Here is a 109,598-nt window from a genome sequence, read left to right as displayed (position 1 = left end):
TCGTAGGCGGATTGCCCGCGCCCGCGATAGTCGAAGGCGATGATTTTTCGCGGTCTTTCCGCCCGTCGCGACAGGTGCAGTGCCAGCTCATGAAAGTCGCGGCTATTGCGGGTGAGGCCGGGCAGGCAGACGACCGGCCAGTGGCCGGAGTTCGCTTCGCCGTAGATACGGGCGTGGAGTTTCAGCCCGTCCGGCGAGGCGTAGACAAAGTCGGAAAAACCGCTCGACATTTGGACTCGATTCCTCGCCGTTGCCGGATCCTCCCGACTGCTACAGGCGAGGGGCGGGGTGGTCAAATCGACTTCGTCGTCGGCAGGGCAGAGGAGGATGCGAAGGATCGCCAGCCTCTGGCCTAATCTGCCTTTCCTCGGTTCAACTCCGCCCGTTCACCAGATCTCCGGCAATGTCGTACTTCCCCGAAATACGCATCTTGTAGACCTCATAATTCTCCATCACGCGCTGAACGTAACTTCTTGTTTCCGTGTAGGGAATCCGCTCGATCCAGTCGACGACGGCGTCGATGTCCTTGCCGCGCGGGTCGCCGTATTTTGCCACCCACTGGGTGGCGCGGTTGGGGCCGGCATTGTAGCCGGCGAAGGTCAGCACGTAGGAGCCGTCGAAGCGGCCGAGCTGCTCGCCAAGGAAGGCGGCGCCCAGCGTCGCATTGTAGCCGGCGTCAGTGGTCAGCCGCGCCTGCGAGAAGGTCATTCCGGCTTTCTTCGCCAATTGCCTGGCGGTATCAGGCATCAGCTGCAGCAGGCCGCGCGCGCCGGCGCTGGAGACGGCGCCGATGTTGAACTCGCTTTCCTGGCGGGCGATCGCGTAAGCCAGCGCCTTGCCCGAGCCGGAAATGTTGGCGGTGTCGGGAATGACGCCGAGCGGATGCGACAGCGCGCCGACATCGATGCCGCGTGCGCCGGCGATCTTGCCGACTTTCAGCGCCATGAAATGATTGCCCTGCTTTTCGGCCATCACGGCCAGCAGCGCCAGTTCCCCAGGGCTGGTCAATTGGCCGGCAAGGTCGCGATAAAGCGTGTCGGCGTAGCGGTCATAGCCCGCCTCCTGCAGTCGCTTGATGGCGCTGACCGCCTCGCGGTTGGCGAAATTCCGGCGGTCGGCGGCATCAGGCGAGGGATAGGTCATGTTGAGCACCTGCCGTCCGACGCGCTCACCGGCAAGCTGGCCGTAGAAGGTCGTGCCGTAGGCGGCGGCACGGGTGAAATGATCCTTCGCATTGCCGGGACCACCGGCTTCGGCCGCACGACCGAGCCAGTAATAGGCGCGCGACAGCGATATCGGCCCCTGGGTGAGATCGGCGATCCGCGCGAAATGCTTGGCAGCGATGTTGGGGTCGTTGAGACCGCGCAGCGCATACCAGCCGGCATGGAACTCTGCATCCGCCGCGTTGGCAGCACTTTCGGCGGCATGTGCTGCGACGATCCTGTAGGCGGTCTTCATGTCGCCCTGGTCGACCAGTTCGCGCGACAATACTCGGCGCTCGGCCCACCAGGCATCCGGATCGACCAGCGCATTGCGATCGCTTGGCGCCGTCATCATCATTGCGGCGGCGGCGGAAAACTTCTCCTGCTTACGCAGATATTCGGCTTGCGCGAAGACAAAGCCGGCCGAACGCTGCGCGGCGGGCACCGCCTTCAGCAGTTTCGCCGCGTTCTTGTCGCCCCTGTCCGCCGCCGCCCAGGCGTCCGCCAGTTGCTGGGCGCCGGCAAGGCCGGCGACACGCAGCGCGGAATTGACCCGGTTGGCATAGAACATCCGCTCCATGCGGAAACGGTGGTCGGCTACGGGGATCAGCTTGCCGAATTCCTGGATGATGTCGGCTTCGTCCTTGGCTTCCAGTTTTTCGGTGCGCCAGAACGGCGACAGCACCGAGCGCGCCGCCTTGACGTTGCCCCGCAACACATAGGAGCGGGCCAGGATCACGACGCCTTCGACCGTTTGCGGCTGGCTGCCGCCGAATGCCTGCACCACGATCTCAGGCGCGGGGTTCTCGCGGTATAGCGCGCGCTCGCTGTTCTTGCGCAAGGCGATCGTGCCCGGCCAGTTCGGCAGCATTTTCGCAGCATCGGCGATCTCGCCGCTTGGCGCCTTGTCGCCGCCATAGAGGGCAATCGCCCAGGCAAGGATATGCTGGTCGAGCGAATTGACCGGCAGGGTCTCGCGCACTTTTCGCGCACCGGCAATGTCGTTTGCCGCCAGCGCATCGAGGCCGCTCTTCAGCCTGGCGACGCTGGCGGATGGAGATCGCGTATTCGGCAGGCCCTTATTCTGCAGGCCGGTATCCTGCAGGCTTGGCATCGGAATGGCCGACGTGACCTGCGCATCGACGTTGCCGGTGGCCGCCACGCTCGGCGTCATCAGGAGGATTGCGCCGAACAGCGCGACAAAATGAGGCTGCCTGGTCGGCATGATCGTCATCATTTCCTGTCTTGCACATAACCAACAGGCACGGATCAACTGAAGCCTAGTCGGCTGCTATGAAGAGCCGGTAAACAAAGGGTAATCAAGGTCGTTTAAATTGCGCTTGCTGGCACTACTGCCATGCTTGCCGCGCAACGGTGTCGAGACTATGGTGCGCCGCTTCGCTTTCGGCTAGAAGGCGCGCGACAAGAAATACCCAGAATCAGAGAAGTCCCAAGGAGTTGGACGATATGCTGAGAGGCTCGCTTACCGCGCTCGTAACACCGTTCGAAAAGAGCGGCCGTTTCGACGAGAAAGCCTTTCGCGCCCTTGTTGCCTGGCAACTCGCCGAAGGCACGACGGGCCTCGTTCCGGTCGGCACGACAGGCGAGTCGCCAACGTTGTCGCATGACGAGCACCGCCACGTCGTCAAGATCTGCATCGAAGTGGCCAAGGGCCGTGCTCCGGTCGTCGCCGGCGCCGGCTCCAACAACACCGAAGAGGCGGTCGGCCTGGTGCAATATGCCGAGAAGGCGGGCGCCGACGCGGCACTCGTCGTCACGCCCTACTATAACAGGCCGACGCAGCGCGGGCTCTATGCGCATTTCGCCGCGGTTGCCAAGGCGACTAGCCTGCCGATCATCATCTACAACATTCCGCCGCGCTCGGTGATCGACATGATGCCCGAGACGATGGGCCAGCTGGCGCACGACTTCAAGAACATCGTCGGCGTCAAGGATGCCACTGGGAAGGTTGAGCGCGTGTCCGAGCAACGCGCCACCTGCGGCAAGGATTTCATCCAGCTTTCCGGCGAAGACGCCTCGGCGCTCGGCTTCAACGCCCATGGCGGCGTCGGCTGCATCTCGGTGACGTCGAATGTCGCGCCGCGGCTGTGCGCCGAATTCCAGGAGGCGACGCTTTCCGGCGACAACGCCAAAGCGTTGGAGTTGCAGGACCGCCTGCTGCCGCTGCACAAGGCGATTTTCATTGAACCCGGCGTGTCCGGCGCCAAATATGCGCTGTCGAAGCTCGGCAAGGTCGAGAACGTGCTGCGTTCGCCGCTGATGACGGTCGAGCAGTCGACCGCCGAAAAGATCGATGCGGCGATGAAGCACGCCGGCTTGATTAATTAGGGATGAGGCGCCACCTCTCCGCATCATGAATCAAGTCAGAAAAGCCGATCCCAACAACAAGACCGTTGCGGAAAACCGCAAGGCGCGGTTTTCCTATGAGGTGCTCGACACGATCGAGGCCGGCCTGGTGCTGACCGGCACCGAGGTGAAGTCGCTGCGTCAGGGCCAGGCCAACATCCAGGACAGTTACGCCTCGGTCGAGGGCGGCGAGATCTGGCTGATCAACTCCTATCTGCCGGAATATCTGCAGGCCAACCGCTTCAACCATGAGCCGCGCCGCCGCCGCAAACTCCTGCTCAACAAGCGCGAGATGGCCAAGCTGTCGCAGAGCGTCGATCGCGAAGGCATGACGCTGGTGCCGCTAAAAATCTATTTCAACGACCAGGGCCGGGCGAAGGTGCTGCTCGCCGTTGGCCGCGGCAAGAAATTGCACGACAAGCGCGAGACCGAAAAGCAGCGCGACTGGTCGCGCGAGAAGGGCCGGCTGCTGAAGGAGCGTGGGTAGGCTGGGAACCACCCTTTTGAAGAAGCCGATCGTGCTGTGGGGGGCGGCCAGCCTGATCCTGGCATGCCTGCTCGTCGCGGCCGGCTATTTCTACTTCCAGCCGTTTTCTCCGGACCGCAGCAAATATCCGGTCAGAGGTATCGACGTTTCCCATCACCAGCGGCAGATCGACTGGCGCCGTGTCGCCGCCGACGATGTCGCCTTCGCCGTCATCAAGGCGACCGAGGGCGGCGATCATGTCGATGATGCTTTTGCCACCAATCTGCGGGAAGCCCGCGCGGCCGGCCTGGCGGTCGGTGCCTATCATTTCTTCACCTTCTGCAGGCCTGGCGCCGATCAGGCGCGCAATTTCATCTCCGTCGTGCCGCGCGATCAATCGCTGCTGCCGCCGGTGGTGGATATCGAATTCGTCGGCAATTGCCCGCGGCGGCCATCGCCCGAAGAATTGCATGCCGAACTCTCGGCTTTCCTGCGCCCCGTCGAGGCAGCCTTCGGCAAGACGGCGATCCTCTACGTGACCGACGAGGCTGCGCGGGTCTATGCCGGCCAGATCGCCGGCCGCCCGCACTGGGTTCGTTCGCTGGCGCTGTGGCCAGGTCATGACGACTGGATCTATTGGCAATACCACGACAAGGGTCGCGTCGACGGCATCACCGGCGATGTCGATCTGAATGTCCTTCAGGGCAGGCAGGAAACGCTGACGACACTGTCCGCAGCGCCACCTGAATCCATGCCTTCAGAAAACCCGCGAACACCCTGAACGGACTCAGGAATATCGCCACTGGCGAGGCGCTTCTCGGTCTCTCTTACGCCGCCGCCTGCGATGTCTGCGGGCTGAGGGCAACATTCGCATCGCCCCAGGTCTTCAGGGCGGTGATCACCGGTTCCAGGCTCCTGCCGCGCGGCGTCAGGCTGTATTCCACCTTCGGCGGCACCTGCGGGTAGACCTTGCGCGCAATCAGCTCATCAGCCTCCAGCTCGCGGAGCTGGTTGGTCAACATACGCTGCGTGCAGTTCGGTATCCGCCGGCGAATCTCGTTGAAGCGCAGCGTGCCCTCGAACAGATGGTAGAGCACGACGCCTTTCCACTTTCCGTCGATGTAGCGGAGCGTCCCCTCCACGGTGCAGCCGGGGCTGCAATCAAATCGCTCGTGGCGAATACGCGGCATAACGGTATCCTTTTCGATACTATGTGCTTTATATGTGCATTCTTGCGCACAGTGATCGTAGACAGCATGTCTAGACCATGATCCTGAAAAGTGGAACCCGGTTTTCGGAAAAGGTCATGGTCAAACAAAAAGATGCACAACAGCGATCATGGAGATGAAGATGCGCGCCATCGGTTATCAAATCCCAGCCCCCATCACCGATGAGGCCTCCCTCGTCGATATCGAACTGCCGAAGCCCGAGCCCAAAGGCCGCGACCTACTGGTCGAGGTGAAGGCGATCTCGGTCAACCCGGTCGATACCAAGGTGCGGCGCAGTTCCGCTCCCGAAACCGGCCAATGGCGGGTGCTCGGCTGGGATGCCGCCGGCCGCGTCGTCGCGACCGGCGCGAATACGAGCCTGTTCAGGCCCGGCGACGATGTCTTTTATGCAGGCGCTTTTGCGCCGCAAGGCACCAACGCCGAATTCCATCTCGTCGACGAGCGGCTCGTCGGCCGCAAGCCAACCTCCCTCGGCTATGCTGAAGCGGCGGCGCTGCCGCTGACGGCGATTACCGCCTGGGAGACCCTGTTCGATCGTCTCGAGGTCAGAAAGCCTGTCGCGGGAGCGGCACCCGCCATCCTGATCATTGGCGGCGCTGGCGGCGTCGGGTCCATCGCAGTGCAGCTTGCCAGACAGCTGACCGGGCTGACGGTGATTGCCACCGCGTCGAGGCCCGAAACACGGGACTGGGCGCGCGGGCTCGGCGCCCACCACGTCGTCGATCACTCCAGGCCGCTGGCCGCCGAAGTCGCGGCACTTGGCATCGGCGCCCCCAGCTTCGTGTTTTCGACGACGAACACGGATCAGCATCTGGCCGAGATCGCCGAGTTGATCGCACCGCAAGGACGTTTCGCGGTTATCGACGATCCGAAGTCGGTCGACATCAACCCATTCAAGCGCAAGAGCGTCTCGGTACACTGGGAGTTCATGTTTACCCGCTCGATGTTCGAGACGGCGGACATGGCGGCGCAAGGCGAACATCTGAACGAATTGGCCGGGCTCGTCGACACTGGTACGATCCGCACGACGCTTGGCGAGACTGGCGGCCGCATCAATGCCGCCAACTTGAAGCGCGCCCATGCATTGATCGAAAGCGGCAAGGCCAAGGGCAAGATTGTCCTGGAGGGCTTTTAGCCAGGCTGACGACGGCCGTCCGGCTCTATTTCTGCAAAAACGCTGCTATCTCACTGAACACGTTGACGAACATCGCTTCCGTCAGCACGCCGGTGTTGGTGTTGTAGCGCGAGCAGTGATAGCTGGAAAACAGGGTGATGCCGTTGGTTTGCTGCCGTCCGCCGTGGCGGAAAGGATAAGCGGCAACACGCCCACCCAGCGCCCGCACGGTCGACTGGTGCGCGATCGAGCCCAGCGCCAGCACGGCGCGCAGGTTCTTAAACCGCGCGATCGTCGGCACCAGGAACGTCCGGCAGGTGGCAATCTCGGCGCCGACCGGCTTGTTCTCCGGCGGCACGCAGCGAACCGCATTGGTTATCGCCGTGCCGACAAGCTCCAGCCCGTCATCGGGCCGCGCCTTGAATTGGCCGCGGGCAAAGCCATGTGCGATCAGCGTGTTGTAGAGCAGGTCGCCGGCATAGTCGCCGGTGAAGGGGCGTCCGGTGCGGTTTGCGCCGCGCAGGCCCGGCGCCAGTCCGACGATCAGCAGCCCCACCGCATCCTCGCCCTCGGGCGGCAGGAAGGTCGGCACCGGTGCATTGAACCAGGACGGCTCTCGCTGCCGCCATTGCGCGATAAAATCATGCAGCCGCGGGCAGAGCGGGCAGTCGCGATCGGGCTCGGGGGAGGCGACCGACGGCGCGGTCAAGACCGCCGTCAATAGTCGTCCTCATCGGCTTCGGCAGGCTCGGGCCGACGCACCGGCCGCTCCGACGGATCGCGGCCGACCTCGCTCTTCAGCGTCATCAAGTCGATGAAATGATCGGCCTGGCGGCGCAGATCGTCGGAGATCATCGGCGGCTGCGAAGCCATGGTCGAGACGATCGAAACCTTGCGACCGCGCCGCTGCAGTGCTTCGACCAGCGTGCGGAAATCGCCGTCGCCGGAAAAGATGACATAGTGGTCGACGACGTCGGCGAGTTCCAACGCATCGACGGTCAACTCGATGTCCATGTTGCCCTTGATCTTGCGGCGGCCGGTCGAGTCGGTGAACTCCTTGGCCGGCTTGGTCACCACCTTGAAGCCGTTATAGTCGAGCCAGTCGATCAGCGGCCGGATCGAGGAGTATTCCTGATCTTCGACCAGCGCGGTGTAATAGTAAGCGCGCAGCAGGTAACCGCGTTTCTGGAAGCTCGACAAAAGCCTGCGGTAGTCGATATCGAAACCGAGCGCTCGCGACGTGGCGTAAAGATTGGCACCATCGATGAAAAGAGCGATTTTTTCACGAGGGTCGAACATGGAAAATATTCCTTTTCGAAAATAAGCGGCCGTCTAAATGCGCGTGACTATCGGTCGGCTTGAAATAACCCACTGACCTCAGTCATTCGAGATAACGCCGGTTTTACGGCAATCCAAGGGTATGATGCTGCATAGCAAGCAATTGTGATCGGTGCCGTATCGTCGCAGGCGGCGCGCGCCCAGACCCCGCCTCGGGCGGCCCGGGGCTTGCCCCCGAACTGGCAGCGCCCCTGGCCGCGGACCGGTATCGCCAAAAAGCTTGTATTTTGGCGGCGTTCAGGTTATGGACCGCGCCTGTTTTCCATTAAATCCAGGCATGAAAGGGGCAGCTCATGGCCCGCGTAACCGTTGAAGATTGCATCGACAAGGTCGATAACCGCTTCGAGCTCGTGCTTCTGGCCGGCCATCGTGCCCGTCAGATCAGCCAGGGCGCGCAAATCACCGTCCCTCGCGACAACGACAAGAATCCGGTCATCGCGCTGCGCGAGATCGCCGAGGAGACGCTGTCGCCCGACGATCTCAAGGAAGACCTGATCCACTCGCTGCAGAAGCATGTCGAGGTCGATGAGCCGGAAGCCGACGGCGAAGCGATCGCCGACCAGACCGGTACCGCTGTCGCGGCAACCGATGCCGACGACACCGAGGACAACATCACCTTCGACCGCATGACCGAGGAAGACCTCCTGGCCGGCATCGAAGGGCTGGTACCGCCGGAAAAAAGCGACGATTATTAATCTTCGCAACGACTGCCGACACTTTCGCGTCGGCGGTTTCGTGGTTATCTATGACATGCGCCGTACGCCAGTGCGGCGCATGATTCATTTCAGCCTTGCGAGATTCCGCCCATGATGCGTCAGTATGAGCTTGTCGAGCGCGTCCAGCGCTACAAGCCTGACGTCAACGAGGCGCTGCTCAACAAGGCCTATGTCTACGCCATGCAGAAGCATGGCCATCAGAAGCGCGCCTCCGGCGATCCCTATTTCTCGCATCCGCTCGAAGTCGCCGCCATCCTCACGGAAATGCACATGGACGAGGCGACCATCGCGGTTGCCCTGCTGCACGACACGATCGAGGACACTACGGCGACCAGGGCCGAGATCGACGAGCTGTTCGGTCCGGAAATGGGCAAGCTGGTCGAAGGCCTGACCAAGCTGAAGAAACTCGACCTCGTCTCCAAGAAAGCTGAGCAGGCGGAAAACCTGCGCAAGCTCTTGCTGGCGATCTCGGAAGACGTTCGCGTGCTTCTGGTCAAGCTCGCTGACCGCTTGCACAACATGCGCACCCTCGACCATGTGCCGGAGGCCAAGCGCCTGCGCATCGCTGAGGAAACGATGGACATCTATGCGCCGCTGGCCGGGCGTATGGGCATGCAAGGCATGCGCGAGGAGCTCGAGGAGATCGCCTTCCGCTTCATCAATCCGGAAGCCTACCGCGCCGTCACAGCCAGGCTCGCCGAAATCTTCGAGCGCAACAAGGGCGTGCTGTCCGAGATTGAGAAGGCGCTGTCCACGCTGTTCGAGAAATATGCGATCAAGGCCGAGGTCAAGAGCCGCCAGAAGAAGCCGTGGTCGGTGTTCCGCAAGATGGAGGCCAAGGCGCTGTCCTTCGAGCAGTTGTCTGACATTTTCGGCTTTCGCGTCGTCGTCGATACCGTCGAGGACTGCTACCGGGCGCTCGGCGCCATCCACACGACATGGTCGATGGTGCCCGGCCGCTTCAAGGACTACATCTCGACGCCGAAGCAGAACGACTACCGTTCGATCCACACCACCATCGTCGGACCGTCGCGCCAACGGGTCGAGCTGCAGATCCGCACCTACCAGATGAACAAGATTGCCGAATATGGCGTTGCCGCACATTCGATCTACAAGGACAGCGGCGGCAAGGTGAACGGCACTGCCCATGCGATCTCGAAGGAGACCAACGCCTATGCCTGGTTGCGGCGCACCATCGAGCAGCTTGCCGAGGGCGACAATCCCGAAGACTTCCTCGAAAACACCAAGCTGGAACTGTTCCAGGACCAGGTATTCTGCTTCACGCCCAAGGGCATGCTGATCGCGCTGCCGCGCGGCGCCACGCCGATCGATTTCGCCTACGCCGTGCACACCGATGTCGGCGACACCTGCGTTGGCGCCAAGGTCAACGGCCGCATCATGCCGCTGATGACCGAGCTGAAGAACGGCGATGAAGTCGAGATCATCCGATCCAAGGCGCAGGTGCCGCCGGCGGCGTGGGAATCGGTCGTCGTCACCGGTAAGGCGCGCTCGGCGATCCGCCGCGCCACCAAGAATGCCATCCGCAAGCAGTATTCGGGTCTCGGCATCCGCATTCTGGAACGCGCCTTCGAGCGGTCAGGCAAGACCTTCACCAAGGAAAGCCTGAAGTCGGTGCTGCACCGGCTGGCGCGCAAGGACATCGAGGATGTGCTGGCCTCGGTCGGCCGCGGCGAACTTGCCTCCACCGATGTCATGAAGGCGGTCTTTCCCGACTACAAGGACGAGCGCGTCACGCTGGCGGCGCCCAAGCAGCGCGAGGAGGGCTGGTCGAAAATCCGCAATGCCGCCGGCATGCTGTTCCAGATTCCGGGCCGTGCAGCGCGCAAGGACAAGGACCAGCCAAAGGACGGCGCCGTGCCGATCCGCGGCGTGCGCGGCGACCTGCCGGTGCGTTTCGCGCCGGAAGGTGCCGTGCCCGGCGACCGTATCGTCGGCATCGTGCAGCCGGGAACCGGCATCACCATCTATCCGATCCAGTCGCCGGCGCTGCAGGCTTTCGACGACCAGCCTGAGCGCTGGATCGACGTGCGCTGGGACATAGACGAGCGCACCAAGGAGCGCTTTCCGGCGCGCGTCTCGGTCACCGCCATCAACGCGCCGGGCTCGCTGGCCGACATCGCGCAGGTCGTTGCGTCCAACGATGCCAACATCCATACATTGTCGATGGTGCGCACCGCACCCGATTTCACCGAAATGCTGATCGATCTCGAAGTCTGGGATCTGAAGCACCTGAACCGGCTGCTGTCGCAGCTCAAGGACAATTCAAGCGTCAGCGATGCGCGGCGCGTGAATGGGTGAATAGTGAATAGTGAATAGTGAATAGTGAATAGTGAATAGTGAATAGTGAATAGTGAAAGAAGGGTGCTCTCACTACTACTCACTACTCACTACTCACTACTCACCCATTCACCATTCACCATTCACCATGGACATGGAGCGAGCAATGAACACCGACGAAGTGCTGGGCATTTTCCGTGAAGCCGGTGCCGTTCTCGAAGGGCATTTCATCCTGACGTCGGGCTTGCGAAGCCCGGTCTTCCTGCAGAAGGCGCGGGTGTTCATGCATGCCGACAAGACCGAGCGCCTGTGCAAGGCGCTGGCCGAAAGGATCCGCGCCGCTGTGTCCGGAAAGATCGACTATGTCGTCGGCCCGGCGATCGGCGGACTGATCCCGGCCTACGAGACCTCGCGCCATCTTGGCGCACCGGCGATCTGGGTCGAGCGGGAAGGGGGCGAGTTCAGGCTCCGCCGCTTCGAGATCGCCAAGGGTTCGCGCGTCGTCATCGTCGAGGACATCGTCACCACCGGCCTGTCGATCCGCGAGACCGTCGACTGCCTGCGCGCGCTTGGCGCCGATGTCGTTGCCGCTGCCTGCATCATCGACCGCTCGGCCGGCAAGGCCGATGTCGGCGTGCCGCTGATCGCGCTCGCCGAATACGAGGTTCCGGCCTACCCAGCCGACAGGCTTCCGCCCGAGCTCGCCGCCATACCCGCCATCAAGCCCGGCAGCCGCAACATATAACTGAGGGCGCTGCCGTGATTGCCGGTATCGACCATTTCGTGCTGACGGTTCGCTCCGTCGATGACACCTGCGCCTTTTATCAGCGCGTGCTCGGTTTCAAGCGCGTCGACACACCGAACCTGCCGACGGCGCTGCTTTTCGGAACGCAGAAGATCAATGTGCATGAGGCAGGCCACACTTTCGAGCCGAAGGCCAAGGCGCCGACTCCGGGCTCGGCGGATTTCTGCCTGATCGCCGCCCGCCCGCTCTCCGAAATATGCGCCAGTCTCGAGGCCAAGGGCGTTGCCATCGACGTCGGGCCGGTCGAGCGGACCGGCGCCCGTGGCCCAATGATGTCGGTCTATTTCCGCGACCCGGACGGCAACCTCGTCGAGGTCAGTGAGTACAGCAGGTAATTGATATTTTCGGCGAGAACGAAGTGCATCGGCAAAGCTGCGACCAACGGTGTTCACGCCTGCCGCACCGGTTAGGCCATCGTCCCGATGCGGCGAAGCTTAGTTTTGCCAAGCCGCCGCTCAGGACAGTTCCGCTTCCACAGGGCAGTCTAGGCAAGCGGTATAGTTGCAGAGCCGGCAAATACGGTATGCATGGTCCTCGGTGCTGACGAGCCCACGCAACAGCTTGGCGGCAAGTTTGCCGAATTCCTGCAGCTCCTCCGAACTCAGAACGGCGAGCGCTGACGCGAGCCCCGACTGACGAGCAGAAAGAATAGCACTGCAGGTCGTCTCCCCCAACGGAGTGAGCCTCAGCGCTACCGCGCGATGGTCGTCAGGCGCCGAGAACCGAGCCGCCAATCCGTCCGCCACCAGTCGATCGACTAATCTAACGGTGCCCGAATGAGATAGCGACAATGCGCGGCGCAGCCTCTCGATCGACAGACCCGGTACGTGGCCAATGAGGGTGATCGCGGAAGCCGCAGGGCCGGGCTCCGGTGCTTTGGCCTGGGCATCCCGCTGCAACGTGTCCGCGAAGGCGAGGGCTAAGGCGCCAATCACATTTTCAATCCTGGAATCAGCCATCAACAAAAAATATATGCTCGGAGCATATACATCAAGGTCGAATTATTATATGCTTGGAGCATACAAATCGAAGGGAAGAAGGCCATGATTACCTCTACAACCGCCAACGCTCCGTTCGCGACGCGCATCAATCAAGCTGCCTATCACGTTACCGCCGTCGGTCGCGCGGTAACCCTTTTGGGGGTGGTGCTCCCTCTGCTGTCGATCGGCATCTTGAAATTCACCGCGATCGAGATCGAGGCGCTTAGGCCGTTCGTCGAGAATACGCCTTGGCTGGCATGGCTCTATCCCGCGTTCGGATCTGCGGGAGCCTCCTACTTCTTGGGCGTGGTCGAACTGGCCACAGCGCTTCTGCTGATAGCATCGGTCCGCAGCGTTTGGGCTGGCGTCGTGGGGGGCGCCCTCGGTTCAATCACCTTTGCGCTGACATCCTCGACAATGCTCACCTTGCCGATCTGGGAAACGGGATCTGGAGGGTTTCCCTTCCTCAACGGGTTAGGCGCCTTTCTGATCAAGGATGTAGCCTTGCTCGGAGTGAGCTTGGTCATATTGGGGAGAAGCCTTCAGCAACTCGTCTCCGACCTCGGCCGGGAAGTTGATCGTAGTGATGAACAACGAAATCCAGGGGTGAGGGTATGAGTCTACTCGCTATCTGGCGCAGGACGGACGAACCAGGGCACGATGTCGCGCAGCTATCGCAGGCAGAGCCCGGCTGGCTCTTGAATGGAGCCGCTGTCTACCTCTCAGATGCCGGCCCGGCGCGTTTGGACTACATTGTGCAACTGGCCGAAGATTGGACAACCAAATCCGGCAGCGTTCGCGGGTTCATCGGTTCCCAGTCAGTTGATCTCACAATCATCCGCAACGAGGTCGGCTGGACTGTTAATGGGCAGCGGCAGCCGGCGGTTCAGTCAATGGTGGACCTGGATTACGGCTTCACGCCGGCGACGAACCTGCAACAAATCCGCAGAATGGACCTGAAGGTCGGCGACAAGGCGGATTTTCCGGTGGCTTGGCTGGTTGCCGGCGCCTCGAGTTTGGTTGTTCTGCCGCAGACCTACCATCGTGTGAGCGAGACCGAGTACATCTACGAGGCTCCCACAGTGCCCTACCGTGCCACGCTGCTCATTCCCGACGCTGGCTTTGCTCAAGACTACCCCGACGGCTGGGTTTTCGAGACCGGCAACGCCGGCCCTGGGCTATAGTGGTGAAACGTACCGACGCCTGCGACGTCGGCAATCTCGGCCTGCAGCAGACCCGCGGCGGCGTTTTCGTTGTTCCGTGGCCGGTGTATCGCTATATCAAAGTCGTTGTTGCCTTTCGGTGACCGCAAAGCGCAAGATGTGGCCGCAGAGCCCCTGGCCAGAGATGGCTGGACGAAGTGAACCGGGAACTGGAACAGAGTGCTTTTTCGACGCCGCAAGCCTGATGGTTTTCTCGAGCGGGTGCGTACCTATCTGTGGCCACGCCGCTCTTTCTCGCGCTCGCTGCGGTATTTTTTCAAGCGCATCCTGCGGCTGAAGGCTACTCCACATGCTGTGGCCGCCGGTGTCGCGGCTGGCGTGTTCGCTTCATTCTTTCCGCTCGGCTTTCACTTCATCATCGCCTTTGCCGTGTCCTGGCTGATCGCGGGGAATCTGGTCGCGGCCGCATTCGGCACGGCATTCGGCAACCCGCTGACCTTCCCGTTGCTGTGGGGCGCGTCGTGGGAGACCGGCAAGCTGGTTCTGCACGAGCACCTGCCGGCGCATGGGCCGCCCGCGCATCTCGGCGAGATGCTGCACAACCTTTCCTTTTCGCAATTGTGGGGACCGGTTTTAAAGCCGATGACCATCGGCGCCGTACCGCTCGGCCTGATCTTCGGCCTTTTGTTCTACGGCATCACGCGCTGGGGCATGGCCACCTTCCGCGAACAAAGACGCTTGCGCCTGGCAGGCAGAGCTGGAACGGCCGCACGGGAAGTTCCCGCCGAATGATCATCGGTATCGGCAGCGACCTGATCGATATCAGACGCATCGAAAAATCGCTGGAGCGCCACGGCCAGCGCTTCATCCAGCGTATCTACACCGAAGTCGAACAGGCCCGCTCCGAAAATCGCGGCGCCCGCGCCGCCTCCTATGCCAAGCGCTTCGCCGCCAAGGAGGCCTGCGCCAAGGCGCTGGGCACCGGCATGGCGCAAGGTGTTTTCTGGCGCGACATGGGCGTCGTCAACCTGGCCAGCGGCAAGCCGACCATGGCACTGACCGGCGGGGCGGCGGCGCAGCTGGACGCAATCCTGCCTGAAGGGCACAGGGCGGCAATCCACCTCACCATCACCGACGACTTTCCGCTTGCTCAAGCCTTTGTGATCATCGAGGCGTTGCCCGTCGAAGAAGCGCCATATTGATTGCATCTGACCACCGGCATGACGTTGCCCAGCGCGCGCCGAGACTCTATACCAACCAACGCATAATCGAGGACGACATGAGCGTGGCTGAAAAATCCCAGAAGAAATCCGGCGGGCTTGGCGAAACCGTCAGCGTCATCGTCCAGGCGCTTTTGCTCGCTCTGGTCATCCGCACGCTGCTTTTTCAGCCATTCTCTATCCCGTCCGGGTCGATGCGGCCGACCTTGCTCGAAGGCGATTACCTCTTCGTCACCAAATGGTCCTATGGCTTCTCCCGCTATTCGCTGCCGTTCGGGCCGGATCTCTTTTCGGGCCGCATATGGGGCGCCGAGCCGAAGCGCGGCGACGTGGCGGTGTTCAAGTTCCCGCCGGACCCATCCGTCGACTATATCAAGCGCGTCATTGGCCTGCCGGGGGACAAGATCCAGGTCAGGGACGGCCAGCTCTTCATCAATGGCGTTGGCGTGCCACGCCAGAAGGTCGGGCAGATCGACAATCGCGACATCACCGAGGAGAACGGGCCGGTCGACGTCTATCGCGAGACTTTGCCGAACGGCGTCAGCTATGACACGCTCGACCTAACGCCGAACTCGATCGGCGACAACACCCGCGAATTCGACGTGCCGCCCGGCCACTATTTCATGATGGGGGATAACAGAGACAATTCCTCGGACAGCCGCTTCACCGTCGGTTTCGTGCCCGACGAGAACCTGGTCGGTCGCGCCAACCTCATCTTCTTCTCGATCGGCGGCAGCGCCAGCCCGCTCGAAATCTGGAAATGGCCGTCGCTGATGCGCCCGTCGCGCCTGCTCCATTTCGTCAATTAGGGTCATGGCGGCGACAAAACGGCTGACCGTCGACGCGCTCGCGGAAGCGCTCATGGAGCGCACGGGCCACGCCTTTGCCGACCGCCAGCGCCTGCAGCGCGCGCTGACCCATGCCAGCGCCCGCAGCAGCCATGCTGGCATCGACTATGAGCGTTTCGAATTCCTGGGCGATCGCGTCCTCGGCCTAGTCGTCGCCGACATGCTGCTGGCGGCATTTCCGGATGCTGCCGAAGGTGAGCTTTCGCTCAGGCTCAACGCGCTGGTCAATGCCGAGGCGCTGTCGCAAATCGCCGAGGAAATCGGCCTGCCGGAGCTGATCCGCGCCGGCTCGGACGTACGCGGCCTCGATGGGCGCAAGCGCGTCAATCTGCGCGCCGACGCGCTGGAATCGCTGATCGCCGTGCTCTATCTCGACGGCGGGCTGGAGGCGGCCCGCGCCTTTATCCACAAATACTGGCGGCCGCGCTCACAGGCCATCGGTGCGGCCCGCCGCGATGCCAAGACCGAACTGCAGGAATGGGCGCATCAGGCGGCAGCCGCCGTGCCGGTCTACATGATCGACAGCCGCGAAGGACCGGACCACGATCCGCTGTTCACCGTCAGCGTCAGGGTTGGCGCCTATTCGCCGGCGACCGGCAGCGGGCGCTCCAAGCGCGAGGCCGAACAAGCTGCCGCTACTGCACTGCTGCTGCGCGAAGGCATCTGGCTAAATAAGGGGAGCGCGGCATGACCGCCACCGAAGACGTCACGCCGGCAACCGAAGCTGCCGCCACGCACTCCGGCTTCGTCGCGCTGATTGGCGCGCCCAATGCCGGGAAATCGACACTGGTCAACCAGCTGGTCGGCGCCAAAGTGTCGATCGTCACCCACAAGGTGCAGACGACGCGCGCCATCGTGCGCGGCATCGCCATCCACAACAATGCACAGATCGTCTTCGTCGACACGCCGGGTATTTTCAAGCCGAAGCGGCGGCTGGACACGGCGATGGTGACGACCGCCTGGGGCGGCGCCAAGGACGCCGATATCGTGATGTTGCTGATCGACGCCGAGCGCGGCATCAGGGGCGACGCCGACGCCATCCTGGAACGGCTGAAGGATGTCCGGCAGCCGATGGTGCTGATCCTCAACAAGGTCGACCGGGTCAAGCCCGAGGCGCTTCTGGCCCTGTCCGCGGCAGCCAACGAAAAAGTGCCGTTCAAGCGCACCTTCATGGTCTCGGCGCTAACCGGCTCGGGCTGCAAGGACCTGCTCGACTATCTCTCGGAAACCCTCCCTGCCGGCCCCTGGTATTACCCGGAAGACCAGATTTCCGATCTGCCGATGCGTCAGCTGGCGGCCGAGATCACTCGCGAAAAGCTGTATCTCAGGCTGCATCAGGAACTGCCCTATTCCTCCCACATCGAGACCGAGAAATGGGAAGAGAAGAAGGACGGTTCGGTGCGCATCGACCAGACCATCTATGTCGAGCGTGACAGCCAGAAGAAGATCGTGCTCGGCCACAAGGGCGAGACGATCCGTGCCATCGGCCAGGCGGCACGCATGGAGATATCAGGTATTCTCGAACAGAAGGTGCACCTTTTCCTGTTCGTCAAAGTGCGCGAGAACTGGGGCGACGACCCCGAGCGCTACCGCGAGATGGGGCTGGAGTTTCCGCATTAGAGCATGTTCCCGAAAAGTGAGAACCGGTTCAGCGCATGGCATGATGACGCCGAATATTGGTTCCGGCGTTGGACGGACTTCGAACGAGCCAAAGCGGAAGGCGGGCAAGTTTGTTCTTGCTTTGTGCACCCAGTTATGCTATCAATTCGGGCATGGTGCTGATTTGCGCCAGCGACCGCCGTCGAGGTGGTTTTTTTGTTTCAGGTTTCGCCATTCGTCGGCGTGGCTGTCCACGGGCCTTCTCCTGACCCGAGGTCGGAGCCTTGGCATCCGATTACCCAACCTTGATTTCGCCACCGAAGCGGTGACAAGTTCCATTCATGGAATGGCGCGACGAGGGAATCATTCTCGGCACCCGCAAGCATGGCGAAACCAGTGCCATTCTTGAGGTCATGACCCGTGCGCATGGCCGCCACCTCGGTCTTGTGCGCGGCGGCCGTTCGCGCAAGCAGCAGCCGGTTCTGCAGCCCGGCAATCGCGTCGACCTGTTGTGGCGGGCGCGGCTCGATGAACATCTTGGCACCTTCCAGGCCGAGGCGATCGAGATGAACGCCGCGCGGCTAATGGACAGCGCCGTCGCCATCTATGGGCTGCAGACCATGGCCGCACATCTGCGCCTGCTGCCGGAGCGCGACGCCCATGGCGGCCTCTACGAGACGTTGGCCGTAATGATCGCTCACCTGGACGATGTGGACGCTGCCGGCGAGCTGGTGGCGCGCTTCGAGCTGCTGATTCTCGACGAACTCGGCTTCGGCCTCGATCTCAGCCAATGTGCTGCGACCGGCGCCAGGCAGGACCTTGCCTATGTCTCGCCGAAATCCGGTCGCTCCGTATCGCGCGCCGCTGGCGAACCGTGGCGCGACAAGATGCTGCCGCTGCCAGCCTTCCTGCAGCGGTCTGGCCTGCGTGCCGATCCGCCGGCGATCGAGGACGCGTTCCGGCTGACCGGCTTCTTTTTTACCCGCCATGTCTACGAGCCGCGCGGCATCGAGGCGCCCGGTGCCCGCGCCGGCTTCCTCGCCGCCTTGCGCAAGCACCACGCGCCCGGCAAGACCCTGATCGAAGAACCCGCCGGAGAAATCACCAGATGAGCGAAGTGGAGCTCTATCCCGGCCGGGTCTCGCCGCTCGGCCTCGGCACCATTCCGCATGGCGACATCCTTAGATATACCGGCCTGGAATTGCTCCAGCGCATCATCGACAACAAATACCCGGCGCCGCCGATTTCGTTCCAGCTCAGTTTCGACCTGACCGAAGTGTCGGAAGGGCGCGCGGTGTTCCGCGGCATGCCGAACGAGCGTTATCTCAATCCGCTGGGCGGTGTGCATGGCGGCTGGGCCGCGACGCTGTTGGATTCGGCCCTTGCCTGCGCGGTGCAGACGCTGCTCGACAAGGGCGAGGCCTATACGACGGCGGAGTTCAAGGTGAACCTGACGCGGCCGATCACGCCGAAGACCGGCGAGGTGGTGTGCGAGGGCAGGGTGGTGCACAAGGGCCGCACATTGGCGGTTTCGGAGGCAACGCTGAAGGATGCCAACGGCAAGCTGCTGGCGTTCGGCACCGAAACATGCTCGATCTTTCCGGCCGCCAATCTGGCGGCGCGCTGACTCGGCTGGCCGTCTAGCCGCCGTGTTTGTCGGTAACTGCTGGCCGGGTTTGGGGGAACCGCCATGTTCGAAAGCCTGATCGGCCTGGTCGCGATCATCGCGCTGTTCGTCATTATCTCACGTCAGCAGAGCCGCATCGGCTTGATCGAGCGCGAGCTTGGCGCACTGCGCAGCCTCGTGCTTTCAGGCGTGGATGTGGCGCCGCCGCAGGCCAAGCCGGTAGAACCGGCCGCAAACGACAGCAAGCCAGCCGATGCGGCGCCAGCGACTGACATTGCGCCGTCATCGGCGGGTGAGGCTGCGGAAGAACTGCTCACGGAGACTGAAGCCGGGGAGGTTGCGCCCGGACCGTGGGCTGCGGGCGAAGCAGCGCCGGCTGCATCTGCACCTGCGCAACCAGCCGCAGCGACGGCGAAAGCGGCCCAAAAATCCGATCAAAAACCCGATATTGAAACGGCGCTCGGCACCCGCTGGGCAGTCTGGGTCGGCGGTATCGCGCTGGCGCTGGGTGGCTTATTCTTGATCCGCTACACCATCGAGGCTGGCATTTTCGGTCCCGGCGTGCGGCTGAGCATGGCAGCAATGCTCGGGCTGGTGCTGGTCGCTGTAGGCGAGTTCATCCGCCGTACCGGCTTCAGGGTGCCGGTGCAGGGCGTCGCGGGCGCCTATATTCCGGCGATCCTGACGGCGGCCGGTGCTTTCATCCTGTTCGGCACGGTTTATGCTGCGCATGGCGTTTACGGCTTCATCGGGCCGGCGCTCGCCTTCACGCTCCTAGGGGCCATCGGTGTGGCGACGATCGTGGCCGCGCTCGTCCACGGCCAGGCGCTGGCCGGCATCGGCCTGCTCGGCGCGGTGGTGACGCCGATGCTGGTCGCCGCGCAGGCGCCCAATCCTTGGGCGCTGTTCGGCTATCTCGCGATCGTGCTTGCCGCCACTACCGTCATCGCCCGCCTGCGCGACTGGAAATTGCTGATGGCGGCGGCATTCGTCGGCACCGGTCTCTGGACCGTTCTTTACATGACCGATGCGCCAGGCGCCAACCTGCCCGTCATCCTCTTTATCAATGCGGTGACCCTGGCCGTGCTTGCCTTCGTCTGGCTCGGCCGTCGCGGTGGCGAAGCAGAACCCGCCAAGGGCTTCGACTGGCCGTCGATCGCACCTGGCTTTTTCGTCGGTCTTTCTGTCATGGCGCTGTTCGTCGACCCCGCATACGCTGCCACCAGCGATGCTCTGTCGGGAGCAGCCCTTATCGCAGCCCTGGTCGCGGTAGCGCTCTACCGGCCGCTGGCTCTGGCGCTTCTGCACGCCGCAGGGCTGGCGACGGTGCTGGTCTATCTCGGCATCATTCCGCCAACCTCGATTGCTTCCGACCTTGCCAGTGGCGGCCTGAGTGTCGATGGACTGCCCGCCGTGGCATCCGATGCCCGGATGCTCAGGACCGGCATCGCACTCGGGCTTGTCTTCATCGGCACCGGCTTCTGGACAGCGCGCAGATTTGCCGCATCGGCACAAATCCGCGCCGCCTCATGGGCGGCGTGGGGCGTCGTCGCGCCGCTGGTCATTCTGTTGACGCTCTGGTTCACCTTCGGCAATCTCGACCGCGATCTTGTCTACGCGGCGGTGGCAGCCCTTCTGGTCGTGGTCTTCACCGCCGGCGGCGAGTGGATCGCGCGCGGTGAAGAGCCGCCGCTGCAGGGCGGGGCGGCCGTCTCGTTCGCGCTCGGCGGGGCAGCAGTAGCCGCCTTGCTGATGCTCTACATGACCTTCGGATCCGGCTGGACGACCGTCCTTTTGGGTGCCGCGGCCATCGTTCCGGCGCTGGCCACCCGCTGGCGCTCCTATCCGGTGCTCGGCTGGATTTCGGTCGGCGCGGTCGTCGCGGTGCTCGGCCGTGTTGCCTTCGATCCGACAATCGTCGGCGCCGAGTTTCTGTCGAGGACGCCTGTGTTCAACTGGCTGCTGCCGGGATACGGCGTGCCGGCGCTCGCCTTTGGCTTTGCAGCGTGGCAACTCGCCCGCACCACAAATGGCCGCCCGCGCCTCGCCATGGAGGCGGGCGCTGCGCTGTTTGCGCTGCTCACCATTGCCATATTGGTGCGCCACGCCATGCATGACGGCGTCATCGACACGGGTGCTGCGACGCTCGCCGAACAGGCGATCTACACGCTGATCGCCCTCGGCGCCGGCGCCATCCTGGTCGCCATCGACATGCGCTCGCCAAGCTCGGTGTTGCGCTATGGTTCGCTTGCCGCGGGCGTGGTCTCGGTCGCCTTCATCCTCATCCAGCATTTCCTGGCACTGAACCCGATGTTCACGGACGAATCGACTGGCCGGATCCCGGTGTTCAACCTGCTGTTCCTTGCCTATCTCTTGCCGGCCGCCGCCGCCGGGGGGCTCGCGCTCTATAGTAGAGACAAGCGGCCGAAATGGTACGCCGCGATGCTGGCGCTGGTGGCGGCACTGCTTGCCTTCGTCTATGCGACGCTGTCGGTGCGGCGGCTGTTCAAGGGCGAGTTCATCGGCCTGTGGAGCGGCCTCGGCCAGCTTGAGACCTACACCTATTCAGCCCTGTGGCTGATCATCGGCGTGGCGCTGCTCACCGCCGGTGTCTGGCTGAAGTCACAGGTGCTGCGCATCGCGTCGGCCACGCTGATCTCGGTCGCCGTGCTGAAGGTCTTCCTCTTCGACATGTCGGAACTGGAAGGCGTTCTGAGGGCGCTGTCCTTCATCGGCCTCGGCGCGGTGCTGATCGGCATCGGCCTGTTCTACCAGCGGCTGCTGACAAGGGCGGCCAAATCCGAGCCCGAATAGTATTCAGGCCAGATCGGTCTGCAAGAAATCATTGCCCTTGTAGAGCAGGGGTACCCGGTAGGCCTTGGCACATGCATAACTGAAACAGTCGCCGAAATTCAGCTTGGCGGGATGGCCGACGTATCGACCGTAGTCGCGCGCAGCCTTGACTGCGAGTTCGCGAATGGCGGCATCCAGCGGAACTTCCACGGCCTTGAGTTCGGCCAAGAAGCCGATAACAATCGTTTGGCATTGATCTATCAGGGCAGGCGGTGTCGGAGCTTGATCGCCGCTTTCAGCTACAGATTTCCTGCGGGCTATTCCCAGGATCGCTTCAAAAGCGGAACTCGGCGAGAAATAGAGCGTCTCGGCAGTTTCAATTCTTCTCAGCAGACGATCCGCATCTGCCTCTCTCAAAATCACCGCAATAATAGCGGAAGCATCAAGAAACATCGGGCTCCCCCCAGGCCTCGTCCATGAATTTCTTCATATCGAAGGTGGGGTCATCGGGACCAAGTGCGCTCGCGGCATCCTGATATTTTTTGATACGCTCGCTTAGCGGAAGGACAGAGTTCGCTCGTTCAAGCTCGCGCTTGAGAGCGATCCGCACGGCTTCAGTCTTCGTGGGGGCTTTAATTGCGGACTGTAACTGACGAGCCAGGGCGTCGACCTCGTTATCGCGGATGTACAGAGACATATCGATTTCCCCGGGCGTATATTCCAAGTAGAATATACCAGATATATATCTTTGAATATACATCCTTTAGGGTGCGTTTTCAACCTCAGGCTTCTCATTCATGGCGCGCGGAGCCTTGACAGGTACCGTCCAGTCCTGGTCGGGAATAAATCGCCCGCCGGCCGCGTTATTTCATTGCTTGGGTGACCGGGGCGGCGGACCGCTTCGCGCTGGCCGCTTGCGCCGCGCCGTGAAGGCGCGTTCAATCGGTGAACAGAGGCGACCTCAGAACCAGCGGTCATGGAAGAAAAGAAGGCAGCAATCCTTGGCGAAATACCGCGCCTGCGCCGTTATGCGCGCTCGCTGCTGCGCGACCGCGATTCCGCCGACGACCTCGTTCAGGATTGTCTCGAACGGGCGCTAGTGCGGCTCGACAATTGGCAGACTGGAGAAAGCCCCAGGAGGTGGCTGTTTACGATTATGCATCATTTGTTCATCGACCAGATGCGCAAGGTGAACCGGCGCGGCGACGCAGCCCTGCTGCCGCTGGAAGCGAGCGAAGCGCAGGCAACGCCCGCCGAGCAGGTGGAGAGCATCGCCTCGCGCGAGATTATCGACGCATTGCAGGCGATCAGCCCCGACCGGCGCGCGGCACTCGTCATGGTCGCCATCGAAGGCTTTTCCTATGCCGAGGCCGCGAGCATCCTGGGCGTGCCGGCCGGCACGCTGATGTCGCGCATCGCCCGCGGGCGTGAGGAGTTGCGCGGGCTGCTGGACGACGCCGCGCGCCGCCGGGCGATAAGGATCGTCGAGAAATGACCCGGCGCGATTTTTCCGAACGTGACATCCACATGGAGCTCGATGACGAGTTGCCGCGCGACGAGCGCGTGGCTTATGACGCTTGGCTCGATGCTAATCCTGAAATGAAGGCGAGGAGCGCTCGTTATGTCGCCGACCGCGCAGCACTTCGTGCCGCCTTCGCTGGCGTGCTCGATGAGCCGGTGCCGGCGCGGTTGCAGAAGATCGTGTTCGGCGAGGCGCCGGTCAAGGCGGCGGCATCACGCTCGCGCTGGTGGCTGGCGGCTGCGGCAGCGGCCGTGCTTGCCATCGGCGGTGTTGGCGGTTATGTCGCCGGCCTCGACCATTTTGGTCTGAAAGAACCGGCCGAGGACCAACTCGCCGAGCAGGCGATCGCAGCCCATGTCATCTATGCCGCCGAGCAGCGGCATGCGGTGGAAGTGCCCGCCAGCGACAAGGATCATCTGCAGACCTGGCTGTCCAATCGGGTCGGCCTGAAATTAGTCGCACCGGATCTTGCGGCGGAAGGGTTCCATCTCGTCGGCGGCCGGCTGCTGCCGGCGGGTGAGAGCAAGGCCGCGATGCTGCTTTATGAAGACGACAAGGGCGAGCGCATCTCGCTGTTCGTCACGGCTGAATCGGCAGAGAAGACCAAGGGCACCTATGGATCGGAAGAGAACGGCCCGGAGGCGATCTACTGGCTGGACAAGGGCTATGGCTGCGCCGTCGTCGGCTCGCTGCCGCGCGCGCAGCTGACTGCGGTGGCGAAGAGCGCCTACAGCCAGCTTCTGGCCGGACTGGCCGGCTGAACCGCGGCTGTTTTGCGAAGCTGGCGCCACGGGCGAAACAGCGATCCTGTTCAAGTCCTTGCACTGATCCGCAGTGCCACGTACCCTTATGCTACGGGCCGAAACTGTCACAATTCGGCCCGAATCGAGGTGCGATAGCGCTTGACGGATGCTGGCGCTTCGGCTGGTGTTATCGACGTTTAGACCAGGGCCTTCTCCACACCCAATCGAGGTTTTCTGAGCCCGCATGCCTGCCGAGATTCGCACGGCCCGCGCGTCCGACGTCGATGACCTCGCGGCCATCGAGAAGGCTGTTTTCTCAAGCGACCGCATTTCTCGCCGTTCCTTTCGCCAATTGATCGAACGCGAGACCGCCGAGATGCTGGTCGCCGAAAGCGAGGGCCGCATCGCCGGCTATGCGGTCGTGCTGTTTCGCAAGGGCAGCGGCGTTGCGCGGCTCTATTCCATCGCCATCGATCCATCTTTCGGCGGGCTCGGCATTGGCCGCATGCTGCTGGGGCGAGCCGAGGAGGTCGCCTTCGAGCACAACCGCATGATGCTGCGTCTCGAGGTGCGCGAGGACAACGGCAGGGCCATCCGCATCTATGAGCAGAGCGGCTACCGCAAGATCGGCCGCGAAACCGGCTATTACGAGGACGGCGCCACGGCGCTGCGCTACGAGAAGACCTTGCGCGGCGATATTCCTGTCGCCACCAGGGTGCCGTTCTACCAGCAGACCTGCGAATTCACCTGCGGCCCGTGCTGCCTGATGATGGCAATGGCCAATTTCGATCGCGGCTTCGTGCCCGACCCGGTCATGGAAATCCGCTTGTGGCGCGAGGCGACCACCGTTTTCATGATGTCGGGGCCGGGGGGCTGCGAGCCGTTTGGTCTTGCCGTTGCGGGCCACGAAAGCGGGCTCTCTGCCGAGATCTATGTATCCTTCCATGGCGCGCTGTTCCTGCAGTCGGTGCGCAGCCATGACAAGCGCCGGGTGATGGAGCTGGCGCAGGTCGACTTTCGCCGGCGCGCGGAACGTTACGGCATCCCGGTGAATTACCGTCCATTCGCCATTGACGACATCCGCACGGCGATCGCAGAAGGAAAACTTGTGTTGGTCCTGATCAGCGGCTTCCTGATGTTCGGCAAGAAGGTTCCGCACTGGGTGCTGGCCATCGGCGACGATGGCGATCATATCCTGATCCACGATCCCTGGGTCGAAGACGAGAGACAGGAAACCATCCTTGATGCCGCCAACATTCCGGTGCCTTACGGCATCTTCATGAATATGGCGCAGTTCGGCCGCGACGGATTGCGTGCCGCCATCACCCTCGGAAAGCGCGACAGCCAATGACTTGGGTCATCCTTACCGGCAGGCAGAACGACCTCGATCAGGTGGCGACTCCGCACAAGATCATCACCAATCGCGACTATCTTGCGCATCCGGCGCTGTTTCGCGGTCAGCGGCCGAAGGTCATCAACCTGTCGAACAATTATGGCTACCAGAGCCGCGGCTACTATGCTTCGCTGCTCGCCGGCTCGCGCGGCCACAAGGTCATCCCGACGGTCGAGACGATGATCGACCTGTCCGAGCGCAAACTTTACGAGCATGCGCTGCCGGAGCTGGAGTTGGCGCTGAACAAATGCCGCAAGGATCTGGGCGGCGCCTTTCCGCAAAAAGTCTGCATCTTCTTTGGCATCGGCCCGTCGAAGATATGGGATCGCTTCGCCAAGCTTTTGTTCGACTGGTTCCGAGCGCCGGCGCTGGAAGTCCACATTACGGACAGCGCCGAATGGGCGTCGATCCGCAAGATCGGCTTCCATCCGCTGGCCAGGATGACCGAGGAGGAAGAAAAGCGCTTCCTTCAGTGCCTCGAGACCTACACCAACCGCGAATGGCGCGACACCAAGGGCCGCACGCCGTCACGCTACACCTTCGCCACGCTGGTCGATCCGCATGAGGAACTGCCGCCGTCGGAGATCTCGTCGCTGCGCTACTGGGCCAAGATCGCCGAAAAGATGGGCGTCGAAATCGAGCCGATCACCAAAAAGGATTTGGCCAAGCTCGCCAATTACGACGCATTGTTCATCCGCGAGACCACCTCGATCTCCAACCATACTTACCGTTTCGCCCGCCGCGCCCAGCAGGAAGGCATGCCGGTCATCGACGACCCGCTGTCGATGATCCGCTGCACCAACAAGGTCTATCTCAACGAGCTGATGACCTACAACAAGGTGCCGGTGCCGCCGACGGTGATGATCGCCGGCATCTCGGACCTTGAAGTGGCGGCGCAGACGCTGGGTTTTCCGCTGGTGCTGAAGATCCCGGACTCGTCGTTTTCGCGCGGCGTCAAGAAATGCGGCACCTTCGAGGAGCTGAAGACGCTTGCCACCGAATGGCTTGAGGATTCCGACCTTCTGATCGCGCAGAAATTCATTCCGACCGAATATGACTGGCGTGTCGGCGTGCTCGGCGGCCAGCCTCTGTTTGCCGTGCACTATCTGATGGCCAAGAAGCACTGGCAGATCGTCAACCACAAGGCGAACGGCAAGCCCGACCAGGGCGGCATCAAGACCTTCACCCTGAAGGAGGCGCCGGCCCATGTCGTCGAGACGGCGGTGAGGGCAGCGCGCTGCATTGGCGACGGCCTTTACGGCGTCGATCTCAAGGAGACCAAGGATGGCGTCTTCGTCATCGAGGTCAACGACAATCCCAATCTCGACCATGGCTGGGAGGATTCCGGCGAAAAGGACGAGGTCTGGGTACGGCTGACGCAGTGGTTCCTAGACCGGCTCGACCGGCCGGGGCGATAATCATCAGAGTAGGGCGCAGAGATGCTGTTTTTCGTGACCGAGGATTTTCGCGGCTGTGACCGCAAGGAGATCTACCGTCGCTTCCGCGACCAGGGTCGCCTGAAGCCTGATGCGCTCATCGTGCATCACAGCTGGATCGCAGCGGATATGAGCCGCTGTTTCCTGCTGGTGGAGGCCGATGACGTCACGCTCCTGGAGCGCTGGGTCGTCGAATGGGCGGATCTGGTCGAATTCGAGATCGTTCCCGTGGCGACTAACAAGGACATGGCAGACGCATTGAGCGGCCACCTCTGAGCGAACAACCGCCGTCATCGGCTCTCAGATGGCCGAGCGATCAACGCCGGCGAACCCACCGAGTGAAGGCATTCCTCGATCAGCCACGCCTTGAACGCCGCCACCACGTCGCGCCTCAAGCTTCGTTGCGGGATCGTCAGGCAATAGGGCTGGCGCAGCTCCAGCGCCTGTGCGACGGGCCTGACCAGCCTGCCATCCTCCACCGCCCCGGCGCAGAAGACGCCCTGCGCCAGCGCCACGCCAAGGCCTGATATGGCCAGATCGAGCGCCGCCCGCGACGAGTTCGCCGACAGACCGTGCTGGCCGGCGCGGCCGGGTTCGATGCCGGCCGTCTCGAACCAGTTGTGCCAGGACGGAAAGGAGGCGCCTGTCGGTCCCCAATCCGTGTGGATCAACGGCAGGCTGGCAAGGGCGGCGCCGTCAAGGCCGCCGATCCCCCTTGCCATCCCAGGTGCGCAAACGGGATAGACGGCATCGCTCACGATCTCTTCCGTTGACTGGTCGCGATAGTGGGAGCGCCCATAGGAAAGACGTATATCGATCAGGTCACGGTCGAACGACACCGGATCGTCTTCGCCTCTCAGCGATATGTCGACCGCGCCGTGGCTGGCGACAAAGCTCTTCAGTCGCGTCGAGAGCCAACCCATCGCCATGGATGGCGGTACCGAGACGACGAGCCGCGATCGAAACTCCGCGCCGCCGAGCTCGCGCGACACGCTGCCGATCTCCTCGAAGGCTGTTGTTAGTCGAGGCAGCATCTCCCGGCCCGCATCGGTCAGAACGGCGCGACGGTTGACCCGGTGAAACAACTTGCGGCCCATCTGGTCCTCGATCGTCCGGATCAACTGGCTGACCGCGGCCGCCGAAATCGATAGCTCTTCGGCTGCGGCGGCAAAGCTGCCGCGGCGCGCCGCGGCCTCGAAAGCCTGGAGTCCCCGCAAGGATGGAAGTGCGACCATGACGACCAATAGATAAGTTGACCTTATCTAAATCGCAGAAATCCTCGTTTTGCGAAAGCTGTTTTGGCGATTAGGCTCATCTGATCGACAGTGCGGGATCAAACCAATGGACCATCGCGACGTGATCGCATCGCTGACGCAGCAACAGCGCGATCGGCTGACCGCCAAGTCGGATCGCCTCGGGCTGCTGCAGCTTGCCGGTCATTGGGGCGCGATCACCGTCATTGGTGCGCTGATCATCGCCAAGGCGCCGTACTGGCCGCTGCTGATGCTGCCGCAAGGCATCCTGATCGTTTTCCTGTTCACGCTTCTGCACGAGACGGTCCATCGCACGGCTTTCGAAACACAGCGGCTGAACGATCTCGTGGCGCGCGTCTGCAGTCTGGCGATCGCGCTGCCGGCCGACTGGTTCCGCTATTTCCATTTCGCCCATCACCGCTTCACCCAGGATCCGGAAAACGATCCGGAACTGGCCTTTCCCAAGCCAGAAACCTGGCGTCAGTATCTGATCCACATCTCAGGCATTCCGGTGTGGTGGGGTCACTTCAAGACGCTCTACACCAATGCCACCGGCCGATGCCGGGACAGTTACGTGCCGCCAAAGGGCCGGCCCAAGGTGCGCGCCGAGGCCCGCGCCATGATTGCCTTCTATGCCGTCCTGCTGGTGCTGGCCGTCTGGTTCCGGGCAACCACGCTGCTCTATGTCTGGATCGTGCCGGCGCTTCTCGGACAACCGTTCCTGCGCCTCTATCTGCTGGCCGAGCACGGCCGTTGTCCGCTTGTCGCCAACATGCTGGAAAACACCCGGACCACGCTGACCAACTGGTTTGTCCGCAAGCTCGCCTGGAACATGCCCTTCCACGCCGAGCATCATGCCTATCCAGGTGTGCCGTTCCATAAACTGCCGGCGTTTCACGCACTGATCGAGCGCCATCTCAAGGAGATCGAAGCCGGCTATGTGCGCTTCCACGAAAAATATATCGAGACATTGCGCTGATGACAGGTGCCTGAGGCCGAGCCGATGGCTGGCTCGGCCCTGCGCGCTCAGCCTGATTGCCTGATGGCCGCGCGCGTCTCCAGCAGGCGAGCGATGTCCGCCGCCTTCGACGGCACGCCGATCAGATAGCCTTGGGCTTCGACGCAGCCCTCCTTGCGCAGGAACTCCAGCTGAGCTTCGGTTTCGACACCTTCTGCGGTGACGGTGATGCCGAGCTGCGCGCCGAGCCCGATGACCGTGCGCACGATCGCGGCGGTGTCGCGGTTGTCGATGTCGCGGATAAAGGAGCGGTCGATCTTGATCTTGTCGACCGGAAAGCGGTGGAGATAGCCGAGCGACGAATAACCGATGCCGAAATCGTCCAGTGCGATACGGATGCCGAGGTCGCGCAACTGCCTGAGCGTTCTGAGCACTGTCTCGCTCTCGTCCATCAGCACTGTTTCGGTGATTTCCAGTTCAAGCCGATCGGCCGGCACGCCGGAAAATGCCAGCGCCGAGATGACGCTGCGGGCAAAGGTGCCGCTTTTGATCTGCACTGCCGAGACGTTGACTGCGATACGCAGCCCATGCGGCCAGCCCGCTGCAACCGTGCAGGCTTTCCTCAGCGCCCATTCTCCCAGCGGCACGATCAGCCCGATTTCTTCGGCAACCGGGATGAAGTCGTCTGGCGGCACCAAGCCGCGTGCCGGCGAACGCCACCGCATCAAGGCTTCGGCGCCGACGATTTCGCTGGAAGCGATGTTCATGATGGGTTGAAAATCCAACTCGAATTCCCGCTGCTGCAGCGCTGTCTCCAGATCGGTTTCAAGTGCGCGGCGCGCCCGCACCATCGCATCCATGCCCGGCTCGAAGAAGCGATAGACATTGCGCCCTTCGCTTTTTGCCCTGTAGAGGGCCATGTCGGCATTTTTCAGCAGCGTGTCGGCATCCCTGCCGTCGTCGGGGAAAAGGGCGATGCCGAGGCTGATGCCGACATGCATATCGCGGCTTTTGTCGCGAAACGGTTTTCCTATGGTGTCGACAATGCGTTTTGCCAGCTTTTCCGCATCGTTGGCAGCTTTTGGGCTGGCACTTTTTGAGCCGGCGCGTTTTGTATTGAACTGGATGATGACGAACTCGTCGCCGCCGAAACGAGCGACTACGTCCGTTTCGCTGCGTAAACACCGTTGCAGCCGTTCGGCCACGCATTTCAGCAGCCAGTCGCCGGCCGGATGCCCCCAAGTGTCGTTGACGGCCTTGAAGCGGTCGAGGTCGAGCGAGAATATCGCCAGGTCCGTGGCCTCGCCCAAGGCCCGGTCGAGCCGTTCGCGGAACATCGATCGATTGGGCAGGTTGGTCAGCGTGTCGTGGTGCGCAAGATGGGTCATGCGCTCTTCGACGCGCCTGCGTTCGGTGACGTCGTCGAATGTCGCCACCCAGCCTCCGCCACTCATCGGCCGCCGTACGACCAGAAGCGTTCTGCCGTCGCCAAGATGGCGGTCGGTCGATCGCATTTCCCCGGCCTGAAGGCTGGCCACGGTGTTCGAGATTTCATTGTCGATATCGATCCCGGTATAGATGGCCAGGCGTACGAGCTGCTCGAGCAGATCGCGGTGGCTCATGCCAAGCGGAAAGTCGGCCGGCGTCACGCGGTATAGTTCCAGAAAACGTCCGTTGCGCACGATCAGCCTGCCATCGGCATCGAACATCAAAAGCCCTTGCGACATGTTGGCCAGTGCCGCGTCGAAGCGGCGGTGCTGCTCCTTCAGCTCCTGCTCGGCACGCCGTTGCTCGGTGATGTCCTCATAGATCGATACCCAGCCGCCCGAAGCCAGCGGCCGGTGCGAGATGTTGATGATGCGGCCATCCGACAATGTTTCCTCGTAGGTCGAGGGTTTCGCCCGGTCGATATAGGGCTTGCGGATAGCGTAGAGTTCTTCGGCGCTGTGCGAGGCGACACCGATGTCGACGCTGTGCTGGAGGATGTCGAAAAACCGGATGCCCGGCTGCACGATCTCGGCGTCGAGGCAGAAGATGCTGATATAATTGCCGTTGCATATGATCATGCGCTCGTCGGCATCGAACATGCCCAGGCCATGCGACATGTTCTCGACGGCGGCCGAGAAACGATCATTCTGTTTGCGCAGCTCGTCCTCGATCCGCGGCAGGCCCACGCCTTCGGCCCTCCGTCCGCGGACGGGCGAACCAGCCTTGGCATGAGCGACGGACATGAGGCGTGCCTGCAGACCGTGATCGAACACGGCACTGTTGCCCTTTCCGGTTAATTTAACGTTTTTCGGTCGGCGGGCTGCACCGTTTAGCGCCGCGATTTCTCGATCGCCGCATAGCGTTTGAGGAACGCGTTTTGCGCCCAGGTCACCGAACGCGGCGTTAAATCGAAGCGCTCGGCGTTGAAGCCGCGCGGCCGGCCGAAGAACTCGGTTGCCTCGGCTGTGGAGAAGCCGGCCAGCAGCGTCGCCTCGAAATAGGCCGCGATCTGGTCGGCGCGCTTGATCTCTTTGCGCAGGCCAGCACCGAGCTCGACCGGCAGCGAAAAGCGCTGGTGGATGGCACGCTGGAGTCGAAGCTCGCACTCCTTGTAGCTGCCGCCCATCACCGATTTGAACGGTGAGATCATGTCGCCGATCACATATTCCGGCGCGTCGTGCAGCAAAGCGGCCAGCCGCGCGTCGGCCGGGGCGTCCGGTACCAATTCGGAAAACAGCGCCTCGGCCAGCAGCGAATGCTGGGCGACGGAAAAGGCGTGGTCGCCGCTGGTCTGGCCGTTCCAGCGGGCGACGCGGGCAAGCCCATGCGCGATGTCCGAAATCTCGATGTCGAGCGGCGAGGGGTCGAGCAGATCGAGCCGCCGGCCCGACAGCATGCGCTGCCAGGCGCGCGGCGGCGCGCCGGCACGGTCGGCCGCCATTAGGCCTCCTCCGCGCCGACGGATTCCTGCGGGCCAACGGTTTCCAGCGGAAAAGTGAATTTCGCCCAGGCGGGGATGGTGAGCGAGACAGTGACGTCTTCCGCCATGATCGGCTGGCCGTCGTCGAGCGCCGCCTTGACGCGGTCGATACGGGCTATGGCCAGGCCTGTCGCGCCGGCGGTGGAGCCAAGCGTGCCGACCGGTCGCCCGGCCACTGTCAGTTCGGTACCGGGAGCCGGCAGGGGCCGTTCGGCCGAAACGATCAGCACCCGCCGTCTGGCAGTACCGCGATGCTGCATGCGCGAGACCACCTCCTGGCCGACATAGCAGCCCTTCCTGAAGCCAACGCCGGCAATCTCATCGAGCAGCACATCATGCGGGAAGGCCTCACCAAGCTGATAGTCGCTGCCACTTTCGGCAATGCCATGGGCGATGCGCAGGGTCTCCCATGCCGCCGGGTCGCCGCCCGCGGTAGTGGCGCCATAAAAGCGGCTGACGGCTGCGTCGAGGAACCGTGCATCGGCAACCCCGTTTGAATCAAATTGTGAAGCCGCTGAATCATCTCCCCATGCAACAGTGACAAGACCCTGATCGGCCTCGGCAATCTCGACTTTGGCGCGCAATTTGTAGAGCATCAGCCGGCGCATGAAATCGCTTGATATATCGGCTCGGCATTCGAGCCGGAAGGAATTCTCGCCAGCCCGCGAGATCAGGAAGTCGAACAGAATCTTGCCTTGCGGCGTCAGCAAGGCGCCGGGCTTTGCTTCGCCGGCAGCCAGTGCGTCGAGATCGGTGGTCAGAATGTTCTGCAAAAAGCCCTCCGCATCCGGGCCTGACACGGAAACGAGTGCGCGGTCTTTCAATTGGGCAAAGGGCATGGGTGGAAAGAACCTGATCTTGCAAAACGGTCGGCCATTACGTAAGCCGCTGGCACTCCCCCCGCAAGAGACCGGATCAGCATGGCCATGACCTACGACCTCATCCTGACAGGCGGAACGGTGGTGAACCACGATGGCGAGGGCCGGCGCGACATTGGCATCAACGGCGGGCGCATCGCCGCCATTGGCGATCTCGGCCGGGCTTCCGCCGGCGAGACGGTCGACTGCCGCGGCCTGCACGTCCTGCCGGGCGTCGTTGACAGCCAGGTGCATTTCCGCGAGCCGGGGCTGGAGCACAAGGAAGATTTGGAGACAGGCTCGCGGGCAGCGGTGCTAGGCGGCGTCACCGCAGTCTTCGAGATGCCCAACACCAACCCGCTGACCACCAGCGAGGCAGCCCTTGCCGACAAAGTGCGGCGCGCTTCCGGCCGCATGCATTGCGACTTCGCCTTCTGGGTCGGCGGCACCCGCGAAAATGCCAGGGATGTTGGCGACCTCGAACGGCTGCCGGGAGCGGCTGGGATAAAAGTTTTCATGGGCTCGTCTACCGGCGACCTTTTGGTCGAGGACGATGAGGGCGTCGCCTCGATCCTGAGGAACACGCGCCGCCGCGCCGCTTTCCATTCCGAGGACGAATTCCGGCTGCGCGAGCGGCTTGGCGAACGTATCGAGGACGACCCGTCCTCGCATCCGGTCTGGCGCGACGAGATCGCGGCACTTCGCTGCACCGAGCGACTGGTGCGCATCGCGCGACAGGCCCGCGCGCGCATCCATGTCCTGCACATCTCGACCGCCGAGGAAATCGCCTTCCTCGAGCAGCATAAGGATGTCGCGACCTGCGAGGCGACGCCGCATCATCTGACGCTGAGCGCGGATGATTACGCGCGGCTTGGCACGCTGATCCAGATGAACCCGCCGGTGCGCGCATCGCGCCATCGCGACGGCATCTGGCACGGCATTCAGCAAGGTATCGTCGATGTGCTGGGTTCCGACCATGCCCCGCACACGCTGGCCGAGAAGGCAAAACCCTATCCGGCCTCGCCGTCGGGCATGACTGGCGTGCAGACGCTGGTGCCGATCATGCTGGATCACGTCAATGCCGGGCGGCTGACGTTGCAACGTTTCGTCGATCTGTCCAGTCACGGCCCGCAGCGCATCTTCGGCATGGCCAGGAAAGGCCGCATCGCCGCTGGCTACGACGCCGATTTCACGATTGTCGATCTGAAGCGTCGCGAGACCATCACCAACGCGCAGGCAGGTTCGAAGTCCGGCTGGACGCCGTATGACGGAAGGAAGGTGACCGGCTGGCCAGTCGGCACCGTCGTGCGCGGCCGGCGCGTGATGTGGGAAGGCGAGATCGTCACGTCAGGACAGGGCAGGGCGGTGGAATTTTCCGAGGCGCTGTCGGTCTAGCCGTTTCCATGGTGTTGGATTTTTTAAGCACTGCGCATTATGTTGTTGGGGTTATGAACGCAGATATCGCGCCCATGATTGTCCCCGCGGAGTTTCCGGAACTCCAGGCTCTCGCCTGGAACCGTGACGTAGCGCGTCCGATTCCCGCCGAAGAAGCATTTGCGCTGTATGAGCGCAATTGGCGTTTTGTCGATCAAAAGCGTCTTACGGCGCGTGAAAAACGGCTTATACGGAATCTGGCCAACAAATTCGGTCATGGCGTCCTTTTGACCACTGCCTGAAGTTCGGTCTCCTTCCCTGATCTCTCTTCCCGCAGCTATCAGACAGTACACACAGCGAACGGAAGTCATGAAGGAGTTCAAAAGGCCGGAACACCGGATCATTGCCGAAGCCCTCGGACTAATGGATCGCGAATTCCTGGCCGTGAACCAATGCTGGTTCGGCGGCGGGACGGCGATTGTCATGAAACTCGGCGAGTATCGACGGTCACTGGATGTGGATTTCCTGTGTGCCGATGCCGACGGCTATCGCGAACTGCGAACCCGTGCGGCCGAACGGGGCGTTGGGGCGTTCTTCCCCGAACCCGTTGAGGCCATTCGGGATTTCCAGATCGACCAGTATGGTTTGAGAACGGTTATGCGGCTCAACGGGCAATTGATCAAATTCGAAATCATCCGCGAAGGCCGCATCCAACTGCAAGGCCATTTTGACGACGATTTGAATGTACCTGCCCTGATCGCGGCGGATATGTTTGCCGAGAAGCTGTTGGCGAATGCCGATCGATGTCAGGACCGCGCCATCGCATATCGCGACGCTATCGATCTCGGGATGTTGGTCAAAGCCTATGGAGAAATCCCGGCCGAGGCGCTGGGCAAGGCGCAAACCGCCTATGGGTCGGACATCCAGCACAAGGTCGCATGGGTGGTGAACAAGCTTCAGGGCAGGGACGAACTGCGCAACGCAGCCGAGTCCTTGCAAATGGACGCTAACGCGGCCGACACTGCTATTTCGGCTCTTCGAAACGAAGGCATTCGCCTCTGGCCAGGTGCGGGCATCGGCAAGGACCGATCACGCCAATAAATAGCAGAGTCGAGGCAGGGCGTGGAGTTTTCCACAACGGCAGCTCAATCCCCGGCGACGAAGAAAGTCCACTGTCCCGCGGGCGTGATGCCGACGCGATAGAAGATGTAAGCGCCGAACTGCTTCATGCTATCATAGTCGCCGGCGGTGACGATTTTGAACAGCTCAACCCGCTGTCTGGCGTCGAGCTTGTCCAGCGGCAGCGCGAAGAAATAGGGCCAGACATAGAGCTCCTGCGGCGTGCCGACATCGACATGGACATAGCCGGCACTGAGCACCTCTTCCAGGATGGCGAGGATCTCCTGGCCTTCCGTGTCGCCCGAAAGACCTTTCAGGAAGGTGATCGGGTCGCCTTCGATCTCGCTCAGCGACAATTGGGTCATCGTATCGCCCTTGCCGATCAGCGGCCGGAGCCTTTCGATGTCGCCGCTCTTGCAGGCCTCGATCATCAGATTGTGCATGCGCCTGACCGGCTCCGGCAGCTTGCCGAGATCGTAGAGGACTTCGGGCAAGGGTTCATCCGGATCGACATGCGGATTGGCCAGGCCGCCATCATCCGCTGGGCCCTTGGGTTCGACCTGTTCCGGCTCATTGGGTGTCGTCGGCTGACTGGCTGCGGGCGGCGTCGTGCCGAGCGGATCGGGCATCGGCACTGTAGTTTCGTCGTCGGCGGGTGGCGCGACCGGTGAAGGAAGATCCTCGCGCTTGATCTCGCTCAGCGCGTAAGCGGGGTTGAGGCAGAGCGCCAGCGGAACCGCGGCGAAAAAAGCGGCGAGCCAGATGCTGAGGACCAAGCCACGCGGCTGGCCTGACATCAAAGAATTCACCGCCTGCCTCTCCATGACTTTCTGGACCTTACAGGCCCAGGCCTTTACAGATGCCAAGCCCCCGTAGGTGCCCTGGGCATGATGCCTAAGCGGCACGTCGTCGTCAAAGAGCTTGATGCCGGTTTAGTGCCGCAGACGTTCTGGTTCGAAAGCTCCGGCTATCACCTTTTCACGCATGCGGTCGAGCAGGGCAAGGGCCGAGGTCTCGCCATTGGCGCGCAGCATTTCACCGAACGCGGTTTCAAGGGCGGCCTCCGCGATGATTTCCGGCTCGATTCCGGCCGAAAGCCCTTCCGCCCAGGCCTCGCTGTGGCTTTCCACGGCGGTCAGGCGCTTTTCTTCCCTGACCAGCGCGTCGATGTCGTTGACGCCATGTTCCATTTGCGATGTCCACCCTTTTCAAGCGGCGATCCGACAGATGCGGATCAGGCTTGGGCTGTCCCTTTGTTACATGCAGGTCAAGTAAGTACTTGTAAATACGACATTTCTAGGGTCGCCTCTGACAAGTCTCGTCGCGTCTCGTAAACCTGCGTTCGATCCGATTCAAAACTTAGCCGATTAGGCCGGCGAGCGGGACGAAAACCTTCAGTTTGAGTTAATTCCACATCCACGCGGTAACGTTTCGTTAATACCGTTGCAGAAGTGCAACACAAGGATTGCACTAAGATGCCGCCGGACACAAGCAGGGAGATGTCAAGGTCAGTTGCCGTAGCGTGAGGCGATGTCGCGCGACAGCGTCTCGCCTTCCTTCATGTAGCGGCTGATGGCTTCGGTCGCCGAGGTGGTGCATTGCGTGTAGGTGCCGCCGAAGGAGCGATAACCGCGGTTGAAGCTGGCAATGAAGCGGGCGCGCCGCTCCGGGTCCGGGTTTTCCGAAGCAATCAGCTTCTCCATCTCGACCCGCCACTGGTCGCCCTTCTCGCCGCACAGATTACGCAGGAAATGCAACGATCCAAGCACCTCCGCCAGCCGCATCAGCCCCGGCTCGAACGGGGCTTCGGCTGCCAGCGCCGGCCGCATCGCCGTGCTGGCGGCGAGGCATGCGGCAAGGAACAGCGAGGCACGGATCATAAGGCTTTGTGGCGAAACACTTGGCCGTCTGCAAGGCGATTTTGAAGGTTTACGCCCTCGCATCCCTGAGCAATTCGTCGGCAACGGCAAACACCGAGCCGGCAAGCGGCATCGTCGTCATTTCGCTAAGCGTATAGAAGGCGGCAGTCTCGGCGTCGTCGCTGGCCAGCGCCTCGCCATCGGCATAGGTCGCGCCGAACACCGTCAACCGGTAATCGACCGGATGGTTCTCGTTGCTTCCGTCGATGTGGATTTCGCGCAGCGGCCGATAGCCGTCCGCGCGCAGGCCGGTTTCCTCCAGCAGTTCGCGGGCCGCTGCTTCCTCCAGCGTCTCGCCGGCCTCGACCTTGCCGCCTGGGAAAGCGTAGAGGCCTTGCGAGGGCGGCCTTGCCCGCTTGACCAGCAGCACAGTGTTCCCACGCACGACGGCGACCGAGACTGCCGGAATGATCCTGCGTGTTTCCATGAGTTCCCGCTTGATAGACATAGCCCATTGTGGACCGGCCGTCGGTGAACAGCTTTAGCGGTTGCGAAAGGCATGTTCCATCGCCACTTTCACATGTCATCAGTTCGAAAGTTGATTTCATGTGCGGACGCTTTGCCCTGACCGCCACCCCGGACCAGACCGCCACCTTCCTCGGGCTGACGGAATTGGAGGACTTTCCGGCCCGCTACAACATCGCGCCGACGCAGCCGGTGCTGATGACGCTCGCCGGTCCACCACTTGCGCCGGGCTCGAACCTGCCTGACCGACAGGCGATGCTGGTGCGCTGGGGGCTGATCCCCACTTGGGTGAAAGACACCAGGGAGTTTCCGCTGCTGCTCAACGCGCGTTCGGAAGGAGCGACGGAAAAGGCCTCGTTTCGCACCGCCATGCGCCATCGCCGCGCTTTGGTGCCGGCCTCGGGGTTCTACGAATGGCAGCAAACCGGTGGCAAGAGGGGGCAACCCTACTGGATCAGGCCCAGGCATGGCGGGCTGGTTGCTTTTGCCGGGCTGATCGAGACCTATGCCGAGCCGGGCGGCTCGGAAATGGACACCGGCGCCATCCTGACCGTCCATGCCAATGCCGACATCGCACACATCCATGACCGGATGCCGGTGGTGATCCACCCGCAGGATTTCGCTCGCTGGCTGGATTGCCGCACGCTCGAGCCGCGCGACGTGGCCGACCTGCTCAGACCGGCACAGCTCGATTTCTTCGAGGCTGTCCCGGTTTCCGACCTAGTCAACAAGGTTGCCAACACCGGACCGGAGATTCAGGAAAGGGGCGTCGTGGGGCCGGAGCCCGAGAAGCCCAGGCGCCAGAAGACTGGCGCGGACGACGGGCAGATGACTTTGTTTTAGCGGTAGCGGCTGTTTGCTGGGCCGCTTCAACGCGCTCATTGCCGGCGCCCATTTACTGGCGGCCGGCACGTCACATCAGGCAGCGCGCGGCGATGTGATCTTTTGCGCAGGCTTTTTCTTCTTCGCGGTATGGAGAAGTGCGGCGACGATCGCGGCCGGGCCGATCGCCCGGTATTGGCTGGCAAGCGCCGGTTGCTTAGCGCTGGAGTCCTGCTTGGTTCGGGGCATTTTTCTCTTCCCTGGGTAACGTCTTCGTGTCCGGGTTTGCTGGTCGAATCCGACCAAATCGTGACATTTGGTGATCTAGCCGGCGAATGTTTCATGACTGTGCCGACATGTTTAATAAAATGGTTCACTGCGTCATTACCTGTGATCCAGCGACTCTTTTGCCGAAAGTTGCGACTTGACGGCAACACTGGGTGAGGCGATAAAGCCGCTCATGAGAACGTCTTTCGCCATTTGTGGCATTTGCATTATTGGCTAGCCTCGCGCTGGTCTGGACGTTTTCGCCTATCTTCCTTCTAGAGTGGACAAACGCCCCGGCCAGCAGGCTGGAATCTGACTGGCGTCTCGGCGCGAGAATGATTCCCAGCCCAAACAAAAGTACCGGACTGGGAAGGCACGAATGTCTGACGCATCGAAGGGCTTGCGCCTCTACAACACGCTGACGCGGACGAAGGAAGAATTTGTTCCGATCGATCCACGCAATGTGCGCATGTATGTCTGCGGCCCGACGGTCTACGACTTTGCCCATATCGGCAATGCGCGGCCGGTGATCGTCTTCGATGTGCTCTTCCGTCTGTTGCGCCAACTCTACGGCGAAAAGCACGTCACGTATGTGCGCAACATCACGGATGTCGATGACAAGATTAACGATCGCGCCCTGCGCGATTTCGGCGGCGAGATTGCCTCGGGAAAGCTGTCGCTGAACCAGGCGATCCGTCGGGTCACGGAAAAGACCGCCGACCAGTTCCATAGGGATGTGGCGACGCTCGGCTGCCTGGAGCCGACGGTCGAGCCGCGCGCCACCGAGTTCGTCGAGCCTAGGCCAGACGGCAAGACCGACATGATCTCCTTGATTCAACGCTTGATCGAACGCGGCCATGCCTATGTTGCGGCAGGCGAAGTTTTGTTCGACACCGCCTCGATGCCGGACTATGGCCAGTTGTCGAAGCGCAATCTCGACGAACAGCAGGCCGGTGCCCGCGTCGCCGTCGATAAGCACAAGAAGAACCCTGGGGATTTCGTGCTGTGGAAGCTGTCCTCGCCGGAAGAGCCGGGCTGGGACAGCCCGTGGGGCAGGGGTCGGCCGGGCTGGCACATCGAGTGCTCGGCGATGTCGGCGGCCTATCTCGGCGAGGTCTTCGACATCCACGGCGGCGGGCTCGACCTGATCTTCCCGCACCACGAGAACGAGATCGCCCAGTCGCGCTGCGCCCACGGCACTGAAACGATGGCCAAGGTATGGATGCACAACGGCTTTCTGCAGGTCGAGGGACAGAAGATGTCCAAGAGCCTGGGCAATTTCTACTCGATCAATGAATTGCTGGAGACGGAGATCTTTGGCGGCCGTAAATGGCCGGGGGAGGTGCTCAGGCTGGCGATGCTGATGACGCATTATCGCGAGCCGATCGACTTTTCCGTGCGCAAGCTGGAAGAGGCGGAAAATACGCTGCGCAAATGGAAACGGGCGGCGGATCTGGCGCCAGCGGCGGCGACGCAATTGCCGGTGGAAGTCGTGGATGCTCTGTCGGACGATCTGGCAACTTATGCCGCGTTTCAGGTCATGACCCGGCTTGCTGGTGAAGCGGCAGAGGCCAACGATGCCGCCGCTTCGCTGAAGGCGTCGCTATCGTTCCTCGGCTTCGATGTTGGCGCGGCTAAGGTCGATGAAGACGGGATCGCCAAGGCGATCGCCAGGCGTCTGGAATTGATCGCCGCCAAGAACTGGGCCGAGGCCGACCGCATCCGCGACGAGTTGCTGGCGCAAGGCGTGCAGTTGAAGGACGGTAAGGACCCCGTCACCGGCGAACGCGTGACGACTTGGGAGGTGAAGCGGTGAGGGCGGCGCCAAGCACCCCCCTCTGCCCTGCCGGGCATCTCCCCCTCAAGGGGGGAGATTGGATGTCACCGTCGTTTTCGCCAGTCGCCGAGGTTGCAGAAAAGGCGCTGCCGATGAAGCTGCCAATCTCCCCCCTTGAGGGGGAGATGCCCGGCAGGGCAGAGGGGGGCGAACCGCGATGACGCATTTTCCTGTACCCGCCAACAACCGCCGCAACGCGCGCAAGATGCGCAAGGCAATGACCGACGCCGAACTGAAACTCTGGAATGAAATCAGGGCGCACCGGCTCATGGGGCTAGCGTTTCGTCGGCAGATGCCTATCGCCGGCTACATCGTCGATTTTGCCTGCCCCAGCAAGAAGCTGATCGTCGAACTTGATGGCTCCCAGCATGCACAGACGGAAGCTTCGGCATTAGATTCCATAAGAACCGCAAGGCTTGAAGCACTCGGCTGGACCATCCTGCGCTTCTGGAACGACGACGTCACCCGCGACATCGACAACGTCTGCCAGCACATGATCATCGAGGCCGGCCTAGCTGGCGCTGAGATGCCGGCACACGAGCCAGCAAAGGAGGCAGTACCATGATCGACCACCTCGGCATCACCGTTTCCGATTTCGGCGTGTCGAAAGCCTTCTACGATAAGGCGATGGCGCCGCTCGGTGCCTCACTGCTCTACATGGTGCCGCAGGAATATACCGGTGGCGCCAAGGTCGGCGGCTATGGCCGTGACCGGCCGGTGTTCTGGCTGCATCAAGGCAAGGACAAGCCGAAGGACCGTCAGCACGTCGCCTTTACTGCGCGTAGCCGAGCCGAGGTCGATGCCTTCCACGCCGCGGCAATCGCCGCCGGCGGCAAGGACAATGGCGGGCCGGGCCTGCGTCCGCACTATCATGCGAACTACTATGGCGCCTTTGTCTTCGACCCAGACGGCAACAATGTCGAAGCCGTCTGCCATGCTTCGGAGTGAAGCGATGAGCCTGGACAACAGACCAGTCTACACAGGCGGTTGCCAGTGCGGCGCCGTGCGATTCCGTATCGAAGGCGCACTGGGCGACGCCTCCGTCTGTCATTGCCGCATGTGCCAGAAGGCAAGCGGCAATTTCTACCTGCCGCTGGTGTCCGTGCGCGACGCAAAACTCGACTGGACGCGCGGCGAACCCAAACACTTCCGCTCCTCCAACGCTGCATTGCGCGGCTTTTGTGCCGATTGCGGCACGCCGCTGACCTTCGAGGCGCCCGACGGCATCGCACTCGCCATCGCGGCCTTCGACGACCCGGAGGAGATCGCGCCGACCATCCAGTGGGGCACCGAAGCAAAACTCCCCTATGTCGATCACATCCACGAATTGCCCGGCGAGGACACGATGGCCGACGTCTCGTCGGCGTCCTATCTTGCCGATCTCGTCTCTTACCAGCATCCCGACCACGACACCGAACAATGGCCGCCGGAGGAAAGATCATGACCGAAACCGTTCGAACCGGCGGCTGCCAGTGCGGCGCCGTGCGTTTCCGCATTCGTGGGGCGCTCGGGCGCGCTTCCATCTGCCATTGCCGCATGTGCCAGAAACAGTTCGGTTCCTTCTTCGGCGCGCTGGTGACGGTGCCGAAGGACGGCGTCGAATGGGTGCGCGAGGAGCCGAGCTACTTCCAGTCTTCGGTCAACATCGATCGTGGCTTTTGCAGCCGCTGCGGCACGCCACTGACCTATCGGCAGCCCGGCGGGCTCGAGATCGCCATCGGTGCTTTTGACGACCGTTCCGACCTGGCGCCGCAGATCCAGGTCAACTACGCCGCCCGGCTGCCCTGGGTGGAGAAGATCTTCGAGGCACCGGTCCATCACGATCCTGACTATTACAACCGGCAGGAATCGATCATCTCCTTCCAGCATCCGGATCACGAGACGGCCAATTGGCCGCAGCAGGGTCTGAAATTATGAGCCCAGAATCTGTGCGCAACGAACTCCGCACCCTCTATCCGGAGATCGAGGCCTTCGAGTCCGGTATGCTGGATGTTGGCGATGGCCATCAGGTCTATTGGGAGCGTTCCGGCACCAGGGGCGCGAAACCGGCTGTGTTCCTGCATGGCGGACCGGGCGGCACCATTTCGCCGAAGCACCGGCGGTTGTTCGATCCGAAGCTTTATGATGTCATCCTGTTCGACCAGCGCGGCTGCGGAAAGTCGACGCCCAATGCCTCGCTCGAGGCCAACACCACCTGGCACCTGGTCGCCGACATCGAGCGCCTGCGCGAGATGTGCGGCTTCGACAAATGGCTGGTGTTCGGCGGCTCGTGGGGCTCGACACTGGCGTTGGCCTATGCCGAGACGCACCCCGAGCGCGTCAGCGAGCTCGTCGTGCGCGGCATCTACACGCTGACGCGCGCGGAACTCGAATGGTATTACCAGTTCGGCGTCTCGGAAATGTTCCCCGACAAATGGGAACGCTTCCTGGCGCCGATCCCCGAGGCCGAGCGCGGCGACATGATGGCGGCCTATCGCAAACGGCTGGTCGGCAGCGACCGTAAGGTGCAGGTTGAGGCCGCTCGCGCCTGGAGCCTTTGGGAAGGCGAGACGATCACGCTGTTGCCCGAGCCGGAAACCAGCGGCCCGTTTGGTGAGGACGACTATGCCGTCGCTTTCGCTCGCATCGAGAACCACTATTTCGTCCATGCCGGCTGGCTGGAGGAGGGGCAGCTGCTGCGCGACGCGTGGAAGCTGAAGGACATCCCCGGCACCATCATCCATGGCCGCTACGACATGCCGTGCCCGGCGCGCTACGCCTGGGCGCTACACAAGGCGTGGCCGAAGGCGGATTTCCACCTGATCGAGGGCGCCGGCCATGCCTATTCGGAGCCGGGCATCCTCGACCGGCTGATCCGGGCGACGGATAAGTTTGCGGGGAAATGATCATGGGCCGCGAGCGCCTCTATCTCTTCGACACCACACTGCGCGATGGCCAGCAGACGCCGGGCATCGATTTTTCCGTTGAGGACAAGATCGCCATCGCCAAGCTGCTCGACGAGTTCGGCATCGACTATGTCGAAGGCGGCTATCCCGGCGCCAACCCGACCGACACCGCCTTCTTTGCCGAGCACCGCACGGCCAGTGCCAAGTTCGTCGCATTCGGCATGACCAAGCGGCCAGGGGTGTCGGCTTCGAATGATCCCGGCCTTGCCGCACTGGTCCAGTCGAAGGCGGATGCCATCTGCTTTGTCGCCAAGAGCTGGGACTATCATGTCCGCGTCGCGCTAGGCTGCACCAACGAGGAAAACCTCGAGGCGATCAAGGCCTCGGTCGAGGCGGCGGTTGCCTCGGGCAAGGAAGCACTGGTCGACTGCGAGCATTTCTTCGACGGCTTCAAGGCCAATCCGGACTACGCGCTTGCCTGCGCCAGGAGCGCCTACGATGCCGGTGCGCGCTGGGTGGTGCTGTGTGACACCAATGGCGGCACGCAGCCCTCGGAAGTGTACGCCATCGTCGAGAAGGTCATCGCCTCAGGCATTCCCGGAAGCCATCTCGGCATCCATGCCCATGACGACACCGGCCAGGCCGTGGCGAATTCGCTGGCCGCCGTCGAGGCTGGCGTGCGCCAGATCCAGGGTACGCTGAACGGCATCGGCGAGCGCTGCGGCAACGCCAATCTGATCTCCATCGTGCCGACCCTGGCGCTGAAGCCGGCCTTTTCCAACCGCTTCGAGACAGGCATTTCGGCCGAAGCGTTGACCGGCATATCGCGCCTGTCCCGCGCCTTCGACGAATTGCTGAACCGCGCACCGGAAGCGCAGGCGCCCTATGTCGGCGCTTCCGCCTTCGCCACCAAGGCCGGCATCCATGCCTCGGCGTTGGCCAAGGAGCCCGCCACTTATGAGCATGTGCCGCCGGAAGCAGTCGGCAACCGCCGCCGCGTCATGGTTTCGGACCAGGGCGGCAAGGCCAATTTCCTCGCCGAGTTGAAACGGCGCGGCATCGATATGCCGAAGGACGACCACCGGCTCGACGCGCTGATCTCTGTGGTCAAGGAGCGCGAGGCCGAGGGCTACGCCTATGAAGGCGCCGACGCCAGCTTCGAGTTGCTGGCGCGCAAGATGCTGCACGGCCTGCCGGAATTCTTCAGCGTCACCTCTTTCCGCTGCATGGTCGAGCGCCGCTTCGATGCCAACGGCCAGTTGAAGACGGTCTCCGAAGCGATCGTCAAAGTATTGGTCGACGGCGAGGAGAAGATGTCGGTGGCCGAAGGGCACGGCCCGGTCAATGCGCTCGACATTGCGCTGCGCAAGGATCTCGGAAAATTCCAGAACGAGATCGCCGACCTCGAGCTTGCCGACTTCAAGGTGCGTATCCTCAATGGCGGCACCGAAGCGATCACCCGCGTGCTGGTCGAATCGCATGACGGCACCGGCGCCCGCTGGTGGACGGTCGGCGTCTCAGAAAACATCATCGACGCTTCGTTCCAGGCACTGATGGATTCGATCGTCTACAAGCTGATGAAGAACCGAGAGATGGCCGGGCTGGTCGCAGCGGAGTGAAATTGAACCATCAGCGAAAGTCCATTGATCCATCAGAACTTTGCGATGGTCTTGGCACGGCGGCTGGCGCATAGCGTTGGGCCATGGCCACCGACGCAACTCAGATCGAGGCAGCCGCAAAGGCCCGGCGTGGCTTCCTGCTGGCCCTTGGCGCTTATCTCCTGTGGGGGCTGCTGCCCTTCTACATGAAGGCGGTCGCACATCTGCCGCTGGCCGAAGTCATCGCGCATCGTATCGTCTGGTCGGTACCGATCGCAGCGGCCGTTTTGATTTGGGCCGGCCGCACGGCGGATTTCAAAGCCGCGGTACGTTCGCCGCGCATCATTTCGATGGCGGCGCTGACGGCGGCGCTGATTTCGGTGAACTGGGGCATCTATGTCTGGGCGATCGCGGTCGACCGCACCATCGAGACCGCGCTCGGCTACTACATCAACCCGCTTGTCAGCGTCGTTGTCGGCGCGGTGCTGCTCGGCGAACGGCTCGACCGGTTGCAAATCGCTGCGGTGTTGCTGGCAGCCATCGCGGTCGCGGTGCTGACGATCGACGCCGGCAAGCTGCCCTGGGTATCGCTGGTGCTGGCGTTTTCCTTTGCCGCCTATGCCTTCTTCCGCAAGACGCTGCCAATTGGTCCGAGCCAAGGCTTTCTGCTTGAAGTGCTTTTGCTGTCGGTGCCGGCGCTCGGCTACATCGTCTTCCTCGTCGTCACCGGGCAAGACCATTTCGTCTCCAGCTCCCTGAGCGATACAGCGCTGCTGATCGGCTGCGGCCCGGTCACCGCCATACCGCTGCTGCTGTTTGCCTTCGGAGCCAAGCTGTTGCGCCTCTCCACCATCGGCATCATGCAGTATATCGCGCCGACCATCGTGTTCCTGATCGCCGTGCTGATTTTCGGCGAACCCTTCGGCAGCACCCAAGCCATCGCCTTCGGGCTGATCTGGACGGCGCTGGCGATCTACTCCTGGTCGATGTTTTCTTCGGCGCGCAAGGCCAGCGCTACATCCCGCGCCCCAGCCGCCTGACGAACAGATAGACGACTGCCGCGACGGTCAGCGATAGCAACGACACCACCCAGAACCCCATCGGCGTGTCGACCAGCGGCAGGCCGCCGACATTCATGCCGAACAGGCTTGAGATGATCGTCATCGGCAACAGCACCGCCGTCATCACCGACAGCATGTAGAGCAACTGGTTCGACTGCGTCGTCAGCTTGGCCATCAGCTCGTCCTGCAAGAGCCGGGCGCGCGCCTGCAATTGCTCGCCGTCATGATGCAATGTGTGGGCGCGGTGCGAAAGCCGGGCCGCCATGTCGTTGATTGGGTCGGGCAAATCGTTGCGATGCGAATGGTCGAGATGGCGGAACAGGCTGGTCAACGCCGCCATCTGCCGGTGGATCACCACCAATTGCCGGCGCGCATCGACCAGCGCCTGCCGCTCATTGTGCCATGCATCGCAGACGATGCGGTCCTCGATGCCGTCGAGCGTGTCGCCAAGGCTGCCGAGTTCCGTTGCCATCCCGTCGAGCGACTGGCCCATGACAGCCTCGATCAGTTCGGCGGGAGAGCGGAATTTACGCGACCCGTTGTCGATCGTTTTGCGGATAATGTCGACTGACCGGAGCGGTTGCTTGCGGCCGCCGATCAGCATCCTATCGTTGAAGGCGAAGCGGAAATGGCCAAGCCCGCGGGCCTCCGCCGAATAGTCGTGTCGCAGGTCCGGCAGATCGCCATGGAGCCAGTCGCCTTCGAGGTCGATGTGGCAGCCATGGCCGGCCGACAGGAAGGCATCGCGCACCGGTGGCGGCAAAGCCTGATCGGCGGCGATCTCATGGCGGGCGCGCATATCGGAAAGCTGATAGCTGCGCCACGTCCAGTGTGCTGCGGCCGGGTCTTTGGTTCGGGCGCCTTCGGCGGTGAAATGATAGATGAAGAACAGCCCGTGCTCGTCGGGCAGATAAGGTGACAGGTCGCTGCCTTCCGGATTGAGAGCGATGTTCATGGTCGCTTCGCCAGGTTATCGAATACGCGCCGCGCGATGGCGGCCGGGCGATGATCCCTAGCACGGGCGAACCCGGTTTCGTGTGACGGTTTCTTGACAGCCGATCACAGGCAGTGGGGCAGTAGGGCAGTAGGGCAGTAGGGCAGTAGGGCAGTAGGGCAGTAGGGAGGGTCGTTCTCGGTAATTCACTTGCTGTCTTACTGCCGTACTCCCCTACATTTTATCGATCACCGACTGCACACCTTCGGTCGGCGCATCGACTGACGATCCAGTGACCATGATGGCGGCGACGATCGCTTCCGGATCATCGACCACCAGCGGCTTGACCCGCTGCGCGGTGTGGATGAAACCTTCGGCCATCATATGGTCGAGCAGCGCCAGCATCGGGTCCCAGAAACCCCCGACATTGCCGAAGACGATCGGCTTGCGATGATGGCCGAGCTGCGCCCAGGTCATGATCTCAATGATTTCCTCCACCGTGCCGATGCCGCCCGGCAAGGCCACAAAGGCGTCGGATTTCTCGAACATCGTATGTTTGCGCTCGTGCATATTTTCGGTGATGACGAGCTCGTCAAGCCGGTCAAGCGCGGATTCGGTTGCCTCCCTGTTGATCAGGAAGCGCGGAATGATGCCTGTCACCTTGCCGCCAGCCCGTAATGCGCCTTCGGCAACGGCTCCCATGATGCCCTTGGTGCCGCCGCCATAGATCAGACGCAGGCCGGACTTGGCAATCGAGCGCCCGAGCAGGTGTCCGGCCTTGGCATAGGTTTCATCGCGGCCCGGCGATGAGCCGCAATAGACGCAGATGGATCGAATCGTGTTCATGAGATGATTGGTGATTGGGTCTTTATTCGTGGTCAAGCCCGGCGCGGGCTTTTTCTTGTCGGTCTGGACAAAACAGGCTAGACCGGCATTAGGTGGCTAAGGGCAGGGAAATATGGCAATTAATCCATTAAAGGCGTTTTTGTTCGCCGCTGGCGGTTCCGTCGCTGCGGCGGGAACAGCCTATGTGTCGGGCGCGCTAGACCCGTATCTCAACCGCGCGCCACCGGCGGAAGTGGTATCGCTGTCGCCGCCGGTGCAGAAGCCGGCCGAGCCGGGGACCACGGGGCGGCTTCCCTCCGCACCGGCCATGGATGCGATGGCGCCGGCAACGCCGGCTGAGACGCCGGCATCAGCCGAGGTGGCTGCTCCAAGTTTCGATGTTGTGCGGGTCGAAAGCAATGGCTCCATCGTCGTCGCCGGTAATGCGGCGCCCAACGCCAAGGTCGAAATCCTCAACGGCTCGACGGTCCTCGGTGCGACGGTTGCCGGTGCCGATGGCGCCTTTGCCATTGTTCTCGACGATCCGCTGAAGCCCGGCGACTACACGATCACACTGCGTTCGACGACGCCCGACAACGTCGTGAACCCCTCGGCACAGACCGCCGTCGTCTCAATTCCGCAGAATTCGGCCGGCCAGGTGCTGGCGATGGTCGAAGAACCCGGCAAGCCCTCCGAATTGCTCACCGTTCCTGCGCCCGAGAACCAGCCTGAATCCCCGCCTGCCGGGGACAAGGCGGCCGCTCCGGCTGCCGAGCACCCCGCTGCCGCCGCGCCGCCCCCAGCCGCACCGGCTGCTACGGCGCCGGCCACTGTCGAAGCCGCCCCCGCGGCTCCGGAAGTGCAGGTCGCACCCGCAACACCGGCCGCAGGGCCAAAAATCGTCGTCGAAGCCGTCGAGATCGACGGCAGCAAGATCTTCGTCGCCGGTTCGGCCGAGCCGGGCCGCAAAGTGCGCGCCTATGCCAATGACATCTTGCTCGGCGACGCAAAAACCTCGCCCGACGGCCATTTCTTGGTCGAGGCGACGCGCGATATTCCGGTCGGCACCTACACTATCCATGTCGACGCGCTGGATGCCGGCGGGGTCAAGGTGGTGGCCCGTGCCGCCGTGCCGTTCGAGCGCGAGCCGGGAGAGACGGTCGCCGCCGTGGCGCCTGCCGAGCCAAAGCCGGCCGCGCCAGCAACCGAACCTGCCACGCCGCCTGCGGCCGCTGATGCGACGACGCCTGCGGCTCCTGCAACCGAGGCTCCGGCCGATGTGGCGGCTGCCACGCCCCCGTCTGAAGTGCCCGAGATCGCGGCACCGAAGCTCGAACACGCAGACAGCGCCGTCATCATTCGCCGCCACGATACGCTGTGGCGGATTTCACGGCGCGTCTACGGCCAGGGTGTTCGCTATTCGACGATCTATCTCGCCAATCAGGACCAGATCAGCAATCCCGACCGCATCTGGCCGGGGCAGGTCTTCAAGGTCCCGGAAAAATCGAAAGAAGGCGAGCCCGCCGACCTCAAGGCGATGGGCGACCAGATCACGGCGGCGCCGATCAAGACTGAGTAGAAATCTTTTCTTTCTTTTGCTGTCTTGCGGAAACTTTGTTCATCGTTTATCGGCGATGGACGATGAATGCTCCCCTGATCGAGACGACCTGCGGCTTCGCCGATAGCCAGGCCGTGGCTGCGAAGCTCGCCGCGCTTTCGCACCCGGCGCGGATCGAGATCCTTAGGCATCTTTCGGCCAGCCGCTCCTGCTGCTGCCGGGAGATCGTCGACCATCTCGACCTGGCACAGTCCACCGTCTCCCAGCATTTGAAGATATTGGTCGACGCCGGGCTCGTCCGCTACGAGCCGGACCGGCAACGCTCGCGCTATCAGGTCGACGGCGATGCGCTCGCCGATGTTTCCGCGTCGCTGGCCGCGCTCGTCAATTCCTGCTGCTCTGGCCGCTAGGCCGTGATCCCGAAAGTGGAAGCCGGTTTTCGGAAAAGATCGTGGTCAAACAATAAGAATACGAAAAGGCAATGAAATGGCCGAAAAAACCGTCTCTGCCGATTCCGGCTCGACCTTCAGAACATTACGCAACCTCTGGCCCTACATGTGGCCGGCCGACCGTGCCGACCTCCGGGCGCGGGTGGTGTGGGCGACCGTGCTTCTGGTCGTCGCCAAGCTGACCCTGGTTGCCGGTCCCTATTTCTTCAAATGGGCGACCGATGCGCTGGCCGGCGATGCCAAGTCGGTGCCGCCGCTGCCGGCTTTCCTGCTGGCGCCGGTCATGCTGGTCGTCGCCTATAATGTCGTGCGGCTGGTGCAGCTCGGTTTCAACCAGCTGCGCGACGCGCTGTTTGCCCGCGTCGGGCAATATGCGGTGCGCCAACTCGCCTTCCGAACTTTCGTCCACATGCATCAGCTGTCGCTGCGCTTCCATCTCGAGCGGCGCACCGGCGGTCTGTCGCGCATCATCGAACGCGGCACCAAGGGCATCGAGACGATCGTCCGCTTCACCGTCCTCAACACTTTGCCGACCATCCTCGAATTCGCGCTGACTGCGGGCATTTTCGCCGTTACCTATGGCTGGAAATACGTGGCCGTCGTAGCGGTCACGGTCTGGCTCTATATCTGGTTCACGATCAGGGCGAGCGACTGGCGCATCGTCATTCGCCGCGACATGAACGACAGCGACACCGACGCAAGCACCAAGGCGATCGACTCGCTGCTCAATTTCGAGACGGTCAAATATTTCAACAACGAGAGCATGGAAGCCGAGCGTTTCGACCGGTCGATGGCGCGCTACGAGACCGCCGCCACCAGGATCTGGACCTCGCTCGGCTGGCTGAACTTCGGCCAGGGCATCATCTTCGGTCTCGGCACGGTCGTCGTCATGTGCCTTTCGGCGCTGGAGGTGCAGGCTGGCACGCAGACGGTTGGCGATTTCGTCTTCATCAACGCCATGCTGATGCAGCTTTCGGTGCCGCTCAACTTCATCGGCTTCATCTATCGCGAAATCCGCCAGGGGCTGACCGACATCGAGCAGATGTTCGATCTGCTCGATGTGCCGCAGGAGATCGTCGACAAACCGGGTGCCAAGCCGTTGGTCGTTGACGCCGGCAAAGTCGAGTTCCGCGACGTGCACTTTTCCTACGATCCCAACCGTAAGATACTGAAAGGCATCAGCTTCGAAGTGCCCGCCGGCAAGACGGTTGCCATTGTCGGGCCGTCGGGCGCCGGCAAGTCGACCATTTCGCGGCTTCTGTTTCGCTTCTATGACATCCAGGGCGGCAAGATATTGATCGACGGCCAGGATATTCGCGACGTCACGCAGGAGAGCCTGCGCGCGGCGATCGGCATGGTGCCGCAGGACACTGTGCTGTTCAACGACACCATCGCCTACAACATCCGCTACGGCCGCGTCGATGCCAGCGAGGAGGATGTCCGCAAGGCAGCCGAACTCGCCCAGATCGGGCCGTTCATAGAGCGGCTGCCCGATGGCTACCGTTCGATGGTCGGCGAGCGTGGGCTGAAACTGTCCGGTGGCGAGAAGCAGCGCGTAGCGATCGCCCGCACAATCCTGAAGGCGCCGCCGATCCTGATGCTCGACGAGGCGACCTCGGCGCTCGACAGCCATACCGAACAGGAGATCCAGGCGGCGCTCGATCTCGTCAGCCAGGGCCGCACCACCATCGTCATCGCCCACCGGCTGTCGACGGTGATTTCGGCCGACGAGATCATCGTGCTGCAGGACGGCCAGATCGCCGAGCGCGGCACACATGCCGCCTTGATGCGCAAGGCCGGCCTCTACGCCTCGATGTGGGACCGCCAGCGCGAGGCAACCGAGGCCGAGGAGCGGCTGCGTATAGCGCACGAAAGCGACGAGCTCGGCGTCGTCGTCCGCCGCCGCCCCTCGGAGGTAAATTGAGGTGTCGAGAATGAGTTGATTTTTCCGCTTGACCTCAACCTAAGTTGAGATCGTAGACCGCCAATCGAAGGTGCACGGTGCGCCTGTTCGCGGTCGGAGAGCGGAAATGGATCAGCTAAGTCAACAACATGGCAATGATAGCGTGTTCAGGGTCGACAAGTTCGTCGTCCCTAGCGAAGCCCGCGAAGAAATCATCGCCAAGGTCAGGATGACGCACGAATTGCTGCGCCAGCAGAAAGGCTTCGTACGGGATTTTCTGCTCGAGCAATTCTCCGGGCCGGGCGAGTTCAACCTCGTGACCATTGTCGAATGGGAAAGCCAGGCAGCTGTCGACAATGTGGTGCCGATCGTCAAGGCCGCGCATGAGCATATTGCCTTCAACCCGCAAGAGACGATCGCCCGGCTCGGCGTCAGGGCCGACATCGCCAACTATCATCGGATCCCTGGCGCCTAACCTCACGGCCATTCGGCACCCGGTTCGTTCTGTGGCTGCGCATTGCGATCCTTCGCACCCCCTATGTCCTGCCGGCAGGACATAGGGGGCGCTGTCCCATCGACGTCAGACGCCCAGCAGCCGCAGTGCGGCGGCCTTCCCCATTGCGCGTTGCGGCCACAGGGGCTTTCCGCTATTGAGGCCGAACTTGAAACAAGGGCTGCCCCCGTCCCATGGACCTCGTCGACACGATCAAGAAAACGTTGGTTCCGATCCATCGCGAAGGCTATCCGTTCATCGCGGCGTTCGCCGCGGTGACGCTTTTTCTCGGCTATTTCTCTTCAATCCTGTTCTGGGTCTGCCTCATCCTGACGGCATGGTGCGTCTATTTCTTCCGCGATCCCGAGCGCGTCACGCCTGTCGACGACCGGCTGGTGGTGAGCCCGGCCGATGGTATCATCACTGCGGTCGGTCCGGCCGTGCCGCCGCGCGAACTTGGTCTCGGCGGTACCGAAATGACCCGCATCTCGGTGTTCATGGACGTCTTCTCCTGCCATGTGAACCGTTCCCCTGTGCGCGGCCGCATCACAAGGATCGAGCATCGGCCGGGCCAATTCCTCAACGCCGCGCTCGACAAGGCGAGCGCCGACAACGAGCGCAACGGCTTGGTCATAGATAGCCCCAACGGCACGGTGGCTGCGGTGCAGATCGCCGGGCTGGTGGCGCGGCGCATCGTCTGCTGGGCCGAGACCGGAGGCACGATCGGCATCGGCGAGCGCTTCGGGCTGATCCGCTTCGGCTCGCGCGTCGACGTTTTCTTGCCCTCGACTGCAACGCCGCGCGTCGCCGTCGGCCAGACCGCGGTTGGCGGTGAAACCATACTGGCCGAATTCGGTGGCATTGCCGCAACGCCGCTCGTGCGGGTGTCCTGAGCCGTGGGCGCGCCGTTCAAGAAATTCGAGGCGCATGGCAGCGGCGGCCCGCGGATCCATGAAATCCCGATGCGCATGGTGCTGCCCAACCTCGTCACCGTGCTCGCCATCTGCGCCGGCCTCTCCGGCATCCGCTTCGGTTTCGAGGGCCGTTTCGAGCCGGCAGTGGTGATGGTGCTGCTCGCCGCCTTCCTCGATGGCATCGACGGCCGCCTGGCGCGGATGTTGAAGGCGACGTCCAAATTCGGCGCCCAGATGGATTCGCTGGCCGACATCGTCAATTTCGGCGTGGCACCCGCGCTGGTGCTTTATGCCTTCCTGCTCGACCAGGCCGGCTCGCCGGGCTGGATCGCCGCGCTCCTGTTCACCATCGCCTGCGGGCTGAGACTCGCTCGCTTCAACGTGCTCGACGAAGAAACAGATCGCCCGCAGTGGCAGACCGAGTATTTCGTCGGCGTGCCGGCGCCGGCGGGCGCCGTATTGGTGATGCTGCCGCTTTATCTGTCCTTCCTGCGGCTTGGCCTGGAGCCATCCCGCCCAGCCGCCTTCATCGCCACCGGTTTCACCATTCTGGTTGCCTTCCTGCTGGTCAGCCGCCTGCCGGTCTATTCCGGCAAGAGCCTGAAGGTCCCGGGCGACAAGGTGCTGCCGATCATCCTCGGCGTCGTCCTCTACGTCCTGCTTTTGATGACCTATCCCTGGTACACGCTGACGGCGTCGGTTGCCGGATATCTGCTCTTCCTGCCGTTCAGTGTCCGCGCCTATTCCAGGCGCGCGAAGCGCGAAGGCGAGAAGGTGCCGCCTTCAGACATCGGCTAACGGACACCTGGCCGGGAACCTGCAGGCATCTTGACCGTTCTGACTCAGTGGCGAGGCGAGTGATCTCACGAACGCCTCGCGACCGATCTCTGCTGTGCCAGGCGCAATACCAGGAGGAGAGCGAGAAAGAATGGCCGTCGTCCTCATCGGTGCGTTGCTCTTCGTCGCTGGCGTTGTGTACATGGCCGGCGCAGCACTAAGGCGCGGGCGGCTCAGCGATCCGGCGCCTGTTCGCGCGGCGCCGGATCGCTCGAAGCTGGCAACGCCAGGCCCGACACTCGAGCCGCAGCGGCGCGGGCTCGCTTTCCTCGGCCTGTCGCAGAATTGGCCGGGCCTGCTGATGATGGCGGCCGGCGTCATCCTGCTGTTGTCGGTGATGGTTCTCTAAGGCGTCAAGCTGCCGCGCTGAGCCCCAGCTGGTCGATCGCCAGTTTGCGGGTCGAAACATAATCGGTCTTGCCTGAACCCAGCACCGGGATTTCCCCGACCTTGACGATGTCGTTCGGCACCATCAGATCGGCGGCACCTGCTTGTCTGCCGAATTTGCGCAATTCATCGGGGTCGGCATCGACAGCGGTGGTGACCAGCACGATGCGTTCGCCGCGGCGCTTGTCCGGCACTGCCACCACCGCGTGGTGCTCTTCCGGCCATAGCGACTGCACCAGCATCTCGACTGCGCCCAGCGAGACCATCTCGCCGGCGATCTTGGCGAAGCGTTTGGCCCGGCCGCGAATGGTGATGAAGCCTTCGCGGTCGACGGAAACGATGTCGCCGGTGTCGTGCCAGCTGTCGAGCGGTTGCAGTTCGCCGGGCCGATCCGATGTCATGTAGCCCATCATCAGGTTTGGCCCGTCGAGCCACAACCGTCCTGCGCCGCTAATGCTCTCGATCGGTTCGAGTTTCATGCGCATGGCCGGCAACAGCCGCCCGACGGTGCCGTCGCGACCGTGGATGGCCGTGTTGACGGCAACGACGGGCGCCGCCTCGGTCAGTCCGAAACCCTCGACGATCTCGGCTTGGAAGCGCTCACGGTAAACGCGGCGGGTCTCCGGCTTCACCGCCTCGGCGCCGGCGACGATGAAGCGCAGGCTGGAAAAATCGCCGTCCTTGGCGGTGCGCGCATAATTGGCGAGGAACGTGTCGGTGCCGAACATGACGGTCGGCCTCGCCTTGCGTGCGACCTCGGGGATCAGTTTGTAGTGGAGAGGCGAAGGATAAAGGAACAGCTTTACCCCGGTCACCAGCGGTAGGATGGTGCCGCCCGTCAACCCGAACGAGTGGAACACCGGCAGCACGTTGAGCAGGATGTCGGCCGGCGAGATGGTGATGCGGGCCTCGGCCTGCATGGCGTTGGCGAGAAGGTTCCTATGCGACAGCACCACTGCCTTGGGCGTGCCTTCCGAGCCTGAGGTGAACAGGATCACCGCCGGCTTGGCGGCATTCTGCGGCTGCAGCGGCCGGCGCCACAGCAAGGCGGCGGCAAGCTTGTCCAGCACGGTCACGCTGGTCCGCACATCCTCCAGCCACAGCAGCTTGGCGCCGCCTTCTTCCACCGCTGCGACGATGTCGGCGAGGCTGGCCTTGTCCACAAAGGCCCGCGACGAGATCACGGTGCGGATTTCCGCCGTGCGCACGGCGGCGGTGACGCTGGCCGGACCTGCGGTGTAGTTGATCATCGCCGCCACCCGGCTCGCAGACAACAGGCCAACGAGCGACAGCACAACGCCGTTGGCATTGGGCAGCAGCAATCCAACCGCTTCACCCGGCACCGTCACAGCCTCGAAGCGGCGGCCCAGCACCCGCGCGCCTATGAACAGCTTTTTGTAATTCAGCGCGCCGCTGATTACGTCTTCGATAATAGGGTGCGAGGCACCGACACGGTCGGCGGCGTCGCGTATGGCGAGAAACAGGCCGCGGTTAAGATCGCTGCCGAAAATCCGGGCTTCGGCGAAACGGTCGAACAGCGCATTGGTGTTCGAGGACTGGTCAGGATTTCGCGCCGCCAGCTCGGCGATGGTCATCGGCTCCAGCACGCTGATCGACAGGCGCGGAAACCAGCGCCGCGGCGCCTTGTCGGCCGGCGTCAGTGACAGTGGCAGAGCGCGCGCGCCGGCGACGAAGATCGGCACGATGCGGGCATCGGCCTGCATGGCGATACGGGTGACGGCGCGAAACAGGCGAAATGTCTTGATATCGGGTTCGACTTCATCCGGCAGATATACGGCAAGCCGGCCCTTGCCCTTCAGCACCCGCACCAGTCGGCGACTGACGAAGACATGCTCGGCGTTGAAAGCGATGGTGCGGCCAAGCTCGCGCCAAGGTTCGAACCAGGGCGACCGCGCCGAGACCTCATCGAGGATGTGCAGCGTGTCTTCCGGCAGCAGCGACAGCATCAGCGCCGGTTCAAGACGTGACTGGTGCGAAATGACGTAGATGACCGGGGCGGCTGCGTTGCGGGCAATCTTGATGCGGTCGTCGGCAAGCCGGTAGGCGAGCTTGAATGGCACGTAAAGCAGCGCCTGCATGAAGCGCAGGCCGAGACGGAATTTTTCCACCACGCCGATCAGCAGCCAGGCCGCAATGAGGCCCGCAAGCAACGCCAGTGTCAGGATCATGCCGCATCTCTCCCAACGATCACGTCGCGGCTCTTCCGACCGCTTCGGTGAGAACCTAGACGAAGTAGGCTCAAGGTCAATGCGGCTTCATTTCTGCCTTCTCCATCGGGAGAAGCGAAGGCAGCGGCTCACGCCGCCTTCAACCTCCCGCTGATGAAACGGAATTCCTGCGTCTTGCCGCCATAGCCGTAGGCGGCGGCCGGCACTTCATGCACGAAGGCATAGCTTTCTTCGTGCACCTTGCCCAGCAGTCTGCCAAAGACTGCGAAGATCGCCTTGAGATAGGCTTCCAGCTCAACCTTGGTGTTGGTGCCGTCGACCACCTTGATGTCGAGCCAGAAGGTCTTGGTGCCATGCTCGGCTAGCGACTTGCCACCGGCGAACCAGTGATGCGGGTCGAGATAGGATATTGCGACCGCGGTGATGGTAGGATCCTTGCGCAGATGCGTAGCGGTCAGTTCGGTCACCTGCTTGGCGATAGCGGCGGACAAAGCGGCATCGGGGTTGCCGGTGACGCTGACATTGATGATCGGCACAATTTTCTCCTCGGGTTACGCGGCATCTCTTCGCCGTCAGAAATCTTTGCCATCGCTCTTCCATTATGAAAATCGAATTGTTTTTGACATACACTTTGATACTATCGAATTATGCAAACGCTCGACCCCGACCTCCTCACAACCTTTCTCGCCTTCGTCGATGGCGGCTCGTTGGCGCAGGCGGCGTCAATTGTCGGCCGCTCGGCGTCGGCGGTGACCACGCAGATGCAACGGCTTGAGGATATTGTCGGCGAACCGCTTCTGGTGCCGCAGGGTCGAGGTCGCGGCTTGACGCCGGCCGGCGAGGATCTGGTCGGCCATGCCAGGCGTATCCTGGCAGTGCATCGGGAGGCGTGGCTGGCACTCAAGGGCGTGCGGGCCGACGGTCGCGTCGCCATCGGCACGACGCAAGATTTCGCCGACAGCGGCCTACCGGAGCTGCTCAGGGCCTTTGCCACGAGCCATCCGCGCGTCAGGATCGAACTGCGCGTCGGCCGCTCCGCCGAATTGGCGCAGGCGCTGCAAACCGGCTTCCTCGATCTGATGATCGCCATGCGACAGGCTCCGGCGCCGGACGAAGTCGGCGTGCTCCGCGAACCGATGATGTGGCTCTGTTCGCAAAGGGGTTTGGCCGCACGCCAGGACGAGCTGCCGCTGGCACTGCTCGATCCATATTGCGGCTTTCGTGAAGCGGCGATCGCGGCACTCGACACGGCCGGCCGTCGCTACCGCATCGCCGCCGGCAGTGCCAGCCTGGCCGGGCTGCGCACGGCGGTAAACGCCGGCATTGCTCTGACGCTGCGGACGGCGCGCTTTGCCCATTCCGGCATCGTCGAGGCACCGCGCGACCTTGGGCTGCCGCCGGTTCCCATCGCCGAGTTCGCGATCCGGCTGCGCCAGGATGCCGAGCCCCCAGCGCAGGATCTGGCTGCGCTTCTCAGCGATAACCTTGTCTTGGAGGGCCTACCAAGCTGAAGCGCGCAAAGAAAAAGCCGACCTTGCGGTCGGCTGTAGGTTAGACGGGCCGAGGGGTTTGGGGGACTTGGGGGTGACCCGTCGAACCACCAATGTCTGAACTCGATAATGGTTCCACGACTTTGCAAATTTATTTCGGAGGGTCAGAGCGCCGCCGCGCGCTGCCTCGCCGCATGCCAGTCGCGCCCGGCATGGGCAAACACCGCGCAGAGCACGATGGCGCCGCCGATCATGCTGGCGGCCGGAGGGATCTCGGCCAGGAACAGGAAGGCGAACAGGATCGCGAACGGCACTTCAGCCGAACCCAGCAGGCCGGATTCCGCCGCTGGAATGAGCCGCGCGCCCTCCGTCCACAAGATTGAGGCCAGCGCGAAAGACGCACCGAAGGCGACGAGCAGCACTGCATCTCTGGTCGAGACGGCTAGCGGGTCGGTGACGAACCAGCCGAGCACGAACAGGAGGAATGCCGACACCGCACCGGCCCACACCACAGGCGTGTTGCGGAAGGCGCGCACCATGATCATGTAGAGCGCGGCGCCGACCGTCATCAGCAGCGCCAGCCCGTCGCCGAACAGATTCCCGGTGCCGAAGCCGGACCATACCATGATCGCCACACCGCTGAGCGACACGGCGGCGGCGGCAAGCGTCTGCAGTCGGAAGCGCTCACGAACCAGCACGAACGCCAGCAGCGCGGTGACGAAGGGTGCGGTAGCGTAGATGATCGCGACATTGGCGACGAAGGTGAATTTGAACGCCGAGATGAAGGCGATGCTGGCCAGCGCTCCTTCCACCGCCAGCAGCCAGCCGCGCCAGCCGAGGCGCAGGCTTTCACGCCTGCCGGAGCGGCGGCGGCGCCAAAGCACATAGAAGGCAATCAGGATCGAGCCGACGAAGCCGCGCCAGCAGGTGATGGTCAGCGGGTCTGCATGGATCGACTTGGTCAACACGCCGGTGAGGCCGAACACAGCTGCCGACGCCGAAACCAGGACGATGCCAAGGGTACGCTCGGCGGCAGTGTCGGTGGTGCCTGGCATGCTTAGAGATCCCGTCATGTCATCCAGATTACGCTGCCTTGTCCTGACACCGTACTGTCAGCAGGACATCCTACAACCGCTTGCGGAAATGTTCGTTGCCGATGATCAGCAGGCCGGCCGCAAAGATGAGCGCTGCGCCGAGGAACACTTCGTGACGCGGCACGTCGCCCCATATCGCGAAGCCGAGCGCGAAAGCCCAGACCAGCGAAGTGTATTCGAACGGCGCCACAATGGAGACCGGCGCACGTTTCATGCCTTCGAAGAGCAGGCATTGCGCGACGCCGCCGAGCGCGCCGACGCTGATCAGAAGCAGCACCTGACGCCAGTCGGGCATCTGCCACAAAAGCAGGGCCGGCAGCGTCGAAAAGACCAGGAAGTAAAAGTTGTTGAGGATGAGCTGGATCATCGTACGCTCCGCCATCGCCGTCTTGCGCATGAGCACGATGGCGATGCCCCACAGCAAAGCGGCGGCCAGCACCAGCAGCACCGGCATCGACAGGCCGAGACGGGCCGGGTCGCAGGCGACGAAGACGCCGGCAAAGCCGATCAGAACTGCCAGCCAGCGCAACAGTGGCACTTTCTCGCCAAGCATGATCACCGAAAGCACGGTGACGATGATCGGCGCTGCGTAATAGATGGTGGTGAGCTCGGCCAATTGCAGATGTCGGGCGGCGTTGTAGTAGCAGAGCCACGCCGCCAGGGTGAAGGCGCTGCGCACGAACATCGGCTTGACGATGGGCGAGCGCGCGGTGTCCTCGAACAGGCGGCGCCCACCAACTGCCGCGCAGGCGATCAGGATGGTCACGCTGCGGAAGAACATGATCTGCCAGACGGACATGCCGACGACCAGGAGTTTGATCGACGCGTCCTGCATCGAGAACATCAGGTAGGCAGCCCCGGTGAACAGGATGCCGGCGAGCACCCTTTCACGGGTTTCCAGGATGGCGATGTCGGCCATTGGTTATGTCCGGCGGTTGTCGCGGCAAAACGAGAATGTGGACGCCTGCCGCGCGGCAGGCACCGTACACGCTATACGGGCGAAATCCTGCGCGGCGCTGCGCCAGCGGCAGGCTTGCATTGGGGCAGGGTTGGCGGAAGCCGATACGGTCGGTCGAGTGGGCTCGGCAATGACAAGAGCTGCCGCAAACATCCCTGTTGACTCGGCCCTTGGGGCAGGCCCGATAGAAAGGCGGTCAACAGCAACAAGGTGATTCATGAGCTCTTCCGCCCAGTTCCTGAACGCTTCCGAAGCCGGCGGCCGGCTCGGGGTTTCGGCCAAAGCCCTGCGGCTCTATGAGCAGCATGGCCTGATCGCTCCGATCCGCACCGCTGCCGGATGGCGAGCCTACGGTCCCGTCGAGATGGGCCGAGCCGCCGAGATCGCGGCGCTGCGCGCGCTTGGTTTCAGCCTGGCTCAGGTAGCGCGGGTCTTGAAAGGCGATCCTCAGGGCATGGAGCCGGCCTTGGCCGCGCACCAGGCAGTACTCGAAGACCGGCTACGTCAGCTTGTCGGCATCATAGAGAAGATCGCCGGCCTACGGGATGACCTCGCTCGAGGCGAGGCGCCCACAGCCGGGGAACTGGCGCGCCTGATGGCGCCAGACGCCACGCTCAGCGTCGCTTTCGACCTTCCCTGGCCTTGGGGAGGCGAGCGCTTCGAGCTGCGACATGTCCGGCCGCTGAACTACATCGTCGGTCCGCTGGGCAGCGGAAAGACCCGGCTGGCGCAGCGCCTGGCTGAGATCCTGCCCGACGCCGCCTTCCTTGGCTTGGAGCGGCTGGCGAATGGCTGTGCGGCGGCTCTGGCTCGCGTCGATGCCGACCCAGCTCTCAGGTCGCGGGTTGATCGGACGCTGGGCTGGCTCATTGAGGACGGCGCCACCGTGTCGGACGCACTGATCGCTCTGCTCGCTGGATTGGAAGCCGAAGGTCCTGCTATCCTGGTCGTCGACATGGTCGAGCGGGGACTGGACCAAGCCTCCCAAGAGGCCCTGATTGCCCATCTGCGCCGCCGTGGGCCCGGTGGTCGATCGCTTTTTCTGCTCACACGCTCCTGCGCGATACTGGACCTGGCGGCTGTCGGCAGCGACGAAGCGATCATCCTCTGCCCCGCCAATCACAGCCCGCCAACCCATGTCGCCCCATATCCCGGCACTCCCGGCTACGAGGCCGTCGCCACCTGCCTGGCCACCCCCGAGGTGCGGGCTCGAACGGATGGCGTCATCGCGTGGCGACCCGAGGTCGCGTGAGATGCACCAGGTCTGATGACGCAGCAACGCCGGGATCGCTTGTCACTCCGATCCAAATGTCGTGAAATCAAGGTGGGGCTGTCTCGGTTCTATTCGAGTATCGTGACGAGCGATGAAGATGACTGTCGAAAAGGGTTGCACATGGACGCCACCGGATTGAAGGCCATGCAGGCCCCGCTCAAGGAGGCCTATCGCGACGACGCGTCGAGCGCGCTGGTCACGCTCAGGGCCAGAGGCTCGATCGACGACCAATCGATCGCCTGCAAGGTGGAGACCGGCCGGGCGCTGGCCGTTGCCGGTCTCCATCCGGCTACCGGCGGTTCGGGGCTCGAACTATGTTCGGGCGACATGCTGCTGGAGGCGCTGGTCGCTTGCGCCGGCGTGACGCTGAAGGCGGTGGCAACGGCGCTGGAATTCAAGCTCGGCACTGCGACGGTGGAGGCCGAAGGTGATCTCGATTTTCGCGGCACTTTAGGTGTGGCAAGAGATGCGCCGGTCGGCTTCCGCGCCATCCGGCTGAATTTCAACCTCGACAGCGATGAGCCCCAAGAACGCATCGATACGCTGGTCAAATTGACCGAACGCTACTGCGTGGTATTCCAGACTATCAACGCCAGGCCGGAACTGACGGTGAGCGCGCGCCGCTGAAGCGCGCGGCCAGTTACTCGCTTTCGCCCTCGTCAGCGAAGGGCGAGGCGCTAGGCACACACTGCACCGACCAGCCGGCAGGGGTTGGTTGCTTCTGATATTCAGCGACTGCGGAAGTGCATTGTTCGCGGGTGTCGAACGTGCTGGGCAGCACCACCATGCCGCCTTGCGGTCCGGCAATCACCAGATACCAGACCAACGCTACGCTCGAAGCCGCCATGGGAATTCCTCGTTTCTTGTGGGATTCGGGCGATCCTATCAACTCCGGGCGGTAGACGAAAGCACGGTTGGGCGCGGTGGTTCGCCACGGCGCCGCCGCGTGAGTCCTCCGTTTGTTTTGAACAGCTCAGTTCGCGGCAAAGCAGTAGAACAGGCCGTCGCCACCGGTGCTCTTCAGTGCTTCCTGACTGCAGCCGCCGCGTGAAGCGTGCGAGGAATTCCAGGATTTGGCGGCAGCCGAATCGTCGAGACCGGTACGGTCGTGATGGCCCGTCATCGCTGCGCCTTCTGCTCCGCTCAGCGTCCAGTCGCCGCAGGTCTGGTCGGCAATTTTCGTGCCGTCGGGCTTGGAGCCGGTCAGCACGTCGTGCCGGTTGGGCTTGTCGCCGCGGCCGTTGATCACTTCGCCCCTTTCGTCGAGCGCCGTCTGCTTGGTGATGGCGTTGGCATCGCTATGCAACGAAGCGATATCGTCGGCGATCTTGACGCCCTTGGCGTTGAACCACGGCCCCTTGCCGATGCGATCGCGCGCATCGGTATCGCCGGTCGAGAGATAGGCTCGCCATGTCTTGCCGGTAACGCCGGCGGCTTCAGCCAGCGACCCGCAATGCGCGTCGGCGCCCGCCAAACCGCCGAGATCGGCGCCCTTGCCCGAGCCGACGCTGGTGACGAAGAAGCTCATTGTCGTATCCTGTGAGGATGCGACGCCAACGGCTGCAAGCGATGCGGCGGCGGTGACGAGAAGCAGTCTGCGCATGGTGTTCCTCCGTTTGCGAATATTGCATTCCAACAACGTCGGTGGCGCCGCAATTCTTCCGCCAAATGCGCGATGCGTCTACTCCGGCTGCCGGTAGGCGACAAAGCGGTTGTGCTTGGCCTGGAAGATCAGCCCGGTTTCCCTAAGCGCGGGGCTGGCCAGCGGCATGATGCGTTTGGCGATCTCCTGGGGATGCGGCAGCGTTTCCGGATCCTCGCCGGGCACCGCCTGCGCCCGCATGGCGGTGCGGGTGGCGCCCGGATCGGCGGCATTGACCCTGAGGGCCAAGTTTTCTGTCTCATGCGCCCAGGAACGCATCATGGTCTCGACCGCCGCTTTCGATGCCGCATAGGGCGCCCAGAAGGCCCGCGCCGAATGGGCGGCGTTGGAGGAAAGCACGATGGCGCGGCCGGCATCGGAGAGCCTGAGCAGCGGGTCGACCGAGCGGATCAGCCGCCATGTCGAGGTGACGTTGATGGTCATCACCTTTTCGAAGGTCTTGGCCTCGACATGGCCGATCGGCGAGATGACGCCGAGCACCCCGGCATTGGCGACGAGAACGTCGAGCTTGCCCCAGCGCTCGTGGATGGCGCCGCCCAGCCGGTCGATGCCGGCCATGTCGGCGAGGTCGAGCGGCACAAGTGTGGCTTGTCCGCCGGACGCCTTGATCTGGTCGTCGAGTTCCTCCAGCCCACCGACGGTGCGGGCAACCGCGATGACATGCGCTCCGGCAGCGGCAAGTTCCAGGGCGATGAAGTAGCCGATGCCGCGCGAGGCGCCGGTGACGACCGCGACACGGCCGGAAAGATCGAGGGCAGGGGTCATGAGTTATTCTTGGGTTGCTGGTCTAAGAACGACAGCTGAAGGAAGGAAATCAACTGCTTGGCGGAATTCTCGTCAAGAGGAACAAAAACCGTTGAATCACCGCCGATGGCTTTGACGACGACGTATCTGTTTAGAGTCTCCCTTGCCTCTCTGACTTGGCAAAAAAGAAACCCGTTACCAAGAGGCGTATCAATATCGACCTCGGCATCTATCCGATCTTTGAGCAAGGATTTCGCAAAAGAGAATGAATCACTGAGGTTCTTCCACAAGCCCCTTCGAGTGCTCATGTCTTACCTCGCTCCGGAGTTGAAAATCTTACGACCCGCCCGCCGCCAAGAGCGACAGCGTGCGCACATTGTCCGAACCCTCGAAGTCGGCAAGCCGGGTCGGATATTGCCCGGTGAAGCAGGCGTCGCAGAATTGCGGCTGCTCACTATCGCGGCCAGCCTCGCCGACGGCGCGGTACAGCCCGTCGATACTGAGGAAACCGAGCGAATCGACGCGGATGAACTCGGCCATCTCTTCCACCGACATGCGCGATGCCAAGAGCTTCGACTTCTCCGGCGTATCGACGCCGTAGAAGCAGGAGGCGCGCGTCGGCGGCGAGGCGATGCGCATGTGCACTTCCTTGGCACCGGCATCGCGCACCATCTGCACGATCTTCTGGCTGGTGGTGCCGCGCACGATCGAATCGTCGACCAGCACCACGCGCTTGCCTTCGATCATGCGGCGGTTGGCGTTATGCTTGAGCTTGACGCCCATGTGGCGGATCGAATCGCCGGGCTGGATGAAGGTGCGGCCGACATAGTGATTGCGGATGATGCCGAGCTCGAACGGGATGCCCGCTGCTTGCGAAAAGCCGATCGCCGCCGGAGTGCCGCTGTCCGGCACCGGCACGACGATATCGGCCTCGACCGGGCTTTCGAGCGCCAGCTCGGCGCCGATGCGCTTGCGCACCTCGTAGACGTTGCGGCCTTCGACCGAGGAATCGGGACGCGCGAAATAGACATATTCGAAGATACAGAAGCGGGTCTTCTGCGGCTCGAAAGGAAACAGGCTCTCAATGCCCTTGCTGGTGACGACGACCATCTCACCGGGCTTCAGGTCGCGCACGAAACGCGCGCCGATAATGTCGAGCGCGCAGGTTTCGGAAGCCAGGATCCAGGCGCCGTCGAGATCGCCGAGCACCAGCGGGCGGATGCCGAGCGGATCGCGGCAGCCGATCATCTTCTTTGCCGTCATCGCCACCAGCGAGAAGGCGCCTTCGACCTGACGCACCGCATCGATGAAGCGCGAGTTGAGATCGCGTTCCCTGCTGGTGGCGACCAGATGCAGCAGCGTCTCGGTGTCGGAAGTCGACGAGAAGATCGCGCCTTGTTTCTGCAACGCGCGCTGCACTGTCATGGCGTTGGTGAGGTTGCCGTTGTGGGCGACGGCGAAGCCGCCATCGGCGAGCTCGGCGAAAAACGGCTGGATGTTGCGCTGGCCGGCGCCGCCCGTGGTGGCGTAGCGCGTGTGGCCGATCGCGCGGTTGCCTTGCAGGCTGTCGATGACGCGCTGCTTGGTAAAAGTGTCGCCGATCAGGCCGACATGATGTTCGACATGGAACTGGGTGCCGTCATAGGAAACGATGCCGGCCGCTTCCTGGCCGCGATGCTGCAACGCATGCAGGCCAAGCGTGACGATAGCTGCGGCGTCCTGCCGGCCGAAAATACCGAACACACCGCATTCGTCATGGAAATGATCGTCGGCTTCGGCGGAAAGCACGTCGTCTGCGTCTGCCATCTTCAGCTCCGCTAAAGTCGCTATATAGTGTGATGACTGCTCGAGAGCAACGTGGAGTTTGCGGCTTTCACATGATCGTCAGTTTGCCGGCGCCGGACTAGCCGGTGCATTGTCGGCCGGTGGCGCGTCGGTTCCGCTGTTGTCGGGTGCCGGAGTATCGGTCTCGTCGCCGGTTGCCGGCGCGTCCGCCGCGGGTGCGTCGGCGGCCGGGGGCGTCTCGGCGCCGGTCTCGGGTGCCGGCTGGCTAGGATTGAGCCTGTTGAGGATCGCGTTTTCCGGATCCTCGGGCAGCAGGCTTTCGAGCTTGGCTCCGACCGATTCGAGCAGCGGCCGCGACTTGGCGTTGGCAATCCAGCCGGGAGCCTTGGCGCCGGCCAGCCAGTTGAAGAACAGCAGCGCCACCGCGACGACCAGAATGCCGCGCGCTGCGCCATAGAGGAAACCGAGTGTGCGGTCGAGCGCACCGATCCTGGAATCGATGATCCAGTCGGCCAGCTTCATGGTGATGACGGAAACCACGATCAGTGCGATGATGAAGACGATGCCGGCGGCGGCCACCATGGCGATCTTCTCATTATCGACATAGGGCTGAACGTAAGGCAGGACCGGTTTGTAGAGGAAGAACGCCGCCGCCGCTGCCGCTATCCAGGAGATGATGGAGAGGACCTCGCGCGAAAAGCCGCGAACCATGGCGAGCATCGCCGAAACCAAGGTGAAGCCGACGAGAATTCCGTCAAGCAGCGTAATCGGCATGTCTTTTTGCCCCACTTCATGAGCCGCGTCACTCTTGCTCGTCGGCACGGCTGCGCCGTGAGCCGGCTATGCGCGCCACGAGATCGGCAAGCTCGGTGGGCTGGAAAGCGCCGGCCCCTATCCCCCCGGCAAGTTCCTCGCTGCCCAAGGGCAGAACCGCGCTTCCAAAACCCAGCTTTTCGGCTTCCTTTAGGCGCTGCTGCGCGTGCGCAACCGGCCTCACGGCGCCCGAAAGGCTGATTTCGCCGAAATAGACGCAATCGGCCGGAAGGGCAAGACCGGTGAGCGATGAAACCAGTGCGGCCGCCACCGCCAGATCGGCGGCCGGCTCCGAGATGCGGTAGCCGCCGGCAACGTTGAGATAGACGTCGTGGGTACCAAAGCGGACCCCGCAATGGGCTTCGAGAACGGCGAGGATCATTGACAGCCTGGCGCCGTCCCAGCCGACGACGGCGCGGCGAGGCGTGCCAAGCGACGACGGCGCCACCAGCGCCTGGATTTCGACCAGCACCGGACGGGTGCCTTCCATGCCGGCGAAAACCGCCGCGCCCGGCGCTTTCGCATGCCGTTCGCCAAGAAAAAGCTCGGACGGGTTGGCGACCTCGCGCAGGCCCATATCAGACATTTCGAAGACGCCGATCTCGTCGGTCGGTCCGAAGCGATTCTTGACCGTGCGCAGGATGCGGTAGTGGTGACCGCCTTCGCCCTCGAAGTAGAGCACGGCGTCGACCATATGCTCGACGACGCGCGGCCCGGCGATCTGGCCTTCCTTGGTGACGTGGCCGACGAGCACGATCGCCGCCCCTGTGGATTTCGCATAGCGGATCATCGCCTGGGCGGCGGCGCGGACCTGGGTGACGGTGCCGGGCGCCGAATCGGCCATATCGGTCCACAAGGTCTGGATCGAATCGAGGATCACCAGGTCCGGCCGCTTGCCGTCGGCAATTGTGGCGAGGATGTCCTCGACATTGGTCTCGGCCGCCAGCTCCACCGGCGTGTCGGCGACGCCGAGCCGTTGCGCGCGCAGCCTGATCTGAGCGACGGCCTCTTCGCCCGAGACATAGACGATGCGGTGGCCCTTTGCGGCGAGGGCCGCGGCCGCCTGGGTCAACAGCGTCGACTTGCCGATGCCGGGGTCGCCGCCGACCAGCAGGGCCGAGCCGCGCACGAAGCCGCCGCCGGTGGCGCGGTCGAGTTCGCCGATGCCGGAGACGATGCGCGGCGCATCCTCGATATCGCCGGACAAAGTCGTGAGCACCACGGCGCGGCCCTTGCGTGCATTGCGCGTGTTGGCCGGACCCGAGCCGATGCCGCCGGACGTGCCTTCCTCGACCAGCGTATTCCACTCGCCGCAAGCATCGCATTTGCCGGCCCAGCGCTGATGCACCGAACCGCAATTTTGGCAGATGAACTGGACGCGGGACTTGGCCATCAGGCTGATGCCGTTTGATGATCGGCCGGGGTAAACGGCAGGTAGCTTGGCGAGATGAGGCGGAGTGAGACCTGTATCAAGAGGTCACTCAAACCTGTCCGGCAGATGATGCTCCTCGGCGAGGTCGGAGAAGCGGGTGAATTCGCCCTGGAAGGCAAGGCTGACAGTGCCGGTCGGCCCGTGGCGCTGCTTGGCAATGATCACTTCGGCCTTGCCTTGAACCTCGGCCATCTTGGCTTCCCAGGTAAGATGCTCTGGCGTGCCTTTCTCCGGCTCTTTGTTTTTTATGTAATATTCCTCGCGGTAAACGAACAGCACCACGTCCGCGTCCTGCTCGATCGAGCCCGATTCGCGCAAGTCGGACAGTTGAGGATGCTTGTCGTCACGGCTTTCGACCTGACGCGAGAGCTGGGAAAGCGCGATGATCGGCACGGACAGTTCCTTGCCAAGCGCCTTCAACCCGGTGGTGATCTCGGTGATTTCCTGGACACGATTCTGCGACGCTTTGGCAGACGAGCCCTGCATGAGCTGGATGTAGTCGATGACCATTAAATCCAGCCCGCGCTGGCGCTTGAGGCGACGAGCGCGAGCCGCAAGCTGGGCAATCGATATACCGCCTGTCTGGTCGATATACAGCGGACGCTTGTGGTTCTCCTGGGTGTACGCGACAAGCTTTCCGAAATCGGCTTCGGTCAAATCGCCACGCCTGATCTTCGACGATGGGATTTCTGTCTGCTCGGAGATGATGCGGGTGGCCAACTGCTCCGACGACATTTCGAGCGAGAAGAAGCCGACCACACCACCATTGGCCGCCCTGACGGAGCCGTCGGCCTGCTGTGCAGGTTCATAGGCGGCAGCGATGTTATACGCGATGTTGGTGGCCAGCGACGTCTTGCCCATGCCCGGGCGCCCGGCGATGATGATCAAATCCGATGGCTGCAAGCCGCCCATGCGGTTATCGAGATCGCGCAGGCCGGTGGCAATTCCCGACAGGTGGCCGTCGCGCATATAGGCGGCACTGGCCATGTCGACGGCATTCTTCAACGCATCGGAAAAACTCTCAAAACCACCATCGTAGCGGCCGTTTTCAGCCAGTTCGAACAGGCGCCGCTCGGCGTCCTCGATCTGTTCGCCCGGCGACATGTCGACCGGCGCGTCATAGGCGATATTGACCATGTCTTCGCCGACGGTGATCAGTGCGCGTCGCGTAGCGAGATCGTAGATTGCGCGACCGTAATCGGCGGCGTTGACGACGGTGACCGCCTCGACGGCCAGCCGCACGACATACTGCGCAACCGTCATGTCGCCGACCTTCTCGTCCGCGGGCAGGAAGGTCTTCAGCGTGATCGGCGTCGCCACCTTGCCCATGCGAATGAGCTCGGCGGCGACCTCGAAGATTTTTCTGTGCAAAGGCTCGTAGAAATGGCCTGACTTGAGGAAGTCTGAGACGCGGTAGAAGGCGTCGTTGTTGACCAGGATGGCGCCAAGCAGCGCCTGCTCGGCTTCGATGTTGTTCGGCGCCTCGCGATAGAGCGGTGTTTCCGCCACGCCGAATTTTCGCGCTGCTTCTGCCATGATGTCCCCGATTTCGATCCCGGCCTCTCGATAACAGAACGAGGAAAAGCCGGTGCTGACTTATATGCATCACTCGCGCTCAAACAGCGTTGATGCCCGCTGTTCACAGGAACGGCAAACCGTCCACAGGACAGAATTCCCGGGCTCTGATTCCATTTGACACGGCAAGGTTGCGATTCTACGCGACGCGTTGAACAAAGCAAGAACAAAATCGAAGAGGAGGAAGCTGCATCAGGAGTGGACGCGAGATTAGATTGTGTCCCCCCAGCCCAGTCGCCGCGCCACCTTGAACATCTCGCCGTCGCGTTTGGTGAACAGTTTCTCGTCGGCGCGGCCGTCCTTTTCGCAGAGTTTCAGCAAAACCTTGCCGGAACCCGATTTCGGCGGCGCGATCACGCGCGCCGAGCGGGAAGGGGCGGGCTGCCGCGAGGCAGCGACATAGATGAATTTTTCGTCCTCCCATGGCACGTCGGCATCCTTGGCCAGCCGGTGCAGGCGCGAACGCGCGACACGGCGCGAAAAATGGCACCAGTCGGGCGCCACGAGCGGGCAGGGCGCCTCATGCGGGCAAGGCGCAAGCACATGCGCGCCTGCCTCGATCAGGTGCCGGCGCACGGCAAGGATGCGCTGCCATCCGGCAGGCGTGCCCGGCTCGACGACCAGCAGCGTGTCGTCGGTCAGATGCCAGAGCCGGTCGACGAGTTTTGGCAGTGACGCCGGAGCGATCTCGTCCAGTACGTAGGCGCAGGTGACCAGATCGGCCGGCTTGAGATCGGCAAGGTCGACCGTGACATCGCCGGCCAGCCAGGCAATCCTGGCCGTCATCGCCTTAGCGGCAAGAACCTCGCCGACCCGGCGCACTGCGGCACTCGCCTCGATCAGCACCGCCTGCTCGAGGTCGGGCCAGAGATCGAGACCGGCCCAAAGCACTGTACCTGGGCCGGCGCCGACGTCGAGCAGGGTTTTCGGCGCATAATCGGGCCTCGCCTCGCTGACCGCATCCAGACTGGCACGGACGGCGGCGTAGGTCGCCGGCAGCCGTGTTGCCAGATAGGCCTTGACCGCCATCTCCTCGGCCATGTGCAGCCGGCCGTCGCGCAGCTCGGCGCGGTAGCGGTCCGACAGCGTTCTTGCCGCTTGCTTCAGCGCCGGCAGCGGCACTTTCTCGAGGAGGCGCTCGACGCCCTGTCGAAGCGGGATAGGCAGTTCCATGGCTCATGCTCCCCGAGGCGCGAGCAGGATGACCGACGCACCAACGATGCAGAGCGCGGCACCGGCGAGGTCCCAGCGGTCGGGGCGCACTCCCTCCACCAGCCACAGCCATCCTAGCGAGGCGGCGATGTAAATGCCGCCATAAGCGGCATAAGCGCGGCCCGCCGCACCGATGTCGACCAGCGCCAGCAGGAAGCCGAACAGGGCGAGCGAGGCCAAGCCTGGCGCTAGCCACAGCGCAGACTTTTCCAGCCGCCACCACGCCCAGATCGAAAAGCAGCCGGCGATCTCGGCAAGGGCTGCAACGATGTAGATGAGATAGGTCATGAAAAAAGGTCTCGCGGCGACGGCGAGACCTTTTTCAGCGTGCGGGCCAGCGATGGCAAGCGGCAATGGCGAAATCGCCGGAAGTCTATTCCGTATCCGCCACCTTGCGGCGCCGGGCGGGCTTGGCGGCAGGGGCTTTTGGGCGATGCCCCATGTCGCGCATCTCCAGCGCCTTCTCGCATTTGGCCATGTAGTCGCGCGTCATCGGCAAAGTATCGTTCTTCTTGGCAATCTGGATCTGGAAGATCACCAGGTCCTGCCAGCGGAAGGCGGCTTCAGAGGCCGCCAGATAGAACTCCCACATGCGGCAGAAACGCTCGTCGTAAATCGCCTTGGCCTTGTCGCGATTGGCAGCGAAGCGCTCGCCCCAATGCTTAAGCGTGTCGGCATAATGCAGCCGCAGGATTTCGATGTCGGTGACGACGAGGCCCGACTTCTCGATCGCCGGCATCACCTCCGATAGCGCAGGGATGTAGCCGCCCGGGAAGACATACTTGCGGATGAAGGCGCTGGTTGCCCACGGCACGCCGGAGCGGCCGATCGTGTGCAGCAGCATGACGCCGTCCGGCTTCAAGAGCGTCGCCGATTTGTCGAAGAAGGTGCGGAAGTGGTTGACGCCGACATGCTCGAACATGCCGACCGAGACGATCCGGTCGAAGCGCTCGTTGAGCTCGCGATAATCCCTCAATTCGAAATGCACGCGGTTTTCCAGACCTTGCGCATGTGCCCGGTCGGTGGCGACGCCATGCTGCTCGGTCGACAACGTCACGCCTTGCACGTCCACGTCGAAGGACTTGGCGAGATAGAGACCGAGCCCGCCCCAGCCGGAACCGATGTCGAGCACGGTTTGGCCGGCCTTCAGCCTGAGCTTGGCGGCAATGTGGCGCTTCTTGGCGGCCTGCGCCTCATCGAGCGTCATATCCGGCTGCTCGAAATAGGCGCAGGAATACTGCATGTCCTCGTCGAGGAACAGCCGGTAGAGGTCGCCCGACAGATCGTAGTGGCGCTGCACGTTGCGGCGCGCGCGCGCCGCCGTGTTGATCTGCTGCAGGCGGCGGAAGGCGTGACGCAGGCCCTCGATCGCCTTCGACCATGTGGCATCGATGCCGCCGCTACCCATGTTCTGGAAAGCGATGCGCATGACCCCCAGCACGCCGCCCTCGAGTATGTCGAGTTCGCCGTCCATATAGGCTTCCGGCACCGCCAGCATCGGATCGAAGGTAATGGCGCGCTCGGCATGCGCGGTCTTGATGTGCATGTGCACTGGCTCGCCGCTGCCGTCGCCGAAAATGACCGAGAAGCCCTTCGGTCCGGTTACTTTGAGATTTCCGGTGCGCACCAGCCGGTCGAGAACGCGTTTCAACAGAATATTCATGACCAATTGTCCCCTCTCGGTCAGACAAGCTGTCCTATTCTGCATCAACATATAGGGTTTCGAAAAGTTCCTGTTGGCACAAAAATGCCCGGGCGAGGCGCCCAGGCATTGGTCCAGAAATGACTGGAAGCCGACGAAATTGTTTAGGCGCCGCGCTGACCCCTATGAAGTGCAATCAGCCGTTGTCTTCGCCGCCTTCGAACTCGGCATTGGGGTCGAAGAAGTTATCCGGGCGCGCATTGTCGTTGATGTCTTCGCCATAGATGGCTTCGGCGGTGGTCAGCGTCTCGCCCTTGGCCTGGCGCTCGGCTTCATCGGCCGTGCGGGCGATGTTGAGCGTGATGGTGACCTCGACTTCCGGATGTAGCGCGATCGCCACATTGGTAAGGCCGATGGTCTTGATCGGCTGGTTGAGCAGGATCTGGTTGCGGTTGACCGAAAAGCCTTCCGCGGTCAGCAGCTCGGCGATGTCGCGGGTCGATACCGAGCCGTAGAGCTGGCCGGTTTCGCCTGCCGAACGCACGGCGATGAAGCTCTTGCCGTCGAGCTTTTCCGAAATCTGCATGGCCTCGGACTTGCGCTCGAGGTTACGGGCTTCGAGTTGGGCACGCTGTCCCTCGAACTTCTTTTTGTTGGCTTCGTTGGCGCGCAGCGCCTTGCCCTGCGGCAGCAGGAAGTTGCGGGCGAATCCGTCCTTGACCTTGACGGTGTCGCCCATCTGGCCGAGGCGGGATACGCGCTCGAGAAGAATGACATCCATGGTTTTGTTCCTTCGTTTGGGCGCCAAAATCACTGGCATCGACGCCGAATTGTCTGGAACAGGTCAGGAAGCAGAGGGCGTCGCCGCCAATGTCGCTGTCCTGCCTGTCGCGGCAGTTAGAGGTATCACCTCAACCCGGGATTTGATGGCAACCCTGCGGCGCCCGTCGCCGTGGGAAGCGGGCGGCGAACCGCCCGCTGAAGAGTGTTAGCGAACCACGTAGGGCAGCAGGCCGAGGAAGCGGGCGCGCTTGATCGCCTTGGCGAGTTCGCGCTGCTTCTTCTGGCTGACGGCGGTGATGCGCGACGGCACGATCTTGCCGCGCTCGGAAATGTAGCGCTGCAGAAGACGTACGTCCTTGTAGTCGATCTTGGGCGCGTTTGCACCGGAGAACGGGCAGGTCTTGCGGCGGCGGTGGAACGGGCGCCGGGTCGGGATTTGATTGATGTCGACCATTATTCTGCACTCCCTTCAACGCCTTCGCGCGGACGGCGCGGACCACGGTCTGCACCAGCGTCGCCACCGAAGCTGCGCGGCGGACGATCGCCACGGTCGCCGCGATCGCGGTCACCGAACGAGCGCGGGCCACGGTCACGATCGCCGAAGCCGCCGCGTTCAGAGCGCTCTTCGCGCTTCTGCATCATCGCCGACGGGCCTTCCTCATGCGCATCGACCTTGATGGTGAGGAAACGCAGCACATCCTCGGACAGGCCCATCTGGCGCTCCATCTCGTTGAGCGCAGCCGGCGGGCAGGTGATGTCCATCAGCGTGTAGTACGCCTTCCGGTTCTTGTTGACCCGGTAGGTGAGGGACTTCAGTCCCCAGTTCTCGACCCGGCCGACGGACCCGCCATTCGCTGAGATGACGCCCTTGTACTGTTCGACAAGCGCATCGACCTGCTGCTGCGAGAGGTCCTGCCGGGCAAGAAACACATGTTCGTAAAGAGCCATATTGTTCTCAAGCCTTTCTTCGTTTCTCTCCCGGTTCCCGGCGGCAAAAGCCTCTGCAACTTCTCTGACCCGCCGATCCCTAGAGGAGGCGGGGAAGAAAGGAGCATGACGAGACGGTCGAGAGCGGAGACACGGGAGGCGGAAGCGCTTCTGGCCCCACACGAAGGTTTCGAAAAACCTCCGGCCCTCCGTTCAGCCCCCAGCAAGGACCGGCAGATTGCGGGCGTCTATACAGGAATCCGGCTGGATGGCAAGGGCGAGTCCGAAGACCCACCGCCGCAGGACGACATGTCGCGACAGCTTCAGCTTGTATGCGGGAGCTTATTCACTGTTTCCGGGAAGAAGTCGGGCGCCGCTCGGCGCTTGCCGAACATCATATCATATTGCAGCAGACGGAAATCGCGAATGGCAGGGTCGATTTCCTTCTTGCGCGCCCAATCCGGCGTGGCCTCGCCGGCCGGCGTCAATAGCAGATTGCGGTCGACGACACGGTAATGCTCGCGCATCTGGCCGAGAAAGCCGGTGTAATAGGGATGGCTGATCCCAGCCGCGGTCAGGATATGGTAGGGCAGGAAGGCAGGGCTTACTGCGCCCATCTCCTCGGCTGGCCCGGTGCGGTTCGACCATACGACCAGCGGCGTCTGGTGGTGCAGCAGCATTTGGTCAGGTGGTTCTTTGCGCGGCGCGACATTATCCTTGAGGAAGCCGGTCTCGACATAGACTGGACCGAGCGGCGGCAGATGGTCGCCGAAGAAGGCGATGACCGTCGGGCGCCGGCGGTTCTTCGCCCATTCGACAAGGCGCCCGAGGCCCTTGTCGGCGTCGGCTGCGCCCTCCGTAAAGCTCAGCAGCGAATCCTTCGCCCACTGGCTGGTCGGCGCCTGCACCTTGTGGGTCGGATTGTAGTAGCGATTCGGCTCGTAGGGGCCGTGGTTCTGCAGGCTGACGGCAAAGAGGAAGAACGGATCGTCGGTGGCGTCGGCCTCGCGGATGATCTCGTCGGTCATCGCTGCGTCCGAGGCCAGCGGCCCGCGCTTTTCGAGGTACGGCAGGTTTTCTTCCGACTTGAAGTCGTCGAAGCCGAAATCCGCATAGACGGGTGTGCGGTTCCAGAACCAGCTCGTGCCCGGATGGATGGCGCGCGTCTCATAGCCCTGGCTCTTCAGGAACGTCGCCATCGACGGCACGGGCGCGCGGACATATTGCTGGTAGGGGATGCTTCCGGCCGGCAGGAAGGCGTTGGAAAAGCCGGTCAGTGCCTCGAACTCGACATTGGCGGTCATGCCGCCGAATTCAGGCGAGAACATCGAACCCGAGCGCAGCGCCCGCACATTGGGAATCGGATCGGGCGTAATGGCGACGCCGGGCAACTCGGTCGGATCCCAGAAGGATTCGCTCATGACGATGATAATGTCGGGCTTCTCGGCCGGTACCGATGCCGTCACGTCGGGCCTGTCGATCGCTGCGATCGACTTGTCGGAATAGCCCGCAGGCGCCGAGACATGGGCCATCGGCACGTTGAGCGCGAAGGCCAGCGCGAAGCCGTTGGAGGCGTAGTTTTCCTTCTGATCCCACATGATCGGGATGATCTGCAACCGGTCACGCGTCCACGAGAAGGTGGCGTAATCCATGATCGAGACGAAGAAGGCGAGCAGCGGCACGGTCAGCGTCAGCCGGGCCAGGCGCCCCTTGCGGCTGAGCGCCGGCACCCGGCGCCGCCATAGCCGCCAGCCATAGACGAGCAGCGACAGGCCGCCAATGATACCAACCGCCAAGGCGAGGGCGGTTCCCGGGCGTTCGCGCACCAGAAGCGGCATCAGCGCCACGATCTGGCGTGAATACAAGAAATCGGTCGGATAGAGCGGATCGCCGAGATAGAGCGATTTCTGATGGCCGACAAAGGCCAGCGCCAGCGTCAGCGGCGCGACGATCATCAGACTCTGGTGACTGCGGCCGAGCACGGCGTCGAGACCGATCAGGATCAACGCGAAAATGATGATGGTGGTCCAGCCCGGTTTGAAAGGCTGCAGGAAGAAGGCGACGGTGCCGGCAAAGTCGCCGCGCACGATCAGCTCGATCGCAAACACCAGGACAGCGGCCGCAAGCAGGCTGACGAGCCCGTAGCGGATAACAGGCCATTTCCGGCCTGGCAGATAGCCGGTGGCCGGATCGCCTTCCAGAAACTGTGGCGCGGCTCTGCCGGCGCGTTTCCTAGTCCTTGCCAACCTACAATTTCCCCCGACCATACACAAAAGCGTCACTGAGCTGTCATCGATATGTCACGAAAAGCTAGCGCCTGTGGCTAAAATAAGAAGAGCCAGCAAACGAATCGTGAGCGATTTTCATCATGAGTGATCGACAAAAAGCCTTTTGGAACAGTCACTCGGCCAGCGATGCCGAGCCGGAGCCGGCCGGGTTGGGTCGCTGACGGACTTGACTTGCCCGCCCGCCTTGCGTCACAGGCAGGAAAAATCAGCGCTTGGGAGCCACAGATGGCCATCGCATTCACCTTTCCGGGACAGGGCAGCCAGGCGGTCGGCATGGGCAAGGATCTCGCCGACGCCTTTCCGGAATCGCGGAAGATCTTCGAAGAGGTTGACGACGCGCTTGGCGAAAACCTGTCGAAACTGATCTGGGAAGGGCCGGAAGAGAGGCTGACGCTGACCGCCAATGCCCAACCGGCGCTGATGGCTGTGTCGCTCGCCGCGATCCGGGCGCTGGAATCGCGCGGCTTCTCGCTGAGGGACAAGGTCGACTATGTCGCCGGCCACTCGCTCGGCGAATATTCGGCACTTGCCGCCGCCGGTTTCGTTTCGGTCGCCGATGCAGCCCGGCTCTTGCGTATCCGCGGCAACGCCATGCAGGCGGCTGTGCCGGCCGGTGAAGGCGCCATGGCGGCGATCATCGGGCTGGAACACGCCGATGTCGAAGACGCCTGCGGTGAAGCGGCCAAAGATTCAGTTTGCCAGATCGCCAACGACAATGGCGGTGGCCAACTGGTGATCTCCGGCGCCAGGGCGGCGGTCGAACTGGCGGCGAGACTGTGCATGGAAAAGGGCGCCAAGCGGGCGCTGATGCTGCAGGTCTCGGCGCCCTTCCATTCGGCGCTGATGGCACCGGCGGCCGAGATCATGCGCGAGGCGCTGGCCGGGGTGACGAAGAACGCGCCGTTGGCGCCCGTGGTCTCCAACGTGTCGGTCACCCCGTCCAGCGATCCGGACGCAATCGCCCGCCGCCTTGTCGAACAGGTGACCGGCCGCGTGCGCTGGCGTGAAACGGTGGAGTGGTTCGGCGCGAATGGCGTTGCGACACTCTACGAGGTGGGCGCCGGCAAGGTGCTGTCGGGACTGGCGAGGCGCATCAACCGCGATATCGCCACTGGCGCCGTCGGCACGCCGGCGGAAGTCGAGGCGGCACTGGCGGCGCTCGTATAACCGACCACGATTTGACCCCACCCATGTGAAGGGTGTTCTCTTAGCTCAGGAGACAAGACATGTTCGAATTGACTGGCCGCAAGGCGCTCGTCACAGGCGCGTCGGGAGGCATCGGTGAGGCGATCGCCCGGGTGTTGCATGCGCAGGGTGCCATCGTCGGGCTGCATGGCACCCGCGTCGAAAAGCTGGAGATGCTGGCCGCCGAGCTCGGCGACCGGGTCAAGCTGTTCCCGGCGAACCTTTCCAACCGCGACGAGGTCAAGGCGCTCGGCCAGAAGGCCGAGGCCGATCTCGAAGGCGTCGACATTCTCGTCAACAACGCCGGCATTACCAAGGACGGGCTGTTCGTGCGCATGGCGGACGCCGACTGGGATAGCGTGCTTGAAGTCAACTTGACCGCCGTGTTCCGGCTGACCCGCGAACTCACCCATCCGATGATGCGGCGCCGGCACGGCCGCATCATCAACATCACTTCGGTCGTCGGCGTCACCGGCAATCCCGGCCAGACCAATTATTGCGCTTCCAAGGCCGGCATGATCGGCTTTTCCAAGTCGCTGGCGCAGGAGATCGCCACCCGCAACATCACCGTCAACTGCGTCGCCCCTGGCTTCATCGAATCGGCGATGACCGACAAGCTCAACGATAAGCAGAAAGAGGCGATCATGGCGGCGATCCCGACACGGCGCATGGGCACCAGCGCCGAGGTCGCTTCCGCCGTCGCCTACCTCGCATCCAACGAAGCTGCCTATGTCACCGGCCAGACCATTCACGTGAATGGCGGCATGGCGATGATTTGACGGTTGCGGGAAAACACCCCCTTTTCGCCTTGGACCCAGGCCGATTTTCGTGTAATGCGGCCCGCAACCCGGCGGTTCGGGCAAAAACCGGTCCGGTGCCATTGCGTTTCCGGCAGGACCATCTTTCAGCTTGATTAGCGGCATTCTGCCCGCTAACGAAGACAGACAAACAAAAGACGAGGATGCCCAAATGAGTGACACCGCAGAGCGCGTCAAGAAGATCGTTATCGAGCACCTTGGCGTCGATGCCGACAAGGTGACGGAGCAGGCGAGCTTCATCGATGATCTGGGCGCGGATAGCCTCGACACGGTCGAGCTCGTCATGGCGTTCGAAGAAGAGTTCGGCGTCGAGATTCCGGACGATGCGGCCGAAACCATCCTGACTGTTGGCGATGCAGTGAAGTACATCGACAAGGCTTCGGCCTGACGCTATTTGCAGTCATCACCGAGGAGGACCTGCGATGAGGCGTGTCGTCGTCACGGGCCTTGGGTTGCTTTCGCCGTTCGGCATGGGCTTCGAGCATAGCTGGAAGGAGCTTCTGACCGGCCGCAGCGCAGCCAAGCGTATCACCGAGTTCGAGGTGGAGGATCTTGCCTGCAAGGTTGCCCACGTCATTCCGCGCGGCAATGGCGAGAACGCCACCTTCAATCCCGAGGCCGTTCTCGAGCCGAAGGAATTGCGCAAGATCGGCGACTTCATCCTTTACGGGATCGCAGCCGCCGACGAGGCGCTGAAGGATTCGGGGTGGACGCCGAAAACGCACGAGGAGCAGTGCGCCACTGGCGTGCTGATCGGCTCCGGCATCGGTGGCATCGAAGGCATCGCCGAAAACGCGATGATCCTCAAGGAGCGCGGACCGCGCCGCATCAGTCCGTTCTTCATCCCCGGCCAGATCATCAATCTCGTCTCCGGCCAGGTTTCGATCCGGCATGGGCTGAAAGGCCCCAACCACGCCGTCGTCACCGCTTGCTCCACCGGCGCGCACGCCATCGGCGATGCCGCCCGGCTGATCATGTGGGGCGATGCCGACGTAATGGTCGCAGGCGGCGCCGAAGCGCCGGTGACGCGGCTGTCGATCGCCGGTTTCGCTGCTTGCCGTGCACTGTCCACCGACCGCAACGACGCTCCGGAGACGGCCTCGCGTCCCTATGATCGCGACCGTGACGGCTTCGTCATGGGCGAAGGCGCCGGCGTCGTCATTCTGGAAGAGCTGGAGCACGCCAAGGCGCGCGGCGCCAAGATCTATGCCGAGGTAACCGGTTACGGTCTGACCGGCGATGCCTATCACATCACTGCGCCGGCCGAAGATGGCGACGGCGCTTTTCGCTGCATGGTCGCGGCGCTGAACCGGGCCAAGCTGACGCCCGCAGACGTCGACTACATCAATGCGCACGGCACTTCGACCATGGCCGACACGATCGAGCTCGGCGCCGTCGAGCGGCTGGTCGGCAACGCCGCGTCGAAAATATCGATGTCGTCGACCAAGTCGTCGATAGGCCATCTTCTGGGTGCGGCGGGCGCCGCCGAGGCGATCTTTTCGATCCTCGCCATCCGCGACAACATCGCGCCGGCCACCATCAACCTCGACAACCCGGAGCGTGAAACGGCGATCGACCTGGTGCCGCATAAACCGCGTGCCCGCCAGGTTGACGTGGCGCTGTCCAACTCCTTTGGCTTCGGCGGCACCAACGCCTCGCTGGTCTTCCAGCGCTACAATGGCTGACTTGTGCGCCGACCGGCACGGCACGCGCACGTCGTCAATTTTGCCATATTCGCCCCTACTCTGCCCAAGGGGATTCGCTGCAAGATCAAACGGTAGGGCGCCATGAGCACAAATTCGGCGGACAACGGGGAATTAGGGCAGCGGCCCGTACCGTCGGGTCCGATCGTGCCGAAAACGGCCAGCGAGGCGTTGCGGCCTGAAGCCGGCACGCCGCCGCCCAAGCGCTCGCGCGCCTCGCGCAGCCAGTTCGTCGTGTTCATGAACTTCGTCATCTCCCTGGTGATGTTGATGGTTCTGGCGGCCGGCTTTGCATTGTATTTCGGCAAGCAGGAATTCAACGAGCCCGGCCCGTCGGCCAATGCCGACACCTTCCTGGTCAAGCCGAACACCGGCGTCCAAGAAATTGCCGACCAGCTCGAGCGGCGCGGATTGATCAGCGACGCGCGCATCTTCCGCCTTGGCGTGCGTGCCTTTGGCAATGACGCCGCGCTGAAGGCCGGCGAATACGAGATCAAGCCGCAGGCCTCCATGCGCGACATCATGGAGCTGCTGAAAAGCGGCAAGTCGGTGATGTACTCGCTGACCGTCCCGGAGGGACTGACCGTCGAGCAGGCGCTGCAGCGCATCGCCGAGCAGGCAGCGCTCGACGGCGATATGCCTGCGACCATTCCACCCGAGGGCAGCCTTGCTACCGACACGTTGCGCTTCACGCGGGGCGCGACACGCCAGCAGATGGTCGACAAGCTTTTGGCGGATCAGAAGAAGCTGGTCGAGGACGTCTGGCAGCGGCGCGCTCCCGATCTGCCTCTGGCCAGTGTCGATGAGTTCGTCATCCTCGCTTCCATTGTCGAGAAGGAGACGGGAAAGGGCGACGAACGCTCACGGGTCGCCGCCGTCTTCCTCAACCGGCTGGCCAAGGGCATGCGGCTGCAGTCGGATCCAACCATCATCTACGGCCTGTTCGGCGGTAAGGGCAAACCGGCCGACCGCCCGATCTATCAGTCGGACATCAAGAAGCCGACGCCCTACAACACATATCTGATCAACGGCCTGCCGCCGACGCCGATCGCCAATCCCGGCCGTGCGGCGCTGGAAGCGGTGGCCAACCCGTCGAAGACAGACGATCTTTATTTCGTCGCCGACGGCACCGGCGGTCACGTCTTTGCGCCGACGCTCGCCGAGCACAACGAGAACGTCGCTCGCTACCGGGCGCTGCAGAAGAAGCTGGCCGATGAAGCCGCCAAGGCCGGCGCTGCCAAAGCCGACGCTGCCAAGGTGGAAGGTCAGACCGATGCGCCGGTGGACGGCGATACAGGAACGGCGCAATAGCGCCGAACGGTTCTTGGATCGTCCCTCCGATCCGTTTGACGGCAGGGACGTGTCGTTTTTTTGATCCGGAGCGCCTTGCGTCCGATTCGGCGCGAAGAGGCGCTCCAGCATTTTGAAACCGCGTATGATCTGGCCGGAACCGCTTCCGGGGTTATGCGCCAAGGGGGTTGCAAGGGCATCATGAATTTGCAGAGCATGACCGGTTTTGCACGGGCCGTCGCCGAACACGACGGCACGTCGATCGCCTGGGAGGTCAAGTCGGTCAACGGCAAGAGCGTCGAGGTCAGGCTGCGGCTGCCGCAGGGCCACGAGCGACTGGAGCCGGCCGTCAGACAGACGGTGCAAAAGCGCTTCTCGCGCGGCAATTTCCAAGCGACGCTGACCGTCGGCCGCGCCGCCGGCCAGCAGGCGCAGCCCGTGGTCAACGAGGCCTTCCTGAGGGATCTGGCGGAGCTGGCCAAGCGGCTGCAGGAGCAGTTCGGCGCAGCGCCTGCGACAGCCGACGGGCTGCTTTCACTACGCGGCGTGCTCGACATCCCCGAAACCAACGAAGCTGAAGAGGCGCGGGCGGCGCTCGACGGCGCGATCCTATCGGCGCTCGAAGTGGCGCTAGGCGGGCTGGAGCAGGCACGCCAGGGCGAGGGCGCCGCGCTGCGCTCGCTGCTGTCCGGCCATATCGACGCTATCGAGGCGCTGACCCTGCGCGCCGAGGCCGATCCGTCGCGGGAGCCGGCGGTGATACGCGAACGAATTGCCGAGCAGGTTCGGCTGCTGATGGACGCGTCCGCCAATCTCGACGCCGGTCGGTTGCATATGGAAGCGGCGTTCTTGGCCACCAAGGCCGACATCCGTGAGGAGATCGATCGGTTGAAGACGCATGTGGCGTCCGGCCGGGTGCTGCTGTCTGGCGGCGGCGCCATCGGCCGCAAGCTCGATTTTCTGGCGCAGGAATTCAACCGCGAATCGAATACGCTGTGTTCAAAGTCGAACGCCGCTACGGTCACTGCCATAGGGCTTGAGCTGAAGGCGGTCGTCGATCAGTTTCGCGAACAGGTCCAGAATCTGGAGTAACCCTGATGGTCGCCAAGGAGCCGATGGTTGCTAAGGATTTGGGCTCCCGCATTCGCCGCCGGGGTCTGATGCTCGTGCTGTCGTCGCCGTCCGGTGCCGGCAAGTCGACCATTGCGCGCAATCTTCTGGAAAGCGATTCCAGCCTCGAACTATCGGTCTCCGTCACCACGCGGCCGCGTCGCGGCAGCGAGATCGAGGGCGTCCATTATCATTTCCGCACCATGCGTGAGTTCGAGCGACTGCGCGATTCCGACGAACTGCTCGAATGGGCCGAAGTGCATGGCAATTGCTATGCAACGCCGCGTGAACCGGCCGAACTGGCGCTGGCACAGGGCCGCGACATGCTGTTCGACATCGACTGGCAAGGCGCCCAGCAGCTCAAGGAGAAGATGCGCGCCGACATCGTTTCCATCTTCATCCTGCCGCCGTCGATGAAGGAATTGAAGGCCCGGCTGAAGCGCCGCGCCGAGGACCAGGAATCGGTGATCGAGACGCGTCTGAAGAACGCCCGCAACGAGATCGAGCACTGGAAGGAATATGATTTCGTCATCATCAACGACGATCTCGATCGCGCTTTCGCCGAGGTGCGCGGCATCGTGATCGCCGAGCGGCTCAGGCGCGACCGCCGGCCCGGCCTGTTCGACTTCGTTTCGGGATTGCTCGACGAGAAAACGGGTTGATGCCTTTTCCTTCTCCGTAAACGGGGAGAAGAAAGCTAAATCGTATTCGTCAGCCGCACGAACTCCTCGACGCTGAGTGTTTCGGCGCGCCTTGTCGGATCGATTTCGGCGCGGGTGAGCAGGGCTTCACCGCCGAGGCTCTTGACGCTCTGCCGCAGCATCTTGCGGCGCTGGCCGAAGGCCGCTTCGGTGACGCGGCTGAGTTTCTTGACCTCGACGGGCAGGGGATTTGCCCGCGGCACCAGATGTACCACCGACGACGTCACCTTGGGCGGTGGCGTAAACGCCTGTGGCGGCACGTCGAAGGCGATCTTTGCCTCGGTCCGCCAGCCTGCAAGCACGCCCAGCCGGCCATAGGCATCGCTGCCGGGACGGGCGACGATGCGCTCGGCCACCTCGCGCTGGAACATCAGCGTCATCGATGCGTAGAAGGGCGGCCACTCGGCGACGGTCAGCCAGCGTATCAAAAGTTCGGTACCGATGTTGTAGGGCAGGTTCGCGACGATCCTCACAGATCCATCGCCCCTATGCGCCCTTTCGACAAGTGCTGCAAAATCCGTTTTCAGCGCATCGCCGGCAATGATCTGCAGACGGCCCGGATAGTGATCTGATATTTCCGCGAGCGCTGCCAGGCAGCGCTCGTCGCGCTCGATGGCTATGACCCGACCAGCGCCGTGGGAAAGCAGCGCCCGGGTCAGTCCGCCGGGACCCGGACCGACCTCGATCACCGTGGCGTCCGTCAGGTCGCCGGCTGCGCGTGCTACCTTGCCGGTCAGGTTGAGGTCGAGCAGGAAATTCTGGCCGAGCGCCTTTTTCGCCTGCAGCCCATGGCGTTCGATCACCGCGCGCAACGGCGGCAGGCCGTCGATGCTCTTGCGACCGCTCTCATGCAAGGCGCTCATGCGCCGGCAGCCTTCGTCCCGGTATCGGCAAGCCTGCGGGCGAGCCTCAGCGCCGCGATCAGGCTGTCGGCCCGTGCTATGCCCCTGCCTGCTATGTCGAAGGCGGTGCCGTGGTCCGGTGAGGTGCGGATGAAGGGCAGGCCGAGCGTGACGTTGACCGCCTCGTCAAAGGCCAGCGCCTTGGCCGGGATCAACGCCTGGTCATGATACATGCAGAGCGCCACATCGTAGCCGGCCCGGGCGCGGGCATGGAACAGCGTGTCGGCCGGCAACGGCCCGAAGGCGTCGATACCCTCCGCCTTCAGCCTGTCGATCGCCGGGCGGATGATGTGCTCGTCCTCGCCGCCCATCGCGCCGCCCTCGCCGGCATGCGGATTGAGGCCGGCAATGGCAAGCCGTGGCTTGGCGATGCCGAACCGGTGTTCGAGATCGGCGGCGGTGATGCGGGCGGTTGCGACGATCAAGTCTGTCGTCAGCGCTTTCGGCACCTCGCACAGCGCAATGTGGATGGTGACCGGGACTGTGCGCAACTCGGGACCGGCAAGCATCATCACCGGCATTGCTTCTGCGCCGGTGTGGAGCGTCGCCAGATGCGCCAGATACTCGGTATGGCCGGGGAAGCGAAAGCCGGCATCGTAGAGCGGCTTTTTGGCAATCGGGCACGTGACAACAGCCGCTGCGCGGCCGCCAAGACAGTCGTCGACAGCGCGATCGATCGCCTCGATTATCCCAGCGGCGTTGGCTGGATCCGGCCGGCCGGGGTTGTCGACGAAGCCGGCGGCAAGCGGTACGACGGGCAGGGCGCGTGCAAAGACGCGCTCCGCTTCGGCTGGCACCGTCCCCGTGATTGGCACATCGACGCCGAGCAGGCGCGCCCGTGCGGCAATCAGCACCGGATCGGCGAGAAGATAGAAGGGCGGCACACCGGCGCTGTCGCGCGCTTGCCAGGCCGCAATGGCGATCTCCGGCCCGACGCCGGACGGATCGCCTACGCTCAACGCCAGCGGAAGCTGTATCTCTGGCACGCCCGGGATGTCTTAGCGCTCGACAATGCGGGCTTTCTTCCGCAACTCCGCGACATATTTCTCGGAGAGCTCATCGGCGTCCTTTCCGGTCGCGCCCTCGCTTTGGAACACCATCTGGGCAGCCTTGTCGTCGGACACTTCACGTGACGAGCAGATGCCGATGAATTCGACGCCGCGGTCCGTCTCGCGTGTGGTGGTGGCGCCACCGACCTTGGTGGCCTTGATCTGGTCGGCCCATTCCGGCGGCAATTGTGGCGCCAGCACCCGGCCGAGATCGCGAACGGTGACGTCGATCAGGCCCTTGGCAAATTCGCGCGAGGTATTGCAGCCGTTGAAGCGGGCGCGCATGGCGTCGGCCTCGCGCTTGCGCTTGGATAGCGTGGCGCTGCGCTCACTCGCCGGCACGACGAAAATGACCTGCTGCAGCATGTACTCCATGGCTGTAGGCTTGGCGCCGCCTTTGTCGAGCATGCGCCTGACCGCGTCCTGCTCGCTCATGGCGCCGCCGCCGCTCTCAGAGCGATGGCGCGCCGTCAGCGCCTGGTTCCAGGCCATCTGGGAGCGGATGAACTCCTTGAAATGCTCCTTGCCGACGCCGGACTGCGCCATGACGCCATCGAGCTGCTTGAGCTGCATCTTGTTGGTCGTGGCGAAGCGCTGATAGGCGGCATCGACCTGGGCGTCGCTGATGCGGATGCCAAGACGCTTGGCTTCGGCGACGCGCAGTGTCTGCTCGATCATTTCGTTGGCGGCGTCGGCTTTCTTGCGCTGCAGCCGCAGGAAGGCAGCTCGATGCTGGATGTCGCCGGTGGTGATCGGTACGTTGTTGACGACATATTTGATCTGGCTGGCGAAAGCCGGCGGCGTCATCACGGTGATCGAGGCCGAGGTCGCCGCCACCAGCAGCGCGAACCCTGCCGAAAAGAGGTATTTCCTCATCGAAAGCATCCCAATTCTATCTCAGTTCCGGCTCAATTCCATCTCACTATTGAGGGAGCTGAAACCCGTGCCTGCCCTATGCGGCGAAACGATGTCGTTAGAGGGGCGCGCATCCACTTGGATGCATAAGCACGTTCCAACACTTTGAATCTACGCATCGCGCCTTCCGAAAATCAATTCCGATTTTCGGGCCGATGCGTTGGCCGGCCGCCCGTCATCTGCTACTGGTCAGCGTTTGCTACTGGGTAGTGTCGATAGCGCTGGACGACGAGCCGAAATCGCCGAGCGTGCGGAACGACAGGTTGAAACCGACATTCTGCGACACTTCCTTGGTGACCAGGTCACGGGATTCCGAGAACGTCATCAAATAGGTGAAGCATGAATCACTATAGGCAAAGCCGAACCCGTCCTTGACCAGGACACTTTGCTCCAGATCGTAGGTGCCGGTACCGAAGACGCGCCAATTCTCTGCAAGTTGCGTCGAGGCGCCAAGCGTGACCTCGTGGCGATCGGTCGTGAAGCCATAGAGCGGCTGCGCCTCGATGAAGGCATATTTGGCGCTGAACGAAATCGGCAGGCCGGAATAGGCCGCCTTCACCTCGGCGCGGCGAATGTCGAAGCTCTGTTCGTCGAAACGGCCGCTGACCGAGCCGGAGAACCCGGTGGGGCTGTTGAAGCCGACCAGGCCGACATAATCGGAGGTCGCTGTCTCAAGGCCGGACTCGGCGCCGACATTGACCAGGTCCGGCGAATCGAAGGAGTTGCGGCCGTCCAGCTGATAGGATTGGCCGAACAGCGCGTTGGTGCTCCAGCCATTGTCGTAGGCCCCGGAATAGCGCAGCCCAACATTGGCGCGCGTGCCGCCTTCCAGGCGGTCGTAACCGGAGAACTTGTCACGCTCGAACAATGTCGTGGCGTCGAAGACGAAGCTCTGGGCGTCCTCGTTGGGGACAGCAAGACCACCGACATATTGCTCGTTCGGGCGCACGAAGACTTGCGCCATCGGCTCGAAGACGTGGCTGGAGTGGGTCGACGAGAACAGTACCGGCCAACGCATTTCCAGCCCGGCGGTCGCCATGTAGCGGGTGAGCGATGATCGCATGTCGTCATCAACTCCGAAATTCGACGCCATCTGGTTGACAGCAGCTAGCGAGGCCGAGGAGGCATTGACATAGCCGGCGTCGCCGCGCAGCGCCAGCAGCGGCGTCAGCAGCAGCCCGCCATCGGTGGTGAAGGTGCGCTTCCATTCCGCTTCGGCGGTGAGACGGCCCGACTGGCCCTCAATGCCGCGGACATTGTTGACGGACGCAGCGTCGCTGGGATCGGCAAGGATACGATCAAGCCTTTCACGGCTGATTGCCTGCGCGTTGACATTGAACGACAATTGCCCGCCGCCCACCGCCATGTCGGGAATGTAGGCGTAGTCGAGTGAAGGCAGCACCCAGGGCTGCTTGCCGGCGCGCGCGGTCGGATCGTCGGGAAGCGTCTTTTCCTGGACCTCGAAGCGCATGGCGCGCACGTCGAAATAATTGCGGCCGTTGAGGCCGGTCAGGTAGATCGACGAACGATGCACGCTGTCGTTGAAGTCTTCGATGGCGTAGGTGCGCGAGAAGTTCTTGTCGGTCTGCAACAGGACATCCCAGCCGAAGTCCCAGCGCGGATTGATGGCAAACTGGCCCTTGGTGCCCATCATGCCACGGAACTTGTTCGGATCGCCGTCCGCACCCGAATCGACATTGTGCCCGTAGCTGTCGATGAATTCGTCGGGGTCCTCTTGCCGGATGCCGGCGATCTTCAGGCTGTACTGGCCGTTGTTGAAGCGCTGGCGCCACTCGGCTTCGCCAAGGAAGCCCTGCTTGGTGTAGCCGCTGCCGGTGACGGTGAGGTCGTAGGTCGGTGAAAGCGCAAAATAATAGGGGACTTTGACGCCGACGCCGAGCTCGCTCTTGTAGGCGATACCGGGGATCAGGAAGCCGCTCTTGCGCTTGACGGTCGGATCGGCAATCTCGAAAGCCGGCAGATAGGCAAGCGGAAAGCCGAAGAACTCGAAATTCGAATTCTCGAAGCGAACCGTCTTCTTCTCGCCGTTCCAGATGATCTTTCTGGCCTTGATGCGCCAGGTCGGCGCTTTGTCCGGTTTGTCCTCGCACGGCTCGCAGGCCGTGTAGACGCCGTTGTGGAAAGTCGTCAGCACGCCGCCCATGCGTTCCGCGCTTTCGGCGGCGAAATATGCCTTGTCGACGGTTTCGACACGCAGCGCATTGACGAAGCCGTCGGCGAAGTCGTCGGTGATGTCGACATGCTCCGAATAGATCTTGGTGCCATCGCTGTTGACGACCTCGACATTGCCGCTGGCGACGAGGCGTTTGGTGCTGCGATTGTACTCGACCCGCTGAGCGACGAGGCGGTTGCCGCCATAGTCGATCTGGACGCCGCCGACGGCCGTCACCGTCTGGTTGTCGTTGTCATAGACCAGCGTATCCGCCGCCAGCAGCATTTGCGAGCCGGCGGGAACGTCGGCTGCCATGTCGCTGATATCCTGGGCAGAAGCCGGAATAGTCGGGATGACGCAAGCGAATAGGCATGCCAAGGCGCTCGCCCCATAAAGGCGCGCCAAACTGGCCTGCCTATGGATGCGCAAAACCGCCCCCCTCACTAGCCGTCTTCCTTGTACAGCAAGAAAGTCACCCCGAAGAACATAGCCACGACAACCGGAACCCATGCAGCCACGACTGTGGGTACGAATCCCGCCACGCCGAATGCCTTGACCAGCACCGTCACGACATAAAGCAGAAACCCAGCCAGGACGCCACCCAGAATCATCGTCGCGGATTGCCCCATCCTTGCAAATCGCATCGACACCGTTGCGGCGATCAGCGTCATGGCGACGAGAAGGAACGGCAGCGCCACTAGCGAATCAAACTGCATGGCAAAGGCATTTGCCTTGAGGCCGAAGGACCGGGCAACCTCGATCTTGCTGGGCAGATCGTAGAAGGGAATGGTCTCCGGCCGCGCCAGCCGCTCTTGCACGAATTCCGGCTTGAGATTGGTCGGCACCCGGTCACTTGCCACCGATTGGATGTTGCCGTCCCGGAAAATTTTGACGTCCTGCAGTTCCCAATAGCCATCCCGCAAAAAGGCGTGCGCGGCGTCCTTGCGTTCGACGATGTCGCCTTGCGGGCTGAGGACGAAGAAGACGGCGTTGGCCATCTCCAGGCCCTGATTGAGAATGGCGCGCGCGCCTATAATAGTGTCGCCGGAGCTGGTTTTCTGCCGGATCCAAGGCGCGGCGTCGGCCGAGACGGCGTTCGACTTGCCGGAACGGAGCTGCGTCTCGATCTTTTCGGACCAGGAAAACGCATGCGCGGCGATCGGATTGATGATGCCGACCGACAACACGCCGAACAGCAGCGCCCCGATGCAGCACGGCAGCAGGAATTGCCACGCGGACACGCCGGCGGAACGTGCGATGACCAGCTCATATCTGCGATTAAGCGAGACCAGCGTCGCCATCGCCGAGAACAGCCCGACGAATGGCACCGTCTGCAGCATGATCATCGGCATTCTCAGCCCTGAAATGGCTAACGCCACGCCGTAGGTGAAGCCCGTCGCCCCGCTCGTGCGGCCGGAAAGCTCCGTGAAGTCGATCAGGAATACGAGCGCCAAGAGGCCGACGAAGAACCAGATAGTGATCGTCACGTAGCGGAAGAAGAAGTATCTACCCAGCGTCCAGCCCATTAGCCGGCCCCTTGGCCAGAAGCGCCACGCCTGGCGAAGCGGAGCTTGATGGCGTTCCAGCCGTCGCTGAAGCGGCCTGCGAAATTCGTCATCCAGTCGGCCCAGGCAACCGGCAGTTCCATGGTCCGGTTGGAGACGATGAACCAAATCGCGATCGCGGACGCGATGATAGGAACGCCGTAGACCATATAGGCGTATTGTGGAACGTTATCGGCCTTGCCGGCGGCAAAGAAACCAAGCCAGCGTACGAAAAGCGCAATCGCGATCGCCGTGATCAACGGATGAATGCGCGCTTCGCGATGGGAGCGCGCGTCTCCCGCGACCGCAAGCGCGATCAGCGCAAAGACGAGTGAATAGGACCATTCGGAAAAACGCTGGTTGACTTCGGCCATGTACCTGTACGGCCTTTTCTGGAACGCCTTGTCGTTCGGACTCGGATTGAGCAGGTATTGGGTCGTCTGGTCCTTCGGTAAAAGCAATATGTCCGACGAGGCCGACATGAAGGCGGACAGGTCGAAGGCGTAGGAGGTGAATCGGATGACCGAAAGATCGCCTGTCAGCGTTTCGCGATGGATGACGCCGTCGTTCATCATCAACACCTTCTCGTCGCCGCGTTCGATGATGGCGCCGCTCTTGGCGTAGTAGATGAGGTTGACGCCCTCTTCGCGCGAATCGGCGACGAAGATACCGCCGAGGCGGTTGTCCGGAAGCCGTTCGCCAATCTGCAGGAACAAGCCGTCGTCGATCTTGCGAAAGGTGCCTTCCTGGATGATCAGCGACAACAGATCGGCACGCGACGACGCCACCAGTTCACGGTTTCTCTGGCGTGCATAAGGGTCGACGCCATTGTCGACGGCGAACGAAAAGATGCTGGCCGCCAGCGCCAGGAGCATGATCGGCCTGACGATGGTCCAGCGCGAGGCGCCGGCTGCGTTCAAGGCGGCAAGTTCAGAATCGGAGTTCATCGCGCTTAGCGTCTGGGCGACCGCGACCACCAGAGCGAAAGGGACGACGACTGGGACGATCGACGGAATGATCAGCGCGGCGACCTCAAAAAAGGTCAGCGCCGACTGTCCGCTGTCGGTGACAAGGTCAATGCGGGCGAGCACCTGCGTCGTCCACACGATTGCCAGCGTCCAGACGAGCGCTGCCAGGAACACCGCCAACGCACGACGCATGATGTAGCGTTCAACGACCTTCATAAAGGCTTTTCTCGATTTTGCCGAACGGCATCATGCCTCCGGACAAGGTAGTGGTCCGGTGACGCCTGCACAACCGGTCCCGTTTGGCGTTCGATCTGGTTTCCCGTCCCACATCGCTGTTCCCGGTGGGCCGGAGTGTCGGCGGCAATGGATAAGAAAGGGCGAACATCAATGGTTAACAACAGGTTGCGGCAGGAAAGCGGGGCCGTGCCGCGACGAATCGCCATCGATTCCATCCGCCATATGGGATCTGATTCCGGCAAAGTCTTGCCAAATGCTGGAAAACGACCAAATGTCGCGCCGATCACTGACATGGCCGCCGTGGCTGCGACAGGTACAGGCATGGAAGCAGACGTAACGGAATTGTGCGGTCAAACCGGCCAGGAATCGATTTTTCGCGGCGCGATCGTGATCGGCGCCGGCGCAGCGGGGCTGGCCGTCGCCCATGCGCTGATAAAGGCCGGCGTGCCGGCGTTTGTCCTGGAAAAGGAAAGCCGGCTTGCCGAGCCCTGGTACCGGCGGCACGAACGGTTGCATCTCAATTCGCACCGCGATCTCTCGACGCTGCCTGGCGTCGAGTATCCCGCAGGCACCCCCGCCTTTCCCCACAAAACCGCAGTCATCCGCCACCTGAACGATTTCAGACAGGCGCATAATCTGCCGGTCCGGCTTGGCGTCGCCGTCGAGGAGATCAGGTTCAACGGCAATCACTGGACCGTTGAGACCAGTGCCGGGCCCCTGCTGGCACGTCATGTCGTCATTGCCACCGGGCGCGACCGGCAGCCGTTCATCCCGCAGTGGAAGGGCTCCAAAAACTTTGCCGGCCGCATCCTGCATTCGGCGGATTTTGGCAAGGCCGAGGATTATGCGGGAAAAAAAGTGCTGGTCGTCGGGGCCGGCAATTCGGGCTTCGACGTGCTCAATCATCTGGCAGGGGCGAACGCCGCCTCTGTCTGGCTGTCGGCCCGCAATGGGCCCTCGCTGCTGCCCAAACGCATCGGCAAGATCGCGGTCCACAGGGTCTCGCCGTTGTTGGCGCGATTGCCGTTTTGGCTCGCCGATACGGTGATGGCTGCAACGCAGCGCCTGGTTTTCGGCGACCTGACGAAGTTTGGCCTGCCGCCAGCACCCTCGGGAGGCGCGAGCCGCCTGACTGCCGATTACACCGCGATCGCCACCGACGACGGCGCCGTCAGCGCCATCAAGGCCGGTAAGGTCGTGGTACTGCCGCAGGTAAGGGAATTTACCCGCGACGGCGTTTTCCTCGACAATGGCAACCTGATTGCTCCCGATATCGTCATCGCGGCGACCGGCTACCGTACCGGGCTCGAACGCATGGTCGGCAAGCTCGGCGTCCTCGATGGCAAGGGCGTTCCGCTTTTCAACGGCGGCGAGACCGACCCGAAATTGCCCGGCCTGTGGTTTACCGGCATGCGGCCAAGCATTCGCGGTTGCTTCGCCAATGCCCGCATCCAGGCCAAGGCAATCGCGCAGCAGATCGTCAGGCAGGGGCGCTGATTTGAAAATTGGGGTGGTGCTTCCGTCCGGAAACGGCCAAGTATCGGGTTCCACCAAGGCATTCTCCCAAAAAAACCAACGCCGTTCCCGAAAGCAGGACATGATGACTTCGAGACCTTCGATCGCCTTCGCCAAATTCGCCACGCCCAAAAAGGGCAGTGTCTTCGTGCTGGCGGCCGACGATGGCGCCCTGGGTGATGCGGCAAAGGCTTGCGATCCGGCCAACACGCTGGAGCGAGCGTTTCCGGTGGCCGACTTTTCCGGGAAGTTTGCCGGGTTGGTCGAAGTGCTGGCGCCGGAGGGCACATCGCTCGACCGGCTGGTGGCGGTCGGCGTCGGCAAGGTCTCGGGGCTCAACGACCATGCCTGGCTGAAACTCGGCGGCACCATCGCTGGATCCTTGCGCAAGGCGACAGATGTGGCCGTCGTGCTCGATCTGCCTGGTGTTGACGTCGGCGGTGGGCATGCAGCGCAGCTTGCCGCGGGCATCCTTCTGCGCAGCTATGCCTTCGATAAGTACAAGACGAAAAAGGACAACGGTGACGCCCAGCGCGATGGCAAGAAGGCCGAGCCCAAAAAGCCGGTCAAGGTGACCATCCACACCACCGATCCGGCGGCGGCGAAAAAGGCTTTCGCCGACGAGGCGGCGGTGATCGACGGCGTGCTCCTGGCGCGCGATCTGGTCAACGAACCGGCCAATATACTTGGGCCGGTGGAGTTCGCCGCCCGCGTCAGCGAATTGGAAGCGCTCGGCGTCACGGTCGAGATCCTGGTCGAGAAAGATATGAAAAAGCTCGGCATGGGCTCGCTGCTCGGCGTCGCGCAAGGCTCGCCGCGTGGCGCCCGCCTGGCCGTCATGCGGTGGAACGGCGGTAAGGCCAAGGACAGCCCGGTTGCTTTCGTCGGCAAGGGCGTCACTTTCGACACTGGCGGCAATTCAATAAAGACGGCCTCCGGCATGGAGGACATGAAGGGCGACATGGGCGGCGCCGCCGCCGTGACCGGGCTGATGCACGCGCTGGCCGCACGCAAGGCCAAGGCCAACGTCGTCGGCGTCATCGGGCTGGTGGAAAATGCCGTCGACGGCCACGCGCAGCGCCCCGGCGACATCGTCACCTCGATGTCAGGCCAGACCATCGAGGTGCTCAACACCGACGCCGAAGGCCGCCTCGTTCTGGCCGATGCGCTGTGGTACTGCAACGATCGCTTCCAGCCGAAATTCATGGTCAATTTGGCGACGCTGACCGGCGCCATCATGGTCGCGCTCGGCCAGCACTATGCCGGCCTGTTCTCCAACGATGACGAACTGGCGAACAGGCTGACGAGCGCTGGGCAGGCGACGCAGGAACGGGTGTGGCGCATGCCGCTCGGCACCGAATACGACAAGCTGATCGATTCGAAAAATGCCGACATGAAGAACATCGGCGGCCGCTATGGCGGCGCCATCATCGCGGCGCAGTTCCTGCAGCGCTTCGTCAAGGATACGCCCTGGGCACATCTCGACATCGCCGGCACCGCGATGGGCGCGCCGTCCAGCGAGATCAACCAGTCATGGGCCTCTGGCTTCGGTGTCAGGCTGCTCGACCGGCTGGTCCGCGACAACTACGAGGGGTGAAGCCTTCACGGCACGATCATGGCCGACGTCCTGTTCTATCACCTGACTGAATCGACGCTGGAGGATGCGCTCCCCGGCCTGCTCGAGCGCAGCGTCGATCGCGGTTGGCGCGCCGTGGTGCAGACCGGCACCGAGGAGCGGCGCGACGCGCTGGACCAGCATCTTTGGACCTTCAGGGACGATTCGTTCCTGGCGCATGCGACCGACCGCGAATCCCATCTGGCCGAGCAGCCGATCCTTTTGACAATAGGCGAGGACAATCCGAACGAGGCGCAGATACGCTTCCTGGTCGACGGCGCGGCGCCGCCGGAGCTTGGTAGTTATGAGCGCGCCGTGTTCCTGTTCGACGGCCACGATGCGGCCCAGGTCGAGGCGGCGCGCACCCATTGGAAGACGATGAAGGAAGCCGGCCACGCGGTCACCTACTGGCAACAGACATCGGATCGGCGCTGGGAACGTAAGGCGTAAGGCCTTTTGCCTCGTTTGCTGATCGTTGAGACGCGCTACAACTGAAGCCGTTCAGCCAATTCAATGAAGTCACTGGCCACCAGGTCCCAGGCCTGATCGGGGTGCAAGTCGGTGGTCTGTGCTAACCCGTGCTCGGTCGGACGCGGAACAAAGGCTGTTCGCAATCCACACGCCCGAGCCGCTGCAAGGTCGCCATTGTGAGCGGCCACGAGACAGATCTCATCTGGCTTCATTGCCAGGACGTCAGCGGTGCGAAGATAGGCTTCCGGCATCGGCTTGTACGCTTGCACGACTTCGGCGCCGAGGATCGCATCCCAGGGGATGCGACTACGCTTCGCCATGTTGAGCATGAGGACGATGTTACCGTTCGAGAGCGGCGCGATGATATAGCGGGCCTTCAGCCGTGTGAGGCCGGCCACCGCATCCGGCCACGGCTCCAATCGGTGCCATGCCAGGTTCAGTTCGTCCAGCTCGGACGCCGGCACCGAAGCCGGGTCGATCCCGAATTCTGGCAAAACAGCTTCCAGATTCTCCCGATGCAGCACGTCGAGCCGTGTAAAGGGCCGTCGGCCGCTGCGCACTTCCTCCATCGCTGGGGAATAACGGCGGCGCCACGCATCCGCGAAATCGGTAGGAATGGCCGTTCCGGCTCCATGCCGCTTCAGGAACGGCTCAGCTTCGCGCGCCACGCCGCTGCGCCAATCGACGACAGTGCCGAACACGTCGAATACTAAGGCACGTACACCACCCAATGGCATCACATTCGGCCTCCCTGATCCGCACATTGCGTCTTTGGCATGGATCGGCCTGAGAAGTCGACCGCACGCTCCCCAGGGCTGGCGTCGGTGGTGCAGCTATGCGGCGTGGGGCTGGACTGGCACCTGCGCATTTGGTGCGATCTCGGCCGGCCTAGCGCTGCCGACACTCGTTGACCGATGCTGCCGCCCGATCTATAAGTGAGACAGGTCTGTATCATATGAGGCTTTGCCCATGTCGCTCCGCGCCGACGCCGCCGAGAAGCGGCAGCACATTGTTGAAACTGCCTATGGCTTGTTCAAGCGCGTAGGTTTCCACGCGACCGGCATCGACCGCATCATTGCCGAGGCCGAGGTCGCCAAGATGACGATGTATCGTCATTTCCCGAAAAAGGACGGCCTGATTGTCGAGGTTCTGGACTGGCGGGCCGATCGGTTTGCACGGCAGCTCGATCGGCTTGGGGACGCAGTCACCACACCCCAACAGAAGATCGCGACTATTTTCGACTGGTACGAGCACTGGTTCGACAGCCCGGATTTTCATGGATGCCTGTTCCAGCACGCCCTGGCCGAATTTGGAGACCCTGAGCACCCGGTGTTCAAGGCTGTCACTCGGCAAAAGGACGGTCTGAGGCGGCGAATACAAAAAATTCTCGAAGCGACGATGCCGGACGCCCAGGCCGAAAGCATGGCTTCGGCATTGTTCATGCTAATCGAAGGCGCAACCCTTCTTGCTCAAATGGCGCAGGGCAAGGCTGGTATCGAGAATGCACGCGAGGCAGCAGAGCGGATTCTTGCTGTACCGAAGGCGATCCAATGAGCGCGGTCGTCGTCGGCCTCGCAATCTTTGCCGCCATCCTTCATGCGACATGGAACGCTTTTCTCCGCAACGGCGCTGATCGGCTGTGGACCGTGACCGTCATGAGCATTTCCAGCACGGTATTGGCGTTTCCGTTTATCTTTATCCTTCCACTGCCGGCCGCTGGTGCTTGGCCGTACATTGCGCTTTCTGCCGCCCTCCAGGTCGGCTACAGCGTCTTCCTCGTCGCGGCCTACCGGTACGGCGAACTTGGACAGGTTTACCCGATCGTCCGGGGGACCGTGCCTCTGCTGGTCACGCTGGGCGGTTTCCTGCTCGCCGGCGAACGCCTCGGCACATACCAGATGGTGGGTGTCACCCTTGTTGCCGTGGGCATCATGAGCCTTTCGCTCGGCAAGGGCAGGGCCTCAACGTCCTCGATCCTATTTGCTCTCGCGACAGGCGCGATCATCGCCAGCTATGCTACAGTCGATGCAGTCGGCGTGCGGTTGGCCGACCATAGCGGCGCATACACGGCCTGGGTGCTGGTTCTCTACGGAAGCCTGCTTCCCGCCACGTTCATGCTCATGCGAGGAAAGCTCGCTGTTGACGTTCGCTCCCCCGAAACATGGAAAGCACTCGGCGGTGGCCTCGTTGCAATGATCGCCTATGGCGTCGTCGTGGCAGCTTTCGCGCTGGGGCCGGCAGGTCCAATTACGGCGCTGAGGGAAACGAGCGTCGTGTTCGCGGTTCTCATTGGATGGTTGTTCCTTGGGGAAACCTTGACCGCTCGCCGCATTGTCGCCTGCGGTATCGTAGCGATCGGCGCGATCTGCCTCGGCTACCAATCATGATCTGTCGCAAAATTCCCGATTAGAGCGACAGTTTTGCACCTGATTTTGCAACGTCGCAGAAGCCTTTTGCGGCAACGTTCAAGGTCCGAAAGGGTCGTGAGCGGAAATTCAAACTGGGCGCTGCCAGCCACTTGACGAAAGGATGATCGCGCGCAAAACTGCTAAGATGTCAGACCAATTTGGAAATAGGTGGCGATGCGAGCGCGCGGCCAACTGCCCGGGGCACCTGCCACGCGTGTGGCAATCGCCACGCTCCCGCCACTGGATCGCGGCAAGCAGGTCATGGAAGCGCTGGCCGACTATGTCGAGCGCGGCGCGCTGAAGAGCGGTGACCGGCTTCCGACCGAACGCGAATTGATGGCCGCGCTTTCCGTCGGGCGTTCGACAATACGGGAGGCGATGGGGCGTTTCGAAGCGCTCGGCGTCACCGAGACCCGCAAGGGCAGCGGCACCTATCTGCTCAAGCCGATATCCGCCGGCACGATCCATTTGCCGCTGTCGCTCGATACGGCAGAGCTGCGCGACGGTCTCTTGCACACCCTCGAGGTGCGCCGCGGCATCGAGGCCGAGGCAAGCATGGTTGCGGCACGGCGGCGAACGGCCGACGATCTCAGGACGATCGAGGAAAAACTTATTGAGATGGAACGCGTCCATCTTGCCACCGGCACGTCGGGTCCGGAAGACCTGGCCTTCCATCTGGCCGTCTACGACGCCACGCACAACCCGCTTTTCCGGCAGCTCCTGGGGCAGATGCGCGAAGCGTTCGAGCGCTTCTGGGACCATCCTTTCGACCGCCAGGATTTCGCGCGGCGATCATTTCCGTATCACCGCGAATTGTTCGATGCCATCGTCGCCAAGGACGCGGAGCTGGCGCGCGGAAAAACGTTGAAGATCCTCGAGATCGTGGAAGAGGATATCGAGGAAATGTCGAAATGAACGGTCCCGATTTTTTCGACCAGGCATCGCTGATTGCCGCGCATGACGGGGGCAACGCCTTCGATGCCGTCGTGCCGCCGATCGTGCAGACTTCGCTCTTCACCTTCCCGAACTATGACGAGATGCTCGAGACATACCGCGGCGAAAAAGTGCGGCCGACCTACACGCGTGGGCTGAACCCGACCGTGCGCATGTTCGAGGAAATGCTCGCAAAACTGGAAGGCGCCGAGGACGCGATCGGTTTTGCGAGCGGCATGTCCGCCATCTCGTCGGCGGTGCTGAGCTTTGTCGAGCCCGGCGACCGCATCGTCGCGGTCAGGCACATCTACCCGGACGCGTTCCGGCTGTTCGGGACGCTGCTGGCGCGCATGCGCATCGAAGTGACCTATGTCGATGGGCGCGACGAAGCTGCCGTCGCCAGCGCCCTACCTGGCGCCAAGCTGTTCTATATGGAAAGCCCGACCAGTTGGGTCATGGAAACGCATGACATCGGTGCGCTCGCTGCGCTGGCAAAGTCCCGTGGCATCCCGACCATCATCGACAACAGCTGGGCCAGCCCGGTCTTCCAGCGGCCGCTGTCGCTCGGCGTCGATATTGTGGTCCACTCCGCATCCAAGTATCTGGGAGGCCACAGCGATGTCGTGGCCGGCGTGGTCGCGGGCTCGAAGGACTTGATCAGCCGCATCCGCGCCGAAGCCTACCCATATCTCGGCGGCAAGCTGTCGCCATTCGATGCCTGGCTCCTGATCCGCGGCTTGCGGACACTGCCGATCCGGATGCGCGCGCATCAGGCGTCCGGCCTCGAAATCGCACGGCGCCTGCAGGATCATCCGATCGTCGAGAAGGTCTGTCATCCGGGCCTGGCCAACCGGCTTCCCGCGGGGCTCACCGGCACGTCGGGCCTGTTTTCATTCGTCTGCCGCGACGGCATCGACATCCGGACGTTTGCCGACCGCCTTAAGCTGTTCAAGCTGGGTGTGTCGTGGGGCGGCCATGAAAGCCTCATTGTACCGGGTGCGGTCGTGCTGCAGCAGAAAGCCCAACCCAATTCCGCGCTGGCGTTCGGCGTCCATCCGCGGTCCGTGCGTCTCCATGTCGGCCTCGAGGGAACCGAGGCGCTGTGGAGAGACCTGGAAACGGCGATCGCCGCCGCTTCCGAAGAAAAGACCTGAAGCAATCAGACAAGAAGGGAACGGAAAATGAAGAAGCTTCTTATCGCGGCATTCGCGACCGTACTGATGTCGGGTGCCGCACTCGCCGACACGACGCTGAAGCTCGTGGAGGTGATCACTAGCCCCGAGCGCACCGAAACCCTTAAATCGATCGTCTCCAAATTCGAGGCCGCCAACCCGGGCACGAAGGTCGAGGTCATTTCGCTGCCCTGGGGCGAAGCGTTCCAGAAGTTCGCGACCATGGTGTCTGCCGGCGAAATCCCCGACGTCATGGAGATGCCGGACACCTGGCTGTCGCTCTATGCCAACAACGGCCTGCTTGAGAGCCTGGAGCCCTATCTCGCCAAATGGGAGCACACTTCGGGCCTCACTGATCGCGCGCTCGAACTCGGCCGCGACGTGAACAATACCGCCTACATGTTACCCTATGGCTTCTATCTCCGGGCGATGTTCTACAACAAGAAGCTGTTCCAGGAGGCTGGTGTCGCCGCGCCGCCCAAGACGATGGATGAGTTCGTGGCGGCGTCGGAGAAAGTCTCCAAGCTTCCGGGCAAATATGGCTACTGCCTGCGCGGCGGGCCGGGGGGCCTCAACGGCTGGATGATGTTCGGCGCAACCATGGCCGGCTCCAACAAATTCTTCAATGATGACGGCACCTCGACCATGAACAGCGAAGGCTGGGTCAAGGGACTGACCTGGGTTGTCGATCTCTACAAGAAGGGATTGGCACCGAAGGATAGCGTCAACTGGGGCTTCAACGAAATCGTCGCGGGTTTCTATACCGGTACGTGCGCAATGCTCGATCAGGATCCAGACGCGCTGATCGCAATCGCCGAGCGGATGAAGCCGGAAGACTACGGCGTCATGACCATGCCGAAGGGGCCGAGCGGCAAGACGTTTCCGACCATCGGCTATGCCGGTTGGTCGATGATGGCAGCCAGCCAGAACAAGGACCTCTCCTGGAAGCTGATCGAAACGCTCGAAGGGCCGGAGGGCAATGTCGAGTGGAACAAGCGCACCGGGGCGCTGCCGGTCCACAAGTCGGCTGAAAAGGATCCGTTCTACGCGAGCGAGCAGTTCAAGGGCTGGTTCGCCGAACTCGAGGACAAGGATGCGGTCCCGACGGTCATGCCGACCTATCTCGAGGAGTTCGCCTTCTTCAAGGACTCGATGGTCATCAAGACCAGTCAACAGGCGCTGCTCGGCGATATCACGCCAGAGGAAATGGCCAACCAGTGGGCCGACTATCTGACCAAGGCGCAGCAGAAATTCCTGGCCAAGAAATAAACGGCGGACCGCGAGCATCGGAGCCGCCCATCGTGGGTGGCTCCGATAGGCCTCGTCCATGGTCGATTGGAACGAAAGCGTTACCCGATGGTTCTTGACGCCACTGCCGGCCTCCCGGAATCGCGCCACCGGTCGCTGGTCGACCGGATCACGCGCCATGCCGAACCATATCTTTACACCGCGCCGGCGCTGATTCTGATCGTCACCATCATGCTGGCGCCGCTGGTGCTAGGCCTGTCCTACGCCTTCCGCGACGTGCACTTGCTCAATCCTTTCTCCGGCGGCTACGTCGGACTCGATCATTTTCGCACCCTTTATGGCGACGACAATTTCTATCGCGCGCTGCGCAACACGCTGTGGTGGACCGGCGCGTCCGTCTTGCTGCAATTCGTCTTCGGCCTGATCCTGGCGCTGTTGCTCGACCGGCCGTTTGCCGGCCGCGCCGTCGCGCAGGCGCTGGTGTTCCTGCCATGGGCGGTGCCGACCTTCCTCACCGGGCTCAATTGGGCGTGGCTGTTCAACCCTGTCATCGGACCGCTGCCGCATTGGCTTTATGCGCTCGGCCTCATGAGCGAGCCGGCCAACATCCTTTCCAATCCCCAGCTTGCCATGTGGGGACCGATTATCGCCAACGTCTGGTGGGGCATTCCCTTCTTCGCCATCACGCTGCTGGCCGCGCTCCAGGCCATCCCGCGCGACCTCTACGAAGCGGCGGCGATCGACGGCGCCGGCGCGATCAGGCGGTTCACCTCGATCACATTGCCATTCCTTGCGCCGACCATTGCGATCACCGTGCTGTTGCGCACCGTCTGGATCTCGAACTTCGCCGACCTGATCATCGTGATGACCAGCGGCGGGCCGGCCGACCGCACGCAGATCGTCGCGAGCTACATCTTCACGCAGGCTTTCAGGGCGCTCGATTTCGGCTACGCCTCGGCCATTGCGCTGGTGCTGCTCGTCCTGCTGCTCGCCTATTCGATGCTGATCGTCATGCTGCGGCAAGTCCTGATGGATCGGGCCTGATGGATCAGGGGATGACCAGATGAACAGGTATTCGATCTTCGGCACCGCGCTGCACCGCCTGGCGATCCTCTGCTATGTGGTCTTTGCGCTGTTCCCGCTGTTCTGGTTGTTGAAAGTATCGGTCACGCCGAACGACCTGCTCTATTCGGAGGGCGTGCGGATGTGGCCGTCGCGGATGAGCTTTGAACATTTCCGCTTCGTGCTGGCTCACAGCGCATTCCCGATCTTCTTCAGGAACAGCATGATCGTTGCCGGCGCGACGGCCGTGATCGTGACGCTGCTCGCGTCCCTCTCTGGTTATGCGCTGTCGCGCTTCACATTCCGCGGCAAATACTGGCTGGTCGCGCTGATGCTGCTCACCCAGATGTTTCCATTGGTGATGCTGGTCGCGCCGATCTTCAAGATGCTCTCGCCGCTCGGGCTGACCAACAGCCTGACCGGGCTGGTGGTGGTCTACACGGCCTTCAACATCCCCTTCGCGACATTCCTGATGCAGTCGTTCTTCGATGGCATCCCCAGGGAGCTGGAGGAGGCGGCCAAGATCGATGGCGCCACGCAGTTCATGGCGCTCCGCCAGATCGTCCTGCCGCTGACGCTGCCGGGCATTGCCGCGACGCTGGGTTTTGTGTTCACCGCCGCGTGGAGCGAACTGCTGTTCGCGCTGATGCTGATTTCGGGCAACAGCGCGGCCACGTTTCCGGTCGGTTTGCTCACCTTCGTGTCGAAGTTTTCGGTCGATTTCGGGCAGATGATGGCGGCCGGCGTGCTGGCGCTGATCCCGGCCTGCCTCTTCTTCCTGTTCATCCAGCGCTATCTGGTCCAGGGCCTGACGGCCGGCGCGGTCAAGGGCTGAGTGAGGTTTCATGGCATCGATTGACATCCGCAACGTTCGCAAGAATTTCGGCATCGTCTCCGTGTTGCATGGCGTCGATCTGGCGATACAGAACGGCGAGTTCGTGGTGCTGGTGGGTCCGTCCGGCTGCGGCAAGAGCACGCTGCTGCGCATGATCGCCGGGCTCGAGGAGGTGACCGAAGGCGAGATCCGGATCGACGGCATGCGCGTCAATGAGCGGGCACCCAAGGACCGCGACATCGCCATGGTGTTCCAGTCCTACGCGCTCTACCCGCATATGAACGTCGCCGAGAACATGAGCTATGGCCTGCGGATCCGGAAGGCGGCCCGCGAGAAGATCACAGCCGCTGTCAGCAATGCGGCCAGGAAGCTTGAGCTGCAGCCGCTGCTTGCGCGGCGGCCGAAGGCACTCTCAGGCGGTCAGCGCCAGCGCGTAGCGATGGGCCGCGCGATCGTGCGACAGCCCAAGGCATTCCTGTTCGACGAGCCGCTGTCCAATCTCGACGCGCGCTTGCGTGAGCAGATGCGGGCAGAGATCAAGAAGCTGCACCGCGATCTCGGCGCGACCTCGATCTATGTCACCCACGACCAGATCGAGGCGATGACATTGGCCGACCGGATCGTCGCCATGCATGAGGGCGTGGTGCAGCAGGTCGGCAGCCCGCTGGAGCTTTACGACCGCCCGGCCAACCTGTTCGTCGCCGGCTTCATCGGTTCGCCCGCCATGAATTTTCTGTCGGCACGCTACGAGGTCAGCGGAGCCACGGCCGGCGCACGACTGCCTGATGGAACGCTGATTGGGCTATCGTCAGGCTATCAATTGGAGGAAGGTGCGGCGGTAACGCTCGGCATCCGGCCTGAGCATGTCGAGATGTCGCCGGGCTCGGAGAGCAGCCTGAGGGCGACGGTCGATCTGATCGAACCGACCGGCTTCGGCATCATCCTGCATCTCGGCCTGCATGGACTGCCATTCAACGTCTTCACGCTCGACCGGGCCGCGCTGACCGCCGGGCCGACGGTGACGGTGGCTTTCCCGCCGCAACATTTGCATTTGTTCGATGAGACTGGGATGCGCGCATTGGAATCGAACCTCCAGAAGGGGAAGAGCTGATCCTCCGTGGGTCGCTCAGAGTACTCGAATTTTCCCAACACCGGTTCCCACCCTTGAGGCCGATGCTATTGTCTATCTTGGCACCGCCGAATTCGATACGACATTCGATCTCGGCCTCGACATGGCTCTTGGACGAGGTGGAACGCGCCCGCGACGGCGCCAATGCTAATATCCGGGCTAGGTAGTTGAGCGCATGCGCTTTCTGTTTCTTCTGATCCTGCTCGCCGGCACCGGCATCGGCGTCGTCTATCCCTGGGCGATGACCAATTTCTCCGGCCATGAGATCGGCACCTGGCGGGTCTACGAACAGGGCCGGTTCAAGCCGGTGACGGTGCCACTGGCCGCTCGCGACGCGCCGGTGCGGGTGTTGGTCGATCTGACCGCCAGGACCGAACGCATCGTCGTCTCGCAACAGCGCACCGTGCTGACGCTGACCGCCGCCACCGGCGGCAGAACGGTGCTCGCCTCGACGCTGCAATTCACCCATTCGGAAAATCCGCGCCAGGTCAGCCCGCAACTGCCGGACAAGATCTTCCGCGACGAAGCAGGCCTGATAGCGACGGTCAGCCCCGGCCCTTACACCTTCACCGTTGGCCCCGGTGACGCCGAGGGCATCGAGATGCGCGTGGTGGATCTCGTGCTGCGCTCCGGCGTCGGCGAGATCGACAGCCGGGCGCGGCCGGTCGGGTTTTCGCTGATGGCGGCCGGCCTGATCGGGCTGCTGTTGGCGTTGCTTTTCGGCGGCGGCGGCCGGCCGCAAAATCCGAATTCGCAGCCACCACCGCCGCGCTGGGGCAGGGGGTCGAATTAGCTCGTGAATTACCGCCACGCCTATCACGCCGGAAACTTCGCCGATGTCGTCAAGCATGTCGTGCTGAGCCGGCTCGTCGAATATCTGAAGCAGAAGGACAAGGCATTTCGCGTCATCGACACCCATGCCGGCATCGGCCGCTACGACCTGTCGTCGACTGAAGCGCAAAAGACCGGCGAATGGCAAGGCGGCATCGGCCGGCTGATCGATGCCGCCTTGGAGGCGCCGCCGGCAGCACTTCTGGCGCCTTATCTGGAAGCCGTCGGTTCGCTCAATCCCGAAGGCGGCGTGAAAAAATATCCGGGCTCGCCGCTGATCGCGCGTCATCTCATGCGCAAGCAGGACCGGCTGTCGGCGATCGAATTGCATCGCCACGATGTCGCGAAGCTGAGGGCGCTGTTCCAAGGCGATTTCCAGACCCGGGTGATCGAGCTCGACGGCTGGCTGGCGCTCGGCGCGCATCTGCCGCCGAAGGAAAAGCGCGGCCTCGTGCTGGTCGATCCGCCATTCGAGGAGGAGGGTGAGTTCGCCCGCCTGGTCGACGGGCTGCAGAAAGCGCACAAGCGCTGGCCGGGCGGCATCTATGCGCTGTGGTACCCGGTCAAGGACCGTAAGGCGGTCGCCGCCTTCCGGAAGGCTCTGATGCAGTCGGGCATCCCGAAGTTGCTCGACATCGGCTTCGAGATCAGGCCGCCATCGGCCGAGCCCAGCCTCGACGGCAGTGGCATGGTGGTGGTCAACCCGCCCTTCACGCTGGAGAGCGAATTGCGCACGCTGCTGCCGGCGCTACATATGCTTCTCGTGGTCGAGCAGCCGGCGCACTGGACGCTGGAATGGCTCGCGGGGGGTAAGTCCGGTTAACACCGCAGTTTGAGTATCTGTTGTGTGGCAGAGGCAAGGTGTGAGCTGCCCTTTTCTCACACGGTGCCCAAGATCCTGGGCGCGGTCAGCGTTAGCCTCTGGTGCCCCACAACGGGCTGGCCTTCCCCTCTGCCGACCGAGATCATACAGGAGTTTGATGATGGATGCGACTGGCCCTGGTCAGGCGATTGGACCGAAGCTGCTTCGAAACTAAGAAACCATCATTTCTACAACCGCTTGACCGCGCGCCAGCGAATCCGCACAGTGCGCGCAATCGACCATAAGAGGCTGCCATGACTCGCTTCGCCCAATCCGCCCTTGCTGCACTGATCGCCCTTTGCACGCCGCTCGGCACGTCCCTTGCCGTCACCCAGGCAGCAAAGGCGGCCGACCTTGCCGTCTATACCGATGAAGACAGCGGCGTTTGCGGTGAGGCCTGGGTGCTGAACAAGATCACCAGCCGCTTCTCCTACCAGGTGCACCACGTGCCGAACCTGCCCGATGTCGAGATCACTGATTTCCAGCGCATCCACCAGCACCGCTATCTGCCCGCCAATGAAACCTGGCCGATCGGCCGCCGCTATTGCGGCGCCACCGTCAGCCTGTCCGACGGCCGCGCCCGCACCATCTGGTATCTGATCGAGGAAGGGCAAGGCTTTGCCTCGATCGGCGACAACGTCGAATTCTGCGTTTCGGGCTTCGATCGCTGGATGGTCTACAACGGCCGCTGCCGCGTCCTGCGCTGACCGCGTTTGTCCGGCTGCTCAGCTTCGTCGAGAATTTTGCGGAGGAAGGCGACGTGACCGCGAAAGGCGCGTCGTCCGACTGACGTCGCCTTGACGCGCGTTTGCGGTCGGCGTCCGACGAACAGCTTTTCGACATCGATATATCCCGCCCTGGCAAGCGTATCGATATGCGCGCCGAGATTGCCGTCGGTTGCAGTGACGATAGCTTTCAATCGGCTGAATTCCAGCATTTCGCGCCTTTTCAGAGAATTCAGCGCCGCCATGATCCTGAGCCGCACGCTCTGGTGGATGATCTCGTCGGCAGCCATCATCGGGCCTGCCGTGGTGCCCGGCGTTCTGTCTCACTCATCTCGCACAGCGCCGTTCGATCTCGTGCGAATAACATTGCACTCTCCGCATGCTGCAGAATACTCTGTGACATGGAGTAATCTGTCAACTTGGAAGAAAATGTGCGAGCGTGGGGTTGCCCTCGGCGGGCCTAGAGAAGATCATGATACAGAACGGCCCCGCTTTGTTTCTGTAGCTTGTGTAGATCGTCCGTTTGTACAAGACGATGAGATCGACGAAGCGGCGCATCATGGTGTTTCCGATCGATGATCGAGGAGAAAAATCGCTTGATAACCTTCGCGCTTCGTAGCGGGATTAGTTCCGGCAAAGCGCGCAGAATGTCCGTCGTACGTCCTCGGAAAAGGTCGAAGAGCAGCAGCGACATTTTGTGAAATCAGCATGAGCTTGTGTCGCCCGTAACCAAAACTTAAACTGCAAAATTCATGCTGATGCTTCGCTGGCTAGCAAGCCGCGAGTCAGATATGCATTGCACGCCGGGTCACTAATGGCCGTCGGCACAACGGAAGGGGCATGACATGGCTAAACAGTCATCCAAAGCGCCGGCATCCAAGTCACCGGCAAAGAAGTCACCGGCAAAGAAGGCGCCGGTAAAAGCAGCGGCGGCGAAAGTCGCAACCGCTGTGAAGAAAGCAGCGCCTGCTGCCAAGCCGAAGGCAGCTGCGGCTAAGGCAAAAGCAGCACCAGCCAAGAAGCCGGCCGCGAAAGCCGCGGCAAAACCGGCGGTGAAGAAAGCGGCACCTGCCAAGGCCAAGGCTGCGCCCGCCAAGGCAAAAGCAGCTCCGGCCAAGAAGCCTGCTGCAAAGGCCGCGGCAAAACCGGCTGCGAAGAAAGCAGCGCCTGCCAAGGCTGCACCGGCCAAGAAGGCTGCACCGGCCAAAGCGGCGGCAGCGAAGTCTTCCGCGGCAGTGAAGAAAGCAGCGCCTGCGGCCAAGCCGAAGGCGAAGGCCGCGCCGGCCAAGGCGAAGGCCAAGAAGTAATCGCGTTTCTTCGCCCGCGCGGGACAGTGCTGATGACCGTTGAGGGCGGGTGCCGGACAGGCGCCTCGCTCGCAAGGTCAGTGCTCGGGCGAGAACAGAGGCGGAGGGAACACAGCTTTCGCAGCTCCCAGGACTTCGCCGTTACGGCGAAGTCTGGTGGGGCATTTCTCTATGCCTGAAAGCTTCCTCGCTGCAAGGCCGGATTGGCCAGGTTCGGACCTGTCTGACCTGTTCAGCTATTCCCGTCGCTCCAACCGCCTCAAGCGAGAAAGCGGCCGCTGCTCCTTGGCAGCTGGTTTTCCCGTCTGTGGGCTGTTGATCATATCGGCGTAGCCGGCCAACAGTGCCGCGCATGACCCCAAAAATCGGGATCGATTTTCGGAAAAGGACCATGCGCAAAATCGAAATTCTGCAGCGTCCTTTGCGCGTCCAATAGGACGCGCGGCGCTGTCGCGGCAATCAGGAACCAGATCATGCCCAGACTGCTCTACGCTTCTACGTCCCCTTACAGTTCCAAGGTGCGTATGGCCGCGCTTTATGCCGGCATCGCCGTCGAACTCGTGCCGATGAAAACCGAAGACCAGCCGGCCGAGTTGATCGGCGCCAATCCGCTCGGCAAGATTCCGGTGCTGGTGCTCGACGACGGCCGCTCGATCCACGACAGCCGCGCGATTACACAGCATCTCAACCGCATGTCGAAGAACGCGCTGTTTCCGCGCAATCCCGACAAACGACTCGAGGCAGAAGTGCTGGAGGCGCTGGCCGACGGCATCTGCGACTGCGCGCTGTCGATGGTCTATGAGCGGCGCACGCGCCCCGAAGACATGGTCTACCAGCCCTGGCTCGACCGCCAGTGGGCGAAGATCACCACAGCGCTCGATCTGCTCAACGCCAATCCGCCAAAGCTGCCGAAGAAGATCACCGCCGGCCAATTAGCGCTGCGTGCCTGCCTTGGCTATCTCTCGCTGCGCTTTGCTGGAAAATGGGAAAAGGGCCGCAGCCGGCTGGTCCGTTGGGCAGCGCGTTTCGACGAGAAGTTTCCGGATCTGAAGCCAGCGGTTCCGGCTTGATGGCCTGAGGCGGGGCGGGCGGCCTTTGGCTGCTGTGAGGCGGCTGCGTTGGCCGAGGGGATTTCGTCGACAGATATTCAGCCTGCGCCTATCGTGGTCTTCCAGACTGGGAGCCGACCAATGGGTGGCGATTTGATCTGTCGTTTATTTGCACTCGTTATTTGTCTGTCCGCCTGTATTGGCATTGGTCTTGAACTCGGCACCCTGACGAGAGGCGGCGCCTCGATGCTCGGCTCGCTATGGGTGTTGATTGGATATTTCACGATCCTGACCAACGGTCTTGCCGCCGTTGTATTCGGAGCCATTGCACTCCTCGGGGAGCGTTTCGATAACCCACGGCTGGTGGCGGGGACGGCTGCCGTCATGGCTTTGGTCGGCGTGATTTTCGCATTGCTGCTCCAAGGGCTGCGCACCTTGGCCGGCGCCACGGCTGAAGCAAACTTTTTGCTCCATCAGCTCAACCCTGTTCTTGTCGTATTGTTCTGGCTGCTGTTCACGCGAAAGGGGACGCTCTCGTGGCGCGATCCGCTTCTATGGGCGCTCTATCCTCTGACGTATCTGGCCTATGTCCTGGCCCGAGGTGTCGCTGAAGGGAAATACGCGTATCCATTCATCGACGTGTCCGCGCATGGCTGGGTCGGGGTCATGTCGAATGCGGTCGTGATCGCTCTCGGTTTCGTCGCAGCAGCCGAAGTCCTTGTCTTGGTCGACCGAATGCTGGCTCGGCGATGACTCAAGGTCATGCGTGGTTGCGTCGGCAGGCGAGATATCCTTGCACCAGTGATGCATCGCGCGAGGGCAGGCGTCAGGCATAAAAAAGCCGGGCACGAGGCCCGGCTCTTTCGTGTCGTGGCTTGGACGACTTAGAACTTCATACCGACGCCGAAGGTGACGCGGTTGTCGGTGGCTTTGACCTTGCCAATATCGCCAAAGTCCTTGTCGCCGAAGTCGGTGTAGCGGTATTCGACACGGCCGAACACATTGTCTGTGATCTTGATGTCGGTGCCGACGCCAGCCGTCCAGCCGAGCATGGTGTTGCTGTCGCTGGTACCGGCCAAATGGTCTTCCACCTTCTGGTTCTTCAGCGCGCCGCCGGCGGTGCCGTAGATCAGTATCTCCGGGGTGACGGCGTAGCCGAGGCGAGCACGCAGCGAGCCTTCGACGCCGCCCTTGGCCTCGATGTCAGCATCTTCGCCTTCGATGCCGCTGTAGCCGATATCGGCTTCAGCACCGTACACGAAGTTGTCCTGCTGCCACTGATAGCCGCCGAAGACGCCGCCGACGAATCCATCGGTGCCGACGTCTACGCCGATATCTTCGGCATCGGCATGGCCGCTGAAGCCGTAGCCGACGCTCACACCGGCATAGGGACCGGCCCAGGACGCGACCGGAAGTTCAGCGATCGGGGCG

Annotated in this window: 117 protein-coding genes and 1 pseudogene (2 of these 118 running past the window's edge); 70 read left to right on the top strand and 48 right to left on the bottom strand. The window is 62.6% G+C overall.

Annotated elements, in window-relative coordinates; translation table 11 throughout:
* Together AC0L26_RS27155 and AC0L26_RS27150 are read right to left on the bottom strand one after the other, a co-directional pair.
* On the bottom strand, window positions 1-230 hold the 5' portion of the coding sequence (locus AC0L26_RS27155; protein ID WP_473635329.1) for an alpha/beta fold hydrolase. Its footprint begins 655 nt before the window's first position; only the first 230 of its 885 coding nucleotides appear in the window; it begins with the start codon at window positions 228-230; its stop codon lies off the left edge, out of view.
* A gap of 142 nt (window positions 231-372) precedes the next feature.
* Window positions 373-2,427 carry a lytic transglycosylase domain-containing protein gene (locus AC0L26_RS27150; protein WP_473635328.1) on the bottom strand — a complete coding sequence of 685 codons (2,055 nt, stop codon included), beginning with the start codon at window positions 2,425-2,427 and terminating at the stop codon, window positions 373-375.
* 242 nt (window positions 2,428-2,669) lie between these two features.
* Between AC0L26_RS27150 and dapA the strand changes: the two genes are divergently transcribed.
* Genes dapA through AC0L26_RS27135 form a run of 3 tightly spaced genes read left to right on the top strand, consistent with a single transcriptional unit; the run spans window position 2,670 to window position 4,816 of the window.
* Window positions 2,670-3,551 carry a 4-hydroxy-tetrahydrodipicolinate synthase gene (gene dapA, locus AC0L26_RS27145; protein WP_352929004.1) on the top strand — a complete coding sequence of 294 codons (882 nt, stop codon included), beginning with the start codon at window positions 2,670-2,672 and terminating at the stop codon, window positions 3,549-3,551.
* A 25-nt stretch (window positions 3,552-3,576) separates the two neighbouring features.
* Window positions 3,577-4,056: an SsrA-binding protein SmpB gene (gene smpB / locus AC0L26_RS27140; RefSeq protein WP_023719895.1), complete on the top strand. Its 480-nt coding sequence runs from the start codon at window positions 3,577-3,579 to the stop codon at window positions 4,054-4,056.
* Window positions 4,057-4,072: 16 nt separating this feature from the next.
* A complete protein-coding gene (locus tag AC0L26_RS27135) occupies window positions 4,073-4,816 on the top strand; it encodes a glycoside hydrolase family 25 protein (RefSeq protein WP_473635327.1) in 744 nt (247 codons plus the stop codon).
* Between the two features lie 46 nt (window positions 4,817-4,862).
* Here AC0L26_RS27135 and AC0L26_RS27130 read toward each other — a convergent pair whose 3' ends face one another.
* Entirely contained in the window at window positions 4,863-5,225 is a 363-nt protein-coding gene (locus AC0L26_RS27130) for a winged helix-turn-helix transcriptional regulator (protein ID WP_352929000.1), read from the bottom strand.
* 160 nt (window positions 5,226-5,385) lie between these two features.
* Here AC0L26_RS27130 and AC0L26_RS27125 point away from each other — a divergent pair, with 160 nt between their 5' ends.
* Window positions 5,386-6,399, top strand: a complete 1,014-nt coding sequence (locus AC0L26_RS27125) for a zinc-binding alcohol dehydrogenase family protein (RefSeq protein ID WP_473635326.1) — start codon at window positions 5,386-5,388, stop codon at window positions 6,397-6,399.
* 25 nt (window positions 6,400-6,424) lie between these two features.
* Here the strand turns inward: AC0L26_RS27125 and AC0L26_RS27120 are convergent, their stop codons facing one another.
* Together AC0L26_RS27120 and AC0L26_RS27115 are read right to left on the bottom strand one after the other, a co-directional pair.
* Window positions 6,425-7,099 (bottom strand): uracil-DNA glycosylase, encoded by a 675-nt coding sequence (locus tag AC0L26_RS27120; RefSeq protein WP_473635325.1) that lies wholly within the window; start codon window positions 7,097-7,099, stop codon window positions 6,425-6,427.
* A complete protein-coding gene (locus AC0L26_RS27115; protein ID WP_352928996.1) occupies window positions 7,096-7,677 on the bottom strand; it encodes a LabA-like NYN domain-containing protein in 582 nt (193 codons plus the stop codon). Before AC0L26_RS27115 ends, AC0L26_RS27120 begins: the two co-directional genes overlap by 4 nt.
* A 332-nt stretch (window positions 7,678-8,009) precedes the next feature.
* On the opposite strand from AC0L26_RS27115, the gene rpoZ reads away from it, so the two are divergent.
* The 4 genes from rpoZ (at window position 8,010) to AC0L26_RS27095 (ending at window position 11,870) form a co-directional block, all read left to right on the top strand.
* A complete protein-coding gene (rpoZ, locus tag AC0L26_RS27110) occupies window positions 8,010-8,411 on the top strand; it encodes a DNA-directed RNA polymerase subunit omega (protein WP_126107177.1) in 402 nt (133 codons plus the stop codon).
* Window positions 8,412-8,522: 111 nt separating this feature from the next.
* The gene (locus AC0L26_RS27105; RefSeq protein ID WP_473635324.1) at window positions 8,523-10,751 is read left to right on the top strand and encodes a RelA/SpoT family protein; all 2,229 of its coding nucleotides are present in this window, start codon (window positions 8,523-8,525) and stop codon (window positions 10,749-10,751) included.
* A gap of 145 nt (window positions 10,752-10,896) precedes the next feature.
* The gene (pyrE, locus tag AC0L26_RS27100; RefSeq protein ID WP_473635323.1) at window positions 10,897-11,475 is read left to right on the top strand and encodes an orotate phosphoribosyltransferase; all 579 of its coding nucleotides are present in this window, start codon (window positions 10,897-10,899) and stop codon (window positions 11,473-11,475) included.
* 14 nt (window positions 11,476-11,489) lie between these two features.
* On the top strand, window positions 11,490-11,870 hold the full coding sequence (locus AC0L26_RS27095; RefSeq protein ID WP_473635322.1) for a VOC family protein: 381 nt from the start codon (window positions 11,490-11,492) through the stop codon (window positions 11,868-11,870).
* A 120-nt stretch (window positions 11,871-11,990) separates the two neighbouring features.
* On the opposite strand, the gene AC0L26_RS27090 is transcribed toward AC0L26_RS27095, so the two are convergent.
* Window positions 11,991-12,494, bottom strand: coding sequence for a MarR family winged helix-turn-helix transcriptional regulator (locus AC0L26_RS27090; RefSeq protein WP_473635337.1), 504 nt, complete (start codon window positions 12,492-12,494; stop codon window positions 11,991-11,993).
* An 84-nt stretch (window positions 12,495-12,578) separates the two neighbouring features.
* On the opposite strand from AC0L26_RS27090, the gene AC0L26_RS27085 reads away from it, so the two are divergent.
* From AC0L26_RS27085 to AC0L26_RS27040, 10 genes are all read left to right on the top strand, one after another.
* The gene (locus AC0L26_RS27085; protein WP_473635321.1) at window positions 12,579-13,133 is read left to right on the top strand and encodes a YkgB family protein; all 555 of its coding nucleotides are present in this window, start codon (window positions 12,579-12,581) and stop codon (window positions 13,131-13,133) included.
* Window positions 13,130-13,699 carry a putative glycolipid-binding domain-containing protein gene (locus tag AC0L26_RS27080; RefSeq protein ID WP_473635320.1) on the top strand — a complete coding sequence of 190 codons (570 nt, stop codon included), beginning with the start codon at window positions 13,130-13,132 and terminating at the stop codon, window positions 13,697-13,699. Before AC0L26_RS27085 ends, AC0L26_RS27080 begins: the two co-directional genes overlap by 4 nt.
* A gap of 198 nt (window positions 13,700-13,897) precedes the next feature.
* Window positions 13,898-14,470: a DUF2062 domain-containing protein gene (locus AC0L26_RS27075; protein WP_473635319.1), complete on the top strand. Its 573-nt coding sequence runs from the start codon at window positions 13,898-13,900 to the stop codon at window positions 14,468-14,470.
* Window positions 14,467-14,880: a holo-ACP synthase gene (gene acpS / locus AC0L26_RS27070; RefSeq protein ID WP_473635318.1), complete on the top strand. Its 414-nt coding sequence runs from the start codon at window positions 14,467-14,469 to the stop codon at window positions 14,878-14,880. The genes AC0L26_RS27075 and acpS overlap by 4 nt, the downstream gene beginning before the upstream one ends.
* A 77-nt stretch (window positions 14,881-14,957) precedes the next feature.
* On the top strand, window positions 14,958-15,707 hold the full coding sequence (lepB, locus tag AC0L26_RS27065) for a signal peptidase I (protein WP_352928979.1): 750 nt from the start codon (window positions 14,958-14,960) through the stop codon (window positions 15,705-15,707).
* A 4-nt stretch (window positions 15,708-15,711) separates the two neighbouring features.
* The gene (gene rnc, locus AC0L26_RS27060; protein WP_473635317.1) at window positions 15,712-16,437 is read left to right on the top strand and encodes a ribonuclease III; all 726 of its coding nucleotides are present in this window, start codon (window positions 15,712-15,714) and stop codon (window positions 16,435-16,437) included.
* Window positions 16,434-17,366: a GTPase Era gene (gene era, locus AC0L26_RS27055; RefSeq protein ID WP_473635316.1), complete on the top strand. Its 933-nt coding sequence runs from the start codon at window positions 16,434-16,436 to the stop codon at window positions 17,364-17,366. Before rnc ends, era begins: the two co-directional genes overlap by 4 nt.
* 320 nt (window positions 17,367-17,686) lie before the next feature.
* Window positions 17,687-18,457 (top strand): DNA repair protein RecO, encoded by a 771-nt coding sequence (gene recO / locus AC0L26_RS27050; RefSeq protein WP_473635315.1) that lies wholly within the window; start codon window positions 17,687-17,689, stop codon window positions 18,455-18,457.
* Complete coding sequence (locus tag AC0L26_RS27045; RefSeq protein WP_473635314.1) at window positions 18,454-18,972, top strand: PaaI family thioesterase; 519 nt, start codon at window positions 18,454-18,456, stop codon at window positions 18,970-18,972. The genes recO and AC0L26_RS27045 overlap by 4 nt, the downstream gene beginning before the upstream one ends.
* Window positions 18,973-19,035: 63 nt before the next feature.
* A complete protein-coding gene (locus AC0L26_RS27040) occupies window positions 19,036-21,786 on the top strand; it encodes a DUF2339 domain-containing protein (RefSeq protein ID WP_473635313.1) in 2,751 nt (916 codons plus the stop codon).
* A gap of 3 nt (window positions 21,787-21,789) precedes the next feature.
* On the opposite strand, the gene AC0L26_RS27035 is transcribed toward AC0L26_RS27040, so the two are convergent.
* Together AC0L26_RS27035 and AC0L26_RS27030 are read right to left on the bottom strand one after the other, a co-directional pair.
* Window positions 21,790-22,218 carry a type II toxin-antitoxin system VapC family toxin gene (locus tag AC0L26_RS27035; protein WP_473635312.1) on the bottom strand — a complete coding sequence of 143 codons (429 nt, stop codon included), beginning with the start codon at window positions 22,216-22,218 and terminating at the stop codon, window positions 21,790-21,792.
* Window positions 22,208-22,462 carry a type II toxin-antitoxin system VapB family antitoxin gene (locus tag AC0L26_RS27030; protein WP_292216872.1) on the bottom strand — a complete coding sequence of 85 codons (255 nt, stop codon included), beginning with the start codon at window positions 22,460-22,462 and terminating at the stop codon, window positions 22,208-22,210. The genes AC0L26_RS27035 and AC0L26_RS27030 overlap by 11 nt, the downstream gene beginning before the upstream one ends.
* Before the next feature lie 279 nt (window positions 22,463-22,741).
* Here AC0L26_RS27030 and AC0L26_RS27025 point away from each other — a divergent pair, with 279 nt between their 5' ends.
* From AC0L26_RS27025 to AC0L26_RS27005, 5 genes are all read left to right on the top strand, one after another.
* The gene (locus AC0L26_RS27025; RefSeq protein WP_473635311.1) at window positions 22,742-23,260 is read left to right on the top strand and encodes a sigma-70 family RNA polymerase sigma factor; all 519 of its coding nucleotides are present in this window, start codon (window positions 22,742-22,744) and stop codon (window positions 23,258-23,260) included.
* Window positions 23,257-24,048 carry an anti-sigma factor family protein gene (locus tag AC0L26_RS27020; protein ID WP_473635310.1) on the top strand — a complete coding sequence of 264 codons (792 nt, stop codon included), beginning with the start codon at window positions 23,257-23,259 and terminating at the stop codon, window positions 24,046-24,048. The genes AC0L26_RS27025 and AC0L26_RS27020 overlap by 4 nt, the downstream gene beginning before the upstream one ends.
* 226 nt (window positions 24,049-24,274) lie before the next feature.
* Window positions 24,275-25,381, top strand: a complete 1,107-nt coding sequence (locus AC0L26_RS27015; RefSeq protein ID WP_473635309.1) for a peptidase C39 family protein — start codon at window positions 24,275-24,277, stop codon at window positions 25,379-25,381.
* A complete protein-coding gene (locus tag AC0L26_RS27010) occupies window positions 25,378-26,841 on the top strand; it encodes a RimK family protein (protein WP_473635308.1) in 1,464 nt (487 codons plus the stop codon). Before AC0L26_RS27015 ends, AC0L26_RS27010 begins: the two co-directional genes overlap by 4 nt.
* Window positions 26,842-26,862: 21 nt before the next feature.
* Complete coding sequence (locus AC0L26_RS27005) at window positions 26,863-27,135, top strand: DUF3303 domain-containing protein (RefSeq protein ID WP_473635307.1); 273 nt, start codon at window positions 26,863-26,865, stop codon at window positions 27,133-27,135.
* Between the two features lie 14 nt (window positions 27,136-27,149).
* Here AC0L26_RS27005 and AC0L26_RS27000 read toward each other — a convergent pair whose 3' ends face one another.
* Window positions 27,150-28,094, bottom strand: coding sequence for a LysR substrate-binding domain-containing protein (locus AC0L26_RS27000; protein WP_473635306.1), 945 nt, complete (start codon window positions 28,092-28,094; stop codon window positions 27,150-27,152).
* 106 nt (window positions 28,095-28,200) lie between these two features.
* On the opposite strand from AC0L26_RS27000, the gene AC0L26_RS26995 reads away from it, so the two are divergent.
* On the top strand, window positions 28,201-29,091 hold the full coding sequence (locus AC0L26_RS26995; protein ID WP_473635305.1) for a fatty acid desaturase family protein: 891 nt from the start codon (window positions 28,201-28,203) through the stop codon (window positions 29,089-29,091).
* A 47-nt stretch (window positions 29,092-29,138) separates the two neighbouring features.
* On the opposite strand, the gene AC0L26_RS26990 is transcribed toward AC0L26_RS26995, so the two are convergent.
* From AC0L26_RS26990 to ygfZ, 3 genes are all read right to left on the bottom strand, one after another.
* Window positions 29,139-31,301, bottom strand: coding sequence for a putative bifunctional diguanylate cyclase/phosphodiesterase (locus tag AC0L26_RS26990; protein WP_473635304.1), 2,163 nt, complete (start codon window positions 31,299-31,301; stop codon window positions 29,139-29,141).
* Window positions 31,302-31,387: 86 nt separating this feature from the next.
* Complete coding sequence (locus AC0L26_RS26985) at window positions 31,388-31,999, bottom strand: HD domain-containing protein (RefSeq protein WP_473635303.1); 612 nt, start codon at window positions 31,997-31,999, stop codon at window positions 31,388-31,390.
* The gene (ygfZ, locus tag AC0L26_RS26980; protein WP_473635302.1) at window positions 31,999-32,877 is read right to left on the bottom strand and encodes a CAF17-like 4Fe-4S cluster assembly/insertion protein YgfZ; all 879 of its coding nucleotides are present in this window, start codon (window positions 32,875-32,877) and stop codon (window positions 31,999-32,001) included. Before ygfZ ends, AC0L26_RS26985 begins: the two co-directional genes overlap by 1 nt.
* A gap of 81 nt (window positions 32,878-32,958) precedes the next feature.
* Between ygfZ and AC0L26_RS26975 the strand changes: the two genes are divergently transcribed.
* From AC0L26_RS26975 to AC0L26_RS26965, 3 genes are all read left to right on the top strand, one after another.
* Complete coding sequence (locus AC0L26_RS26975) at window positions 32,959-34,290, top strand: dihydroorotase (protein WP_473635301.1); 1,332 nt, start codon at window positions 32,959-32,961, stop codon at window positions 34,288-34,290.
* Window positions 34,291-34,343: 53 nt separating this feature from the next.
* The gene (locus tag AC0L26_RS26970) at window positions 34,344-34,571 is read left to right on the top strand and encodes a hypothetical protein (protein WP_473635336.1); all 228 of its coding nucleotides are present in this window, start codon (window positions 34,344-34,346) and stop codon (window positions 34,569-34,571) included.
* A gap of 67 nt (window positions 34,572-34,638) precedes the next feature.
* Window positions 34,639-35,370, top strand: a complete 732-nt coding sequence (locus AC0L26_RS26965) for a nucleotidyl transferase AbiEii/AbiGii toxin family protein (RefSeq protein ID WP_473635300.1) — start codon at window positions 34,639-34,641, stop codon at window positions 35,368-35,370.
* Between the two features lie 44 nt (window positions 35,371-35,414).
* On the opposite strand, the gene AC0L26_RS26960 is transcribed toward AC0L26_RS26965, so the two are convergent.
* The 4 genes from AC0L26_RS26960 to AC0L26_RS26945 form a co-directional block, all read right to left on the bottom strand.
* The gene (locus AC0L26_RS26960; protein ID WP_473635299.1) at window positions 35,415-36,197 is read right to left on the bottom strand and encodes a hypothetical protein; all 783 of its coding nucleotides are present in this window, start codon (window positions 36,195-36,197) and stop codon (window positions 35,415-35,417) included.
* Between the two features lie 123 nt (window positions 36,198-36,320).
* Entirely contained in the window at window positions 36,321-36,578 is a 258-nt protein-coding gene (locus tag AC0L26_RS26955; protein WP_008874920.1) for a hypothetical protein, read from the bottom strand.
* Window positions 36,579-36,896: 318 nt separating this feature from the next.
* A complete protein-coding gene (locus AC0L26_RS26950) occupies window positions 36,897-37,268 on the bottom strand; it encodes a TIGR02301 family protein (RefSeq protein WP_473635298.1) in 372 nt (123 codons plus the stop codon).
* A 49-nt stretch (window positions 37,269-37,317) separates the two neighbouring features.
* The gene (locus AC0L26_RS26945) at window positions 37,318-37,734 is read right to left on the bottom strand and encodes an NUDIX hydrolase (protein WP_473635297.1); all 417 of its coding nucleotides are present in this window, start codon (window positions 37,732-37,734) and stop codon (window positions 37,318-37,320) included.
* 119 nt (window positions 37,735-37,853) lie between these two features.
* Between AC0L26_RS26945 and AC0L26_RS26940 the strand changes: the two genes are divergently transcribed.
* A complete protein-coding gene (locus AC0L26_RS26940; RefSeq protein WP_473635296.1) occupies window positions 37,854-38,615 on the top strand; it encodes an SOS response-associated peptidase in 762 nt (253 codons plus the stop codon).
* A 75-nt stretch (window positions 38,616-38,690) separates the two neighbouring features.
* Here the strand turns inward: AC0L26_RS26940 and AC0L26_RS26935 are convergent, their stop codons facing one another.
* On the bottom strand, window positions 38,691-38,843 hold the full coding sequence (locus AC0L26_RS26935; protein WP_352928940.1) for a hypothetical protein: 153 nt from the start codon (window positions 38,841-38,843) through the stop codon (window positions 38,691-38,693).
* A 397-nt stretch (window positions 38,844-39,240) separates the two neighbouring features.
* On the opposite strand from AC0L26_RS26935, the gene cysS reads away from it, so the two are divergent.
* From cysS to rarD, 8 genes are all read left to right on the top strand, one after another.
* A complete protein-coding gene (gene cysS / locus AC0L26_RS26930) occupies window positions 39,241-40,677 on the top strand; it encodes a cysteine--tRNA ligase (protein ID WP_473635295.1) in 1,437 nt (478 codons plus the stop codon).
* A gap of 178 nt (window positions 40,678-40,855) precedes the next feature.
* Entirely contained in the window at window positions 40,856-41,263 is a 408-nt protein-coding gene (locus AC0L26_RS26925; RefSeq protein ID WP_473635294.1) for an endonuclease domain-containing protein, read from the top strand.
* Entirely contained in the window at window positions 41,260-41,646 is a 387-nt protein-coding gene (locus AC0L26_RS26920) for a VOC family protein (protein ID WP_473635293.1), read from the top strand. The genes AC0L26_RS26925 and AC0L26_RS26920 overlap by 4 nt, the downstream gene beginning before the upstream one ends.
* Before the next feature lie 4 nt (window positions 41,647-41,650).
* Window positions 41,651-42,142 carry a GFA family protein gene (locus AC0L26_RS26915; protein ID WP_473635292.1) on the top strand — a complete coding sequence of 164 codons (492 nt, stop codon included), beginning with the start codon at window positions 41,651-41,653 and terminating at the stop codon, window positions 42,140-42,142.
* A complete protein-coding gene (locus AC0L26_RS26910; protein ID WP_352928934.1) occupies window positions 42,139-42,615 on the top strand; it encodes a GFA family protein in 477 nt (158 codons plus the stop codon). Before AC0L26_RS26915 ends, AC0L26_RS26910 begins: the two co-directional genes overlap by 4 nt.
* Window positions 42,612-43,583: a prolyl aminopeptidase gene (pip, locus tag AC0L26_RS26905; protein ID WP_473635291.1), complete on the top strand. Its 972-nt coding sequence runs from the start codon at window positions 42,612-42,614 to the stop codon at window positions 43,581-43,583. Before AC0L26_RS26910 ends, pip begins: the two co-directional genes overlap by 4 nt.
* Before the next feature lie 2 nt (window positions 43,584-43,585).
* Window positions 43,586-45,202: a citramalate synthase gene (cimA, locus tag AC0L26_RS26900; protein WP_473635290.1), complete on the top strand. Its 1,617-nt coding sequence runs from the start codon at window positions 43,586-43,588 to the stop codon at window positions 45,200-45,202.
* A gap of 83 nt (window positions 45,203-45,285) precedes the next feature.
* Window positions 45,286-46,221, top strand: a complete 936-nt coding sequence (rarD, locus tag AC0L26_RS26895; RefSeq protein ID WP_473635289.1) for an EamA family transporter RarD — start codon at window positions 45,286-45,288, stop codon at window positions 46,219-46,221.
* Here the strand turns inward: rarD and AC0L26_RS26890 are convergent.
* Complete coding sequence (locus AC0L26_RS26890) at window positions 46,196-47,197, bottom strand: transporter (protein WP_473635288.1); 1,002 nt, start codon at window positions 47,195-47,197, stop codon at window positions 46,196-46,198. The genes rarD and AC0L26_RS26890 overlap by 26 nt on opposite strands.
* 213 nt (window positions 47,198-47,410) lie before the next feature.
* Window positions 47,411-48,022 carry an LOG family protein gene (locus AC0L26_RS26885; protein WP_352928928.1) on the bottom strand — a complete coding sequence of 204 codons (612 nt, stop codon included), beginning with the start codon at window positions 48,020-48,022 and terminating at the stop codon, window positions 47,411-47,413.
* A gap of 112 nt (window positions 48,023-48,134) precedes the next feature.
* Here AC0L26_RS26885 and AC0L26_RS26880 point away from each other — a divergent pair, with 112 nt between their 5' ends.
* From AC0L26_RS26880 to AC0L26_RS26850, 7 genes are all read left to right on the top strand, one after another.
* Window positions 48,135-49,580: a LysM peptidoglycan-binding domain-containing protein gene (locus AC0L26_RS26880; RefSeq protein ID WP_473635287.1), complete on the top strand. Its 1,446-nt coding sequence runs from the start codon at window positions 48,135-48,137 to the stop codon at window positions 49,578-49,580.
* Window positions 49,581-49,642: 62 nt separating this feature from the next.
* Complete coding sequence (locus AC0L26_RS26875; RefSeq protein WP_473635286.1) at window positions 49,643-49,969, top strand: ArsR/SmtB family transcription factor; 327 nt, start codon at window positions 49,643-49,645, stop codon at window positions 49,967-49,969.
* 76 nt (window positions 49,970-50,045) lie between these two features.
* Window positions 50,046-51,932 carry an ABCB family ABC transporter ATP-binding protein/permease gene (locus tag AC0L26_RS26870; RefSeq protein ID WP_473635285.1) on the top strand — a complete coding sequence of 629 codons (1,887 nt, stop codon included), beginning with the start codon at window positions 50,046-50,048 and terminating at the stop codon, window positions 51,930-51,932.
* A 106-nt stretch (window positions 51,933-52,038) separates the two neighbouring features.
* A complete protein-coding gene (locus AC0L26_RS26865; protein WP_354494568.1) occupies window positions 52,039-52,386 on the top strand; it encodes an antibiotic biosynthesis monooxygenase in 348 nt (115 codons plus the stop codon).
* Window positions 52,387-52,598: 212 nt separating this feature from the next.
* A complete protein-coding gene (locus tag AC0L26_RS26860; RefSeq protein WP_473635284.1) occupies window positions 52,599-53,297 on the top strand; it encodes a phosphatidylserine decarboxylase in 699 nt (232 codons plus the stop codon).
* 3 nt (window positions 53,298-53,300) lie between these two features.
* Window positions 53,301-54,116, top strand: a complete 816-nt coding sequence (pssA, locus tag AC0L26_RS26855; RefSeq protein WP_473635283.1) for a CDP-diacylglycerol--serine O-phosphatidyltransferase — start codon at window positions 53,301-53,303, stop codon at window positions 54,114-54,116.
* Between the two features lie 130 nt (window positions 54,117-54,246).
* Complete coding sequence (locus tag AC0L26_RS26850; RefSeq protein ID WP_352928918.1) at window positions 54,247-54,504, top strand: hypothetical protein; 258 nt, start codon at window positions 54,247-54,249, stop codon at window positions 54,502-54,504.
* A 4-nt stretch (window positions 54,505-54,508) separates the two neighbouring features.
* Here AC0L26_RS26850 and AC0L26_RS26845 read toward each other — a convergent pair whose 3' ends face one another.
* Window positions 54,509-56,731: an AMP-binding protein gene (locus AC0L26_RS26845; protein ID WP_473635282.1), complete on the bottom strand. Its 2,223-nt coding sequence runs from the start codon at window positions 56,729-56,731 to the stop codon at window positions 54,509-54,511.
* Window positions 56,732-56,859: 128 nt separating this feature from the next.
* Window positions 56,860-57,267 carry a tautomerase family protein gene (locus tag AC0L26_RS26840; protein ID WP_473635281.1) on the bottom strand — a complete coding sequence of 136 codons (408 nt, stop codon included), beginning with the start codon at window positions 57,265-57,267 and terminating at the stop codon, window positions 56,860-56,862.
* A 111-nt stretch (window positions 57,268-57,378) separates the two neighbouring features.
* On the opposite strand from AC0L26_RS26840, the gene AC0L26_RS26835 reads away from it, so the two are divergent.
* On the top strand, window positions 57,379-58,242 hold the full coding sequence (locus AC0L26_RS26835) for a LysR substrate-binding domain-containing protein (protein ID WP_473635280.1): 864 nt from the start codon (window positions 57,379-57,381) through the stop codon (window positions 58,240-58,242).
* A 143-nt stretch (window positions 58,243-58,385) separates the two neighbouring features.
* Here the strand turns inward: AC0L26_RS26835 and AC0L26_RS26830 are convergent, their stop codons facing one another.
* On the bottom strand, window positions 58,386-59,276 hold the full coding sequence (locus AC0L26_RS26830) for a DMT family transporter (protein WP_473635279.1): 891 nt from the start codon (window positions 59,274-59,276) through the stop codon (window positions 58,386-58,388).
* 70 nt (window positions 59,277-59,346) lie between these two features.
* Complete coding sequence (locus AC0L26_RS26825) at window positions 59,347-60,234, bottom strand: DMT family transporter (protein WP_473635278.1); 888 nt, start codon at window positions 60,232-60,234, stop codon at window positions 59,347-59,349.
* 256 nt (window positions 60,235-60,490) lie between these two features.
* Between AC0L26_RS26825 and AC0L26_RS26820 the strand changes: the two genes are divergently transcribed.
* Together AC0L26_RS26820 and AC0L26_RS26815 are read left to right on the top strand one after the other, a co-directional pair.
* The gene (locus tag AC0L26_RS26820) at window positions 60,491-61,525 is read left to right on the top strand and encodes a MerR family transcriptional regulator (protein WP_473635277.1); all 1,035 of its coding nucleotides are present in this window, start codon (window positions 60,491-60,493) and stop codon (window positions 61,523-61,525) included.
* A 141-nt stretch (window positions 61,526-61,666) separates the two neighbouring features.
* On the top strand, window positions 61,667-62,173 hold the full coding sequence (locus AC0L26_RS26815) for an OsmC family protein (protein WP_473635276.1): 507 nt from the start codon (window positions 61,667-61,669) through the stop codon (window positions 62,171-62,173).
* A 13-nt stretch (window positions 62,174-62,186) separates the two neighbouring features.
* On the opposite strand, the gene AC0L26_RS26810 is transcribed toward AC0L26_RS26815, so the two are convergent.
* The 15 genes from AC0L26_RS26810 to AC0L26_RS26740 all read right to left on the bottom strand — a co-directional run bounded on the left by AC0L26_RS26810 (window position 62,187) and on the right by AC0L26_RS26740 (window position 76,389).
* Window positions 62,187-62,393, bottom strand: a complete 207-nt coding sequence (locus AC0L26_RS26810; RefSeq protein ID WP_354494550.1) for a hypothetical protein — start codon at window positions 62,391-62,393, stop codon at window positions 62,187-62,189.
* Window positions 62,394-62,519: 126 nt separating this feature from the next.
* Window positions 62,520-63,149 (bottom strand): hypothetical protein, encoded by a 630-nt coding sequence (locus AC0L26_RS26805; RefSeq protein WP_473635275.1) that lies wholly within the window; start codon window positions 63,147-63,149, stop codon window positions 62,520-62,522.
* A gap of 78 nt (window positions 63,150-63,227) precedes the next feature.
* The gene (locus tag AC0L26_RS26800) at window positions 63,228-63,974 is read right to left on the bottom strand and encodes an SDR family NAD(P)-dependent oxidoreductase (RefSeq protein ID WP_473635274.1); all 747 of its coding nucleotides are present in this window, start codon (window positions 63,972-63,974) and stop codon (window positions 63,228-63,230) included.
* On the bottom strand, window positions 63,971-64,261 hold the full coding sequence (locus AC0L26_RS26795) for a hypothetical protein (protein WP_473635273.1): 291 nt from the start codon (window positions 64,259-64,261) through the stop codon (window positions 63,971-63,973). Before AC0L26_RS26795 ends, AC0L26_RS26800 begins: the two co-directional genes overlap by 4 nt.
* A 28-nt stretch (window positions 64,262-64,289) precedes the next feature.
* Entirely contained in the window at window positions 64,290-65,759 is a 1,470-nt protein-coding gene (purF, locus tag AC0L26_RS26790; protein ID WP_473635272.1) for an amidophosphoribosyltransferase, read from the bottom strand.
* A 78-nt stretch (window positions 65,760-65,837) separates the two neighbouring features.
* Entirely contained in the window at window positions 65,838-66,512 is a 675-nt protein-coding gene (locus AC0L26_RS26785; protein ID WP_473635271.1) for a CvpA family protein, read from the bottom strand.
* A 28-nt stretch (window positions 66,513-66,540) separates the two neighbouring features.
* Window positions 66,541-67,944 (bottom strand): DNA repair protein RadA, encoded by a 1,404-nt coding sequence (gene radA / locus AC0L26_RS26780; RefSeq protein ID WP_095483187.1) that lies wholly within the window; start codon window positions 67,942-67,944, stop codon window positions 66,541-66,543.
* An 84-nt stretch (window positions 67,945-68,028) separates the two neighbouring features.
* Window positions 68,029-69,519 (bottom strand): replicative DNA helicase, encoded by a 1,491-nt coding sequence (locus AC0L26_RS26775; protein ID WP_352928892.1) that lies wholly within the window; start codon window positions 69,517-69,519, stop codon window positions 68,029-68,031.
* A gap of 249 nt (window positions 69,520-69,768) precedes the next feature.
* Complete coding sequence (locus AC0L26_RS26770) at window positions 69,769-70,731, bottom strand: small ribosomal subunit Rsm22 family protein (RefSeq protein WP_473635270.1); 963 nt, start codon at window positions 70,729-70,731, stop codon at window positions 69,769-69,771.
* Window positions 70,732-70,734: 3 nt separating this feature from the next.
* On the bottom strand, window positions 70,735-71,058 hold the full coding sequence (locus AC0L26_RS26765) for a YnfA family protein (protein ID WP_473635269.1): 324 nt from the start codon (window positions 71,056-71,058) through the stop codon (window positions 70,735-70,737).
* Window positions 71,059-71,143: 85 nt separating this feature from the next.
* A complete protein-coding gene (locus AC0L26_RS26760; protein WP_473635268.1) occupies window positions 71,144-72,433 on the bottom strand; it encodes a class I SAM-dependent methyltransferase in 1,290 nt (429 codons plus the stop codon).
* Between the two features lie 175 nt (window positions 72,434-72,608).
* Window positions 72,609-73,193, bottom strand: coding sequence for a 50S ribosomal protein L9 (rplI, locus tag AC0L26_RS26755; protein WP_095496637.1), 585 nt, complete (start codon window positions 73,191-73,193; stop codon window positions 72,609-72,611).
* Between the two features lie 207 nt (window positions 73,194-73,400).
* On the bottom strand, window positions 73,401-73,649 hold the full coding sequence (gene rpsR / locus AC0L26_RS26750) for a 30S ribosomal protein S18 (protein ID WP_006203718.1): 249 nt from the start codon (window positions 73,647-73,649) through the stop codon (window positions 73,401-73,403).
* On the bottom strand, window positions 73,649-74,143 hold the full coding sequence (rpsF, locus tag AC0L26_RS26745) for a 30S ribosomal protein S6 (RefSeq protein ID WP_126040609.1): 495 nt from the start codon (window positions 74,141-74,143) through the stop codon (window positions 73,649-73,651). The genes rpsR and rpsF overlap by 1 nt, the downstream gene beginning before the upstream one ends.
* A 302-nt stretch (window positions 74,144-74,445) precedes the next feature.
* Entirely contained in the window at window positions 74,446-76,389 is a 1,944-nt protein-coding gene (locus AC0L26_RS26740; RefSeq protein ID WP_473635335.1) for an LTA synthase family protein, read from the bottom strand.
* 246 nt (window positions 76,390-76,635) lie between these two features.
* Here AC0L26_RS26740 and fabD point away from each other — a divergent pair, with 246 nt between their 5' ends.
* From fabD to gmk, 7 genes are all read left to right on the top strand, one after another.
* Window positions 76,636-77,577, top strand: a complete 942-nt coding sequence (gene fabD / locus AC0L26_RS26735; RefSeq protein WP_473635267.1) for an ACP S-malonyltransferase — start codon at window positions 76,636-76,638, stop codon at window positions 77,575-77,577.
* A 59-nt stretch (window positions 77,578-77,636) separates the two neighbouring features.
* Window positions 77,637-78,374, top strand: coding sequence for a 3-oxoacyl-[acyl-carrier-protein] reductase (gene fabG, locus AC0L26_RS26730; RefSeq protein ID WP_473635266.1), 738 nt, complete (start codon window positions 77,637-77,639; stop codon window positions 78,372-78,374).
* A 190-nt stretch (window positions 78,375-78,564) separates the two neighbouring features.
* Complete coding sequence (locus tag AC0L26_RS26725; protein ID WP_006203723.1) at window positions 78,565-78,801, top strand: acyl carrier protein; 237 nt, start codon at window positions 78,565-78,567, stop codon at window positions 78,799-78,801.
* A 34-nt stretch (window positions 78,802-78,835) separates the two neighbouring features.
* Window positions 78,836-80,098 (top strand): beta-ketoacyl-ACP synthase II, encoded by a 1,263-nt coding sequence (gene fabF / locus AC0L26_RS26720; protein WP_127292612.1) that lies wholly within the window; start codon window positions 78,836-78,838, stop codon window positions 80,096-80,098.
* Between the two features lie 102 nt (window positions 80,099-80,200).
* Window positions 80,201-81,427 carry an endolytic transglycosylase MltG gene (gene mltG / locus AC0L26_RS26715; RefSeq protein WP_352928871.1) on the top strand — a complete coding sequence of 409 codons (1,227 nt, stop codon included), beginning with the start codon at window positions 80,201-80,203 and terminating at the stop codon, window positions 81,425-81,427.
* A 180-nt stretch (window positions 81,428-81,607) separates the two neighbouring features.
* Entirely contained in the window at window positions 81,608-82,498 is an 891-nt protein-coding gene (locus AC0L26_RS26710; protein WP_473635265.1) for a YicC/YloC family endoribonuclease, read from the top strand.
* 5 nt (window positions 82,499-82,503) lie between these two features.
* Window positions 82,504-83,178 (top strand): guanylate kinase, encoded by a 675-nt coding sequence (gene gmk / locus AC0L26_RS26705; protein WP_473635264.1) that lies wholly within the window; start codon window positions 82,504-82,506, stop codon window positions 83,176-83,178.
* Window positions 83,179-83,213: 35 nt separating this feature from the next.
* Here gmk and rsmA read toward each other — a convergent pair whose 3' ends face one another.
* The 7 genes from rsmA to AC0L26_RS26670 all read right to left on the bottom strand — a co-directional run bounded on the left by rsmA (window position 83,214) and on the right by AC0L26_RS26670 (window position 91,298).
* Window positions 83,214-84,080 carry a 16S rRNA (adenine(1518)-N(6)/adenine(1519)-N(6))-dimethyltransferase RsmA gene (gene rsmA, locus AC0L26_RS26700; protein ID WP_473635263.1) on the bottom strand — a complete coding sequence of 289 codons (867 nt, stop codon included), beginning with the start codon at window positions 84,078-84,080 and terminating at the stop codon, window positions 83,214-83,216.
* A complete protein-coding gene (gene pdxA, locus AC0L26_RS26695; protein ID WP_473635262.1) occupies window positions 84,077-85,105 on the bottom strand; it encodes a 4-hydroxythreonine-4-phosphate dehydrogenase PdxA in 1,029 nt (342 codons plus the stop codon). Before pdxA ends, rsmA begins: the two co-directional genes overlap by 4 nt.
* Window positions 85,106-85,117: 12 nt before the next feature.
* Window positions 85,118-86,053, bottom strand: coding sequence for a SurA N-terminal domain-containing protein (locus AC0L26_RS26690; RefSeq protein WP_473635261.1), 936 nt, complete (start codon window positions 86,051-86,053; stop codon window positions 85,118-85,120).
* Window positions 86,054-86,282: 229 nt separating this feature from the next.
* Complete coding sequence (locus AC0L26_RS26685) at window positions 86,283-88,571, bottom strand: LPS-assembly protein LptD (protein ID WP_473635260.1); 2,289 nt, start codon at window positions 88,569-88,571, stop codon at window positions 86,283-86,285.
* Between the two features lie 128 nt (window positions 88,572-88,699).
* Entirely contained in the window at window positions 88,700-89,782 is a 1,083-nt protein-coding gene (gene lptG / locus AC0L26_RS26680) for an LPS export ABC transporter permease LptG (protein ID WP_473635259.1), read from the bottom strand.
* Entirely contained in the window at window positions 89,782-90,984 is a 1,203-nt protein-coding gene (gene lptF / locus AC0L26_RS26675) for an LPS export ABC transporter permease LptF (protein WP_473635258.1), read from the bottom strand. The genes lptG and lptF overlap by 1 nt, the downstream gene beginning before the upstream one ends.
* Window positions 90,981-91,298, bottom strand: coding sequence for a hypothetical protein (locus AC0L26_RS26670; protein WP_473635257.1), 318 nt, complete (start codon window positions 91,296-91,298; stop codon window positions 90,981-90,983). Before AC0L26_RS26670 ends, lptF begins: the two co-directional genes overlap by 4 nt.
* Before the next feature lie 28 nt (window positions 91,299-91,326).
* Here AC0L26_RS26670 and AC0L26_RS26665 point away from each other — a divergent pair, with 28 nt between their 5' ends.
* The 3 genes from AC0L26_RS26665 to AC0L26_RS26655 all read left to right on the top strand — a co-directional run bounded on the left by AC0L26_RS26665 (window position 91,327) and on the right by AC0L26_RS26655 (window position 94,585).
* Entirely contained in the window at window positions 91,327-92,502 is a 1,176-nt protein-coding gene (locus AC0L26_RS26665) for a flavin-containing monooxygenase (protein WP_473635256.1), read from the top strand.
* 103 nt (window positions 92,503-92,605) lie between these two features.
* The gene (locus AC0L26_RS26660) at window positions 92,606-94,117 is read left to right on the top strand and encodes a leucyl aminopeptidase (protein ID WP_473635334.1); all 1,512 of its coding nucleotides are present in this window, start codon (window positions 92,606-92,608) and stop codon (window positions 94,115-94,117) included.
* Between the two features lie 18 nt (window positions 94,118-94,135).
* Window positions 94,136-94,585 (top strand): DNA polymerase III subunit chi, encoded by a 450-nt coding sequence (locus AC0L26_RS26655; protein WP_473635255.1) that lies wholly within the window; start codon window positions 94,136-94,138, stop codon window positions 94,583-94,585.
* A gap of 35 nt (window positions 94,586-94,620) precedes the next feature.
* On the opposite strand, the gene AC0L26_RS26650 is transcribed toward AC0L26_RS26655, so the two are convergent.
* Window positions 94,621-95,343, bottom strand: coding sequence for a haloacid dehalogenase type II (locus tag AC0L26_RS26650; protein ID WP_473635254.1), 723 nt, complete (start codon window positions 95,341-95,343; stop codon window positions 94,621-94,623).
* A 232-nt stretch (window positions 95,344-95,575) separates the two neighbouring features.
* Here AC0L26_RS26650 and AC0L26_RS26645 point away from each other — a divergent pair, with 232 nt between their 5' ends.
* From AC0L26_RS26645 to AC0L26_RS26595, 11 genes and pseudogenes are all read left to right on the top strand, one after another.
* Complete coding sequence (locus tag AC0L26_RS26645; RefSeq protein WP_473635253.1) at window positions 95,576-96,160, top strand: TetR/AcrR family transcriptional regulator; 585 nt, start codon at window positions 95,576-95,578, stop codon at window positions 96,158-96,160.
* Window positions 96,157-96,993, top strand: coding sequence for an EamA family transporter (locus tag AC0L26_RS26640; protein ID WP_473635252.1), 837 nt, complete (start codon window positions 96,157-96,159; stop codon window positions 96,991-96,993). Before AC0L26_RS26645 ends, AC0L26_RS26640 begins: the two co-directional genes overlap by 4 nt.
* 195 nt (window positions 96,994-97,188) lie before the next feature.
* The gene (locus AC0L26_RS26635; protein WP_473635251.1) at window positions 97,189-97,929 is read left to right on the top strand and encodes a FadR/GntR family transcriptional regulator; all 741 of its coding nucleotides are present in this window, start codon (window positions 97,189-97,191) and stop codon (window positions 97,927-97,929) included.
* Complete coding sequence (locus AC0L26_RS26630; RefSeq protein ID WP_473635250.1) at window positions 97,926-99,101, top strand: PLP-dependent transferase; 1,176 nt, start codon at window positions 97,926-97,928, stop codon at window positions 99,099-99,101. Before AC0L26_RS26635 ends, AC0L26_RS26630 begins: the two co-directional genes overlap by 4 nt.
* A gap of 27 nt (window positions 99,102-99,128) precedes the next feature.
* Complete coding sequence (locus AC0L26_RS26625; protein WP_473635249.1) at window positions 99,129-100,388, top strand: ABC transporter substrate-binding protein; 1,260 nt, start codon at window positions 99,129-99,131, stop codon at window positions 100,386-100,388.
* 159 nt (window positions 100,389-100,547) lie between these two features.
* Window positions 100,548-101,411, top strand: a pseudogene (locus AC0L26_RS26620) (carbohydrate ABC transporter permease); the annotation flags it as partial.
* A 19-nt stretch (window positions 101,412-101,430) separates the two neighbouring features.
* A complete protein-coding gene (locus AC0L26_RS26615) occupies window positions 101,431-102,264 on the top strand; it encodes a carbohydrate ABC transporter permease (RefSeq protein WP_473635248.1) in 834 nt (277 codons plus the stop codon).
* Between the two features lie 10 nt (window positions 102,265-102,274).
* A complete protein-coding gene (locus AC0L26_RS26610; RefSeq protein WP_473635247.1) occupies window positions 102,275-103,375 on the top strand; it encodes an ABC transporter ATP-binding protein in 1,101 nt (366 codons plus the stop codon).
* 193 nt (window positions 103,376-103,568) lie between these two features.
* Window positions 103,569-104,186: a hypothetical protein gene (locus AC0L26_RS26605; RefSeq protein ID WP_473635246.1), complete on the top strand. Its 618-nt coding sequence runs from the start codon at window positions 103,569-103,571 to the stop codon at window positions 104,184-104,186.
* A 3-nt stretch (window positions 104,187-104,189) separates the two neighbouring features.
* The gene (locus tag AC0L26_RS26600) at window positions 104,190-105,047 is read left to right on the top strand and encodes a 23S rRNA (adenine(2030)-N(6))-methyltransferase RlmJ (RefSeq protein ID WP_473635245.1); all 858 of its coding nucleotides are present in this window, start codon (window positions 104,190-104,192) and stop codon (window positions 105,045-105,047) included.
* A 293-nt stretch (window positions 105,048-105,340) separates the two neighbouring features.
* Window positions 105,341-105,793, top strand: coding sequence for a hypothetical protein (locus AC0L26_RS26595; RefSeq protein WP_473635244.1), 453 nt, complete (start codon window positions 105,341-105,343; stop codon window positions 105,791-105,793).
* Here the strand turns inward: AC0L26_RS26595 and AC0L26_RS26590 are convergent.
* Window positions 105,763-106,104, bottom strand: coding sequence for a transcriptional regulator (locus AC0L26_RS26590; protein WP_473635243.1), 342 nt, complete (start codon window positions 106,102-106,104; stop codon window positions 105,763-105,765). The two genes, AC0L26_RS26595 and AC0L26_RS26590, sit on opposite strands and share 31 nt — an antisense overlap.
* A 552-nt stretch (window positions 106,105-106,656) precedes the next feature.
* Here AC0L26_RS26590 and AC0L26_RS26585 point away from each other — a divergent pair.
* The 3 genes from AC0L26_RS26585 (at window position 106,657) to AC0L26_RS26575 (ending at window position 108,920) form a co-directional block, all read left to right on the top strand.
* On the top strand, window positions 106,657-107,118 hold the full coding sequence (locus AC0L26_RS26585) for a hypothetical protein (protein WP_352928828.1): 462 nt from the start codon (window positions 106,657-106,659) through the stop codon (window positions 107,116-107,118).
* Between the two features lie 473 nt (window positions 107,119-107,591).
* Window positions 107,592-108,188 carry a glutathione S-transferase family protein gene (locus AC0L26_RS26580; RefSeq protein ID WP_473635242.1) on the top strand — a complete coding sequence of 199 codons (597 nt, stop codon included), beginning with the start codon at window positions 107,592-107,594 and terminating at the stop codon, window positions 108,186-108,188.
* 120 nt (window positions 108,189-108,308) lie between these two features.
* Window positions 108,309-108,920, top strand: coding sequence for a Pr6Pr family membrane protein (locus AC0L26_RS26575; RefSeq protein ID WP_473635241.1), 612 nt, complete (start codon window positions 108,309-108,311; stop codon window positions 108,918-108,920).
* Window positions 108,921-109,051: 131 nt separating this feature from the next.
* Here the strand turns inward: AC0L26_RS26575 and AC0L26_RS26570 are convergent, their stop codons facing one another.
* A protein-coding gene (locus AC0L26_RS26570) for an outer membrane protein (protein WP_473635240.1) crosses the window boundary here: on the bottom strand, window positions 109,052-109,598 show its 3' portion. Its footprint extends 110 nt past the window's final position; the window shows 547 of its 657 coding nt (coding positions 111-657); the start codon falls outside the window, past its right edge; it ends in the stop codon at window positions 109,052-109,054.

This window comes from Mesorhizobium sp. WSM4823 (genome assembly GCF_055811195.1).
This window is presented reverse-complemented; position numbering and strand designations above follow the sequence as displayed.

What these genes read in the sequence shown, in the direction of transcription:
- AC0L26_RS27150 (WP_473635328.1), bottom strand. Translation starts at nt 2,427, where the DNA reads ATGCCGACCAGGCAGCCTCATTTTGTCGCGCTGTTCGGCGCAATCCTC.
- dapA (WP_352929004.1), top strand. Translation starts at nt 2,670, where the DNA reads ATGCTGAGAGGCTCGCTTACCGCGCTCGTAACACCGTTCGAAAAGAGC.
- smpB (WP_023719895.1), top strand. Translation starts at nt 3,577, where the DNA reads ATGAATCAAGTCAGAAAAGCCGATCCCAACAACAAGACCGTTGCGGAA.
- AC0L26_RS27130 (WP_352929000.1), bottom strand. Translation starts at nt 5,225, where the DNA reads ATGCCGCGTATTCGCCACGAGCGATTTGATTGCAGCCCCGGCTGCACC.
- AC0L26_RS27125 (WP_473635326.1), top strand. Translation starts at nt 5,386, where the DNA reads ATGCGCGCCATCGGTTATCAAATCCCAGCCCCCATCACCGATGAGGCC.
- AC0L26_RS27115 (WP_352928996.1), bottom strand. Translation starts at nt 7,677, where the DNA reads ATGTTCGACCCTCGTGAAAAAATCGCTCTTTTCATCGATGGTGCCAAT.
- rpoZ (WP_126107177.1), top strand. Translation starts at nt 8,010, where the DNA reads ATGGCCCGCGTAACCGTTGAAGATTGCATCGACAAGGTCGATAACCGC.
- AC0L26_RS27105 (WP_473635324.1), top strand. Translation starts at nt 8,523, where the DNA reads ATGATGCGTCAGTATGAGCTTGTCGAGCGCGTCCAGCGCTACAAGCCT.
- pyrE (WP_473635323.1), top strand. Translation starts at nt 10,897, where the DNA reads ATGAACACCGACGAAGTGCTGGGCATTTTCCGTGAAGCCGGTGCCGTT.
- AC0L26_RS27090 (WP_473635337.1), bottom strand. Translation starts at nt 12,494, where the DNA reads ATGGCTGATTCCAGGATTGAAAATGTGATTGGCGCCTTAGCCCTCGCC.
- AC0L26_RS27085 (WP_473635321.1), top strand. Translation starts at nt 12,579, where the DNA reads ATGATTACCTCTACAACCGCCAACGCTCCGTTCGCGACGCGCATCAAT.
- AC0L26_RS27080 (WP_473635320.1), top strand. Translation starts at nt 13,130, where the DNA reads ATGAGTCTACTCGCTATCTGGCGCAGGACGGACGAACCAGGGCACGAT.
- acpS (WP_473635318.1), top strand. Translation starts at nt 14,467, where the DNA reads ATGATCATCGGTATCGGCAGCGACCTGATCGATATCAGACGCATCGAA.
- lepB (WP_352928979.1), top strand. Translation starts at nt 14,958, where the DNA reads ATGAGCGTGGCTGAAAAATCCCAGAAGAAATCCGGCGGGCTTGGCGAA.
- rnc (WP_473635317.1), top strand. Translation starts at nt 15,712, where the DNA reads ATGGCGGCGACAAAACGGCTGACCGTCGACGCGCTCGCGGAAGCGCTC.
- era (WP_473635316.1), top strand. Translation starts at nt 16,434, where the DNA reads ATGACCGCCACCGAAGACGTCACGCCGGCAACCGAAGCTGCCGCCACG.
- recO (WP_473635315.1), top strand. Translation starts at nt 17,687, where the DNA reads ATGGAATGGCGCGACGAGGGAATCATTCTCGGCACCCGCAAGCATGGC.
- AC0L26_RS27045 (WP_473635314.1), top strand. Translation starts at nt 18,454, where the DNA reads ATGAGCGAAGTGGAGCTCTATCCCGGCCGGGTCTCGCCGCTCGGCCTC.
- AC0L26_RS27040 (WP_473635313.1), top strand. Translation starts at nt 19,036, where the DNA reads ATGTTCGAAAGCCTGATCGGCCTGGTCGCGATCATCGCGCTGTTCGTC.
- AC0L26_RS27035 (WP_473635312.1), bottom strand. Translation starts at nt 22,218, where the DNA reads ATGTTTCTTGATGCTTCCGCTATTATTGCGGTGATTTTGAGAGAGGCA.
- AC0L26_RS27030 (WP_292216872.1), bottom strand. Translation starts at nt 22,462, where the DNA reads ATGTCTCTGTACATCCGCGATAACGAGGTCGACGCCCTGGCTCGTCAG.
- AC0L26_RS27025 (WP_473635311.1), top strand. Translation starts at nt 22,742, where the DNA reads ATGGAAGAAAAGAAGGCAGCAATCCTTGGCGAAATACCGCGCCTGCGC.
- AC0L26_RS27020 (WP_473635310.1), top strand. Translation starts at nt 23,257, where the DNA reads ATGACCCGGCGCGATTTTTCCGAACGTGACATCCACATGGAGCTCGAT.
- AC0L26_RS27015 (WP_473635309.1), top strand. Translation starts at nt 24,275, where the DNA reads ATGCCTGCCGAGATTCGCACGGCCCGCGCGTCCGACGTCGATGACCTC.
- AC0L26_RS27010 (WP_473635308.1), top strand. Translation starts at nt 25,378, where the DNA reads ATGACTTGGGTCATCCTTACCGGCAGGCAGAACGACCTCGATCAGGTG.
- AC0L26_RS27005 (WP_473635307.1), top strand. Translation starts at nt 26,863, where the DNA reads ATGCTGTTTTTCGTGACCGAGGATTTTCGCGGCTGTGACCGCAAGGAG.
- AC0L26_RS27000 (WP_473635306.1), bottom strand. Translation starts at nt 28,094, where the DNA reads ATGGTCGCACTTCCATCCTTGCGGGGACTCCAGGCTTTCGAGGCCGCG.
- AC0L26_RS26995 (WP_473635305.1), top strand. Translation starts at nt 28,201, where the DNA reads ATGGACCATCGCGACGTGATCGCATCGCTGACGCAGCAACAGCGCGAT.
- AC0L26_RS26990 (WP_473635304.1), bottom strand. Translation starts at nt 31,301, where the DNA reads ATGTCCGTCGCTCATGCCAAGGCTGGTTCGCCCGTCCGCGGACGGAGG.
- AC0L26_RS26985 (WP_473635303.1), bottom strand. Translation starts at nt 31,999, where the DNA reads ATGGCGGCCGACCGTGCCGGCGCGCCGCCGCGCGCCTGGCAGCGCATG.
- ygfZ (WP_473635302.1), bottom strand. Translation starts at nt 32,877, where the DNA reads ATGCCCTTTGCCCAATTGAAAGACCGCGCACTCGTTTCCGTGTCAGGC.
- AC0L26_RS26975 (WP_473635301.1), top strand. Translation starts at nt 32,959, where the DNA reads ATGGCCATGACCTACGACCTCATCCTGACAGGCGGAACGGTGGTGAAC.
- AC0L26_RS26970 (WP_473635336.1), top strand. Translation starts at nt 34,344, where the DNA reads ATGAACGCAGATATCGCGCCCATGATTGTCCCCGCGGAGTTTCCGGAA.
- AC0L26_RS26965 (WP_473635300.1), top strand. Translation starts at nt 34,639, where the DNA reads ATGAAGGAGTTCAAAAGGCCGGAACACCGGATCATTGCCGAAGCCCTC.
- AC0L26_RS26955 (WP_008874920.1), bottom strand. Translation starts at nt 36,578, where the DNA reads ATGGAACATGGCGTCAACGACATCGACGCGCTGGTCAGGGAAGAAAAG.
- AC0L26_RS26950 (WP_473635298.1), bottom strand. Translation starts at nt 37,268, where the DNA reads ATGATCCGTGCCTCGCTGTTCCTTGCCGCATGCCTCGCCGCCAGCACG.
- AC0L26_RS26945 (WP_473635297.1), bottom strand. Translation starts at nt 37,734, where the DNA reads ATGGAAACACGCAGGATCATTCCGGCAGTCTCGGTCGCCGTCGTGCGT.
- AC0L26_RS26940 (WP_473635296.1), top strand. Translation starts at nt 37,854, where the DNA reads ATGTGCGGACGCTTTGCCCTGACCGCCACCCCGGACCAGACCGCCACC.
- AC0L26_RS26935 (WP_352928940.1), bottom strand. Translation starts at nt 38,843, where the DNA reads ATGCCCCGAACCAAGCAGGACTCCAGCGCTAAGCAACCGGCGCTTGCC.
- cysS (WP_473635295.1), top strand. Translation starts at nt 39,241, where the DNA reads ATGTCTGACGCATCGAAGGGCTTGCGCCTCTACAACACGCTGACGCGG.
- AC0L26_RS26925 (WP_473635294.1), top strand. Translation starts at nt 40,856, where the DNA reads ATGACGCATTTTCCTGTACCCGCCAACAACCGCCGCAACGCGCGCAAG.
- AC0L26_RS26920 (WP_473635293.1), top strand. Translation starts at nt 41,260, where the DNA reads ATGATCGACCACCTCGGCATCACCGTTTCCGATTTCGGCGTGTCGAAA.
- AC0L26_RS26915 (WP_473635292.1), top strand. Translation starts at nt 41,651, where the DNA reads ATGAGCCTGGACAACAGACCAGTCTACACAGGCGGTTGCCAGTGCGGC.
- AC0L26_RS26910 (WP_352928934.1), top strand. Translation starts at nt 42,139, where the DNA reads ATGACCGAAACCGTTCGAACCGGCGGCTGCCAGTGCGGCGCCGTGCGT.
- pip (WP_473635291.1), top strand. Translation starts at nt 42,612, where the DNA reads ATGAGCCCAGAATCTGTGCGCAACGAACTCCGCACCCTCTATCCGGAG.
- cimA (WP_473635290.1), top strand. Translation starts at nt 43,586, where the DNA reads ATGGGCCGCGAGCGCCTCTATCTCTTCGACACCACACTGCGCGATGGC.
- rarD (WP_473635289.1), top strand. Translation starts at nt 45,286, where the DNA reads ATGGCCACCGACGCAACTCAGATCGAGGCAGCCGCAAAGGCCCGGCGT.
- AC0L26_RS26890 (WP_473635288.1), bottom strand. Translation starts at nt 47,197, where the DNA reads ATGAACATCGCTCTCAATCCGGAAGGCAGCGACCTGTCACCTTATCTG.
- AC0L26_RS26885 (WP_352928928.1), bottom strand. Translation starts at nt 48,022, where the DNA reads ATGAACACGATTCGATCCATCTGCGTCTATTGCGGCTCATCGCCGGGC.
- AC0L26_RS26880 (WP_473635287.1), top strand. Translation starts at nt 48,135, where the DNA reads ATGGCAATTAATCCATTAAAGGCGTTTTTGTTCGCCGCTGGCGGTTCC.
- AC0L26_RS26875 (WP_473635286.1), top strand. Translation starts at nt 49,643, where the DNA reads ATGAATGCTCCCCTGATCGAGACGACCTGCGGCTTCGCCGATAGCCAG.
- AC0L26_RS26870 (WP_473635285.1), top strand. Translation starts at nt 50,046, where the DNA reads ATGGCCGAAAAAACCGTCTCTGCCGATTCCGGCTCGACCTTCAGAACA.
- AC0L26_RS26865 (WP_354494568.1), top strand. Translation starts at nt 52,039, where the DNA reads ATGGATCAGCTAAGTCAACAACATGGCAATGATAGCGTGTTCAGGGTC.
- AC0L26_RS26860 (WP_473635284.1), top strand. Translation starts at nt 52,599, where the DNA reads ATGGACCTCGTCGACACGATCAAGAAAACGTTGGTTCCGATCCATCGC.
- AC0L26_RS26850 (WP_352928918.1), top strand. Translation starts at nt 54,247, where the DNA reads ATGGCCGTCGTCCTCATCGGTGCGTTGCTCTTCGTCGCTGGCGTTGTG.
- AC0L26_RS26845 (WP_473635282.1), bottom strand. Translation starts at nt 56,731, where the DNA reads ATGATCCTGACACTGGCGTTGCTTGCGGGCCTCATTGCGGCCTGGCTG.
- AC0L26_RS26835 (WP_473635280.1), top strand. Translation starts at nt 57,379, where the DNA reads ATGCAAACGCTCGACCCCGACCTCCTCACAACCTTTCTCGCCTTCGTC.
- AC0L26_RS26830 (WP_473635279.1), bottom strand. Translation starts at nt 59,276, where the DNA reads ATGCCAGGCACCACCGACACTGCCGCCGAGCGTACCCTTGGCATCGTC.
- AC0L26_RS26825 (WP_473635278.1), bottom strand. Translation starts at nt 60,234, where the DNA reads ATGGCCGACATCGCCATCCTGGAAACCCGTGAAAGGGTGCTCGCCGGC.
- AC0L26_RS26820 (WP_473635277.1), top strand. Translation starts at nt 60,491, where the DNA reads ATGAGCTCTTCCGCCCAGTTCCTGAACGCTTCCGAAGCCGGCGGCCGG.
- AC0L26_RS26815 (WP_473635276.1), top strand. Translation starts at nt 61,667, where the DNA reads ATGGACGCCACCGGATTGAAGGCCATGCAGGCCCCGCTCAAGGAGGCC.
- AC0L26_RS26810 (WP_354494550.1), bottom strand. Translation starts at nt 62,393, where the DNA reads ATGGCGGCTTCGAGCGTAGCGTTGGTCTGGTATCTGGTGATTGCCGGA.
- AC0L26_RS26805 (WP_473635275.1), bottom strand. Translation starts at nt 63,149, where the DNA reads ATGCGCAGACTGCTTCTCGTCACCGCCGCCGCATCGCTTGCAGCCGTT.
- AC0L26_RS26800 (WP_473635274.1), bottom strand. Translation starts at nt 63,974, where the DNA reads ATGACCCCTGCCCTCGATCTTTCCGGCCGTGTCGCGGTCGTCACCGGC.
- AC0L26_RS26795 (WP_473635273.1), bottom strand. Translation starts at nt 64,261, where the DNA reads ATGAGCACTCGAAGGGGCTTGTGGAAGAACCTCAGTGATTCATTCTCT.
- purF (WP_473635272.1), bottom strand. Translation starts at nt 65,759, where the DNA reads ATGGCAGACGCAGACGACGTGCTTTCCGCCGAAGCCGACGATCATTTC.
- AC0L26_RS26785 (WP_473635271.1), bottom strand. Translation starts at nt 66,512, where the DNA reads ATGCCGATTACGCTGCTTGACGGAATTCTCGTCGGCTTCACCTTGGTT.
- radA (WP_095483187.1), bottom strand. Translation starts at nt 67,944, where the DNA reads ATGGCCAAGTCCCGCGTCCAGTTCATCTGCCAAAATTGCGGTTCGGTG.
- AC0L26_RS26775 (WP_352928892.1), bottom strand. Translation starts at nt 69,519, where the DNA reads ATGGCAGAAGCAGCGCGAAAATTCGGCGTGGCGGAAACACCGCTCTAT.
- AC0L26_RS26770 (WP_473635270.1), bottom strand. Translation starts at nt 70,731, where the DNA reads ATGGAACTGCCTATCCCGCTTCGACAGGGCGTCGAGCGCCTCCTCGAG.
- AC0L26_RS26765 (WP_473635269.1), bottom strand. Translation starts at nt 71,058, where the DNA reads ATGACCTATCTCATCTACATCGTTGCAGCCCTTGCCGAGATCGCCGGC.
- AC0L26_RS26760 (WP_473635268.1), bottom strand. Translation starts at nt 72,433, where the DNA reads ATGAATATTCTGTTGAAACGCGTTCTCGACCGGCTGGTGCGCACCGGA.
- rplI (WP_095496637.1), bottom strand. Translation starts at nt 73,193, where the DNA reads ATGGATGTCATTCTTCTCGAGCGCGTATCCCGCCTCGGCCAGATGGGC.
- rpsR (WP_006203718.1), bottom strand. Translation starts at nt 73,649, where the DNA reads ATGGTCGACATCAATCAAATCCCGACCCGGCGCCCGTTCCACCGCCGC.
- rpsF (WP_126040609.1), bottom strand. Translation starts at nt 74,143, where the DNA reads ATGGCTCTTTACGAACATGTGTTTCTTGCCCGGCAGGACCTCTCGCAG.
- AC0L26_RS26740 (WP_473635335.1), bottom strand. Translation starts at nt 76,389, where the DNA reads ATGGTCGGGGGAAATTGTAGGTTGGCAAGGACTAGGAAACGCGCCGGC.
- fabD (WP_473635267.1), top strand. Translation starts at nt 76,636, where the DNA reads ATGGCCATCGCATTCACCTTTCCGGGACAGGGCAGCCAGGCGGTCGGC.
- fabG (WP_473635266.1), top strand. Translation starts at nt 77,637, where the DNA reads ATGTTCGAATTGACTGGCCGCAAGGCGCTCGTCACAGGCGCGTCGGGA.
- AC0L26_RS26725 (WP_006203723.1), top strand. Translation starts at nt 78,565, where the DNA reads ATGAGTGACACCGCAGAGCGCGTCAAGAAGATCGTTATCGAGCACCTT.
- fabF (WP_127292612.1), top strand. Translation starts at nt 78,836, where the DNA reads ATGAGGCGTGTCGTCGTCACGGGCCTTGGGTTGCTTTCGCCGTTCGGC.
- mltG (WP_352928871.1), top strand. Translation starts at nt 80,201, where the DNA reads ATGAGCACAAATTCGGCGGACAACGGGGAATTAGGGCAGCGGCCCGTA.
- AC0L26_RS26710 (WP_473635265.1), top strand. Translation starts at nt 81,608, where the DNA reads ATGAATTTGCAGAGCATGACCGGTTTTGCACGGGCCGTCGCCGAACAC.
- gmk (WP_473635264.1), top strand. Translation starts at nt 82,504, where the DNA reads ATGGTCGCCAAGGAGCCGATGGTTGCTAAGGATTTGGGCTCCCGCATT.
- rsmA (WP_473635263.1), bottom strand. Translation starts at nt 84,080, where the DNA reads ATGAGCGCCTTGCATGAGAGCGGTCGCAAGAGCATCGACGGCCTGCCG.
- AC0L26_RS26690 (WP_473635261.1), bottom strand. Translation starts at nt 86,053, where the DNA reads ATGCTTTCGATGAGGAAATACCTCTTTTCGGCAGGGTTCGCGCTGCTG.
- AC0L26_RS26685 (WP_473635260.1), bottom strand. Translation starts at nt 88,571, where the DNA reads ATGGCAGCCGACGTTCCCGCCGGCTCGCAAATGCTGCTGGCGGCGGAT.
- lptG (WP_473635259.1), bottom strand. Translation starts at nt 89,782, where the DNA reads ATGGGCTGGACGCTGGGTAGATACTTCTTCTTCCGCTACGTGACGATC.
- lptF (WP_473635258.1), bottom strand. Translation starts at nt 90,984, where the DNA reads ATGAAGGTCGTTGAACGCTACATCATGCGTCGTGCGTTGGCGGTGTTC.
- AC0L26_RS26670 (WP_473635257.1), bottom strand. Translation starts at nt 91,298, where the DNA reads ATGTCAGTGATCGGCGCGACATTTGGTCGTTTTCCAGCATTTGGCAAG.
- AC0L26_RS26665 (WP_473635256.1), top strand. Translation starts at nt 91,327, where the DNA reads ATGGAAGCAGACGTAACGGAATTGTGCGGTCAAACCGGCCAGGAATCG.
- AC0L26_RS26660 (WP_473635334.1), top strand. Translation starts at nt 92,606, where the DNA reads ATGACTTCGAGACCTTCGATCGCCTTCGCCAAATTCGCCACGCCCAAA.
- AC0L26_RS26655 (WP_473635255.1), top strand. Translation starts at nt 94,136, where the DNA reads ATGGCCGACGTCCTGTTCTATCACCTGACTGAATCGACGCTGGAGGAT.
- AC0L26_RS26650 (WP_473635254.1), bottom strand. Translation starts at nt 95,343, where the DNA reads ATGCCATTGGGTGGTGTACGTGCCTTAGTATTCGACGTGTTCGGCACT.
- AC0L26_RS26645 (WP_473635253.1), top strand. Translation starts at nt 95,576, where the DNA reads ATGTCGCTCCGCGCCGACGCCGCCGAGAAGCGGCAGCACATTGTTGAA.
- AC0L26_RS26640 (WP_473635252.1), top strand. Translation starts at nt 96,157, where the DNA reads ATGAGCGCGGTCGTCGTCGGCCTCGCAATCTTTGCCGCCATCCTTCAT.
- AC0L26_RS26635 (WP_473635251.1), top strand. Translation starts at nt 97,189, where the DNA reads ATGCGAGCGCGCGGCCAACTGCCCGGGGCACCTGCCACGCGTGTGGCA.
- AC0L26_RS26630 (WP_473635250.1), top strand. Translation starts at nt 97,926, where the DNA reads ATGAACGGTCCCGATTTTTTCGACCAGGCATCGCTGATTGCCGCGCAT.
- AC0L26_RS26625 (WP_473635249.1), top strand. Translation starts at nt 99,129, where the DNA reads ATGAAGAAGCTTCTTATCGCGGCATTCGCGACCGTACTGATGTCGGGT.
- AC0L26_RS26615 (WP_473635248.1), top strand. Translation starts at nt 101,431, where the DNA reads ATGAACAGGTATTCGATCTTCGGCACCGCGCTGCACCGCCTGGCGATC.
- AC0L26_RS26610 (WP_473635247.1), top strand. Translation starts at nt 102,275, where the DNA reads ATGGCATCGATTGACATCCGCAACGTTCGCAAGAATTTCGGCATCGTC.
- AC0L26_RS26605 (WP_473635246.1), top strand. Translation starts at nt 103,569, where the DNA reads ATGCGCTTTCTGTTTCTTCTGATCCTGCTCGCCGGCACCGGCATCGGC.
- AC0L26_RS26595 (WP_473635244.1), top strand. Translation starts at nt 105,341, where the DNA reads ATGACTCGCTTCGCCCAATCCGCCCTTGCTGCACTGATCGCCCTTTGC.
- AC0L26_RS26590 (WP_473635243.1), bottom strand. Translation starts at nt 106,104, where the DNA reads ATGATGGCTGCCGACGAGATCATCCACCAGAGCGTGCGGCTCAGGATC.
- AC0L26_RS26585 (WP_352928828.1), top strand. Translation starts at nt 106,657, where the DNA reads ATGGCTAAACAGTCATCCAAAGCGCCGGCATCCAAGTCACCGGCAAAG.
- AC0L26_RS26580 (WP_473635242.1), top strand. Translation starts at nt 107,592, where the DNA reads ATGCCCAGACTGCTCTACGCTTCTACGTCCCCTTACAGTTCCAAGGTG.
- AC0L26_RS26575 (WP_473635241.1), top strand. Translation starts at nt 108,309, where the DNA reads ATGGGTGGCGATTTGATCTGTCGTTTATTTGCACTCGTTATTTGTCTG.